Below are 113,489 nucleotides of genomic sequence, written 5' to 3'. Positions count from 1 at the left end.
CCGCCGGGAGACCCGCGGCGGCCGGCGCCGCCCGGCCAGGGCCATCCCGACCCCGACCATCGCGGCCAGGGCGACGGCGGCACCGGGCAGGCCGTCGGTGGACCGGCCGGGACCGTCCGCGTGCACCGGGTCCTGCCAGGCGGCGAGCGTGAGGGCGACGCCGAGGCCGATCACGGCGGCCCAGCGGAGCAGGCGGCTGACGGTCGGCGTCATCACGGTCACCTCACGCCCGGGGTGCGGCTCGACGGGAGAAGCGGCGCGCGGCGGGAGAGGGGTGTGGGGGGACCGAACTCCCGCCGCGCGCACTGCTCCGCCGACCGGAGGTGTTACGGGGCGTCCCCGGGCGGCGGAACTGATGGGTTCGGTCCTGATCCTGACAGCCCGGCCCGGCCTCGTGGCCGTCGTTAACCGACACCTAAGGAAGACTTGCGGCGGCCCACAACCACCGGCTCAGCGCGGGCGCGGCCAGCGCCGGCCGGCCCGCGGCTCCCGGGCGTCGCGGGCCATCCGGCCGACCAGGCCGAACCGGTTGACCTGCCGGGGCGTCGCCTCCGGGTCGGCCAGCAGCATGACCACGCTGGCCCCGCCCAGCCGGGCCCGGTCGATGCTCACCGACCCGTTGGCCTGCAGCGCCACCCGCTTCGCGATGTCCAGCCCCAGGCCCGTGGAGCCCTGGTCGCTGGCACCCCGGCGCAGCGCCCGGTCGGGGTCGGTGATCCCCGGGCCGGCGTCGTCGATCCGGATCGCCACCCAGCCGTCCCGCCGGCTCACCGCCACCTCGAACGCCGTGCCCTGCGGGGTGTAGCGGAAGACGTTGCCGATGACCGCGTCCAGCGCGGCGGCCAGCTCGGCCCGGGGCACCGGCGCCGGGATCCGCAGCTGGGCGCCCACCACCCGGTGCGGCCGGTTCTGGTCGCCGGCGAGGGCCGACCAGAAGACCATCCGGTCCCGGACCACCTCGCTGACGTCGCAGGTCGCCGGCCCGGTCTCCTGGCTGACCGCCTTGCGGGTGGTCGTGATGAGCTGGTCGACCTCGCCCTCCAGGGTCACGATGGCCTGCCGGATCCGCCGGATGCCGCGGCGGCGGTCCAGCTCCGCCTCGCTGAACGTGCCGATGCTGGTGTCGTCGGACTCCAGCGCCTCGGCGTCCAGGCGCAGCGCGGTCAGCGGCGTCCGCAGCCGGTGCGACAGGTCGGCCACGAGTTCCCGCTCGTCGGCGCGCAGCGCGACAAGCCGTTCCGCCATCCGGTTGAACGCGTGGCCGGCCTCGGCCAGCTCCCGCGGCCCGGTCGGCTCGACCCGGACGCCCAGCTCGCCGTCGCCGACCGCGACGGCCGCCTTCACCAGCTCGCCGGTCGCGTCGACGGCCCGCGCGGCCACCCGGTCCACCACGATCACCGCGGCGCCGACCAGCGCCAGCGCCACCGCGAGCAGCAGCAGCCACCGCCCGCCGCCGCCGGCGTCGAGCACCTCGTCGGGAACGAAGACCTCCACCACGGCGACCCGGTCGCCGAGCACCACCGGGTCCAGCCGGAGGACGCCGCCGGGCACGTCGCTGACCACCGAACGCCGCTCGGCGGCGGCCCGGTCCAGCGCCTCCGCGTCGGCACGGCCCGCGCCCTCGTCGACCCCGATCCCGTGTACGACGGGCCGCAGCGCCGGATCGTCGCCGCTGGCCGCCACCGCCCGCCGGACGATCTCCGGGTCGGTGCTGACCGCGAGCGCCCCGGTGACCAGCGCGCTGCGCCGGGCCGCGTCGGCCAGCTTCTCCTCCCGCGCCTGGTCGGACAGGGTGATTCCGAGCGGGATCAGGAAGGCGAGCGCCACGAGGCTGCACATGCCGGCCGTGAGCCAGGCCAGCGCGGGCCTCAGTCCGGCGCCACCAGCCGGAAGCCGACCCCCCGCACGGTGCGCAGGTAACGCGGCTTCGCCGCGGACTCGCCCATTTTGCGGCGGAGCCAGTAGAGGTGAACGTCGATGGTCTGGTCCTCGCCGACCGAGGGCTGCCGCCATACCTCCTCCAAGAGTTCCCGCCGGGACACTACCCGGCCGGGACGTGCGGCGAGATACGCCAGCAGGTCGAATTCCTTGCGGGTCAGGGCCAGGGGTTCGCCGTCCAGCACGGCGCTGCGCTCGCCCACGTCCACCCGCAGGCCGCCGACCGTGTGCACGGCCGGCTGGACGGTGCGGCTGGCCCGGCCGGCCCGGCGCAGCACGGTGGTGATCCGGGCGTCCAGGTGGGCGCCGGTGAACGGCTTGACCATGTAGTCGTCGGCGCCCGCACGCAGCAGCCGGACCACCGACTGCTCGTCGTCGCGGGCGGTAGCGATGATGATCGGCACGTCGGTGATGCCGCGCAGCATCCGCAGCGCGTCGGAACCGTCCAGGTCGGGCAGGCCGAGGTCGAGCACCACGAGGTCGGGAGTCTCGGCGGCGACCCGGCGCAGCGCGTCCAGCGCCGTGCCGACGGCGTGCACCGCGTGTCCCCGGTCGGTCAGGGACCGCAGCATCGCACCGCGTACGACGTGGTCGTCTTCGACCAGGAGGACGGTTGCCACGTCAGCACCGTACTCGGCGTGGCAAGTTGATCGCGTTGCGGCGCTCCCGCGAACCGGGCAAGCTGGGACGACGATGGCGTTCACTCTCTTCCCCGACACCCGCCTCACGCTCGCGCGCGACGCGCTGGCCGGTCTGTCGGTCGGCGACGCCCTCGGCGCGCGGTTCTTCGTGCCGGGCAGCGCGGTCGCCGCCTGGGCCGACGCGCTGCCGCACGGCCCCTGGCCGTGGAGCGACGACACCGAGATGGCCTGCTCGGTGCTCACCGTGCTGGCCGCGCACGGGCGGGTGGACCGGGACGCCCTCGCGCTCGCCTTCGCCGCGCACTACGACCCGGCCCGCCGTTACGGCGCGGGCGCCGTGGAACTGCTCGAACTGATCCGCGCCGGCACGCCGTGGCCGGTGGCCGCCGCGTCCGCGTTCGACGGTCAGGGCTCCTGCGGCAACGGGGCGGCCATGCGGGTGGCCCCGCTCGGCGCCTGGTACGCCGACTCCACCCGGCGCGCCGCCGACCAGGCCCGCGCCTCGGCCGAGGTGACCCACGCGCACCCGGAGGGGATCGCGGGTGCGGTCGCCGTGGCGGTGGCCGCCTCGCTGGCCGCCCGGGCCCGGCTGGACGGGGACCGGCCCGATCCGGCCCGGCTGCTGACCGTGGTGGCCGGCGCCCTCGACCCGGCCGGTGAGGTGCACCGGGGCGTACGCCGGGCCGCGGCGCTGCTCGGCCACCCGGCCGGCGAGGTCGCCGAGACGCTGGGCAACGGCTCCCGGGTGACCGCGCAGGACACCGTCCCCTTCACGCTCTGGGTGGCCGCCACCCACCTGCAGGACTATCCGGGGGCGATCCGCACCTGCGTCGAGGCGGGCGGGGACGTGGACACCACGGCGGCGATTGCCGGCGGCGTGGTGGCCGCGCACACCGGGGTCGGCACGCCGGGCGGCGTCCCGGACGGCTGGCTCGCCGCCCGCGAACCCCTCCCGTCCTGGCTCACCACCGCCTGACCTCCGTACACACCCCGCCGGCCGCCCCCGGAGCCCGCTCGCGTGGAGCGCCATCCGCGGCTCGCCACTCCGATGCCCCGCCGCGTTGATTCGGATCTTGGAGAGTTGTCGTTCCCCGCGAACGGTAAGTCGCCAAGATCGCGCGGAGCGCTCAGCGGGAGGCGGTGGAGCTCAGGGGCGCTGTTTCGGTGGCGGTGGGGCGCGGTTCGGCAGGGGAGTCCTCCTCGTCCTCGTCGCCGTCGGGCGCGGCGGGAGCGTCGGACGCGAGGGTGAGGGTGTTGCGGCGGCGGCTGAGCAGCCAGCCGAGCGCCGCGCCGCCGGCCAGCCCCGCGAGCAGCCCGCCGCCCAGCAGCAGGTCCGCGCTCGGCCCGTCGCCGTCGGCCCGGGCCGGCGCGGCCGCCTCGGGCGGAGCCCCGGCGGCCGGGTCCCCATGGCCGGCGTGGCCGGGCGCCTCGGCGACCGGCTCGCCGTGCCCGGCGTGCGCGACGGCGCCCGCCGGCGGGGGCAGCAGGGTGACCGTCGGGGCGGGGTGCGCGCCGCCGGGCGGGTCGGCCCAGCGGACCACGGTGCCGTCGGTGTAGGTCTGGATCACCGTGAAGGTCAGCTTGTCGGTGGCCGGCATGGGGCCCATGCCGAGCGAGAGCCGGGCCGGCCTGGTGGTGCCCGGCACGCGGATCCAGGTCACCGCGTCGGTCACCTGGTTCAGCTCCGAGGAGTGGATGCCGGCGACCGGCTGGTCCAGGGTGCGGGTGGTGATGGTGGGCGCCCAGTCGGGCACCGAGAGCGGGTAGACCTCGCCGATCGGGGCGTCCGCGGGCATCCGCAGCTCGATCCGGCTGGTGTGGCTGCCGGCCCGCTCCTCGGGCAGCACCACGGCCAGTTCGATGGCATCGCCCTGGTGCACCTGGGCGGGTGAGGTCGTGAGGGTCACCTCGGCGGCGCTCGCGGCGCCGGGCCAGCCCAGCGTGCCGCCGACCGTGGCGGCCAGCAGCGCGGCCGCCCACCACCGGCCCCGACGGATCATCGTCATGGTCGTCCCCATCCGTGTCGACGCGGCCGGCAACCGGCTCCGGCCCCACCGGGTAGTTCGGGCGGGACGGTGGAAAGGTTCAACGCGGGACGGAACTGTTCGGACGGGGGAGCGCGGCGTCGCCGACGGCGCGGGTCCGGGCGACCGATAGCATCGCAGGAGCCGGTACCCGGCACATTCGCACCCGTTCGACGACAGGAGTCACCGTGTCCGCACCCCGTACCCCCGTCGTGGCCGACCCCGTCGTCGTCGCCGCCGGGACGACGGCGGCCGACGCGGTGGCCGCGGCCGGGCTGCCGACGAGCGGCCCGAAGGCGATCGTGGTGGTCCGCGACCCGCAGGGCGTGCTGCGCGACCTGGACTGGAAGCCGGCCGAGGAGACCGCCGTCGAGCCGGTCGCCCTCGACAGCCCGGACGGGCTGAACGTGCTGCGGCACTCCACGGCGCACGTGCTGGCCCAGGCCGTGCAGGACGTGTTCCCCGAGGCCAAGCTCGGCATCGGCCCGCCGATCGAGAACGGCTTCTACTACGACTTCCAGGTGGCCAAGCCGTTCCAGCCGGACGACCTGGCGAAGCTCGAGAAGCGGATGCAGGAGATCGTCAAGTCCGGCCAGCGGTTCCGGCGGCGCCGGTTCAGCAGCCTCGACGAGGCGCGCGGCGAGCTGGCCGCCGAGCCGTTCAAGCTGGAGCTGATCGAGGTCAAGGGCGAGGGGCTGGACTCCTCCGAGGTGATGGAGGTGGGCGGCGGCGAGCTGACCATCTACGACAACCTCGCCGCCACCGAGGACAAGGTCTGCTGGTCGGACCTGTGCCGCGGCCCGCACCTGCCGAACACCCGGCTGATCGGCGCGTTCAAGCTGATGCGCTCGGCCGCCGCCTACTGGCGGGGCTCGGAGAAGAACCCGCAGCTCCAGCGGGTCTACGGCACCGCGTGGCCGACCCGGGACGAGCTGAAGGCGTACCTGCGGCTGCTGGAGGAGGCCGCCCGGCGCGACCACCGCAAGCTCGGCGCGGACCTGGACCTGTTCAGCTTCCCCGACGAGATCGGCTCCGGCCTGGCGGTCTTCCACCCCAAGGGCGGCGTGCTCAAGCGGGTGATGGAGGACTACGTCCGCACCCGCCACATCGAGGAGGGCTTCCAGTACGTCGGGACCCCGCACATCTCGAAGGAGGGCCTGTTCCACACCTCCGGGCACCTGCCGTACTACGCCGACGGGATGTACCCGCCCATGGAGCTCGAGGGCGCGGACTACTACCTCAAGGCCATGAACTGCCCCATGCACAACCTGATCTACCGGTCGCGCGGGCGGTCCTACCGTGAGCTGCCGATGCGGCTGTTCGAGTTCGGGTCGGTCTACCGGTACGAGAAGTCGGGCGTGGTCCACGGGCTGACCCGGGTGCGCGGCCTGACCCAGGACGACTCGCACTCCTACTGCACCCGCGAGCAGGCGCCGGCCGAGATCAAGCACCTGCTCAACTTCGTGCTGAGCCTGCTCAAGGACTTCGGCATCGACGACTTCTACCTGGAGCTGTCCACCCGCGACGAGGCCCGGCTCGACAAGTTCGTCGGGTCGGACGAGGACTGGGCCACGGCCACCGCCGTGCTGGAGCAGTGCGCGATGGAGACCGGGCTGGACCTGGTGCCGGACCCGGGCGGCGCGGCCTTCTACGGCCCGAAGATCTCCGTGCAGGCCAAGGACGCCATCGGCCGCACCTGGCAGCTGTCGACCATCCAGTACGACTTCAACCAGCCGAAGGGCTTCGGGCTGGAGTACCAGGCGGCCGACGGCACGCGGCAGCAGCCCGTCATGATCCACTGCGCCAAGTTCGGGTCGATCGAGCGGTTCATCGGCGTGCTCACCGAGCACTACGCGGGCGCGTTCCCGGCCTGGCTCGCCCCGGTGCAGGTGGTCGGCATCCCGATCCGCGAGGACCACACCGACTACCTCCAGGACTTCGTCACCACGCTGCGCAAGCAGGGCATCCGGGCCGATGTCGACGCGGGTGACGACCGGATGCAGAAGAAGATCCGCAACGCCCAGCAGCAGAAGATCCCGTTCATGGTGATCGCCGGGGACGACGACGTGGCCGCCGGCACGGTCTCCTTCCGCTACCGGGACGGGTCGCAGCGCAACGGCGTGCCGATCGAGGAGGCGGTGGCCCACGTGCGGGACATCGTCGAGTCCCGCACCAACTCCGGCCCGTCGGCGGAGGGCACGCCCAACACCTGATCGGCCGCTCGCGGGCCCGGCCGGCCGGGCCGGGTCCGCGCCGCGGACCGTAGGATCGGCGTGTGACTGGGGCGGAACGGCACTTCGACGGCACCGGCAGCGGCGGCGACAACGGTCTGGCGGACGGGCTGGAGCGGCTCTGGACGCCGCACCGGATGACCTACATCTCGGGCGAGGACCGGCCCGAGGGCGGGTACGAGAAGCCGACCGGCTGCCCGTTCTGCCTCGCCCCCGGCCTGCCGCCGGACGAGAGCCTGGTGGTCGCCCGGGGCGAGCACGTCTTCGCCGTGCTCAACCTCTACCCCTACAACCCGGGGCACCTGCTGGTGTGCCCCTACCGGCACGTGGCGGACTACACCGAGCTGGACGCGCCGGAGACCGCCGAGCTGGCCGCGTTCACCAAGGACGCCATGCGGGTGGTCCGGCACGTCTCCAGCGCGCACGGGTTCAACCTGGGCATGAACCAGGGCGGCGTGGCCGGCGCGGGCATCGCCGCGCACCTGCACCAGCACGTGGTGCCGCGCTGGGGCGGCGACGCGAACTTCATGCCGGTGATCGGCCGCACCAAGGTGCTGCCGCAACTCCTCGCCGACACCCGGGACCTGCTCGCCAAGGCCTGGCCGGCCTGACGCCCGGGGCCGGCCCCGGCCCGGCGCCGACAGTACGATCTTGGGCATGGCCCTGCTGCACCGCGCGGAACTGCGCCCCTCGAAGCTCGACCTCCTCGCCGCCTGGCTGCCCGGCCGGCCCTGGTTCGCCGGCACCCCCGGCGCCGACGTCACCCGCGTGGCGAGCTACCGGTTCGACGACCCGGCCGGGGAGGTCGGCATCGAGACCATGCTGGTCCGGGCCGGCGACGGGCCGGTCCTCCAGGTGCCGCTGACCTACCGGGGCGCGCCGCTGGCCGGCGCCGACCGGTGGCTGGTCGGCACCACCGACCACTCCGTGCTCGGCCCGCGCTGGGTCTACGACGCCTGCGGCGACCCGGTCTACGCGCCGGCCCTGGCCGCCGCCGTCCTGGCCGACGCCGGCCAGGCCGAGGAGTACTTCGAGGTCGACGGCCGGCGCGAGGTGCGCGCCCCGAACATGACCCTGGCCGGCACCCGGACCGGCGCCGCGCCGGCGCTCGGCGCCGTCCACGAGGTGGTCGACGGCGACCCGACGCTGATCCGGGCCGGTGACGTCGAGCTGGCCCTGGTCCGCCGGCCGGCTCCGGCCGACGCCCCGGCGCCGGCCCGGCTGACCGGCGCCTGGGCGGGGCAGGCCGACCCGGTGCTGCTGGCCTACGCCCGCTGACCCTCGGCCGCGGACGGTCCCCCGGCCCGGCCCGGTGGCCGCTGACCGTCCGCCGGCCGGCCCGGCACCCGGGGTGAGGAAGCGGCCCACGGGTGCCGGGAAGGTGGCAGGATGCGGCGATGGCAGTCAGCACGCGGCCGCTGGGCCGCAGCGGCATCGCGGTCAGCGCCATCGGCATGGGCTGCTGGGCGATCGGCGGCCCCTGGGCCGAGGGTGCCCGGCCGCTGGGCTGGGGCGCCGTGGACGACGCGGAGTCGGTCCGGGCCGTCCGCCGCGCCCTCGACCTCGGGGTGACGCTCTTCGACACCGCCGACACGTACGGCGCGGGGCACGGTGAGCGGATCCTCGGCCGGGCCCTCGCCGGCCGGCGCGACGAGGCGGTGATCGCCACCAAGTGGGGCTACACCTTCGACGAGCGGGCCCGGCAGGCCACCGGGGAGGACGCCTCACCGGAGTACCTGCGGCGGGCGGTCGTCGACTCGCTGCGCCGGCTGGACACCGACCGCATCGACCTCTACCAGCTGCACCTCGCCGACCTTCCGGTGCCCCGGGCCGAGGCGCTGATCGGCACCCTGGAGGACCTGGTCGCCGACGGCCTGGTCCGGGCGTACGGCTGGAGCACCGACCGGGCCGACCGGGCGGCCGCCTTCGCCCAGGTCGCCCGCGGCGCCGCCGCCGTGCAGCACGGCCTGTCGGTGCTCCGGGACGCCCCGGCCATGCTGGCCGTCTGCGAGAAGCACGACCTGGCCAGCCTGGCCCGGGGGCCGCTCGGGATGGGGCTGCTCACCGGCAAGTACACCCCGGAGTCCACGCTGCCCCGCGACGACGTGCGCGGCACCGCGCCGACCTGGCTGGAGTGGTTCCGCAGCGGCCGGCCCGCCCCGGAGTGGCTGCGCCGGGTCGCCGCCGTCCGCGGCGCGCTGACCGCCGACGGCCGGACCCTGGCCCAGGGCGCGCTCGGCTGGATCTGGGCGCGCAGCGGCCGGGCCGTGCCGATCCCCGGCGCCCGCACCGTCGCGCAGGTGGAGGAGAACGCCGCCGCCCTGGACCGCGGCCCGCTCGCCCCCGACCAGTTCGCCGAGGTGGAGCGCCAGCTCGCGGCCCTGCGCGCGGCCGCCCTGCGCGACGCCGACCGCCCGCACTGGCCGATGCCGCCCGTCCCCGCCGCCCGTCCCTGACCCGCCGGCCCCCACGCACCCGCCGCCCGCCCGGGCGCACCTGCGCGGCCCGGGACGGATTCCGGCGGGCGCGGGACGGGCCTGGGCGGCCGGTGCGGTGGCGCGGTCAGGACCGGCCGCCGGCCTCCTTGCGGACCTGCTCGGCGAGGTGGGTGGGCATCGGCTCGTAGCGGGCGAACTCGCGGCGGAAGGTGCCGGTGCCGGCGGTCATCGAGCGCAGCTCGACCGCGTACCGGAGCAGCTCGGTGGCGGGGACCTCGGCGCGGACCAGGGTGCGCCCCTCGGCGTCCGGGTCGGGCTCGGTGCCGAGCACCCGGCCGCGCCGGCCGGACAGGTCGCCCATCACGGCGCCCACCGACGCGTCGGGCACCCGGACGGTCACCTCGTCGACCGGCTCCAGCAGCGTCGGCTGTCCCTTCTCGGCGGCGTCCCGCAGGGCGAGCCCGCCCGCGGTCTGGAACGCCGCGTCGGAGGAGTCGACGCTGTGAGCCTTGCCGTCGAACAGGGTCACCCGCAGGTCCACCACCGGGTAGCCGCCGACCAGGCCGCGTTCCATCTGGGCCCGTACGCCCTTCTCCACCGACGGGATGTAGTTGTGCGGCACCGCGCCGCCGACCACCTTGTCCACGAACTCGAAGCCGGCGCCCCGGGGCAGCGGCGTCACCTCGATGTCGCAGACCGCGTACTGGCCGTGGCCGCCGGACTGCTTGACGTGCCGGCCGTGGCCCCTGGCGGCGACCGTGAACGTCTCGCGCAGCTCCACCCGGACCGGCTCGGTCTCCAGCTCCACACCGCCGGCGCGCAGCCGGTCGAGCACCACGTCGGCGTGCGCCTCGCCCATGCACCAGAGCACCAGCTGGTGGGTCTCGGCGTTGCGGTCCAGCCGCAGGGTCGGGTCGCCGGCGACCAGCCGGGCCAGGTTGCGGGCCAGGGCGTCCTCGTCGGCCCGGCTCTTCGCCACGATGGCCACCGGCAGCAGCGGCTCCGGCATCTCCCACGGGGCGACGAGCAGCGGTTCCTCCTTGGCGGAGATGGTGTCGCCGGTCTCCGCGCTGCCCGACTTGGTGATCGCGCAGATGTCGCCGGCCACCGCGGTCGGCACCTCCCGCAGCGCCGCGCCGAGCGGGCTGTAGATGTGGCCGACCCGCTCGTCGGCGTCGTGGTCGGGGTGACCGCGCTCGGCCATGCCGTGCCCGGACACGTGGACCACCTGGTCCGGGCGGAGCGTGCCGGAGAAGACGCGGACCAGGGAGACCCGCCCGACGTGCCGGTCCACCGTCGTCTTGACCACCTCGGCGACCAGCGGGCCGTCGGGGTCGCAGGCCAGCGGCGGCCGGGGCGAGCCGTCCACCCCGGTGACCGCGGGCAGCTCGTGCTCCAGCGGCGACGGGAACGCCGCCACGAGGCCGTCCAGCAGCGCGTCCAGCCCGACGCCGGTCGCCGCGCAGACCGGCACCACCGGGTAGAAGTGGCCGCGGGCCACCGCCGTCTCCAGGTCGGCGATGAGCACCTCGGTGTCAATCTCCTCGCCGCCGAGGTAGCGGTCCATGAGGGTCTCGTCCTCGCTCTCGGCTATGACGCCCTCGATCAGCTCGTTGCGGGACTCCAGGATGGCCGGCAGGTGCTCCGGGTCCGGCTCGCGCACCGCCGCCGGCAGGCCCTCGGAGTAGTCGAAGACGCGCCGGGTGATCAGCCCCATGAGGCCGGCGACCGACTCGCCGTCGTCGCCCAGCATCGGCAGGTAGAGGGGGAGCACGTTGTCGCCGAAGACCCGCTGGCACAGGGCCACCGCCTCGTCGAAGTCGGCGCGCGGGTGGTCCAGCCGGGTCACCGCCACGGCGCGGGGCATGTCCACCGCGGCGCACTCCTCCCAGAGGGCGGCGGTGGCGGCGTCCATGCCGTCGACGGCGGAGACCACGAACAGCGCCGCGTCGGCGGCCCGCAGCCCGGCGCGCAGCTCGCCGACGAAGTCGCCGTAGCCGGGGGTGTCCAGGAGGTTGACCTTGACGTCGCGGTGCAGCAGCGGGGCGCAGGCCAGGCTCACCGAGCGCTGCTGGCGCACGGCGGCGGGATCGTGGTCGCAGACGGTGGTGCCCTCGGTGACGCTGCCGGCCCGGCCGATCGTGCCGCTGGCCGCGAGCAGCGCCTCGACCAGGGTGGTCTTGCCCGCTCCGGAGTGCCCCACGAGCACCACGTTGCGAACCCTGCCGGGCTCGGTCACCACCGGCGCGCCGCCGGTGACACCCTTCTCCTGATTCTTCTGCGCCATCGCGGCGCACCTCCCTCAACCGGTGGTGGTGGCGACCGCCGCGCGCGACGGGGAAGCGGCCCGGGGCGGGCACCGCGGCGATATCTTCCGGTGATCCCTTGGACGACGGGTAGGCGGACGGGTGGTCCGGTGAGCTGGCTCACCTCCCACGCTCGATCTCACACCGGTAACCGGGCCGACACAAGAGCGCCAGGCGGGTCGGGACGACCGGCTGTGTCCCCGGCCGCTGCCGGCCGTTATCGTGGGACCGCCATGGCGAAGATCTTCCAAGTGACGGCCCGCGCGGGCATGACCCGCGTCGTGGAGCCGGTCGCGCGCGGCCTGCTCCGCGCCGGTGTGTCCCCCAACGCGGTCACCGTGACCGGAACCCTCGGCGTGCTCGCCGGCGCCCTCGGCTTCGGCGCCCGCGGTCATCTGGTCGCCGGCGCGCTGATCGTCACGGTCTTCGCGCTCACCGACCTCCTCGACGGCACGATGGCCAGGATGAGCGGCGGCTCCACCCGGTTCGGGGCCTTCCTCGACTCGAGCATGGACCGGATCGCCGACAGCGCGGTCTTCGGCGCGGTCGCCTACTGGCTGGCCACCGAGCACGACTACTCGGCGGTGGCCGCCGCGCTGCTCTGCCTGGCCGCCGGCGGCCTCGTCTCTTACGTCAAGGCCCGCGCCGAGGGGCTCGGGATGACCTGCAACGTGGGCATCGCCGAGCGCACCGAGCGGCTGCTGATCGTCGGGGTGGGCGGCCTGCTCACCGGCCTCGGCGTGGACCCGGCCCTGGAGATCGCCCTCTGGCTGCTCGCCGCCGTCTCGATCTTCACGGTCGGGCAGCGGATGGCCCACGTGTACCGGCAGGCGCAGCTGGTCGGCCGGGAGTGAACCTCACCGAGGCGGGTTACGTCGCCGGCTGGCGGCTGGTCCGCGCGCTGCCCCGGCCCGTGGTCGCCGCCGCCTTCCGGGCGGGCGCCGACCGCGCCCACCGCGGCAACGGCAGGGGTACGCGGCGGCTGCGCGCCAACCTGCGCCGGGTGGTCGGCCCCGACCTGCCCGAGGCGGAGCTGGAGCGGCTGGTCCGCGACGGCCTGCGGTCGTACGCGCGGTACTGGCTGGAGGCGTTCCGCCTGCCGAGCCTGAGCCGGCAGCAGATCCTCGCCGGGTTCCACCTCGACGGCCAGGAGAAGCTCGCCGCCGACGTGGCGGCCGGCCGGGGCGCCGTGGTCGCGCTGCCGCACGCCGGCAACTGGGACGCCGCCGGCGCCTGGGTGGCGGCCAACGGCTGGCCGATCACCACGGTCGCCGAGCGGCTCAGGCAGGAGGGCCTCTACAAGCGCTTCCTCGCCTTCCGGCAGGGCCTCGGCATGGAGATCCTGCCCACCTCCGGGGGCGACCGGCCGGCGTTCGACGTGCTGGTGGACCGGCTGCGGGCGGGTGCCGTGGTGCCGCTGCTCGCCGACCGGGACCTCTCCGCCCGGGGCGTGGACGTGGAGTTCTTCGGCGGGCCGACCCGGATGCCGCCCGGCCCGGCCCTGCTGGCCATCCGCACCGGCGCGCCGCTCTACGTGGCCTCGCTCTGGTACGAGCCGGACGGCGCCCGCGCCGCCATCGAGGGCCCCCTGGAGCTGCCCGGGGAGGACAGCGCCCCGTTGAACGCCCGGGTGCGGGCGGTGACCCAGCGGATTGCCGACGGTCTGGCGGCGGGCATCGCCCGGCATCCGGAAGACTGGCACATGTTGCAGCGGATGTGGCTGGACCAGCGCACCGACGGCACGATGTCGCAGCCGCCGGCCACCACCGGGACGATCTGAGGGAGCGGGCGCAATGCGGATCGGCATCGTGTGCCCGTACTCCTTCGACGTCCCCGGCGGGGTGCAGAACCACGTCATGGACCTGGCCGAGGCGCTGCTCGGGCTCGGCCACGAGGTGAGCGTGCTGGCGCCGGCCGACGAGGACGCGGCGCTGCCGCCGTACGCGGTGTCGGCCGGCCGGGCCGTGCCGCTGCCGTACAACGGCTCGGTCGCCCGGATCGCCTTCGGCCCGGTCTCCACGGCCCGGGTGCGGCGCTGGATCACCCGGGGCGACTTCGACGTGCTGCACGTGCACGAGCCGCTCACCCCCAGCCTGTCGATGCTCGCCGTGCTCTGCGCCCGGGGCCCGGTGGTGGCCACCTTCCACACCGCGATGACCCGGTCGCGGGTGCTGTCCGCCGCGCAGGGGGTGCTCCAGATCCTGCTGGAGCGGCTCACCGCCCGGATCGCGGTGAGCGCGCTGGCCCGCAAGGTCCAGGTGGAGCACATGGACGGCGGCGCCGTGGAGATCCCCAACGGGGTGGCGGTGGCGAAGTTCGCCGGCGTCGAGCCGCTGCCCGGCTGGCCGGGGGAGTGCGCGCCGGGCACCGGCGGCACGCTCGGCTTCCTGGGCCGGTTCACCGAGCCGCGCAAGGGCTTCCCGATCCTGCGGGACGCCTTCGTGGCGCTCGCCCCGCACCGGCCGGGCCTGCGCCTGCTGGTCGCCGGGCCGGGCGACGCCGACGACCTCTACGGGCAGTTCCCGGCCGAGCTGCGGGACCGGGTGACCTTCCTCGGCATGGTCTCCGAGGCCGACAAACCTCGCATGCTGCGCAGCCTGCACCTCTACGTCGCGCCGAACACCGGAGGGGAGTCCTTCGGGATGATCCTCACCGAGGCGCTCGCCGCCGGCACCACCGTGGTGGCCAGCGACCTGGACGCGTTCCGCCGGGTGCTCGACGGCGGGCGGGCCGGCCGGCTCTTCCCGACCGGGGACGCGGCGGCGCTGCGCGGCGCCCTGACCGAACTGCTCGACGACGCGGGGCAGCGGGCCGGGCTGACCGCCGCCGGCGACCAGGTGGTGGCGAATTTCGACTGGCCCGTGGTTGCCCGGCGGGTTCTGGAGGTATACGCAGCGGCGATCGAGGCCACCGACGGCCGGGTCATGGACCAGGAATGGGCGGGGCTGGGCTGAATCCGGTGGCCGGTGGGGCCGCTGTGACGAGCGCGTCGACCGGTGCCCGCGCCGGCCGGGCGGGATGAGGAGCAGCACTACGATGCCGGGCATGTGGTGGGTGGTGGGCGGGGCGCTGGCGCTCGGGCTGGTCTCGGCGTACCTGATCTGGACCGCCGGCCGGGTCGAGCGGCTGCAGGCCCGCGCCGAGTCGGCGGCCCGGGCGCTCGACGCGCACCTGCTGCGCCGCGCGGCCGCCGCCGCGGTGCTGGCCGAGCAGCGCTACGGCGTCGAGCTGTACTCCGCCGCCCGGATCGCCCTGGACGCCGTCGGCGAGGAGCGGGAGGCCGCGGAGAACGACCTCACCCGGCAGCTGCGCACGGTCGAGCTGGACCCGGCGGACCCGGCCTGCGAGGCGGTGATCGCGGCGAGCCGCCGGCTGGCACTGGCCCGGCAGGTGCACACCGACCTGGTCCGCGACGCCCGGGCCGCCCGCGGCCGCCCCCTGGTACGCCTGCTGCGGATGGGCCGCGGGCGGGAGTGGCCCCGCTACTTCGACGTCGACGACCCCACGCTCACCCCGAAGGCGGACGTCACCACGGGCTGAGCGGGCGGTGGCCCGACCCCGGTGACGCCGACCACAGAGCAGGCCACCGGGGGTCTGATTGGCTGTGGGACCGGCGTTGACACCGTCGTAGCCTGTGCGCAGCCACCCCCCGAGCACGTCCAAGGAGCGATGACCCGTGCCCGAATCCACCTCCCCGAACACCAACGCCAACCCGGTCGTCGGCACCGCCCGCGTCAAGCGGGGCATGGCCGAGATGCTCAAGGGCGGCGTGATCATGGACGTGGTCACCCCCGAGCAGGCCAAGATCGCCGAGGACGCCGGCGCCGTCGCCGTCATGGCGCTGGAGCGGGTGCCCGCCGACATCCGCGCCCAGGGCGGCGTCTCCCGGATGAGCGACCCGGACATGATCGACGGCATCATCAACGCCGTGTCGATCCCCGTCATGGCCAAGGCCCGGATCGGCCACTTCGTCGAGGCGCAGGTCCTCCAGTCCCTCGGCGTCGACTACGTCGACGAGTCCGAGGTGCTGACCCCGGCCGACTACGAGAACCACATCGACAAGTGGGCGTTCACCGTCCCCTTCGTCTGCGGCGCGACCAACCTGGGCGAGGCGCTGCGCCGGATCACCGAGGGCGCCGCCATGATCCGCTCGAAGGGTGAGGCCGGCACCGGCGACGTCTCCAACGCCACCACCCACATGCGGAAGATCCGCAAGGAGATCCGCCGGCTCCAGTCGCTGCCGGCCGACGAGCTGTTCGTGGCCGCCAAGGAGCTGCAGGCGCCGTACGAGCTGGTCAAGGAGATCGCCGAGACCGGCAAGCTGCCGGTCGTGCTGTTCACCGCGGGCGGCATCGCCACCCCGGCCGACGCGGCCATGATGATGCAGCTCGGCGCCGAGGGCGTCTTCGTCGGCTCGGGCATCTTCAAGTCGGGCAACCCGGCCCAGCGCGCCGCCGCGATCGTCAAGGCCACCACCTTCCACGACGACCCGGACGTGCTGGCCAAGGTCTCCCGGGGCCTGGGCGAGGCGATGGTCGGCATCAACGTCGACGAGATCCCGCAGCCGCACCGGCTGGCCGAGCGCGGCTGGTGACGGTGACCGGACGGGGCCCGGCCCGGGCCCCGTCCGACGAGCGGAAGGAGCGCGGAGTGACCGCACCCGTCATCGGTGTGCTCGCCCTCCAGGGCGACGTGCGCGAGCACCTCGCCGCCCTGGCCGGGGCCGGCGCGGACGCCCGTCCGGTGCGCCGCCCGGCCGAGTTGGACGCGGTCGACGGCCTGGTGGTCCCGGGTGGCGAGTCGACCACCATGAGCAAGCTCGCCGACATCTTCGAGATGCGCGAGCCGATCGACAAGCGGATCGCCGGCGGCATGCCGGTCTACGGGTCCTGCGCCGGCATGATCATGCTGGCCGCCGAGGTGCTGGACGGCCGCCCCGACCAGCGTGGCTTCGCCGGCATCGACATGACCGTCCGGCGCAACGCCTTCGGCCGGCAGGTCGACTCGTTCGAGGCGCCGGTCGAGATCACCGGGGTCGGGGGCCCGCCGTTCCACGCGGTCTTCATCCGGGCCCCGTGGGTCGAGCGGGTGGGCGCGGGCGTCGAGGTGCTCGGCCGGGTCACCGACGACGACACCAGGTCGCAGCGTGGCGTCCGACGCGCCGAGCTGGAGTCGTCGTCCGGGCCGGCCGCCGACCGGATCGTCGCCGTGCGGCAGGGCCACCTGCTGGCCACCTCCTTCCACCCCGAACTCACCGGCGACCTGCGGCTGCACCGCTACTTCGTGGATCTCGTCCGGGCCGCCGCCTGAGCTGTCGCGGCACCGCCCCCGGTGCGGGTGTGACATGCGGGGACGCGACCTCGGTAGGATTGCGGCGGTTCGGCAGGGCTCACCGCCCGCCGCCGCCCCCCAGCCGACCGCCCGGCGGTCCCGGTTCGGCGCGGGCGCGGACAGTCGACGCAGGCGTGGGTCAACAGACGGAGGTATGAGATGTCCGGCCACTCAAAGTGGGCGACCACCAAGCACAAGAAGGCCGTCATCGACGCCAAGCGCGGCAAGATGTTCGCCAAGCTGATCAAGAACGTCGAGGTCGCGGCCCGGACCGGCGGCGGGGACCCCGCCGGTAACCCGACCCTCTACGACGCCATCCAGAAGGCGAAGAAGAGCTCGGTGCCGAACGACAACATCGACCGCGCCGTCAAGCGCGGCTCGGGCCTGGAGGCCGGCGGCGCCGACTGGCAGACCATCATGTACGAGGGCTACGGCCCGAACGGCGTGGCCATGCTCATCGAGTGCCTCACCGACAACCGCAACCGCGCCGCCACCGAGGTGCGCACGGCGCTGACCCGCAACGGCGGCTCGCTCGCCGACGCCGGCTCGGTGTCGTACATGTTCTCCCGCAAGGGTGTGGTGATCGTCCCCAAGGAGGGCACCACCGAGGACGACGTGATGATGGCCGTGCTCGACGCGGGCGCCGAGGAGGTCAACGACCTCGGTGAGGCGTTCGAGGTGGTCTCCGAGCCGACCGACCTCATCCCGGTGCGCACCGCCCTGCAGGACGCCGGCATCGAGTACGAGTCGGCCGAGTCCTCCCTCATCCCCAGCGTCAACGTGCCGCTGGACGAGGAGGGCGCGCGCAAGATCTTCAAGCTGATCGACGTCCTCGAGGACTGCGACGACGTGCAGAACGTCTACGCCAACTTCGACGTCTCCGACGAGGTCATGGCCGCCGTCGGCTGACCTCCACCCCACGTACGCGCACTCCGCGCCGGGCGACCAGGTCGCCCGGCGCGAAGTCGTCTCCCGGCCCGGTCAGCAGGACGTCCCCCGCCGGAAGGCCCGCTCGACGTGGGACGCCGCGCCGGCCTCGTAGTAGCCGACCCCGGGGCGGATCGGGTGGCCGGTGAACAGTTCGACGCGGGACCCGAACCGGACCAGGTACGCCTCGGCGTCCCCGGCGTCGTTGCGGATCAGGCCGCCGCGCCGCCCGTAGATGCGCTCCAGGTCGGCGAAGGACATGCCGACCGACGCACCGGCGGGGGAGCGGGGCGGGACGGTGGCCGTACCCACCGACACCAGCCGGCCGTCCCGGAAGGCCAGCAGGACCTTCCCGGCCCAGACCCCGGTGGCGCCGGCGTGTTGTACCCCGGCGCACCCGGGCGCCGTCCAGTCGATCAGGCCGGCCGCCGCGAGCCGGTCCAGCCGGGCGCCGATCCGGTACGGCCCGGCGCCGCGGACGCTGAGCACCTCGACCTCCGCGGCGGACGCGCCCACCGGGGCCGCCGGCGCGGGGTCGGCGGTCGCCCGGGCCGCCGGCACGCCGGCCGAGGCCGGGGCGGCGGTCACCGGGGCGACGGTGGCGAGGGCCAGCAGCCCGGTGAGGATGGTGGGCCAGAGACGGTTCATGGCGGTTCTCCTTCGGTTCGGTTCTCCTGCCCTGTTGGTCTCCGGCCCGGCGGGTTCGGTTCGTCGGGTTCCCGACCGCCTTCGGGGACCGGTGGGCGAGGTCGGGAGTGCCCCCGGCCGGTCACGGCGTCTACCGTCGGGGGAACGGCGGCCGGGGTGGTGATGCGATGACGGCGCCGACCCGGATCGGGGCCTACCGGGTGGAGCGGCTGCTCGGGGCGGGGTCCTTCGCCACGGTCTGGCTCGCGTACGACCCGGTGCTCGACGGCCGGGTGGCGGTCAAGGTGCTGGCCGAGAACTGGAGCCACGACCTGCGGGTGCGGGAACGCTTCCTGGACGAGGCCCGGCTGCTGCGCCGGCTGGACCACGACCGCCTCGTCCGGGTGCACGCCGTGGGCGAACTGCCCGACGGCCGCCCGTACTCGGTGCTGGCCTGGGCGGACGGCGGCAGCCTCCGGGACCGGCTGGCCGGGGGCCCGCTGCCGGTGGCCGCGGCCGTGGCGTTGCTCGACGAGATCGCGGCGGGGGTGGCGGTGCTGCACCGGCACGGCGTGGTGCACCGGGACCTGACGCCGGGCAACATCCTGTTCCGGTCGGGGCCGGGCCGTGAGCGGGTGCTCATCGCCGACCTGGGGCTGGCCAAGGCGCTCGCCGCCGCCTCCGGGCTGACCGCCCGCGCGGGCACTCCCGGCTACATGGCGCCGGAGCAGGACGACCCGCTCGCGGTCGTCGACACCCGCGCGGACGTGTTCGGGCTGGGCCGCCTCGGCCTCCGGCTGCTCGGCGACGCCGTGCCGACCGGTGGTTCCCGGCCCGGCCGTGCACCGCCGAGACTGCGGGCCGGCGTGCCGCCCGCGGTCGCCACGGTGCTCCGGACCGCCACCGCCGCGCGGCCGGCCGACCGCTACCCGGACGCGGCGTCGTTCCGGGCGGCCCTCCGGCGAGCCGCCCCGGGCCTCGGCGGGCCGGCTCCCACGGCCCGCGCCGGGCCCGCCGCGGCGCCCGCCGCCCCGCCGCCCCGCCGGCGGCGGCTCGCCGTCTTGGGCGCGGTCGCGGTGCTGCTCGTCGCCGCGGGTGCGACGGCCGGCGACGCCGCCGGCCGCACCGGGACCGGCGTCCTGGGCCGCAGCGGCCCGCTGACCGTCGCCCTGCCGTCCGGCTGGCGGGCCGACGGCACCGGCTGGACCGGGCAGTACGGCGACGACGGCGAGCTGGAGCCGGCGCTGGTGGTGTCCCCGGACCCGGGCCGCTGGGCGGCGGACCCGAGCGCGCCGGGCGCCTTCGTCGGCCTCTCCGCCGGTACGGCCCGCCGCACCACCCCGGAGGGCTTCCTCGCCGAACGCCCGCACGCGGACTGCGCCGCGGCGCCGGTGCGGCACACCCGGCAGGGCGGCGTCGACTGGGTGGTGGCCGCGTTCGCCTGCCCCGCCGGCCGGCCGGTGATCGTCGAGGCCGCCGGGCGGGCCGCCGGTGCGGCCGGCCTGCTCTACGTGCAGCTCACCCCGCCGCCGGGCGGTGGCCCGGAGTTCGTCGACGCCCTGCTCGCCGGGGTGCGGGTCCGGTAGGCCGCCGGGTCAGACCACCACCACCGTGATCGGGTACGTCCGGCCGTCCTGCGGGATCGTCACCACGACGGTGCCGGTCCGCACGAACCGGATGTCCACCACGCCGGCCTCGTAGCTGCGGGAGACCAGGTCCTCCCGGTCCACGGTGACCTGACCCGGCCCGATGCCCCGGATGCGCAGCATCCCGCCGGTGGCGAAGCAGAGCGACTTCAGCAGCGCCAGCTCGGTCTCGGCGAGGACCAGGTCGTAGCGGACCGGGCCGAGGCACGCGCCCGGCAGCGCGGGCGACGCGGGCGGCCGGGCCGTCCGGCTGCGGGTCGGCGCGGGCGGCGTGGGGCGCCGGCTCGGCGGGGTGACCGTCGACGGCCCCGGAGCGGGTGCGGTGGGGGTGGGCGGCGCGGCGGCGCCGACGGTGCTCGTCGCCGGGGTCGGCGGCCGGACCGGCAGCGGCGAGACCGGGCGGTCGGCGGCGCAGCCCGGCACACCCGCCAGGACGGCCAGGACGGCGAGCGCGGCGGGACGCCGGCGGCCACGGCTGCGCGGCTCACCCATCGGACATCCGCCGCCGGACCTGCCGGCGGGCCTCGTGGATCCGGGACTTGACCGTCCCCTCCGGCACGTCGAGCAGGCCGGCGATCTCGCGGTAGCCGAGCCCGAGCACGTCCCGCAGCGTCACCGCCTCGGCGAGGTCGGGCGCGACCCTGTCGAGCGCGTCGAGCAGGTCCAGCCGGGTGCCGGCGACCACGCTGGTCCGCCGGGGGTCGGGCGGGTCGGGCAGCGGCACCCCGCCGGCCTCCAGTTGCCAGCGCCGGCGCAGCACCCGGTAGGTGGAGCGCGCCCGGTTGGCGGTGAGCCGGTACAGCCAGGTGTGGAACGACGAGCGCTCCTCGAACCGGGTGATCCCGCGGGCCAGCGCGAGCAGCGCGTCCTGGCAGGCCTCCTCGGCGTCCTGCCGGTGGGGCAGCAGGCGGGCGCACTGGCGGAGCACCTCGGGCCGTACGGCGACCAGCAGCGCGTCGAGCGCTCCCGGGTCGCCGCGCGCGGCCGACCGGGCCAGCTCGTCGGTACCGTCCGGGAGAGGCATCAGCTCGTCCAGTGCTCGCCGGTGGGCCGGGGGTTCCAGGCTATGCCCGCCGCCGCCCGCGGGCCCCGGAGGAGTCCGGCAGCCGACGCAAGGGCACCGGCGTGTCCGGGTTCGCCGGGAAACCGGGCTGACCTGCCGGCCCGCGCCCCCGTACCCTGCCGGCATGCTCGTTCCCGACCTGCCGCTGCGCACCGAGCGCCTGCTGCTGCGCGCCTTCACCCTCGCCGACCTGGCCGTCCTCCGCGACTACCGCGGCCGGCCGGAGGTGACCCGGTTCCTCTACCACGAGCCCTACACCGACGCCGCCGCCCGGGCCGCGGTGGACCGGATGGTGCGCCGCACCGCGCTGCGCCAGCCGGGTGACGTGCTCAACCTGGCCGTCGTCCTGGCGGAGACCGGCGAGTTCGTGGGCGACGTGCTGCTCAGCTGGACCAGCGGGGAGCACCGCCAGGGCGAGATCGGCTACGTCGCCCACCCCGACCACACCGGCCGGGGGTACGTCACCGAGGCGGCGCGGGAGATGCTGCGGCTCGGCTTCGACGGCCTCGGGCTGCACCGGATCGTCGGCCGGCTGGACGCCCGCAACACCGCGTCGGCCCGGGTGCTGGAGCGCCTCGGCATGCGCCGCGAGGCGCACCTGCGGGAGAACGAGTTCGTCAAGGGCGAGTGGACCGACGAGGCCGTGTACGCCCTGCTCGCCCGCGAGTGGCGGGCGCTGGCGACAAGCGTCTGAGGCCGGGCGCGCACGGGCCCGGCCGCGCCCCCCGTCGGGAGGGCGCGACCGGGCCGGCGGCGGGTGTTCAGCCGGCGGCCTTGCGGGCCTTCACCGCGCTGTCGATCACGGCCCAGACCACGACCGCGGCGGTGACCACGGCGGCGACGCGGGTCACGTCGTCCGCGCCGCCCTCGCGCAGCCAGGCGAACCGCTCGATCAGCGCCGGGTTGAGCAGCCGGTCGGTGATCAGCAGCCAGATCAGCGGCACCGCGAACGCCAGTTCGAGCACGGCGTTGACCGCGACCAGCCGCCAGGTCCACCGGCCGGCCCGGTACTTCGCGATCTCCAGGCCCACGCTGGCGACCAGCACCACGATCAGCGCCGGCAGCCACAGGCGCCAGAGCGCCGGGTCGAGCATCGGCAGCCGGGAGCCGTCCCCGGACAGCCAGGGCTGGAAGTGCTGCCACGGGAGGTACGCGATGGCGACGACCAGGAACACGACCGAGGCGCAGGTGTCGACCAGGGTGACCTGCCGCTCCCGGGTCTCCTCGGGCAACTGGTCGACCGTCCACTCGGGCAGGTTGAGCGAGGTGTCGGTGCGCTCCAGCACGGCGAAGCTCAGCGTGACCCAGAACGCGATCTGCACGGCGGTCTGCAGGGCGCTCGCGATGCCGGCGCCGATCGCCGCGCCCGGTTCGCCCCCGACCGTCGCCTTGACCACGCCGGCGACCACGCCGACGATCGCCGGGATGAAGGTGAGCAGCAGCCGCAGCACCCGCCACCAGACCAGGTAGTAGCGCGGGCCGATGAGCTGGAGGCGGCGGTCGGTGTAGCGGGCGGCGAGCTGTTCGGGGTTGCCCAGCTCGGTGAGCACCTCGCGCTCGGCGGTCTCGCGCTCCTGGCCGCCGCCGGTCCGGTCGTCGATCATGTCCTCGATGGAGGCGCGCAGCTCGTCGGCGAGCTCCGCCCGGCGCTGCTGCGGCACGGCCCGCAGGGTGGCCGCGAGGTAACGGTCGGTCAGGGAGCTCATCGTCCCACTCCTTCGATCAGCTGGGTGACGGACGTCTGCACCGCGGCCAGGTCGTCGAGGAGGCGGCCCAGCACCGCTTCGCCGTCGTCACTGGTGCGGTAGAACTTGCGCGGCCGGCTCTCCTCGGTGTTCCACTCGCTGGTCAGCAGCCCCTGCTCCTCCAGCCGGCGGAGGAGGGGATAGAGGGTGTTGGCGTCGACCGGGAAGCCGTGCGCGGCCAGCCGTTGCAGCAGCGCGTAGCCGTAGTCGGGTCGGCGCAGGGCCACCAGGCTGGCCACCACGACGCTGCCGCGCCGCAGCTCCTGGAGATGGGTCCGGAGGACCTCGTCGCTCACCATGCGTCACACCATAGTGTGCGTCACACACTATTTGCAAGAGGCACACCATCGTGTGCGCCACCACCATCGGAACGGAGAGACCCGGGACACCCCCGGCGCGGACGGTGGAGCCGGTCAGATCGCCTCGGTAGGGTGGGTCGGTCGACTCCGACGCAGCCTTGATCCACACCCCGGGGGGCGCCACGCATGGGCGATTCGTTCGCGCATCTGCACGTACACACCGAGTACTCGATGCTGGACGGGGCGGCCCGGCTCAAGGACCTGTTCGCCGAGGCCGCGCGGCTCGGCATGCCGGCGGTGGCGATCACCGACCACGGCAACATGCACGGCGCGAACGACTTCTACAGGCAGGCCATGGCCGCCGGGGTCAAGCCGATCCTCGGCGTCGAGGCGTACGTGGCGCCGGAGTCGCGCTTCCACAAGCAGCGGGTCAAGTGGGGCCGCCCGGAGCAGAAGAGCGACGACGTCTCCGGCAACGGCGCCATCACCCACATGACCATGTGGGCGGCGAACCGGGACGGCCTGCACAACCTCTTCAAACTCAACTCGCGCGCCTCCATGGAGGGCCACTACGTCAAGTGGCCCCGGATGGACATGGAGCTGATCGCCGAGCACGCCGAGGGCATCATGGCCACCACCGGCTGCCCGTCCGGCGCCGTGCAGACCCGGCTGCGGCTCGGCCAGTTCGACGAGGCGCTCAAGGTCGCCGCCGCCTACCAGGACATCTTCGGCAAGGACAACTACTTCCTGGAGATCATGGACCACGGCCTCGACATCGAGCGCCGGGTCCGGGACGGGCTCACCGAGATCGCCCGCAAGCTCGACATCCCGCCGGTGGTCACCAACGACTCGCACTACACCCACGAGGCGCAGGCCGAGGCGCACGACGTGCTGCTCTGCGTGCAGACCGGCAGCAACGTCGCCGACCCCAACCGGTTCCGCTTCGAGGGCGGCGGCTACTTCGTGAAGTCGGCCGAGCAGATGCGCGCCGTCGACTCGTCCGAGCTGTGGCAGCAGGGCTGCCGCAACACCCTGCTGGTGGCCGAGAAGGTCGACCCGGCCGGCATGTTCGAGTTCCACAACCTGATGCCGCGGTTCCCGATCCCCGAGGGCGAGACCGAGGAGTCCTGGTTCCGCAAGGAGACCTTCGCGGGGTTGAAGCGCCGCTTCCCGGACGGCATCCCCGAGGGCCACATCGTCCAGGCCGAGTACGAGCTGGGCGTCATCATCCAGATGGGCTTCCCGTCCTACTTCCTCGTGGTCGCCGACTTCATCCAGTGGGCGAAGAGCCAGGGCATCGCGGTCGGCCCGGGCCGTGGGTCCGCCGCCGGCTCGCTCGTCGCGTACGCCCTGGGCATCACCGACCTGGACCCGATCCCGCACGGCCTGATCTTCGAGCGGTTCCTCAACCCCGAGCGCATCTCGATGCCGGATGTCGACATCGACTTCGACGAGCGCCGGCGCGGTGAGGTGATCCGGTACGTCACCGACAAGTGGGGTGAGGACAAGGTCGCGCAGATCGCCACCTTCGGCACCATCAAGGCGAAGGCCGCGATCAAGGACTCGGCCCGCGTGCTCGGCTTCCCGTACGCCGTGGGCGACCGGATCACCAAGGCGATGCCCCCGGCCGTCATGGGCAAGGACATCCCGCTGTCCGGCATCTTCGACCCGAAGCACCCGCGCTACGCCGAGGCGGGCGAGATCCGCGGCCTCTACGAGTCCGACCCCGACGTCAAGAAGGTCATCGAGACGGCGAAGGGCATCGAGGGCCTGATCCGCCAGACCGGTGTGCACGCCGCCGGCGTCATCATGTCCGCCGAGCCGATCATCGAGCACATCCCGCTGATGCGGCGCGACGCCGACGGCGTCATCATCACGCAGTTCGACTACCCGACCTGCGAGTCGCTCGGGCTGCTGAAGATGGACTTCCTCGGCCTGCGCAACCTCACGATCATCGACGACGCGGTCAAGAACATCCAGCTCAACCACGGCAAGGAGCTGGACCTGCTGGGCCTGCCGCTGGACGACAAGCCGGCCTACGAGCTGCTCGCCCGCGGCGACACCCTGGGCGTGTTCCAGCTCGACGGCGGGCCGATGCGCTCGCTGCTGCGGCTCATGAAGCCGGACAACTTCGAGGACATCTCCGCCGTGCTGGCGCTCTACCGGCCCGGCCCCATGGGCGTGGACTCGCACACCAACTACGCGCTGCGCAAGAACGGCCTCCAGGAGATCACCCCGATCCACCCGGAGCTGGAGGAGCCGCTGCGGGAGATCCTCGCCCCCACCTACGGCCTGATCGTCTACCAGGAGCAGGTGCAGCGCGCCGCGCAGATCCTCGCCGGCTACACCCTCGGCCAGGCGGACCTGCTGCGCCGGGCCATGGGCAAGAAGAAGAAGGAGATCCTCGACAAGGAGTTCATCCCGTTCCGGGACGGCTGCCGCGAGCGTGGCTACTCCGACGAGGCCATCCAGGCGGTGTGGGACGTCCTCGTCCCGTTCGCCGGCTACGCGTTCAACAAGGCGCACTCCGCCGCCTACGGCCTGGTGTCGTACTGGACCGCGTACCTCAAGGCGCACTACCCGGCCGAGTACATGGCGGCGCTGCTCACCTCCGTGGGCGACGACAAGGACAAGATGGCGCTCTACCTCTCCGAGTGCCGCCGGATGCGCATCCAGGTCCTCCCGCCGGACGTCAACACCTCGGCCGGGCCGTTCACCCCGGTCGGCGAGGACATCCGGTTCGGCCTGGCCGCCGTGCGCAACGTCGGCGCGAACGTGGTGGCGGCGATCATGCGGTGCCGCGAGGAGAAGGGCGACTACGCCGACTTCTACGACTTCCTGTCCAAGGTGGACGCGGTCGCCTGCAACAAGAAGACCATCGAATCGCTGATCAAGGCGGGCGCCTTCGACTCGCTGGGGCACAGCCGCAAGGGCCTGCTCGCCGTGCACGCCGACGCCATCGACGCGTACGCCGACGTCAAGCGCAAGGAGGCCGTCGGCCAGTACGACCTGTTCGGCGCCGGCTTCGGCGACGCGGACACCGGCGGCAGCACCACGGTGATGCCGGTCATCGGCGACAGCGAGTGGGACAAGCGGGACAAGCTCGCCTTCGAGCGCGAGATGCTCGGCCTCTACGTCTCCGACCACCCGCTCTTCGGGCTGGAGCACGTGCTGAACGCGGCAGCCGACACCACCATCGCCGCCCTCTCCGAGGAGGGCACCGTGCCCGACGGCGCGGTGGTCACCCTGGCCGGCATCCTCTCCGGCGTGCAGCGCCGGGTCACCAAGCAGGGCCGGGCCTGGGCCTCGGCCACCCTGGAGGACCTGGCCGGCGGGGTGGAGACGCTGTTCTTCCCCAACACCTACGAGGTGATCGGGCAGTACATCGCCGAGGACGCCATCGTCGTGGTGAAGGGCCGGGTCGACCGCCGCGACGACACGCCCCGGATCATGGCGATGGACATGTCCATGCCGGACATCAGCAGCAACCCGGCGAACAAGCCGGTCACCCTCACCATCCCGGTGCACCGCTGCACGCCGCCGCTGGTGGAAAAGCTCAAGGAGACCCTGGTGCTGCACCCGGGCGACACCGAGGTGCACGTCAAGCTGCTCAACGGCGGCAAGACCACCACGCTGCGCCTGGGCCCGTTCCGCGTGGCCGCGACCACCGCGCTGATGGGCGATCTCAAGAGCGTCCTCGGCCCGGCCAACGTCAGCTGACCGGATCGGCCGGCGGATCCGGCGCGGGAGTCGGTGCTGGAGGACCGACCCGGTCGGCTGCGCCGGCTGCCGCGTCACCGCGGCCAGGGCGGGTGACTCAGAGCCGGTGCCCGCCCAGCACGTCCGCGGCGGCGTCGGCGGTCTCCAGCACGACCGTGTGGTAGCTCTCGATGCGGGACAGGATCGCGTCGCGGGGGCCGTCCCGCCAGGCGTCGCTGCCGTAGAAGGCCTCCTCCTGCTCGTCCCGCACCGCCAGGGACGGGAAACCCCGGATCAGGTACGCCTCCTCGTGGCCGTCCTCCCGGACCAGCGACGCTCCGGCGGCCACCACCCGGATGCCGAAGTGGCCGAGCAGCGGCGCGGCCTCCTCCCGCATCACCCGGACGAACTCGTCGACGGTGCCGGGCTTCAGGCGGTAGGTGCGGATCTCGAGAATCATCGACGACCTCCGGAGTGGCTGCGAGGCTGACGCTATCCGTCCCCGCACCGCCCGATCCACCCCTGTCGTCAGGTCGGCCGGTACTCCACCTCGGGGCGGCCCGGCGTCCCGTAGCGGGGCACCCGGACGGCGCGGTCGGCGGAGACCAGGTACTCCAGGTAGCGCCGGGCCGTCACCCGGGACATCCCGGTGCGCCGGCCGACCTCGGTGGCCGACAGCCCACCGTCGCCGAGGGCGGCCAGCACGTTGTGCAGCGTCTGCTCGTCCAGGCCCTTGGGCAGGGTGTGCCGGGTCGTGCCGCGCAGCGTGGCGAACATGCGGTCCACCTCGTGCTGGGCGGCCACCTCGCCGTCGGCGAGGGCCTGCCGCCGGTAGTCGGCGTACCGCTCCAGCTTGTCGCGGAACGCGGCGAAGGTGAACGGCTTGAGCAGGTAGTGGGTCACCCCGAGGGACACCGCGGTGCGGACCACCGCGAGGTCCCGCGCCGAGGTCACCGCCAGCACGTCCACGCTGCTGCCCGCCGCCCGCAGGGCCCGGCAGACGTCCAGGCCGTGCAGGTCGGGCAGCCGGAAGTCGAGCAGGACCAGGTCGACGTCCGCGCCGCCGTGCCGGCGCAGCGCCGCCATGGCGTCCCGCGCGGTGTGCGCGACGCCGACCACCACGAAGCCGGGCACCCGTTCGGTGTACGCCCGGTGCGCCTCGGCCAGCAGCGGCTCGTCCTCCACCACGAGCACCCGGATGTCGCTCATCGCGCCTCCCGCGGGACCGGCAGCCGGACGGTGAACACGGTCTCCCCGCCGTCGGTGCGGACGACCTCGGCGGCGCCGCCGTGCCGGCGGACCACCTGCCCGACCAGCGCCAGGCCCAGCCCCCGGCCGGCGCTCTTGGTGGACCAGCCGCGCCGGAACGCGTCGGCCACCCGGTCCGGGTCCAGTCCGGGGCCGCTGTCGCCGACCCGGACCAGCAGTTCGTCGTCGACCGTCCCGACGAAGACGCGGACCCGGCGCGGCGGCGGGGTGCCGGCGACCGCCTCCAGGGCGTTGTCGAGCAGGTTGCCGACGACGGTGAGCAGGTCCGTGGTGGGCAGCGGGCTGTCGTCGAGCCGGCAGTCCGGCTCGATCACCAGGTCCACGCCGCGCTCACCGGCCTGCGCCGACTTGCCGAGCAGCAGGGCGGCCAGCGCCGGCTCGGTCACCGCACCGACCACCCGGTCGGTGAGCTGCTGGGCGAGCGCCAGGTCGCGGGTGGCCAGCCGGACGGCCTCGTCGGTGCGGCCCAGCTCGACCAGGGTGAGCACGGTGTGCAGCCGGTTCGCCGACTCGTGGGTCTGCGCCTGCAACGCCTCGGTGAGGGCGCGGACGGAGTCCAGCTCGCTGGCCAGGTTGCGCAGCTCGGTCTGGTCGCGCAGGGTCAGCACGGTGCCGAGCGCCGCGCCCTCGAAGCGGGTGGTCCGCTGGTTGGCCACCAGCACCCGGTCGCCGGCCAGGATCGGCTCGTCGTGCGCGTCGCGGCCGGAGTCGAGCAGCTCGGCCACCGCCGGGGGCAGGTCGATCCCGGCGACCGGCCGGTCGGTCACGGCCGCGTCGTCGGCCAGCCCGAGCAGGCGGCGCCCCTCGTCGTTGACCAGCGCCACCCGGCGGTCCCGGGTCAGCACCAGCAGGCCCTCGCGGACGGAGTGCAGGACCGCGTCGTAGTACTCGTACATCCGGGTCATCTGGCGCGGCCCGAGGCCGTGGGTCTGCCGGCGGAGCCGGCGGCTGAGCAGCCAGGATCCGGTGGCCGCGAGGGCCAGTGCGGGCGCGGCGGCGCCGAGCAGCACCGGCACCTGGGCGAGCAGCTTCCGGTTGATGGCACGGGTGGTGATGCCCACCGAGACCAGCCCGATGATCCGGTGCCGGTCGTCGTACACCGGGACGACCGCGCGCACCGACTCGCCGAGCGTGCCGACGTTGGTGACGGTGAACGGCTCGCCGGAGAGCGCCGGGCCGATGTCGCCGATGAACGGCTGCCCGATGAGCTCCGGGCTCGGGTGCGAGTAGCGGGTCCGGTCCGGTGCCATCACCACGACGAAGTCCGTCCCGGTGGCGACCCGGGTGGCCTCCGCGTACGGCTGGAGGGTGGCCGACGGGTCCGTGCTGGTGAGGGCCGCCCGGACGTTGGGGGAGCCGGCAACGGCCTGCGCCACGGCCAGCACCTCGTCCTTCGCGGCCTGGTGGGAGTCGCTGCGGGCCAGCCAGACGGCGCCGGCCGCGCCGGCCAGGACGAGCAGCGTCACCACCACCGCCTGGAGGGCGAAGAGCTGCCCCGCGATGCTCCACTGCCGTCGGGCCACGTTCCCCTCCTCCCGCCGCCGGTCGTCGGCAAGTCTGGCGCACCCTTGCGGCGCGGTTTCGGCCCTGCGCGGCGCGGGTGAACAGAATGAACGCAAGCGTGCCCCGCGGTGAGACCGGCCTCACATTGTCGGCATGGACACCACCACCCCACCCACCCCCGTGGCCGCCCGGCCCGCCCGCCGGGACCGGACCCGGTACCTCTACCTGGCGGTCATCCTGGCCGTCGTCGCCGGCATCGTGGTCGGCCTCGTCGCGCCCGAGGTCGGCAAGGAGCTGAAGCCTTTGGGCACCGGCTTCGTGAACCTGATCAAGATGATGATCAGCCCGGTCATCTTCTGCACGATCGTCCTGGGCGTCGGGTCCGTGCGGCAGGCGGCCCGGGTCGGCAAGGTCGGCGGCCTCGCGCTCGGCTACTTCCTGCTCATGTCGACGGTGGCGCTCGCCATCGGCCTGGTGGTCGGCAACATCGTCCACCCCGGCTCGGGCCTGAACCTCGGCCCGGAGGTGGCCGACGCGGGCAAGTCCGCGGCCGGCGGGGAGAGCGGCGACACCGTCGAGTTCCTGCTCGGCATCATCCCCACCTCGCTCTTCTCCGCGCTGACCGAGGGCTCGGTGCTCCAGACGCTGCTCGTCGCCCTGCTGGTCGGCTTCGCCGTCCAGGCGATGGGCCGGCGCGGTGAGCCGGTGCTGCGGGCCGTGGAGGTCATCCAGCGCCTGGTCTTCAAGGTGCTCGCGATGATCATGTGGGTGGCACCGATCGGCGCGTTCGGCGCGATCGCCGCGGTGGTCGGCGCGACCGGCGTGGACGCGCTGACCAGCCTCGCCCAGATCATGCTCGGTTTCTACGCCACCTGCCTGATCTTCGTGATCGTGGTGCTCGGCACGCTGCTGCGCCTGGTGTCGGGTGTCTCGATCTTCGCCCTGCTGCGGTACCTGGGCCGCGAGTTCCTGCTCATCCTCTCCACCTCCTCGTCGGAGTCGGCGCTGCCCCGGCTCATCGCCAAGATGGAGCACTTCGGCGTCAGCAGGCCGGTCGTGGGCATCACCGTGCCGACCGGCTACTCCTTCAACCTCGACGGCACGGCGATCTACCTGACGATGGCCGCGCTGTTCATCGCCGACGCCCTGGGCAAGCCCATGGCGATCGGCGAGCAGATCGGCCTGCTCGCCTTCATGATCATCGCCTCGAAGGGCGCCGCCGGGGTGACCGGCGCGGGCCTGGCCACCCTGGCCGGCGGTCTCCAGTCGCACCGGCCGGACCTGGTCGACGGGGTCGGGTTGATCGTCGGCATCGACCGGTTCATGTCCGAGGCCCGGGCGCTGACCAACTTCGCCGGCAACGCGGTGGCCACCGTGCTGGTCGGCACGTGGACCGGCGAGTTCGACCGGGCGCAGGCCCGGGCCGTGCTCAGCGGGCAGCGCCCGTTCGACGAGGCGACCATGCTCGACGACGACGACGAGGACGCGGACGGCGGGGCCGCCGAGCCGGCCGGGACCCCGGCCGCCCTGGCCGACCGGACGGCCTGAGCCGACCCGCGCCCCGGGCCTGCCGGACCCCCGTCCGGCAGGCCCGCCCGGCGTACCCCTCCCGACGCCTTCGGCGGCCTGGCCGGTGGCTCCCGGCCGTCGAGGGGACCACGAGGCCGGGATTGGCCGTCCCGATGGCCGGCGGTGATCGTTAGCGTCGGTGGCATGGACGTGGAGCAGGCACAGAAGCTGTGGCAGCCGGAGCCCGGCTGGCTGAACACCGCCAGTTACGGGCTGCCGCCCGAGCCGGCCTGGCAGGCGTTGCAGGACGCGCTGGCCGACTGGCGGGTGGGCCGGATCTCCTGGGAGGGCTGGGGTGAGGCCGCCGAGCGGGCCCGCGCCGGGTTCGCCCGGCTGGTCGGGGTGGCCCCGGCGGACGTGACGATCGGCAGCACGGCCTCGCAACTGCTCGCCCCGGTGGCCGCCGCCCTGCCGGCCGGCGCGACGGTGGTCGTCCCGGAGGTGGAGTTCACCTCCAACCTGTTCCCCTGGCTGGTGCAGCAGGAGCGCGGCGTCCGGGTCCGGACCGTGCCGCTCGCCGGCCTGGTCGACGCGATCGACGGCGACACGGACCTCGTCGCGTTCAGCCTCGTGCAGTCCGCCGACGGCGCGGTCGCCCCGTACGAGACGATCGTCGCGGCGGCCCGGGCGCACGGCGCCCTCGTCGCGGTGGACGCCACCCAGGCGGCCGGCTGGCTGCCCTTCGACGCGGGGCTGGCCGACGTGGTGGCGGTGGCCGCGTACAAGTGGTTGATGGCGCCGCGCGGGGCGGCCTTCGGCTACCTGGCCCCGGCGCTGCGCGAGCGGCTGCGGCCCGACGCGGCCGGCTGGTACGCGGGCGCGGACCCGCACGCCTCCTACTACGGCCCCCCGCTGCGGCTGGCCGACGACGCGCGGCGCTTCGACATCTCGCCGGCGTGGTTCAGCTACGTGGGGGCGGCCCCCGCCCTGGAACTGCTCGCCGAGATCGGGTTGCCCGCCGTGCACGCCCACGACGTGGCGCTGGCCAACCGCTTCCTCGCCGGGCTGGGCCGGCCGCCCGGCGACAGCGCGATCGTGGCCGTCGAGGTGCCCGGGGCGCAGGAGAAGCTGGCCCGGGCCGGGGTGCGGGCGGCGGTCCGCGCCGGGCGCGTCCGGGCCGCGTTCCACCTCTACACCACCGAGGAGGACGTCGACCTGGCCCTGACGGCGCTGACCGGCTGAGGTGGAGGGGCTCCCACCCCGGCACGGGTGGGAGCCACCACCGGTGTCAGGCCAGGTGGCCGCCGATCTTCGTGTAGCCGCGCAGTAGGTCGCGGGAGATGATCAGCCGCTGCATCTCGTCGGTGCCCTCGAAGATCCGGTACAGCCGGACCTGCCGGTACCAGCGCTCGATCGGCAGCTCCCGGGTGTAGCCCATGCCGCCGTGGATCTGCAGCACCCGGTCGACCACGCGGTTGACCATGCCGGCCCCGTAGAGCTTGCCCATCGAGGAGGCGTGCCGCGGGTCCAGGCCCTGGTCGACCGTCCACGCCGACTTCAGCACCAGCCAGCGGGCCGCCTCCAGCTCGGTCTCCGAGTCGGCGATCATCCACTGGATCGCCTGGTTGGTGCCGATCTTCGCGCCGAAGGTCTCCCGGGTGTTGGCGTAGTCGATGGCCATCTGCAGGGCCCGCTCGGCGATGCCGATGGCGTGCGAGGGGATGGTGTAGCGGCCCTTGCCGATCCACTCCATGCCCAGCGTGAAGCCCTGGCCGATCTCGCCGAGGATGTTGCGGTGCGGCACGCGTACGCCGTCGAAGATCAGCGACGCGGGGCCGCCCTCGCCCATGGTCTGGATGAACTCCGACCGCCAGCCCATCGCCCGGTCCACCAGGAACGCGGTCGCGCCGCCCCGGCGGGCGCCCTTCTCCGGGTCGGTCACCGCCACCACGATGGCGAAGTCGGCGTCGTTGCCGTTGGTGATGAACGTCTTCTCGCCGTCGAGGACCCAGTCGTCGCCGTCGCGGCGGGCCCGCAGCTTGATGTTCGCCGCGTCCGAGCCGGCGCCCGGCTCGGTGATCGCGAAGCAGGAGATCCGTTCCCCCTCGATGGTGGGGAGGAGGAACTCCCGCTTCTGCTCCTCGGTGGCGTGGAACAGGATGTTGTCCGCCTCGCCGCCGAAGCGGAACGGCACGAAGGAGCGGCCCAGCTCGGTCCAGATCAGCGACTGGAGGACCGCGGGCAGGTCCATCCCGCCGTACTCCTCCGGGGTGGCCAGGCCCCAGAAGCCGAACTTCTTCGCCTTGAGCTGCAGCTCGCGCAGCTCGGAACGGTCCAGGCCGGGCTGGTGGGCGCGCTCGCGGCGCAGCACCTCCTGCTCCAGCGGCAGCACCTCGCGGGTGACGAAGGCGCGCACGGTGTCCCGGACGGCCCGTTCCTCGTCGGACAGTGCGAAGTCCACGATGCTCCCTCGGTCGGCGTGACGGTGGACCGCCGCGGGCGGCGGCGGTCGCCCTTTAAACTAGCGGTGTAAGTTTTCATCCGTCCAGACCCCTCCTCCGGCCGTCGCGGTGAGGCTCCGTGGCCCCGCCCCGGTTAGGGTGCGTGAGCAGGTGTTCCGACGGGGGAGGCGGCGTGGCGGGATTCGACCGGCGAGGGGCGTGCGGCGCGGCCCCGGCGAGGGTGGGCTGAGGTGCCCCGTCCCCGCCAGGCCCTGCTGAACCGGGACCGGATCGTCGAGACCGCGCTCGCGCTGATCGACGCCGACGGCCTCGGCGCGCTCTCCACCCGCCGGCTGGCCGCCGCGCTGAACGTGCAGGGCCCGTCGCTCTACAACCACTTCGCCACCAAGGACGAGATCCTCGACGCGGTGGCGGACAGCGTCACGGCCTCCGTCGACGTCAGCGTCTTCGACCGGTACGACTGGGTCGAGGCGCTGCGCCGCTGGGCCCGGTCCTACCGCGAGGCCCTGACCGTCCACCCGAACATCGTCCCCTACCTGGCGCAGGGGCCGGGGCGCCGGCGGGCCGCGCTGGCCATGGCCGACGCCGTCTACGGCGCCCTGGTCCGGGCGGGCTGGCCGCCGGCCCGGGCCACCCACATCGGGGCCGCGATGCGCTACTTCGTGGCCGGCTCGGCGCTCGGGTCGTTCGCCCGCGGCTTCGTCGAGGACCCGGAGCTGTACGCGGCCCACCCGCACCTCAACCAGGCCCACCGGCTCCGCGGCCACCAGCGCAGCGTCGACGAGGGCGCGTTCACCCTCGGCCTCGACGCGCTGCTGCACGGCCTCGCCGCCGAGTACGCCCGGACCGTGACCCCCCTGGAACGCGGGACCGGTCCGGGGTAGCGTCAAAACTCCCACTGCTAGTTTCCCGCCCCCCGAAGGGACGCCATGGATCTCGCCGACGCGCCCCCCGCCCTGCTGGTCCGCCGCCATCTGCACATCGCCGGGGACTGGGTCGACCCGGCGGAGGGCGGGACGATCCCGGTCGAGAACCCGGCCACCGGGGAGGTCCTCGGGCAGGTCCCCGCCGGCACCCCGGCCGACGTGGACCGCGCCGTGGCCGCCGCCCGGGCCGCCTTCCCCGGCTGGGCCGCCACCGCCCCCGCCGAGCGCGCCGCCCACCTCGACCGGCTGCACACCGCGCTCGCCGCCCGGGCCGACGACATCGCCCGCACGGTGGCCCTCGAACTGGGCACACCGCTCAAGCTCGCCACCCGGGTGCAGGCCGGCCTGCCGCTGGCCGTGCTGCGCGGCATGGTCGACCTGGCCGCCCGCCCGCCGGCGGAGGAGACCGTCGGCAACTCCCTCGTGGTCCGCGAGCCGGTCGGCGTGGTCGGCGCGATCACCCCGTGGAACTACCCGCTGCACCAGGTGGTCGCCAAGGTTGCCCCGGCCGTCGCCGCCGGCTGCACGGTGGTGCTCAAGCCCAGCGAGCTGACGCCGCTCACCGCGTACCTGCTCTTCGACGCGATCACCGAGGCCGGGCTGCCCCCCGGGGTGGTCAACCTGGTGCCCGGCACCGGCCCGGTGGTCGGCGAGGCCCTGGCCGGCCACCCCGACGTCGACCTGGTCTCGTTCACCGGCTCCACCGCCACCGGCCGGCGGATCGCCCACCTGGCCGCCGACCGGATCGCCCGGGTCGCCTTGGAACTCGGCGGCAAGTCGGCCAACGTGATCCTCGCCGACGCCGACCTGCCCACCGCCGTGAAGGTCGGGGTCGGCAACGCCCTGCTCAACTCGGGCCAGACCTGCACCGCCTGGACCCGCATGCTGGTCCACCGCGACCGGTACGCCGAGGCGCTGGACCTCGTCGCGGCGGCCGTGGCCGGCTACCGGCCCGGTGACCCGTTCGACCCGGCCACCCGCCTCGGCCCGCTGGTCTCCGCCGCCCAGGCCGAGCGGGTCCGCGGGCACGTCGACCGGGCGCTCGCCGACGGCGCCCGCCTCGTCGCCGGCGGCCCGGACGCGCCGTTGCCGCCGCGCGGGCACTTCGTCGCCCCCACCGTCTTCGCCGACGTGCATCCGGACAGCGCCCTCGCCCAGGAGGAGGTCTTCGGCCCGGTGCTCGCGGTCATCCCGTTCGCCGACACCGACGAGGCCGTCGCCATCGCCAACAACTCCCGGTACGGGCTGGCCGGCGCGGTCTGGTCCGCCGACGAGGAGACGGCGCTGGCCGTCGCCCGCCGGCTGCGCACCGGCCAGGTGGACATCAACGGCGGGGCGTTCAACCCGCTCGCCCCGTTCGGCGGCTACAAGCAGTCCGGCCTCGGCCGCGAACTGGGCGGCCACGGCATCGCGGAGTTCACCGAGCTGAAGGCGATCCAGCGGTGAGGGCGCTCGTGGTCCGCGGCCGGGGCGCCACCCCGGCCGTCGAGGAGGTACGCCTGCCCGACCCTGGACCCGGCGAGTTGCGAATCCGGATCCGGGCCGCCGGCATCTGCCACTCCGACCTGGCCATGGTGGACGGCACGGTGGCGCCCGCGTACCCGCTGGTGCTCGGGCACGAGGCGACCGGCGTGGTGGCCGAGGCCGGACCCGGCACGCGGCTGGGCGTCGGCACGCCCGTGGTGCTCAACTGGGCCCCCGCCTGCCGCGCCTGCTGGCACTGCCGGCACGGCGAGCCCTGGCTCTGCACGGCCAACACCGGCGCCTCGGTGGCCCGGGGCCAGACCGCCGACGGCGGCCCGCTCCAGGTCACGCTCGGGCTCGGTGCGCTCGCCGAGGAGGTGGTGGTGCCCGAGCGGGCCGCCATCGAGGTGCCGGCCGGCCTGCCGCCGGAGCAGGCCGCGCTGCTGGGCTGCGCGGTGCTCACCGGCACGGGCGCGGTCCGCAACACCGCCCGGGTCGCCCCCGGCGAGTCGGTGGCGGTGATCGGCCTCGGCGGGGTCGGCCTCGCCGTGCTGACCGCCGCCCGGCGGGCCGGCGCGGCGCCGATCCTCGCCGTCGACGTGGCCGAGGCGAAGCGGGAGCTCGCCCTGGCCGCCGGGGCCACCGACTTCCTCCGCTCCGACGACACCCTCGCCAAGGAGGTCCGGGCGCGCACCGAGGGGCGCGGCGTCGACCACGCCTTCGAGTGTGTCGGCCGGTCCGTCACCATCCGGGCCGCCTGGCGGGCGACGCGGCGCGGGGGAGCGGTCACCGTGGTCGGCATGGGTGCCAAGGACGACCTGCTCAGCCTGTCGGCGCTGGACATCTTCCACTCGGCCCGCACCCTGCGGTCCTCGGTCTACGGCTCCTCGGACCCCGACCGGGAGGTGCCGGAGCTGGCCGGCGCGCTCGCCGACGGCAGTCTGGACCTGGCGCCGCTGGTCAGCGGTGCCATCACCCTGGACGAGGCGCCCGCGGCGCTGGACCGGCTGGCCCGGGGTGAGGGCGCCCGCTGGGTGGTCACCTTCCCGGACTGACGTCGCCCTCGATCACCGTGGCGACACCGTCGAGCAGCCGGCGCAGGCCGAAGTCGAAGACGGTCTCCAGGTCCAGGTCGACGCCGCCGGTGGTCAGGGCGTCCATGGTGGCCAGCCCGCCACCGGTCATCATCTGCTGGAACGTGGCCCGCTGCCGGTCCACCCACTGGTCGTGGGTGAGGCCGGTGTCCTGCACGGCCTGCGCCCCCATCTCCAGGTTGGTCGCGATGCCCTTCACGTAGGCCATCAGGGTGATCGCCACGTGCCAGCGGGTCTGCCGGTCCAGGCCCAGCCCCGCGGTGGCCCGCAAAGCCATGTCGGTGTGCGCCATGCCGTGCGGCAGCGGCTGCGGCCGGGCGATCGAGATGACGTGCGCCAACCAGCGGTGCCGCCGGTAGACCGCCCACTGCGCCCGGGCGAGCACGTCGAGCCGGGCGCGCCAGCCGGCCGGCTCGGTGGCCGGCAGCGGGGCGTCGGCCAGCACCGCGTCGGCCATCGCCAGGATCAGCTCGTCGCGGCCGCGTACGTGCCGGTAGAGCGACATGGTGGCCACGCCCAGCTCGGCGGCGATCTGGCGCATGGACACCGCCGCCAGGCCGCCCTCGTCGGCGAGGGCGATCGCGGCGCGCAGCACCCGTTCGCGGCTCAGCTCCGGCTCCGCCCGCCGCGACTCGGGCCGGGGCGCGGCGACGACGGTGCCGGCCCCCGGGCGGGTCAGCACCAGCCCCTCGGCGCGGAGCAGGGCGAGCACCCGGGTCGCGGTGGCGATGGCCACGCCGTGCTCGCGGGTGAGCTGCCGGGCCGAGGGCACCCGGTCACCGGGCCGCAGCTCGCCCAGGTCGATGCGGCGGCGGATCTCCGCGGCGATCCGCCGGTACGGCGGCTCCTGGCCCGGACCGTGCGGCGACATCCCGGCAGCGTACTAGTACACCGGCCCCGCCGGGCACCCCGGATCGGCCAGCGTACTAGGTCGGCGGGGGCGCGCGGCGCCGCGCGGACCTAGCGTGACGCGCAGTGCCCGGCCCGGACCGGGTGGACGGTGTACGCGCGATCTCGGGAGACCACCATGAACGACAGGACCGTGCTCATCTCCGGCGCCGGCGTGGCCGGCCCGGCCCTCGCCTTCTGGCTGCGCCGGCACGGCTTCGCCGTGACCGTGGTCGAGAACGCCCCCGGGCTGCGTCCCGGCGGGCAGACGGTCGACGTGCGGGGGGCCGCCCGCCAGGTGGTCGACCGGATGGGGCTGGCCGACCGGATCCGGTCCGCGACCGTCCGGGAGCAGGGCATGGCGTACGTCGACGAGCGGGGCGGGACGCGCGCCCGGCTGCCGGTGCACGCCTTCGGCGGGGAGGGCATCGTCGCCGACATCGAGATCGAGCGCGGCGACCTGGCCCGGCTGCTCCATGAGGCCACCCGGGACGACGTCGAGTACGTCTTCGACGACTCGATCGAGACCCTGGACCAGACCGGGGACGGGGTGCGGCTCACCTTCACCCGCTCCGCCCCGCGCACCGTCGACCTGGTGATCGGCGCGGACGGCTCGCACTCCCGCACCCGAAAGCTCGCCTTCGGACCCGAGTCGGCGTACGTCCGGCCGCTCGGCGCGTACCTGGCCTACTTCTCCACGCCGTACCGGGACGACACCGGATGGTTCCTGTTGCACAACGCGCCGGGCGGCCGGGTGGTCGGCACCCGCCCGACCCGGGACGGCCGGACCGCCGCCCTCTTCAGCTTCCGCTCCGACGAACTCGACGTGGACCGCCGGGACCGGGCCGCCCAGCAGCGGCTGCTCGCCGAGCGTTTCGCCGACGTCGGGTGGCGCGCCGCCGACCTGCTGGCCGCCGCGCCGACCGCCGACGACTTCTACTTCGACAGGTACGGCCAGGTGCGGATGGACTCGTGGAGCGCCGGGCGGGTGGCGCTGCTCGGCGACGCCGCCTGGTGCCCGTCCCCGCTCACCGGGCAGGGCACCAGCCTCGCCCTGGTCGGCGCGTACCTGCTGGCCGGCGAGCTGGCGGCGGCGCGGGGCGACCACGCGGTGGCCTACCGCCGCTACGAGGAGCTGCTGCGCCCACACGTGACGCGCGGCCAGGAGATCCCGGGCGGTGGCATCTCCGGTTTCCTGCCGGCCAGCCGGGCCGCGATCCGGATGCGCGACCTGTCGATGCGGGCCATGACCTCCCGCCCGCTGCGCGGGCTCGCCACCCGCCTCTTCTTCAGCAAGGCCGACGGGATCGACCTGCCGGAGTACGCGGCCGCCCGCTGACGGTGGCGCCACCACATGTCGACGGCCGCCGATCCGTCCGGATGGCGGTGGACGGGCCCGCCCCCTATGGGGAGCGGGCCCGTCCCATGGGGGGTGAATGTGTGGGGGATCGACATGGCTCGACTCCGCCGGTGCGCCGTAGGTTTCCTGCACGCGACGGCCCTGTGACCCCGGTCACCGACCTGGCCGGCGCGGTGATGGACCTGCGGAGGGTGAGGCGATGGCCGGGCAAGCGATCCTGTCGGCCCGAGGGCTGACCCGGGACTTCCGGGGCTTCCGGGCGGTCGACGGGGTCGACCTCGACGTGGCGCCGGAGACCGTCCACGCCCTGGTGGGGCCGAACGGCGCCGGCAAGACCACCCTGTTCAACCTGCTCACCGGCTTCCTGCCGCCCAGCGCCGGGCGGATCGAGCTGGCCGGCCGGGACGTCACCGGCCTGCCCCCGGAACGGGTCGCCCGGCTCGGCGTGGCCCGCTCCTTCCAGATCACCAGCCTCTTTCCCCAGTTGGGCGCGCGGGAGCACGTCGAGCTGGCCCTCCAGGCGCCCAGCGGGCTGGGGTGGCGGTTCTGGCGCTCGGCGAAGCTCATGCGCCGCTACCGCGACCGGGCCGACGAGCTGCTGGCCATGGTCGGTCTCGCCGAGCTGGCCGAGGCGCCGGCCGAGGCCCTCGCGTACGGGCGCAAGCGCGCCCTGGAGCTGGCCATCGCGCTCGCCCTCGACCCGAAGGTGCTGCTGCTCGACGAGCCCACCGCCGGGATGGGGCTGGAGGACGTCGACCGCACCGTCGACCTGATCGCCCGGGTCCGCGCGGGCCGGACCGTGGTCATGGTCGAACACAACATGAGCGTGGTCGGCCGACTCGCCGACACGGTCACCGTCCTGCAGGCCGGCAAGGTCCTGGTGGAGGGGCCGTACGAGCAGGTCCGCGCCGACGAGCGGGTCATCACCGCCTACCTGGGAGCCGCGGATGCTGCGCATTGAGAACCTCTCCGCCTGGTACGGCGAGGCCCAGGTGCTGCGGGAGGTGAGCCTGGAGGTGGCCGCCGGCGAGGTGGTCACCCTGGTCGGGCGCAACGGCGCCGGCAAGTCCACGCTGCTGCGCTGCGTCATGGGGCTGCACCCCGGCCAGCGCGGCACGGTCGGCTTCGCCGACCGGGACGTCACGAAGCTGCCCGCGCACAAGCGGGCGCGGCTCGGGCTCGGCTGGGTCCCCGACGACCGGGGCGCGTACGCCACCCTGACCGTCACCGAGAACCTGACGCTGCCGCCCCGGGTCGGCCCGGACCCGTGGCCCCTCGAACGGGTCTACGAGGCGTTCCCCGCCCTCTACAGCCGGCGGGACTCGGCGGCCACCATGCTCTCCGGCGGCGAGCAGCAGATGCTCGCGCTGGCCCGGGTGCTGCGCATGGGCGCCCGGCTGCTGCTCTGCGACGAGCCCACCGAGGGCCTGTCCCCACTGCTCGTGCAGCAGGTCGGCGACCTGCTGCGCGAGGCCAAGAAGCACGGCGTGACCGTGCTGCTGGTCGAGCAGAACCTGCACTTCGCCACCGGCGTCGCCGACCGGCACTACCTGCTGGCCGAGGGACGGATCGCGGAGGCGATGGACAACTCCGAGGTGCGCTCGCGGGAGCGCGAGCTGCTCGCGTACCTCGGGATCTGACAGACGACGGCTGACCCGCGCGGACCGCGCGGCAGGGAAGGATTCGACATGCGCAGGAGCGTGGGTGTGGCCGCCGCCTCGGCGGCGGCGGTGCTGCTGGCCGGTTGCGGCGGTGGTGGGCCGCAGTCCGGCGGCGACCAGAAGCTGACCGGCGACAAGATCGTGCTGGGTGTCCTCAACGACCAGTCCGGGGCCTACTCGGAGCTGTCCGGGCGGAACTCGGTCAAGGCCGTGGAGATGGCCATCGCCGACTTCAAGGCCAAGTACGGCGACAAGGCGGTCACCAAGAACATCAGCGTGGAGACCGCCGACCACCAGAACAAGCCGGACGTGGCCAACAGCAAGGCCCAGGAGATGTACGACCGCAAGGGCGTCGACGCCATCCTCGACGTGCCGACCTCCTCGGCCGCCCTCAAGGTCGCCGACGTGGCCAAGGAGAAGAAGAAGCTCTACTTCAACATCGGCGCGGCGACCACCGACCTGACCGGCAAGAGCTGCAACAGGTACACGTTCCACTACGCGTACGACACCTACATGCTGGCCCACGGCACCGGCACGGTGACCACGCAGCAGGTCGGCAAGAACTGGTACATCCTCTACCCGAACTACGCGTTCGGGCAGGACATGGAGAAGAGCTTCTCCGCGGCCATCACCGCCGCCGGCGGGCAGGTGGTCGGCAAGGACGGGGCGCCCTTCCCGAACACCAGCGGCGACTACTCCTCGTTCCTGCTCAAGGCCCCCACGCTGAACCCGAAGCCGCAGGTGCTCGGCACCATGCAGGCCGGCGCCGAGCTGGTCAACGTGGTGAAGCAGTACAACGAGTTCAAGCTGCGGGACAAGGGCGTCGGGCTGGCCGTCGGCCTCATGTTCATCACCGACATCCACTCGCTCACCCCGGCGGCGCTCGCCGGCACCACCTACACCGACGCCTGGTACTGGAACTTCGACAAGCAGAACCGGGAGTGGGCCGACACGTTCCAGAAGCAGACGGGCACCCGGCCGTCCTTCGCCCACGCGGCCAACTACTCGGCGGCCATGCAGTATCTGGAGGCCGTGCAGGCCGCCGGCACCGACGACGCGGACACCGTGGTCAAGGGCCTGGAGGGCAAGGAGGTCAACGACCTCTTCCTGCGCAACGGCAAGATCCGCGCGGAGGACCACCGGGTCATCCACGACGCCTACCTGGCCCAGGTGAAGCCGCAGGCCGAGGTCGGCGAGCCGTGGGACTACGTGAAGATCCTCAAGACCATCCCGGCGGCCGAGGCGTTCCGCGCCCCGTCGGCCGACTGCAAGATGTGATGAGCAACTGATGTCCGGGTTCCTGCAGAACACGTTCAACGGGCTGGTGGGCGGGGCGTTCTACGCCCTGCTCGCCCTCGGGCTCGCGGTCATCTTCGGCATGCTCCGGGTGGTGAACTTCGCCCACGGCGCCTTCTACATGCTCGGCGCCTTCGGGGCGTACGTGCTGCTCGCCGAGGCGGGCGTGCCGTTCTGGGCCGCGTTGGTGATCATGCCGCTGGCGCTGGGCCTGCTCGGCATGGTGCTGGAGCGGGCGGTGATCCACCGGCTGACCCGGCTCGACCCGCTCTACAACTTCCTGCTCACCTTCGGCCTCACGCTGATCCTGCAGGACCTGGTGAAGTCCCGGTACGGCGTGCAGTCCAGCCCGTACGCCACCCCGACGGAGCTGAGCGGGACCGTCGACTTCGGACTGTTCGACTTCCCCACCTACCGGGTCTTCATCCTCGGGTTCACCGTGCTGCTCTGCGTCGCGGTCTGGTGGGTGCTCGGCCGGACCCGGGTCGGCATGGTGGTCCGGGCCGCCACCGAGCGTCCCGAGCTGACCCGGGCCTTCGGCATCGACGTGGGGAAGTGGGTCACCCCGGTGTTCGGCTTCGGCATCGCCCTGGCCGGGCTGGCCGGGGTGCTCGCCGCCCCGATGCGGGCGGTGAACCCGCTCATGGGCGCCGACCTGATCATCGTGGTCTTCGCGGTGGTGGTGATCGGCGGGCTCGGCTCGATCTTCGGCTCGGTGGCCGCCGGTTTCGGCATCGGCCTGATCCAGGCGTGGGGCGAGGCGTACCTGTCGGACTTCCCGATCGTGTCGCAGACCGTCGTGTTCGTGGTGATGGCCGCGGTGCTGCTCTGGCGGCCGGCCGGCCTGTTCGGCCGAGAGGAGGCACCGGCATGACGAGTGCCGTCGACACCCCCGCCGAGGAGTCGGCCCGGCCGGCCCCGCCGTCGGGGCTGCTCACCGTCGCCCGGGCGCCCGGCTGGGTCCGGTACGCGCTGCTCGCCGCCGGCCTGCTCGTGGCCCTCTGGCTGCCGAACGGGCTCTACCCGGCGGTGGCCGTGGACATCCTCTGCTGGGCGCTGTTCGCCGTCTCGGTGGACCTGCTGCTCGGCTTCACCGGGCTGATGTCCTTCGGGCACGCCGCGTTCTGGGGCACCTCGGCATACGTGACCGGCCTGGTGGCGATCCACGCCGGCCTGCCCTTCCCGGCGGCCGTGCTGGCCGGCGCCCTGGCCGCGGCGCTGCTCGCGCTGCCGATCGGCTACCTGGCGGTCAAGCGCACCGGCATCTACTTCGCCATGGTCACCCTCGCGTTCGCGCAGATGGTCTACTACGTGGCCAACGAGTGGCGCTCGGTCACCCAGGGCGAGAACGGCCTCCAGGGCGTGCCCCGGGAGTTCTTCGGCGCGGACCTCTCCGACGACTACTACTTCTACTACGCGATCCTGCCGATCGTGGTGCTCGGCCTGCTCGCCGCCTGGCGGATCGTGCACTCGCCGTTCGGCCGGGTGCTGGTGGGCATCCGGGACAATCCGGCCCGGGCCCGCGCGCTCGGCTACCCGGTGCACCGCTACAAGCTGACCGCGTTCGTCCTGTCCGGCTTCCTTGCCGGGCTCGGCGGCGGGCTCTTCGCGGTCGGCCACCGGTTCGTCTCGCTGGACGTGCTGCACTGGACCACCTCCGGCAAGGCGGTCATCGTCGTGGTGCTCGGCGGCATCGGCACCCTCTGGGGCGGCGTGCTCGGGGCGGCCCTGGTGGTCCGCCTGGAGGACTGGCTGTCGTTCTCCGGCTTCGAGGCCATCGGCCTGGTCACCGGCGGCATCTTCGTGCTCGTCGTGCTGCTGTTCCGGCGGGGCATCTGGGGCACCGTGGCCGCTCTGGCGCTGCGCCGGCGGCGCTCCCGGCGGCGGGGATAGCTCGGCGCGGGTCGGCGTGCGGGGTGCCCGGAGCGCCGGTACCCCCGCCGCGACGCCGTGCGGGCTACTATCCGGACACCATGATCATTCAGCATATCCGTCGGCTCGCCTCCGAGGTTCCGGCGGAGCAGCCGGCTCGTCCGCGGGTTCCCGTTCCGAACTGGCTGCTCGTTCCCGGCCTGGCGGTGCTGGCCGTCTCGCTCGCGTTCTACGGCGCGTACCTGCGCCACCACTCGCTGGCCGGGACGGATTTCCGCATGTACCTGGGGGCGACCAGGACGTTCCTGGACGGTGAGCCGGTCTACCGGGCCGGCTACACCGGGCTGAACCTGCCGTACACGTACCCGCCGGTCACGATGACGTTCCTGATCCCGCTGACCTGGCTCGACGAGGCGGTCGCCCTCTACGTGTGGAGCGTCGCGGGCCTGCTGGCGATGCTCGCCGTGATCTGGTTGACCACCAGGATGACCGGGTACGAGGGCCTCCGCGGCCGGCTGGGTCTCGCCGCCGCCGTGCTCGCGGTGCTGCTGTGGACCGAGCCTCTGCAGCGCAACTTCCACCTCGGTCAGATCAACATCTTCGTCATGCTGCTGGTCGTGGTCGACCTCGCCCTGCCCGACCGGAGCCGGTTCAAGGGGATCGGTATCGGGGCGGCGACCGCGACCAAGCTGTTGCCCGGCCTCTTCGTCGTCTACCTGCTGCTGACGCGACGGATCCGCGCGGCCGTCGTCGCGGCGGGCACCTTCGCCGGGCTCACCCTGCTGGGCGCGATCATCCAACCGCGCAACTCGTTCGACTACTGGGTGACCGGCCGGGCGTTCGACAACCAGCCGATGCTCGGCGGGTCGGGCCCGCGGTACGCCGGCAACCAGTCCCTGCAGGGTTTCGTCGCCCGTCAGCTCGACACCAACGAGCTGAACACGAACTGGTGGCTGCTGTCCGTGGTCGTCGTGGCGGTGGCCGGCCTCGCGCTCGCGACCGCGCTGCAGCGCACCGGTGAGGAGGCCATGGCCCTGGTGGTCGTCGGCTGCACCATGCTCCTCATCTCGCCGGTGAGCTGGTCGCACTACTGGCTCTGGACCGCTCCGATGGCGGTGGTGCTCATCGACGTCGTGCGGCGCTCGCGGGGCGTGGCACGTGTGGTCGCAGGCGTCGTCGCGGTCGCGGCGATCCTGCCCTTCCTCCTGTGGCCGGGCACCATCCCGACCGGCGAGCGGATCCCGCGGGGCCTGATCTGGAACTCGGCACACATGGACGGCCGGGCGAAGTGGCTCGCCGTCGACGCCTACGTGCTGACCGTGCTGGTGCTCTTCGCGCTCGCCGCGCTGTGGCTCGTGCACCGGCGACGTGCCGAACGGACGGTGACCCCGTCGACCGATGTCCCCGCCGGGCGGTGACCTGGGACACAAACGATACGAACCGGTTCCGTATCGAAACCTTCTCGCCTACTCTCGACTCCGTTACGAGTCTGTCCCGTATCGTATTTTGACGCGGGTGAGCCGGGGGGAGAACCCGAGTGGAACCGCACGAGAACACCGGACACCCGAGGAGGTGGGCGATCCTGGGAGTGCTGGTGATCAGCCTCCTCGTGGTCGTCCTCGACAACACCATCCTCAACGTCGCCCTGCGTACCCTCGCCGACCCGGTGCACGGCCTCGGGGCCAGCCAGGGCGAGCTGGAGTGGGCGATCAACTCCTACACCCTGGTCTTCGCCGGGCTGCTCTTCACCTTCGGCGTCCTCGGCGACCGCCTCGGTCGCAAGCGCTTCCTGATGGTCGGCCTGGCCCTGTTCGGGCTCGCCTCGCTGCTGTCCGCGTACGCCCAGGACCCGGGCCAGCTCATCGCCACCCGCGCCCTCATGGGCGTCGGCGGCGCGGCCATCATGCCGGTGACCCTGTCGATCATCTCCAACGTCTTCGACCCCCGCGAGCGGGCCAAGGCGATCGGCGTCTGGGCCGGCGCGGTCGGCCTGGCCGTGGCCATCGGCCCGGTGCTCGGCGGCGCCCTGCTGGAGCACTACTGGTGGGGCTCGGTCTTCCTGATCAACGTGCCGGTGGTGGTGCTCGGCGTGGTGCTCGTCGCGGCCCTCGTCCCGGAGTCCCGCGACCCCCGGCCGGGCCGGGTCGACCTGCTCGGCGTCCTGCTGTCCGTGGTCGGCCTCGTCGCCCTCACCTACGGCATCATCGACGGCGGCGAGCACGGCTTCGACCGGGCGCGGGTGTGGGTCGCGATCCTCGGCGGGCTCGCGGTGCTCGGCTGGTTCGTCGCCCACGAGCTGCGCAGCGACCACCCGTCGCTGGACGTCCGGCTGTTCCGGGTGCCCCGGTTCGCCGCGCCGGTGGCGCTGGTCGGCCTGGTCTTCTTTGCCGCCATGGGCGTGATGTTCTTCGGCGCGTTCTATCTCCAGCTGGTCCGCGGCTACAGCCCGTTGGAGAGCGGCCTGCTCTTCCTGCCCTTCGCCGCCGCGCAGCTGATCTTCGCGCCGCGCAGCGCCGCCATGGTCCGCCGCTACGGGGGCCGGGCCGTCGCCGGTGTCGGGCTGCTGCTCACCGCCGCCGCGCTCGGCGCGTTCGTGCTCATCGACGCCGACACCCCGATCTGGATCTTCTCGGCGCTGGGCTTCGTCCAGGGCGCCGGGATGGCCAACATCATGCCGCCGGCCACCGAGTCGATCATGTCGGCGCTGCCCCGGGAGAAGGCCGGCGTGGGCTCGGCCGTGAGCAACACCGTCCGCCAGGTGGCCGGCGCGCTCGGCGTGGCGGTGCTCGGCTCGGTGCTCTCCGCGGTCTACCGCAACGACGTGGCCTCGACCCTGTCCGGCCTGCCCGCCCCCGTCCGCGACGCGGCCCAGGAGTCGATCTCCGGGGCGTACGCGGTCGCCGGCCGGCTCGGGGCCGGCGCACCCCGGCTCATCGACGCGGCGAACGACTCGTTCGTCTCGGCGATGCACTGGGCGGCGGGGATCTCCGCGCTGGTGGCGCTGCTCGGGATGGGCATCGTGCTGCGCTGGATGCCGGGCCGCCCGGCGGTCGAGACCGAGTCCCGGCCGGCCGCCGAGCCGGAGTTGGCCGGGACCGCGTAGGTTCGGCGACAATGTCTGACATGACTTCCATGGCTGATGCTCCGCGGTCGCCCGGGCGACCGCGGAGCGTCCGCGCGGACGAGGCGATCGTGGAGGCCACCCTCGACCTGCTCGCCGAGGGCAGCACGCTCGAGGCGCTCTCCATCGAGGCGATCGCCGCCCGCGCCGGGGTGGGCAAGGCCACCATCTACCGCCGCTGGTCCGGCAAGGACGCGTTGCTGATGGACGCGCTGGGCCGGCTCAAGGGTGTGCCGCCGCAACCCGCCGGCCGGTCCGTCCGCGACGACCTGGTGCTGCTGGTCGGCGCGGTCGGCCACAACGTCGACCCGCGGGCCGCGAAGATCATGCCGTGCCTGGTGCCGGAGGTGAACCGCAGCCCCGACCACTTCCGGCTCTACCAGAACATCGTCGCGCCGCGCCGGAAGCTGATGCGGGAGGTGCTGCGCCGCGGGGTGGACAGCGGCGAGCTCCGCGCCGACCTCGACATCGAGCTGGCCCTGGCGCTGCTCAGCGGCCCCATGCTGCTCCAGCGGGTGCTGCGCTGGCACCCCGAGCTGGACGACCGGATCCTCCCCGAGCGGGTCGTGGACAGCGTCCTCGAGGGCCTCCGCGCCCGCTGACCCCGGCCCGGCCGCCCGGGTCAGGCGGCCGGGGTGCGCAGGCGGTGCAGCCGCAGGGCCAGCTGCACCTCCAGGGCCCGCTCCGGCTTCTGCCAGTCCGCGCCGAGCAGCTGCCCGACCCGCTCCAACCGCTGGGTCACCGTGTTGACGTGCACGTGCAGCAGCTCCGCCGCCCGGGCCAGGCTGCCACCCACCCCGAAGTACGCCTCCAGCGTCTTCACCAGCGCGGTGCCCCGCCGCGCGTCGTAGTCGACCACCGGACCCACCGTCGCGGTGAGGAAACCCGCCACGTCCCGGTCACCCGAGTCGCCGACCGCGCCCAGCAACAGCCCGACGAAGCCCAGCTCGGCCGTGCTCGCACCCTGCCCGGCCCGGCCCAGCGCGCCCAGCGCGGTCAGGCACCGCTCCGCCTCGGCGAAGGTGGCGGCCAGCGACGCCGGACCGGTCGACGGCCCGCTCGCCCCGGCGGTCACCGGGCGCCCGGTCACCCGGGACAGGTCCCGGGCCACCGCCCGCGCCGCACCGCCCGCGTCCCGGCCGGGCAGCATGAGCACCACCCGCCCGTCGCGCGCCGCGGCCAGGCCGCCCCGCGTCGAGGCGTACGTGGTGGCCCAGGAGAGCACCCGCTGCCGGGCCGAGCCGGTGGCGGCGATCGCGTCGTCGCCGACCGCCACCAGCACGTGCGGGGAGTCCAGGTCGACACCGAGCCGGCGGGCCCGGCTGCGCAGCGCGTCGGTGTCCCGCAGCGGCCGGGCGATCAGGTCGTCCAGCAGCTCGCCCCGGACCCGCCCCTCCGCCTCGGCCACCGTCCGGCGGAACAACAGCAGCAACGCCGTGACCAGCGCGGCCCGCTCCAGGATCCGCTGGTCGGCGTCGACGAGTTCGCCGTCCGGGCGCAGCACGAGGGCGCCCAGGTTCTCGGCGCCGGCCACCACGGCGGCGTACCAGAGCGGACCCCGGCGGACGCTGCGCCCCTCGGTGCGGGACGCGGCCACCGCCTCCACGATGTCCGCCCGGTCCGGCTCCTCGATCTCGCCCACCCGGGCCAGCCGCCGCCCCTCGGCGTCCAGTGCCAGCAGCGCCCCGCCGAGCACCTCGGTGACCGCCGCGGCCACGTCCTCCATCCCGCCGCCACGCACCACCAGGGCGGTCATCCGGTCGTGGGCCGCGGCCGCCCGCTCCACCGAGCTGCTGTGCGCCCGGATCGTGCTGTTCGCCGCCGACAGCTCCTCCAGCGCCGACCGGGTCTCGGCCAGCAGCCGGGCCGTGTCGATCGCCACCGCGGCGTGCGCGGCCAGGGAGACCAGCAGCGACACCTCCTCCCGGGCGAACGGCCGGGCCGAGCGGTTGGCCGCGTACAGCACGCCGATCACGCTCGACCCCAACCGCAGCGGGACGCCCAGGATGGCCACCAGGCCCTCCTCGCCCACCCCGCCGTCGATCTCCCCGGTGTGCTTGAACCGGTCGTCCTCCTGGTAGTTCGAGGTGACGTACGGGGTGCCGGTCTGCGCCACCAGGCCGCCCAGGCCGTCGCCCATCTCCAGCCGCAGCCGCTGGAACCGGGCCGAGATCGAGCCGTCGGTGACCCGCATGTACGTGTCGCCGCGCTCGTCGTCGTTGAGCGTCATGTACGCCACGTCGGTGCCGAGCAGGATCCGCGCCCGGTGCACGATGGCGCGCAGCACGTCGTCCAGGTCGCGCAGCCCGGCCAGGTCGCTGGCCGTGTCGTACAGGCCGGACAGCTCGATCTCCCGGCGGCGCCGCCGCTCCAGCAGCGCGCGGACCCGCAACGCCACCAGCTTCGCCTGCTCCAGCTCGGCGAGGCGCTCGGCGGGCAGGCCGGCGGCGCGGGCGGCGACCAGCGGGCCCTCGAACTCGACGGCGGCGGCCTCCCGCGCCAGCAGCTCCAGGAACTCGACCGGCGACGACATGACCGACATTGTGCGCGAGGCCACTAGTTGGCCGTCCAGCCCCCGTCGAGGGCGATCGACGCGCCGGTGATGAACGCGGCGGGCGGCGAGCACAGGTACGCGACCAGCTCCGCCACCTCCTCCGGTTCGATCAGCCGCTTGATCGCCGCCCGGGCCAGCATGATCTTCTCGACCACCTCGTCCTCGCCGATGCCGTGGCTGGCCGCCTGGTCGGCGATCTGGCTCTCCACCAGCGCGGTCCGCACGTACGCCGGGTTGATGCAGTTGGCGGTCACCCCGTGCGCGGCGCCCTCCAGCGCCACCACCTTCGACAGCCCCTCCAGGGCGTGCTTCGCCGAGACGTACGCCGCCTTGAACGGCGAGGCGCGCAGCCCGTGCACCGAGGAGATGTTGACGATCCGGCCCCACCCGTTCGCGTACATCCGTGGCAGCGCCCGGCGGATCAGCAGGAACGGCGCCTCCACCATCACCCGCTGGATGTACTCGAAGCGCTCGACGGGGAACTCCTGCACCGGCGCGACGTGCTGCAGGCCGGCGTTGTTGACGACGATGTCCACGTCGACGTCGAGCCGGTCCACCGCCTCGGGGTCGGCCAGGTCCACGCCCTCCGCCCGGCCGCCCGCCTCGGCGGCCACCGCCTTGGCCGCCTCCACGTTGCGGTCGACCACCAGCACCGCCGCGCCGGCCGCCGCCAGGCGCAGGGCGCAGGCCCGTCCGATGCCGCTGCCACCACCGGTCACCAGCGCGGCGCGACCGGAGAGGTCGACGTTCACGACGTGGGGGACCGCCACGGGTTCTGCCGTCATGGCGCAAGAAGTTACGAGCTGTGTGGCCGGCGGCACATGGGGCGGCGACACATACTCGACCGCTTCAGTGTGTGGCGCGGATCGTGTCCGCCGCTCCCGGCGTGTCCGCCCGGCCGCGCGTCGGGCCGCACCAGTAGGGTGTCGAACACACGTACTGCCGGTGGCTCGGGGAGGAGGCGGCGTGCGCGTGCTGGGCGTCGACCCGGGGCTGACCCGGTGCGGGGTCGGCGTGGTCGAGGGCGTGCCGGGCCGTCCCTGCACGCTGGTCGCCTACTACGTGGTCTACACCGACCCCGGCGACGACCTGCCGCTGCGCCTGCTGCACCTGGACCGCTCGCTCACCGACCTGGTCGCCGAGCACCGCCCCGACGCCGTGGCCGTCGAGCGGGTCTTCAGCCAGCACAACGTCCGCACCGTGATGGGCACGGCCCAGGCCAGCGGGATCGCCGTGCTCGCCGGGGCGCGGGCCGGCCTGCCCGTGCAGACCTACACGCCGAGCGAGGTGAAGGCGGCGGTGACCGGTTCCGGGCAGGCCGACAAGGCGCAGATGACCGCCATGGTCACCCGGCTGCTGCGGCTGCCCGAGCCGCCCCGCCCGGCCGACGCCGCCGACGCGCTGGCCCTGGCCATCTGCCACATCTGGCGCGGGGGCACCCGGTCCAAGCTGGCCGCCGCCGCCGAGCGGGCACGACGAGGAGGAGCGCGATGATCGCCAGCGTGCGCGGCACGGTGACCGCGACCGGTCCGGACCACGCCGTGGTGGAGGTGGGCGGCATCGGCCTGGCCGTGCAGTGCGCCCCCGGCACCCTCGCCGACCTGCGGGTCGGCCAGCCCGCCCGGCTGGCCACGAGCCTGGTGGTGCGGGAGGACTCGCTCACCCTCTACGGCTTCCCCGACGACGACGCCAAGCAGCTCTTCGAACTGCTCCAGACCGCCAGCGGGGTGGGGCCGCGGCTGGCCCAGGCGGTGCTCGCCGTCCACACCCCCGACGCGGTCCGCAAGGCCATCGCCAACGCCGACACCGCCGCGCTCACCCGGGTGCCCGGCATCGGCAAGAAGGGCGCCGAGCGGCTCGTCCTCGAACTGCGCGACCGGGTCGGCCCGGTGCCGATGGGCGTCGACGGCGCGGCCGGGGTGACCGCCGGCGCCTGGCCGGACCAGGTCCGCCAGGCCCTGGTCGGGCTCGGCTGGACCGCCGCCCAGGCCGAGCAGGCGGTGGCCGCGGTCGCGGAGACCGTCGACGGGGAGACCCCGCCCGTGCCGGTCCTGCTCAAGCAGGCCATCCGCCTCCTGGGCCGCACCCGATGACGAGCGCGAGGAGTGAGCCGGGTCTGCGAGCCCCGCAGTCGCGAGTGAGGGTCAGCGCATGACGGGGGAGAACCTGGTCTCGGCGTACGTGAGCGACGCGGAACGGGACGCGGAGGCCAGCGTCCGGCCGAAACGCCTCTCCGAGTTCATCGCCCAGGACCGGGTCCGCGACCAGCTCGACCTGTTGCTCCAGGGCGCCATGCGGCGTGGCTCCCCGCCCGACCACATCCTCCTGTCGGGACCGCCCGGCCTCGGCAAGACCAGCCTGGCCAACATCGTGGCCGCCGAGCTGGGCTCGGGGATCCGGGTGACCAGCGGGCCGGCGATCGAGCGCTCCGGCGACCTGGCCGCCATCCTGACCGGCCTGGCCGAGGGCGACGTGCTCTTCATCGACGAGATCCACCGGATCGCCAAGCCGGCCGAGGAGCTGCTCTACAGCGCCATGGAGGACTTCCGGGTCGACGTGGTGGTCGGCAAGGGTCCGGGGGCGACCGCCATCCCGCTCGACGTGGAGCCGTTCACCCTGGTCGGCGCGACCACCCGGTCCGGCCTGCTCACCGGCCCCATGCGGGACCGGTTCGGCTTCGTCGCGCATCTGGACTTCTACTCCCCGGCCGACCTGGAGACGCTGCTGCACCGGTCCGCGCGGATCCTCGGCGTGCCGATCACCGCCGACGGGGCGGCCGAGATCGCCGGCCGGTCCCGGGGCACGCCCCGGATCGCCAACCGGCTGCTGCGCCGGGTCCGCGACTTCGCCGAGGTCCGCGCCGAGGGGGTCGTCAACCTGGAGACCGCCCGGGCCGCCCTGACCGTCTACGACGTCGACGCGCTCGGCCTGGACCGGCTGGACCGTGCCGTGCTCACGGCCCTGGTCGACTCGTTCCGGGGTGGCCCCGTGGGGCTCTCCACCCTCGCCGTGGCGGTGGGGGAGCAGCCGGACACGGTCGAGGAGGTGTGCGAGCCCTTCCTGGTCCGGGCCGGGCTGCTGGCGCGGACCCCGCGCGGCCGCGTCGCCACCCCGGCTGCCTGGCACCATCTGGGGCGTACGCCGCCGAATGGTACATTTGGCATGGATGCCCCTCCGGCGCCCGATCTGTTCTCGGCCCAGACCGATCAGCCGTGATCCGAACGTGATCTGTGCCGCATTCGGTGTTCTCAGGTGCAGGGATTAGACTTCGCCGCGGTTTGTACAGGACGTGAGAAGTCGCCTCCGCTCCGGCACCCCACCGGGGGGAGTGGAGGCCAATGGGAAGGTCGACAACCGTGCAGAACCTTGCAGCAGGTGGCGGAGGGGCCGGCGGTCTGACGCCGATCCTCATGATCGCTCTGCTCTTCGGCGTCATGTACTTCATGATGATCCGCCCCCAGCAGAAGCGTCGCCGTGAGGCCGAGCAGATGCAGTCCGCGCTCGGCGTGGGCGACGAGGTGGTCACCATCGGCGGGCTCTACGGCACGGTGACCGGCGTCGAGGACGAGACCGTCCTGATCGAGGTGGCCCCGGGCGTGCAGACCCGGTACGCCCGCCCGGCGATCGCCCGCGTGGTCAAGCGGGTCGAGGCTCCGGAGGCCGAGACGATCAGCGAGGAAGCCGAGTCGGTCAAGGAGTGACACCGGCCCCGGACGGGGCAGCGGATTCACTCACACAAGTGGATAGTTGGGTCGGCGTCCGACGCCGGCACGCGGGAACCCCCGCGCGACGCCGCCGCGTCGTGCGCCGGGGAGGCGTGCCGTCAGGCGGCGCCGGCCCCCCGGAGCAGTCGGGCGGACACCCCCGGCCCGACAATCCCGCCGCTGTCGAAGCGGCGCGACCGTACAGGGAGACAGGACAGCCGTGGCACCACCTCAGGGACAGATGCGCCCCGGACGGCAGCTCGCCGTTCTCGGGTTCATCTTCGTCGTCCTCTATCTTTTGGTGTTCTTCTCGGGCGGCGCCAGCGGTGGCTGGAAGGATCGGCTGGAGCCCCGGCTCGGCCTGGACCTCGTCGGCGGCACCCGGCTGACGCTCGAGGCCACCAACACCGTGGACGGCAAGCCCCCGACCTCCGCCAACCTGGAGGAGGCGCGCCAGATCATCGAGAACCGGGTCAACGCCTTCGGCGTGGCCGAGGCCGAGGTGGTCACCGAGGGCAACCGGAACATCGTCATCTCCCTGCCCGGCCAGAACCGGGACCTGACGACCGTCGGTGAGGCCGCCGAGCTGCGCTTCCGCAAGGTACTCAAGGCCACCGACGGCAGCGGCGCCGCCGCCGCGCCGGCCCCGACCGCCAGCGCCACCCCGGCTCCCTCGGGCAGCGCGACCCCGGCCCCGTCGGGCAGCGCCACCCCGAACCCGTCCGGCAGCGCCTCGCCGAAGGTGACCGCGAGCGCCGGCGCCAAGGCCACCACGTCGCCGAGCGCCGGCGGGCAGGGCGGTATGGCCCCGACGCCGAGCGCCAGCGCCGCCGCGCCGACCCCGTCGGCCACGCCGAGCGCCGCCGCGCCGAGCCCGAGCGCCAGTGCCGAGCCGGTGCCGCAGAGCGTCGAGCAGCAGCGCAAGGCCATCGAGCAGAAGGTGGGCGCGGCCGCCTGGGCCGCCGCGTCGGGCCTCCAGGCGCCGGCCGACCTGACCGCCGACCCGTCGCTGGCCGACAAGCTCAAGCCGTTCGGCACGCTCTCCCCGCAGGAGGTCGCGGTGCTGCCGGTCGGGATGCAGTTCAACGTCCCGACCATCACCTGCGCCCAGCTCGACGACAGGCCCGCCGCGTCGATCAAGGACGAGAACCAGCAGGCGGTGGCCTGCGAGTCCGGCGCCAAGTACCTGCTCGACAAGGCCAAGGTGCTGGGCACCGACGTCGACGACGCCAACGCCGTGCTCGACCAGACCAGTTCCTGGGTGGTCAGCCTGAACTTCACCGGCAAGGGCCAGGAGAAGTGGACCGCGCTGACCCGCGAGGCGTTCAACAACGAGGGTCAGGCCTGCGACCAGACCGCGCTCGGCCAGGACGGCAAGTGCCGGGTCGCCGTGGTGCTGGACAACGAGATCGTCTCCTCCCCGGAGATCCAGGGCGTGCTGACCGGTGACTCGCAGATCACCGGCAGCTTCGACAACAAGAGCGCCAACGCGCTGGCCAGCCAGCTCCGCTACGGCGCGCTGCCGGTGACCTTCGAGCCGCAGGAGCAGCAGAACGTCACCGCGACCCTGGGCGACAGCCACCTCAAGGCGGGTCTGCTCGCCGCCGGCATCGGCATGCTGCTGGTCATCATCTACTCGTTCTTCTACTACCGGCTGCTCGGCTCGGTCATCTTCCTGAGCCTCGTGCTCTCGGCGCTGCTGGTCTTCGGCGCGCTGGTGGTGCTCGGCCGGTCGATCGGGTTCACCCTCACGCTCGCCGGCATCGCCGGCATGATCGTGTCACTCGGCGTGGCGGCGGACTCGTTCGTCATCTACTTCGAGCGGCTCAAGGACGAGATCCGGGAGGGGCGCAGCCCGCGCAGCGCGGTGCCGCGGGCGTGGATCCGGGCCCGCCGGACGATCATCTCGGCGAACGCCATCACCCTGATGTCGGCCGTGGTGCTCTACATCGTCTCGGTCGGCGCGGTGAAGGGCTTCGCCTTCGCGCTCGGCCTGGCGACCGTCCTCGACCTGGTCGTCGTGTTCCTCTTCCGCCACCCGATCATGACGATGTTCGCCCGCACCCGGGCGTTCCTGTCCCCGCGGGTCAGCGGCCTGGGCCGGGCGCTCCCCGCCCGGTCGGCCGAGGCGGGCACCGGCCGCAACCCGCGCGTCAAGGAGGCCTGAGATGGCTAAGAGTGGTCTGGCCGCCCGGCTCTACCGGGGCGAGGCCGATCTCAATATCGTCGGGAAGCGCAAGCTCTGGTTCGGCGTGGCCGGTGTGCTGGTGCTCATCGCCGTGCTGAGCTTCGCGATCAGCGGCTTCAAGCTCGGCATCGAGTTCGCCGGTGGCAACTCCTTCCAGGTGCCGGCCAGCGTCGGCACGCTGGAGCAGGCCGAGGCGAAGGTCGACGCGGCGCTCGCGGCCAAGGGCGGCGGCGCCGAGGTGGTCACCGCGCAGAAGGTCGGCAGCACCAGCGGCGAGTACTACGAGCTGCGCACCGGGCAGCTCACCGCGGAGCAGGCCAACCAGGTCAAGACCGAGATGGCGCAGTCGTTCGGCATCAACGCCGACCAGATCAGCGGTAGCCAGGTCTCCGAGGCGTGGGGCAGTCAGGTGACCTCCCGGGCCCTGCTCGGCCTGGTGATCTTCGTCGCGGTGGTGGCGATCTACCTGATCCTCCGCTTCGAGTGGCGGATGGCGGTCGCCGCGATCGCGTCGCTGTTCACCAACCTCGTGCTCACGGCCGGCATCTACTCGCTGGTCGGCTTCGAGGTGACCCCGTCGACGATCATCGGCTTCCTCACCATCCTGGGCTTCGCGCTCTACGACGTGGTGGTGGTCTTCGACAAGGTCCAGGAGAACACCCGCGGCATCACCGCGAACAACAACCAGACCTACGGCGAGGCGGCCAACCTGGCGTTGAACCAGAGCCTCATGCGGTCGCTGAACACCTCGGTGGTCGCCCTGCTCCCGGTCGGCGGCCTGCTCTTCATCGGCGCCGGCCTGCTCGGCGCGGGCACCCTGAAGGACCTGGGTCTGGTGCTCTTCGTCGGTATGGCCGTGGCCTTCCTGACCTCGATCCTCCTGGCCACTCCGCTGCTCGTGCTGCTCAAGAACCAGGACCCGCGGATCAGCGCGCACAACAAGCGGGTGCTGGCCCGCCGGGGTGCCATCGCGCGCGGCGAGGTCACGCCGAAGGGCGCGCCGCGGGCCGCGGCGGCCACGGCCGACGAGACCATCGACCCCGAGGCGGCCGCCCTGGCCGGCGCCGCCCCGAAGGTCGGCGCCCGGCCGGCCGGCAAGCGCCCCAGCGGCGCCCGCGGCGGGCGTCCGGCCGGCGGCGGGGGCAACCGGCCCGGTGGCGCGAAGCGCCGCTGACCGCCCACCCGGTAGGGATCGACCCGGCGGCGTCCGCCATGCTGTGAAAGCGGCATGACGGACGCCGCCGTCGTTCGAGAGGACATGGGACGCACCGTGACGGAGACCCACACCACCGGGGTACGGGGAGACAGCGGCCCGGAGGTCGCCCAACTGGTCGCCAGCCGGGTGCTGGACGTGCCGGACTTCCCGAAGCCCGGTGTCATGTTCAAGGATCTGATGCCGCTCTTCGCCGACGGCACGGCCTTCCGCGAGGTGATCGACGGGATCATCGCGTACCACGGGCGGGACTCGTTCGACGCGGTGGTCGGCATCGAGGCACGGGGGTTCGTGCTGGCCGCGGCGGTCGCGTACGCCACCGGGGTCGGCGTGGTGCCGGTGCGCAAGGCCGGCAAGCTGCCCCGGGCCACCCACTCGGCCTCCTACGCGCTGGAGTACGGCGAGGCGACGCTGGAGGTGCACCAGGACGCCTTCACGGCCGGCCACCGGGTCCTGGTCCTGGACGACGTGCTCGCCACCGGCGGCACCGCGGAGGCCACCCTGGACCTGGTGGAGCGGGCCGGCGGCACGGTGGTCGGCTTCACGGTGCTCATGGAGCTGAGCTTCCTCAAGGGGCGGGAGCGGCTCGCTCCGCGTCCGGTCCATGCCCTGCTGACCGTTTGACCCGGCCGGCCCGACGGTCGGTCCTGGCGCGGTCCGTCCGGCGGAGCGGCGGCGTACCCTGCGTACGGGTAGCATTGCCCTTTGCTTGACCGGGCGGGTGACCGTCCGGCGGGCGCGGGGCTGCCGGGGCCGCGAGGTTCCGATGCCCGGCGCGGAACAACTCCGGCCCCTCGGCCGGTTGGACAGGACGTCGGCCGGACGGCCGGCGCTTCCCGGCGAGCGGTGAGGAGGCCGGTGTCCCACGATGTCGTCCCTCCGGTGGAGGGCACGGTGCACCCGACAGGCGACGCGGACGGCTCGGTGACCGAGCGCAGCGGCAACCCGCCGGCGCGAGTGACCGGCCCCGGCGGTGGGCCCGACGGGAAGGCGGACGGCGGGGCGGTCGTGGTGCCGTTCCCGACCGACGGCGCGGCGGATCCCACGCCCGGCGCCGGCTTCGCCCTTTCCAACGCGCCGACCGGCCGCAGGGTGCGCGCCCGGCTGGCCCGCTTCAACGCGCCCTGGCAGACCTCGCAGGTCAGCGAGGTGTTGGAGCCGCTGATCGCCACCCACCGCGAGAACCACCCCAAGGCCGACGCCCGGCTGCTCCAGCGCGCCTTCGACACGGCCGCGCGCTGGCACTCGGGTCAGTACCGCAAGTCCGGTGACCCCTACATCACCCACCCCCTCGCGGTGGCGACCATCCTGGCCAACCTCGGCATGGACACCACCACCCTGGTCGCGGCGCTGCTGCACGACACGATCGAGGACACGGAATACACCCTCGACCAGATGCGCGCCGACTTCGGCGGCGAGGTGGCCCTGCTGGTTGACGGCGTCACCAAGCTCGACAAGGTCAAGCTGGGCGACGCGGCCAAGGCGGAGACGATCCGCAAGATGGTCGTGGCCATGGCGAAGGACCCGCGGGTCCTGGTGATCAAGCTGGCCGACCGGCTGCACAACATGCGCACCCTGACCTTCCTGCCCCGCCCCAAGCAGGAGCAGAAGGCCAAGGAGACGCTGGAGATCCTCGCCCCGCTGGCCCACCGCCTCGGTATGAACACGATCAAGTGGGAGCTGGAGGACCTGGCCTTCGGCACGCTGTTCCCGAAGCGGTTCGAGGAGATCAACCGGCTGATCGGCGAGCACCAGCCGCAGCGGGAGGCGCTGCTGCGCCAGGTGACGCAGAAGGTGTCCACCGACCTCAAGGCCGCCAAGATCAAGGCGGAGACCACCGGCCGGCCCAAGCACCTCTACTCGATCTACCAGAAGATGATCGTGCGGGGGCGCGACTTCAACGACATCTACGACCTGGTCGGGGTGCGGATCCTGGTCGACACGGTGCGGGACTGCTACGCGGCGCTGGGTGTCATCCACGCCAACTGGCAGCCGGTGCCGGGCCGGTTCAAGGACTACATCGCGATGCCCAAGTTCAACATGTACCAGTCGTTGCACACGACGGTCATCGGGCCCACCGGCAAGCCGGTGGAGATGCAGATCCGCACCTACGCGATGCACCGCACCGCCGAGTTCGGCATCGCCGCGCACTGGAAGTACAAGGAGCACAAGGGCACCCCGGTGGTCGGCCCGCCGGCGCACATCGACGAGATGACCTGGCTGCGCCAGCTGCTGGACTGGCAGCGGGAGGCGGCCGACCCGAGCGAGTTCCTCGACGCGCTGCGGTTCGACCTGTCCAGCCAGGAGGTGTACGTCTTCACCCCGAAGGGTGACGTCATCCCGCTGCCGACCGGGTCGACGCCGGTGGACTTCGCGTACGCGGTGCACACGGAGGTCGGGCACAAGTGCATCGGCGCGCGGGTCAACGGCAAGCTGGTGCCGCTGGAGTCGACGCTGTCCAACGGCGACGTGATCGAGATCTTCACGTCGAAGTCCGACACGGCCGGCCCGACGCAGGACTGGCTGGGCTTCGTCAAGAGCCCGCGCGCCCGCACCAAGATCCGCCAGTACTTCAACAAGGAGCGGCGCGAGGAGGCGATCGAGGCCGGCAAGGACTCGATCGTCAAGGCGATGCGCAAGCAGGGCATGCCGTTGCAGCGGATGCTCACCTCGGACGCGCTCATGGCGATCGCCCGGGACCTGCACCTGGCCGACGTGGCCTCGCTCTACGCGGCGGTCGGCGACAGCCAGGTCTCGGCCCAGTCGGTGGTGCAGAAGCTGATGGCCGCGTACGGGGGCGAGGAGGGCGCGGCGGAGGACATCGCCGAGACCGCCGTCGCCACCCGCCCGCCGCGCAGCCGGGCGTCCAGCCACGACCCGGGTGTGGTGGTCCGCGGGGTCAGCGACGTCTGGATCAAGCTGGCCCGCTGCTGCACCCCGGTGCCGCCGGACGCGGTGTTCGGCTTCGTCACCCGTTCCGGCGGGGTGAGCGTGCACCGGGACGACTGCGCCAACGCCGAGGACCTCAAGGCGCAGAGCGAGCGGGTGGTCGAGGTCAGCTGGAAGCTCACCTCCGCCTCCACGTTCCTGGTGGCCATCCAGGTGGAGGCCCTCGACCGGCACAAGCTCCTCGCGGACGTGACCCGGGTGCTCTCCGACGAGCGGGTCAACATCCTCTCCGCGACGGTCACCACCACGCGGGACCGGGTGGCGGTGAGCCGGTTCAGCTTCGAGATGGCCGACCCGAAGCACCTCGGTCACCTGCTGGCGGCGGTCCGCAAGGTCGACGGCGTCTTCGACGCCTACCGGGTCACCTCCGGCGCCTGACCGCACGACGAGAAGCGCCCGCCGGCTCCGAGCCGGCGGGCGCTTTCCGTCGCAGGGGCTGTCAGCCCTGGATGTCGCTCATGCTCAGCTTGTTGATGACGATCTCCTTCTTCGGGTGACCGCCGCCGGCCTGCTGGGCGAAGGCGCCGTCGTCACCGGCCGCGGCCACCTGCTTCACCAGGTCCATGCCGCCGGTGACGGTGCCGAGCACGGTGTAGTTCGGGTCGAGCTGGGAGTCGCCGTACACGATGAAGAACTGGCTGCCCGTGCTGCCCGGCTGGCCGGAGTTGGCCATCGCGATGACGCCCTCCGGGTAGGGGGGCCGCTTGTCGGTGGGCAGGTTCTCCTCGGCCAGGTTGTAGCTCGGGCCGCCGGTGCCGTCGGTCTCCCGCCAGCCCTTGCCGGTCGCGCTCGGGTCGCCGCACTGGAGCACCTTGATGCCCTGCGTGACGAGCCGGTGGCACTTGGTGTTGTCGAAGAAGCCCTTGCTGGCCAGGTGGGTGAAGCTGCCCGCGGTGCAGGGCACCAGGCCACGGTCGAGCTTCGCGGTGATCGGGCCCAGGTTGGTGTCGATCGTCATGGTCTGGGTGCCCTTGTTGGCCTGCTGTGCCGGGGGCAGCCCGACGTCCTTGATCTGCTTCGGGCGCCCCTCCTTGGGGACCTCGGTGTAGGCGCACTGGGAGAACCCGGCGCCGCCGGCGGTGTTCTGCTTCTTGTCGTCACCGCCGAGCGAGGTGGCGAGCCAGACGGTGCCGGCCACGACGAGCACCAGCACGGCCGCGGCGCCGACGATGGCCTGGGTCTGCCGGCGCTTGCGGGCCTTGGCGGCACGCTCGGCCATCTCCCGCTCGAGGCGGGCCCGCGCCGCCGCGCGCTGCCGCTCTCTCGTGGACGTCACGGTCACTCCTCACATGCTTCTCGGGTACGGCGGTGCTCGCCGCTGCTCAGGTGGGGCGGCCGGGTCAGCCGGCGCTGGGGCTCGCCGCGGGCGCGCTCGTGGCGGCCGGCGCGGCGTTCGGCTCGCCGACGGTGAGGCTCTGGATCACCACGTCCGTCTTCGGCTTGACCTTGGCCCCACTCCCATTGTCCACGGTCGGCAGGGCGCCGATCTTCTCCACCACGTCGAGGCCGCCGGTGACCTTGCCGACGACGGTGTACGCCGGCGTGGCCGGGTTGAAGTCCTTGAAGAAGATCAGGAACTGGCTGCCGTTGCTGCCGGGCGGGTTGCCGATCATGGCGACCGTGCCCTTCGGGTACGCCGGGGGCTGCGCCGGCGCCGGCGAGGCGGACGGGCTGGCCTCCGGCGTGGTGGGGACGTTCTCGTTGTAGAACGAGTAGGTCGGGCCGCCCATGCCGCTGCCGCTCGGGTCGCCGCAGCGCAGCGCCCCCTCGGTGGTGATCTCGTGGCACTTGGTGTTGTCGTAGAACGACTTGCCGGCCAGGAACGAGATGCTGGCGGCGCCGCAGGGGGCGGCGGCCAGGTCCAGGTCGGCGGTGATCGGGCCGCCCTGGTTGGTGGTGACCGTCATGGTCCGGGTGCCCTGGGTGGGCAGCCCGGTGGTGGGCGGCGTGCCCACGTCCTTGAGGTTGGTGTTGGCCGTGGCGTCCTGCGGCGTCCAGAGGCAGGTGTCCTCGGCGGCCTGCTTCTTCGGATCGGAGTCGAAGGCGCCCAGCGCCCAGGCCGAACCGACCACGATCAACGCGAGCACCACGGCGGCGCCGACGCCGGCCTGGATCTGCCGGCGGCGCTTGGCGGCCGCGGCCCGCCGGGCGAGCTGCCGGTCGAGCTTGGCCCGCGCCAGTTTGCGCTGCCGGTCCCTGCTGGAAGCCACCCGTGCTCCCCTTCCTCTACCCTGGTCCTCGCCGGCGCCGGGCGCTGCCCGCCCGCTGTCGCGGGGGTGCGCCACGCCACACGCCCGCCAGAGTGTACGGGTACCGGCTGGGAAAGTGGTGTACGAGGTCCGGCCTCGGTTTATCGGGCGTTGTCACTGTGCCTGGCGGGGCGACCGGGGCCGGTGGTCGGCGAAACGCGGTCGCCCGTGCGGCTAGGCTGCTGACAGGGACGACGACCGGACGGAAGGGGAGCGGACGTGCTCGTGGCCGGCTTTCCCGCGGACGCCTTCGGCACCAACTGCTATGTGGTGGCGACCGCGCCGGGGGAGCAGTGCGTGGTGGTCGACCCCGGCATCGGGGTGCTCGACCGGCTCGACGCCGTGCTCGCCGAGCACCGCCTGCACCCGGCCGCCGTGCTGCTCACCCACGGCCACCTCGACCACACCTTCTCGGTGGCCCCGGTCTGCGGCGCGCGGGGCATCCCCGCGTACGTCCACCCGGAGGACCGGGAGCTGCTGGCCGACCCGGCCAAGGCGCTCTCGATGGACCTCACGCAGCTCTTCGGCGGGCGGCTGCCGTACGCCGAGCCGGAGGACGTGGCGGAGCTGACCGACGGCGCGACGCTCTCGCTGGCCGGGTTGGAGATCACCGTCGACCACGCCCCGGGCCATACCGGCGGGTCGGTGCTGTTCCGGATGCCCGGCGCCGGCTCGCCCTGGGAGGCCGACCAGATCTGCCTCTCCGGTGACGTGCTCTTCGCGGGCTCGATCGGCCGCACCGACCTGCCGGGCGGCAGCATGCCCCGCATGCTGGACAGCCTCCGGGAGAAGGTGCTCCCGCTGGCCGACGACACCGTCGTCCTGCCCGGCCACGGCCCGCAGACCACCATCGGCCGCGAGCGCGCGACGAACCCGTACCTCGTCGAGGTGTCGGGCACCGGCGGCGCGCGCCCGGCCGCGCCCACCCGCGGCCTGTAACCCGGCCGCGACCCACGACCTCACCGCGCGGTCCCGCGCGGCGCCCAAGGAGTACGCGATGAGCAAGCCCACGCCCATCTCCGGTTTCCCGGAGTGGACGCCCGCCCAGCGGATGATCGAGCAGTTCGTGCTCGACCGGATCCGCGCCACCTTCGAGCTGTACGGCTTCGCGCCGCTGGAGACGCGCTCGGTCGAGCCCCTCGACCAGCTGCTGCGCAAGGGGGAGACCTCGAAGGAGGTCTACGTGCTGCGCCGGCTGCAGGCCGACACCGACGGCCCGGCCGGTGACGACGCGCTCGGCCTGCACTTCGACCTGACCGTGCCGTTCGCCCGGTACGTGCTGGAGAACGCCGGCAAGCTCCAGTTCCCGTTCCGCCGTTACCAGATCCAGAAGGTGTGGCGGGGCGAGCGCCCGCAGGAGGGCCGCTACCGGGAATTCCTCCAGGCCGACATCGACATCGTCGACCGGGACACCCTGCCGGCCCACTACGAGGCGGAGATGCCCCTCGTCATCGGCGACGCGCTGCGCTCGCTGCCGATCCCGCCGGTGCGGATCCAGGTCAACAACCGCAAGATCTGCGAGGGCTTCTACCGGGGCGTCGGGCTGACCGACCCGGAGGCGGCGCTGCGCGCGGTCGACAAGCTCGACAAGATCGGCCCGGCGAAGGTCGCCGAGCTGCTGGCGGAGACCGCCGGGGCGAGCGAGGCGCAGGCCAAGGCATGCCTGGCGCTGGCCGAGATCTCCGCGCCGGACGCCTCGTTCGCCGACGCGGTGCGCGCCCTCGGGGTGACCGACCCGCTGCTAGACGAGGGCATCGCCGAGCTTGTCGCGGTCGTGGAGACCGCCGCCGCGCACTCGCCCGGCCTCTGCGTCGCCGACCTGCGGATCGCCCGCGGCCTCGACTACTACACCGGCACCGTCTACGAGACGCAGATGGTCGGCTACGAGCGGTTCGGCTCGGTCTGCTCCGGTGGCCGGTACGACAACCTGGCCAGCTCCGGAAACGTCCGTTTCCCCGGCGTGGGCATCTCGATCGGGGTGACCCGGCTGCTCGGCCTGCTCTTCGGCGCCGGCGCGCTGTCGGTCTCCAGGGACGTGCCGACCTGCGTGCTGGTCGCCGTGACCGCCGAGGAGGAGCGGGCGGCCAGCAACCGGGTGGCCGAGGCGCTGCGCTCGCGGGGCATCCCGACCGAGGTGTCGCCGAGCGCGGCCAAGTTCGGCAAGCAGATCCGGTACGCCGAGCGGCGCGGCATCCCGTACGTCTGGTTCCCGGGAGCCGAGGGCGACGAGGTGAAGGACATCCGCTCGGGCGAGCAGGTGGCCGCCGCGGCGGGGGAGTGGACGCCGCCCCGGGCCGACCTGAAGCCGCTGGTCGGACCGGTCACGGCTGGCGCCTGACGACGATTGGACCTACGGTGGCGTAAGTTACGCCACCGTAAGGAGATCGCCGTGACCGTGCTCAGCCAGACCGCTCTGCTCCTCGAACTCGAACCCGTGGTCGAGAAGAACCTCGACCGGCACCTGTCGCTGGCCAAGGAGTGGTTCCCGCACGAGTACGTGCCGTGGAGCGAGGGGCGGACCTTCGACGGCCCGCTCGGCGGCGAGCCCTGGACCGAGGGCGACTCGACCATCCCCGACGTGGCCCGGACCGCGCTGATCGTCAACCTGCTCACCGAGGACAACCTGCCGTCGTACCACCACGAGATCGCGACCCTGTTCGGGCGGGACGGCGCGTGGGGGACCTGGGTGCACCGGTGGACCGCCGAGGAGGGGCGGCACGGCACGGCGATCCGCGACTACCTGACGGTGACCCGGGCGGTCGACCCGGTGGCCCTGGAGCGGGCCCGGATGACGCACATGTCGGCGGGCTACGTGAACACCCACGACGACGAGGTGCTGCACTCGCTGGCGTACGTCTCGTTCCAGGAGCTGGCCACCCGGATCTCGCACCGCAACACCGGGCGGGCGACCGGCGACCCGGCCTGCGAGGCGCTGCTGGCCCGCGTGGCCGCCGACGAGAACCTGCACATGGTCTTCTACCGCAACCTGCTCGGCGCCGCCTTCGAGCTGGCCCCGAACCAGGCCATGCGGGCCGTGGCGGACGTGCTGGCCGAGTTCCAGATGCCCGGCGTGGGCATCGACGGCTTCGCCCGCAAGTCGGTGGCGATCGCCCTGGCCGGCATCTACGACCTGCGGCAGCACCGGGACGAGGTGGTGGTCCCGGTGCTGCGCCAGTGGAACCTCTTCGAGGTGACCGGGCTGGACGCCGACGGCGAGGCCGCCCGCGAGCAGATCGCCGCACAGCTGGAGACCCTGGAGACCCAGGCGTCCCGGTTCGAGGAGAAGCGCGCGGCCCGCGCCGCCCGCCTCGCCGCGGCCCGCTGAGGCGGCGTTCCGGCGCGTTCAGGCGGGCTGGTCGAGGGGGAAGATCAGGCAGCTCGACGTGGCGTGCGCGACCAACCGATCGCGCGCGTCGGTCAGCCGCGCCTCGGCCAGGGCGGTGCGGCGGCCCCGCTGGAGCACGGTGCCCTCGCAGCGCAGGGTGCCGCTGGCGACCGTGACCGGGCGGAGGAACTTCACGTTCAGGTCCAGCGAGGTGTAGCCGACGCCGGCCGGCAGTGTGGTGTGCACCGCGCACGCCGCGGCGGTGTCCAGCAGTGTGGAGAGGACGCCGCCGTGCACGGTGCCCAGCGGGTTGTAGTGGAACTCCTGCGGCACCAGCTCGACCGCGACGCGGCCCTCGTCCGCCTCCATCCGGGACATGTCGATGAGGTGCATGACCGGCGGCGCGGCGAGCTCCCCGGCGATCATGGCGCGCAGCAGCTCCAGGCCGCCGCGCCGGCCGATGTGCGCGGCCCCGGCGACCGGGTCGGACCAGGTGAAGGTGCGGCTGCGCTCCTGCGTCTGTGTCATGGACCCAGCCTCGCAGCGCGTTGCTGAGTCTGTCAATCAGACCTAGCCTGGTCGGCATGAGACCCGCGGCACTGGACTGGTCGGTCGAGAACTGCACGATCGCCCGCGCCATGGAGATCCTCGGCGAGCGCTGGACCCTTGTCGTGCTCCGGGAGGTCTTCACCGGCGTACGCCGCTTCGACGACATGCGGGTGCGCACCGGCGTCCCCCGGCAGGTGCTCACCAACCGGCTCGCCATGCTTGTCGAGCAGGGCGTGCTGCGCCGGGAGCCGTACCGGGAGCCGGGCAGCCGGCTGCGGCACGAGTACCGGCTCACCGGCAAGGGGCTCGACCTCTGGCCGGTGCTGGTGGCGGTGCTCGGCTGGGGCGACCGCTACCTCGCCGACCCGGAGGGTTCGCCGCTGGCGGTGACCCACCGCGACTGCGGCGCCGAGGTGCGGGTGGCGCTGCGGTGCGCCGAGGGGCACGACGTGACCGACCCGCGCGACGTCCTGCCGCAACCCGGCCCGGGCGCCCGCCGCCGCGCCTGAGGGGGCCGGCCGGCTCTGACAGCCGATGTCGGTGATGTTGCTTCGCGGTTACATCGCACGGCCCCGCGAATTCGGGCAAAGCCACGTCTTGCTTACGATCTTAAATATGTGAATACTTGGTTCGCCCGGCCGTTTCCCCAGGTCGACCGGGTTGTCCCCGGGCACGTCCACATGACAGTGCCCGTCACCCCCATCCGGAGGTTGTTACATGCGACCCACGAGGTCCACGCTCCGCCGCGCCGTTGCCGTCGCGGTGGCCGGCACCCTGGTCACCGGATCGCTGCTCGGCGCACCCGCCCAGGCGGCCCCCGCCTCGCCCGCCTCGCCCGACGCCGCCGCCGCCCTCGCCGCGAAGCTCGGTGACCGCGCCGCCGGCGCGTACGCCGACAGCAGCGGCACCATGGTCGTCGCGGTGACCGACGCCGCGGCCGCCCGCCAGGTCCGCGCCGCGGGCGCCACCCCGAAGCTCGTCACCCGGGGCGCCGACAAGCTCGCGGCGGCCACCAACGAGCTGGAGCGGTCCGCCAAGATCCCGGGCACCGCATGGTGGACCGACCCGGCCACCAACCAGGTCGTCGTCTCCGTGGACAGCACCGTCACCGGCGCCAAGCTGGAGCGGGTCAAGGCCGCCGCCGCCCGCACCGGTGGCGCGGTCCGGATCGAGGCCGAGGCCGGCGTGCTCAGCACCCGGATCTCCGGCGGCCAGGCCATCTACACCGGTGGCTACCGCTGCTCGCTGGGCTTCAACGTGCGCAGCGGCTCGACCTACTACTTCCTGACCGCCGGTCACTGCACCAACCTGGGTTCGACCTGGTACTCGAACTCCGGCCAGACCGCCGTGCTGGGCACCCGTACCGGCACCAGCTTCCCGGGCAACGACTACGGCATCGTGCGGCACAGCAACTCGGCCAACGCGGCCGGCAACGTGTACCTCTACAACGGCACCTACCAGGACATCACCACGGCCGGCAACGCCTACGTCGGCCAGTCGGTCCGGCGCTCCGGCAGCACCACCGGCGTGCGCAGCGGCTCGGTGACCGCCCTGAACGCCACGGTCAACTACGCCGAGGGCAGCGTCTCCGGCCTGATCCGCACCACCGTCTGCGCCGAGGGCGGCGACAGTGGCGGCTCGCTCTTCGCCGGCAGCACCGCGCTGGGCCTCACCTCCGGTGGCAGCGGCAACTGCTCCTCCGGCGGCACCACCTACTTCCAGCCGGTCACCGAGGTGCTGAGCCGCTACGGCGTCAGCGTCTTCTGACCGACCGCACGCGAACGGGCCGCCGGCACGACCGGCGGCCCGTCCGCGTTCGTGGATCACCGGACTGAGCGCCGCCGGGCGGGGTACGTTCCGCCCGGTGAGCACCCCCGTGACCGCCCCGCCCGCGCCGGCGGCGTCCGCCTGGGCGCCGCTGCGGAACGCCGCGTTCCGCAGCCTCTGGCTGGCGGTCCTGGCCAGCAACGTCGGCACCTGGATGCAGACCGTCGGCGCCCAGTGGCTGCTGGTCGACCAGCCCAACGCGCCGACCCTGGTCTCCCTGGTGCAGACCGCCAGCATGCTGCCGGTGCTGCTGCTGGCCCTGCCGGCCGGCGCCCTCGCCGACACGTTCGACAGGCGGCGACTGCTGATCGCCGTGCAGTGCTTCCTGGCCGCGGTCGGCGTCCTGCTCACGGCGCTGACCGCGGCCCACCGGATGCCGCCGGCCCTACTGCTCACCCTCACCTTCGGCCTCGGCGTCGGGCAGGCGCTCACCCTGCCCGCCTGGCAGGCGGTGATCCCCGAACTGGTGCCCCGCGCGCAACTCGTCTCCGCCTCGGCGCTCGGCTCGATCAGCGTCAACCTGGCCCGCTCGGTCGGGCCCGCGGTGGCCGGCGTGCTGGTGGCCCGGGCCGGCGTCGCGGTGGTCTTCGCGGTCAACGCCGTCTCGTTCGCGATCTTCGCCCTGGCGCTGCTGCGCTGGCGTCCGGACCGGCCGGAGACCGAGCCGGTGCCGGAACGGTTCACCGCGGCGCTGCGGGCCGGCGGCCGGTACGTCCGGCACTCCCCGGTGGTGCGCCGGATCCTGCTCCGGGCCGCCCTGTTCGTGGTGCCGGGCAGCGCGCTGTGGGCGCTGCTGCCGCTGGTCGCCACCCGCAGGCTCGGCCTGGGCGCCGGCGGGTACGGGGTGCTGCTCGGCGCGCTTGGCGTCGGCGCGGTGGCCGGCGCCCTGGTCCTGCCCCGGGTCCGTCGGGTGCTCTCCAGCAACCGGCTGCTGCTCCTCGCCGGCCTGCTCTACGCCGGGGTGCTGCTGGTGCTCGCGCTGGTGCCGGAGCCGATCGTGGCGGTGGCCGCGCTGGTGCCCGCCGGGCTGGCCTGGATGACCGTGCTGTCCAGCGTCAACGCCGCCATGCAGCTGTTCCTCCCCGGCTGGGTACGCGCCCGCGGCCTGTCCGTCTACCAGATGTTCTTCGCCGGCGGGCAGGCGCTCGGCGCGGTCGCCTGGGGCGGGCTCGGCGAGGTCGCCGGCCTGGTCGGGGCGCTCACGGCGGCCGCCGTGGTGATGGCGCTCGGCGCGCTCAGCGTGCTGCTCTGGCCGTTGCGGGAGACCCGCGGCGTGGACCGCGACCCGGCGATCTACTGGCCCGAGCCGAACCTGGCCCTGGAGCCGCAGCCGCGCGGCGGCCCGGTGCTGGTCACCGTCTCCTACACGGTCCACCCGGAGCGGCAGGCCGAGTTCGTGGAGGCGATGCGGGTGGTCGGCCGGTCCCGGCGGCGGACCGGGGCGATGCGCTGGGGGCTGTTCCGGGCCGGGGAGCGGACGCACGGCTTCGTCGAGGTCTATCAGGTGCCGTCCTGGGAGGAGCACCTGCGGCAGCACGGCGGCCGGCTCACCGGGGCGGACCGGGCGGTCGAGGAGCGCGCCCGCGCGCTGGCCGAGGGCGACGTACGGGTCAACCACCTGCTCCCGGCCGACCCGGACTGACCGGCGGCCCGTCCGGCCGGGCCGGGTCCGCCGCCGGTGGTTCCGGTGACCGCGCGAGGAAGCGGCGGTGCGCCCGGCGGGCGGACAGGACCGCGGCCAGCGGCCAGAGCGCGACGGCCAGCGCGGCCACCCGCTCGGCCAGCCCGGTCCGCGACCCGCCGGTCACCTCGACGACGAACCAGCCGAAGAGGACCAGCAGCAGCGCGGTTGCGGCCAGCGCCACCGGCCGGCGGAACGCCCACGGCGGCGTGCCGGCGGGCGCCGCGGCCACGCCGCTCCGGACGGCCCGGGGCAGCCGCAGCGCCGACCCGGCCGGCCAGAGCGACAGGGCGAGCACCGCGATCGTGGCCACCGTCCCGTGTGCCGGCGACCCGCCGACCTGCGGCCGGGGAAAGGCGACAAGCGCGATGGTGGCCGTCCCGCCGAGCGCGAGCAGGAATCGGCTGGGCAACCCGGCCGCGTGCAGGATCAGCGCGGTGCCCAGGTAGCAGCAGCCCAGCAGCGCCAGGCAGCCCGCCATGAGCCACGAGTCGGTCGCGCCCTCGCCGGCCAGCTCGCTGATCGTGTCCCGCACCGGGTCGTAGCCGGCCGGCTGCCGGGCGCCGGCCACCGTCCAGCCCGCCACCAGCAGGACGGGCGCGGCCGCCGCCGTGGCCACGGCCCAGCTCGGTACGGCACGCACCCGGCCACGGTAACCGCCCGGCCCGGCCCCGGTCCGGGGTTCGGCGCGGGCCCGGCCTGCCGGGTGCCCGGGAGCCGGGCCGCCCGCCCTGACAGAATGCGGGGAGCAGACGTGGACCAGATGAGGAGACGCAAGCCGTGATCCGTACCCACAACGCCGGAAGCCTGCGCGCGGCGGACGCCGGCTCGACGGTGACGCTCGCCGGCTGGGTGGCCCGCCGGCGCGACCACGGCGGTGTCATCTTCGTCGACCTGCGCGACGCCTCCGGCGTCGTGCAGGTGGTCTTCCGCGAGGAGGACGCGCACGCGCTGCGCAACGAATTCTGCGTGAAGGTGACCGGCGAGGTGACCCGCCGCCCCGAGGGCAACGAGAACCCCGACCTGCCGACCGGCGAGGTCGAGGTGACCGCCACCGCGCTGGAGGTGCTCTCCGAGGCCGCGCCGCTGCCCCTTCCGGTCGACGACCAGATCGAGGCCGGCGACGACATCCGGCTCAAGTACCGCTACCTCGACCTGCGCCGCGGCGGCCCGGCGAAGGCCATGCGGCTGCGCTCGCGGGCCAACCAGCTGGCCCGCTCGGTGCTGCACGAGCGGGACTTCCTGGAGATCGAGACCCCGACGCTGACCCGCTCCACCCCGGAGGGCGCCCGCGACTTCCTGGTCCCGGTCCGCCTCCAGCCGGGCAGCTGGTACGCGCTGCCGCAGTCGCCGCAGCTGTTCAAGCAGCTGCTCATGGTCGGCGGCATGGAGCGCTACTACCAGATCGCCCGCTGCTACCGGGACGAGGACTTCCGGGCCGACCGGCAGCCGGAGTTCACCCAGCTCGACATCGAGATGTCGTTCGTCACCGAGGACGACGTGATCGACCTGGGCGAGGCGATCGTGGCGAAGCTCTGGTCCGACCTGGCCGGCTACGAGATCCCCCGCCCGATCCCGCGGATCACCTGGCACGACGCCATGTCCCGGTACGGCTCGGACAAGCCGGACCTGCGCTACGGCGTCGAGCTGACCGAGCTGACCGACTACCTGCGCGGCACCGAGTTCCGGGTCTTCGCCGGCGCGATCGACGCGGGCGGCTACGTGGGCGCCGTCGTCATGCCGGGCGGCGCGAGCCAGACCCGCAAGGAGCTGGACGGCTGGCAGGACTGGGCCAAGGCGCGCGGCGCGCGGGGCCTCGCGTACGTGGTGCTCGACGCGGAGACCGGCGAGGCGCGCGGCCCGGTGGCCAAGAACCTCTCCGAGGCGCACCTGGCCGGCCTGGCCGACGCGGTCGGCGCGAAGCCGGGCGACGCCGTCTTCTTCGCCGCCGGCACCGACGCCCGGGAGGCGCAGGAGCTGCTCGGTGCCGCCCGGATCGAGATCGCCAAGCGGGCCAAGCTGGTCGACGAGAGCGCCTGGGCGTTCTGCTGGGTGGTCGACGCGCCGATGTTCGAACGGACCTCGGACGAGAACGGCGGGGCGGGCGGCTGGACGGCCGTGCACCACCCGTTCACGTCGCCGAACGCCGAGTGGGTCGACCGGTTCGAGGAGGCGCCGGACCGGGCGCTGGCCTACGCGTACGACATCGTGTGCAACGGCAACGAGATCGGCGGCGGCTCGATCCGTATCCACCGCGGCGACGTGCAGCAGCGGGTGTTCGACCTGCTCGGCATCACCGCCGAGGAGGCGCAGGACAAGTTCGGCTTCCTGCTGGAGGCGTTCAAGTACGGCGCCCCGCCGCACGGCGGCATCGCCTTTGGCTGGGACCGGGTCTGCATGCTGCTGGCCGGCGCGGACTCGATCCGCGAGGTCATCGCCTTCCCGAAGACCCGCGGCGGCTTCGATCCGCTGACCGGTGCGCCGACGCCGATCACCGGCCAGCAGCGCGCGGAGGCCGGGATCGACGCCAAGCCGAAGGCGCCGACCGGCCCGCACGCCGGCACCGCCGGCCCGGCCGCCCCGGTGGCCGACCCGACCTGATCCCCCGCTCCTCGCCGTCGATCATGAGGATGGCCGGGGCCGCTCCGGCGCGTCCCGCGGCTGTCCTCATGATCGACGCGGGCGAGGGGTGGTTGGGACGGTGGTTGCCTTTCAGGCGTTCCTCGGTGCGGCGGACTCAGGACGGCCGGCGTGCGGCATGGGTCCGGATGAGTCCCTCGACGCCGCGGAGAAAGGTCTCGGAGATCAGCGCCGGGTCGAACAGGCACCCGGCTGCCATGGCGCCGTCGCGGAGCATGACGAAGTGCCGCGCGCCGGACTCGGCCTCGGTGTCCTCGATGCTCGCCAGCAGGGTGGTGATCGTTTCGAGGAACCACTGCCGATGCGCGAGGACGGCCTGGTGCACGGGATGGTCGGGGTCGGGATACTCCGCCACGGCGTTCAGGAAGGCGCAGCCGCGGAAGCCGGCGGACTGGATGTCGCGGGCGATCGACTCCGCGATGGCCCGGAGGGCGTCGGGTGCCGGCAGGGCGGCGGCGGAGGCTGCGTCCACCTGGTCACGGATGGCGTGATCGGCCGCCCGCAGATAGGCGAGGACGAGATCCTCCTTGCCCGGGAAGTGCCGATAGAACGTGGCCCGGGTCACCTTCGCCTCGGCGATGATCCGATCCACGCCGACCGAGTGGATTCCCTCCCCGTAGAAGATCCTGGTCGCGGTGGTGAGGAGGCGCTGCCGCGCCTCGGACGGCCGGACGCCGGAGTCGCTACGTGCCATGGGCCCCAGCCTAGCGAACAGAACGTTCGGTCTTGACGGGGTGGAGTGCTGTCGTTACCTTACGACGAGACAGAACGTTCGTTCTGCTCAGAGGGAGGTTCCAGCCGCGTGCCCCGCCCGGTCGCGGTCCCCCTCAGGAACCACCGGAAGGATGACCATGACCATCGTTGCCGCCCCCGGCATCCCGACCACGGCGTCCGCCCTGCGGCGGCTGTACTTCGTCCGCTTCGCCTTCGCCATCGTCTGGGCCGGCGTGGCGTTCGCGCTCGCCGGAGACCTCAGCCCTCTCCCCGTCACGCTCTTCGTGATCTACCCGCTGTTCGACGTGGCCGCCGCCGTCGTCGACGCCCGCGCGTCGTGCGCCACCGGATCGCCCACCCTGCTGTACGTGAACATCGCGGTCAGCCTGCTCGCCGCGATCGGCCTGGCCGTCGCCGGCACGTCCGGCATCTCGGCGATGCTGCGCGTCTGGGGTGCCTGGGCGATCGTGGCCGGGCTCGTGCAGCTGATCGTGGGCGTGACCCGCCGCAGCATGGGCGGCCAGTGGCCGATGATCATCAGTGGCGGCCTCTCCGTGCTCGCCGGCGGGTCGTTCGTCGTGGCCGCCTCGGCGGACAACCCGGCGCTGACCAACGCGATCGGCTACGCCATCCCCGGCGCGGTCTTCTTCCTCATCTCGGCCGTCCGCCTCGGCCGCGCCGCGAAAGCGAGCTGACCTGGCGACCACCAGATGTGGCTGCGTCTCCTGGAGGCGTACGGCGGCCGACCGCGATGCCGAGGTGGCGTAGGGTCACGCCTCGGAGTCGCGATCGGCGGATGCCGACTCCTCCCGCGCGACCGACTGGGCCGAAGGCTCCAACGGCCGTCCCCGGCTCAGCAGCGCGTCGAGTAACGCGACCAGGGCCAGCACTCCGGCCACCACGCCCAGCCCGGCCATCGGTGCCCAGCGGGCCACCGCGGGCGTGAACAGCAGCAGGGCCACCAAGCCGATCACCCGGGACCCGGAGACCCGGCCGAAGATCTCGTATTCCAGCAGCGTACGGGCGACGAGAAAGAGCACCGGGCCGCCGACCACGAACAGGATCAGGCCGCGCCGCGGCGGCCCGAACGGATGATCGATCACCAACTCGTAGCCGACCGCGGTGACGAGCACACCGAGCACGATCAGCAGGTGCGCCCGCCCCGACACCGTGCCCAGCCGGCCGGGCATTCCCGCCCGGCCCAACGCCTCGGGCAGCAGCAGGCCGGCGCGGTGGAAGTAGATCCGCCAGAGCAGCGCGCTGGTGGCGAACGCGACCCCGAAGGCCGCAGCCCGGACCGAGGAGTAGGCCGTGCCGCCGAAAACCATGCTGATGACCAGGATCGTCTCTCCGAGTGCGACGAGGAACATCTGCTGGTGACGGTCGGCGAGATGCGTCCCCGCGATCCGCCAGCGGTGCACCGCCGAGGCGCCGAGCCGCGGCACCGGCCAGCCCAGGGCCCAGGCGAGGTAGTCGACAGCGAGGGCGGCGGCCCACAGCGGCAGGCGGAGTGCGTCCGGGCCCAACGCGCCGGCCAGCCAGAGCGGCGCGCTCGCCGCGGCCCATGCGGCAAGCCGGAACGGCACCAGACGTCGCGGGTGGCCACGCAGCGCGGCGGCGACCACCAGCGGCCGCACCACCATCACCGCCAGGTACGCGGCCGCGAACGGCAGCGCTCGCTCCTCCATGGCGCGTGGCAGCGTCACCGCCATGATCAGGCCGGCGAACATGGTGCCGATCACGACGGCCTGGATGATCGACCGCTCTGGTTCGTAGCGACTGGTGATCCAGACGGTGTGGGACCAGATCAGCCAGAGCGCCAGGAAGAGCAGTACTGTGCGGCCGAGCCCCGCGACGAGAGCCCAGCCGGTGTCATCGCTCAGGTCGACGAACCGTTGCGTGACCCGGGTGAGGGCCACGACGAAGGCCAGGTCGAAGAAGAGCTCCAGGAACGTCGCACGACCCGAACTCGTGGGAGGGCGCAGCAGGCCGGCCCCTCGTCCCGCCGCCATCGTCGCCTCCGTCCCCTCGTCGCACCAACGAGCCAGCCGCCGGAGCCGTCGCGTCGGCCTTGACGGCGTCCGCCTCACCCGCTGCGCGCCCCGTGGCCCGACCTGATCCTGACTCGACGCAGGGCCCGCGTCATGATGGCGCGGGCCTTTCGACGTCTGGAGGACGGGATGAACCTGCTCGTGGTGGGGGCCAGCGGCCTCCTGGGCGCCGAGGTGTGCCGGCAGGCCGTCGCGGCCGGGCACCGGGTGACCGGCACGTACCACTCGGCGGCCGTCGCGGTGGCGGGCGTCGCGCCGCGCCGGCTCGACGTCACCGACCGCGCCGCGGTCCGCGCGCTGCTGACCGAGGTACGCCCCGACGCCGTCGTGGCCACCCCCTACCGGTACGACGACTGGGCGGTCACCGCCGACGGGGCGGCCCACATCGCGTGCGCCTCCGCCGAGGTGGGGGCGCGGCTCGTGCACCTGTCCAGCGACGCGCTGCACGCCGGCCGGCCGACGCCGTATCTGGACGACGACGTGCCCACGCCGGTGCACCCGTACGGGGCGGCGAAGGCGGCCGCCGAGACGGCGGTGCGGGCGGTCGATCCGGGGGCGGTGCTGGTGCGGACCTCGCTGATCGTGGGGGAGGGGAGCAAGCAGATCCAGCTCTGCCGGGACGCCCTGGCCGGCCGGGCCGTCCTGTTCACCGACGAGGCCCGCTGCCCGGTGCACGTGGCCGACCTGGCCGCGGCGGTGCTCGAACTGGTGCCCACGGACCTGGCCGGCCCGCTCAACGTGGCCGGCCCGGAGGCGGTCAGCCGTGCCGAGATGGGACTGCTCGTGGCCCGGCACGAGAGCCTCGACCCGGCCGGTCTGAAGACGTCGACCATCGCCGAGGCCGGCCTGCACCGCCCCGCCGACGTGCGCCTCGACTCGTCCCGGGCCGTCGGTTTGCTGCGCACCCGGCTGCGCGGGATCACCGAGGTGCTGGGCTTGACCCCATGATGCACAGTTCCTGTGCATAACACTTGTGCACAGAAACTGTGCACAGATATTGTGCAAGGCATGGAGAACGCGAGGTCACGTCCCGAGCCGCGCGAGGTGCGGCTGGACCACCGACAGGTGCGGGTGCTGGCCCACCCGCTGCGGATGCGCCTGCTCGGCGCGCTGCGGGTGAAGGGGCCGTCCACCGCCACGGCGCTGGCCGAGATGCTCGGCACCAACACCGGAGCCACCAGCTACCACCTGCGCCAGCTCGCCGAGGTGGGGCTCGTCGTGGAGGACCCGGACCGGGGCACCGGCCGGCAACGCTGGTGGCAGGCCGCGCACGACGTCACCAACTGGGAGCCGACCGACTTCGACGACGACCCGGACGCCCGCGCCGCCATCGACTGGATCCAGGGCGACCAGGTCCGGCACCTGGCGCAGCACGCCGAGCAGTGGTTCGCCACCCAGCACGAGTGGGCGCCGGCCTGGCGGGACGCCTTCGGCATGAGCGACGTCTTCATGACCATCCCGGCCGCCCGGCTCGAGCAGATCAAGACCGAGGTCTGGGAACTCTTCGAACGCCACCGGAACGAGGCCGACCCGGCCGAGGCCGGCGCCGAGCCGGTCCAGATCTACTTCGCCACCTACCCGCTGCCGAAGGAGTTCCGGTGACCGCGCTCTCCGTACGACAGATCCGGTCCCGCTACCTCACCCTCTACGGCCTGCGCTGGCTGCCCACCGGCCTGCTCACCCCGGTGATGATCCTGCTCATGCAGGAGCGCGGCCTGTCGCTGTCCCAGATCGGCCTGGTGGCCACCGCGCAGGGCCTGGTCGTGCTGGCGCTCGAACTGCCCACCGGCGGCCTCGCCGACGCGCTCGGCCGCAAGCCGGTGCTGCTCGTCGCCTGGGCGGTCTGCCTGGTCTCGCTCGTGCTCTTCGTCGTCGCCGACTCGTTCTGGATGTTCTTCCTGGTCTGGGCGTTGCAGGGGATCTACCGGGCGCTCGACAGCGGCCCGCTGGAGTCCTGGTACGTCGACGCCACCCTGGCCGCCGACCCGAAGGCCGAGTACGAACGCGGCCTGGGCTGGGCCGGCACCGTGATCGGCGTGGCCATCGGCGCCGGCGCGCTGCTCGGCGGCGGCCTGGTCGCGCTCGGCCCGATCGGACCCCTCAGCGCGCTGGCCCTGCCCGTGCTGGTGGCCGTCGCCCTCCAGGCGGTCGCGCTTGTCGCGCTCACCGTGCTGCTGGTCGAGCACCGCCCGGCCCGGGGTGCCGCCGCGGTCCGGGCCTCGGTGGTCGAGGCGCCCCGGATGGTCGGCCAGGCCGTCGGCCTGCTGCGCCGCAACCGGGTGCTGCTGGCCCTGGTCGCCGTCGAGCTGTTCTGGGGTTTCGGCATGATCACCTTCGAGTCGCTGCTCCCGGTGCGCCTCGCCGAGGTGGTGGGCGGAGCCGACCGGGCCGCCGCGCTGCTCGGCCCGGCCAGCTCGGCGGCCTGGCTGGCCAACGCGGCCGGAGCCGCGCTGACCCCGCTGATGCTGCGCCGGCTGGGCGCCGCGCCCGCCGCCGCGCTCATGCGCGTCCTCCAGGGCGTCACCGTGGTCGGGATGGGCCTGCTCGGCGGCCCGGTCGGGGTGCTCATCGCCTACCTGGCCTGCTACACCGTGCACGGCGCGTCGAACCCGCTGCACATGGGCCTGCTGCACCGGCAGGTCGACGGCCCCTACCGGACCAGCGTGCTCTCGCTGAACTCGATGATGGGCCAGCCGGCCGCGGCGCTCGGCGCGGTCGTGCTGACCGCCCTGGCCGACGCCACCAGCGTCACCGTCGCCATGCTGGCCGGCGCCGTGGTGCTCGCCGTGGCCGCCCCGCTCTACCTGCCGGCCTGGCGCGCCGGGCGCCGGGTGGCGGAGCAGCCGGGTGACGACCACGGGCCCGGCGACTCGGTTGCCGGCCCCGGCCACCCCGGCCCGGCACTCGACCCCGCGGGTCCCGTCGACCCGGTCCCGGCCGCCGCCGCGCCCACCCGGACGGACTGAGCCGTGTCCGGCCCGCGCGCCCGCGGGAACGCCGCGGTCCGGGAGGTGGTCGTCGTGGGCGGATCAGCCCAGGTGGACCGAGGTGCGGTGCTCGGTGCCGGTGTAGCCGAGGCGGCGGTAGAGCCGGATCGCCCCGACGTTCGCGGTGTAGACGCCGAGCGCCACGTGATCGTGCCGGGCGAACAGGGCGCGGGTCATCCCGGCGGTGAGCGCCGCGCCGAGCCCGCGGCCCCGGCGGTCGGGCGCCACGGTCAACCCGGCCAGGAAGCCGATGTCGCCCCGGCTGCGGTCGGCGCCGCAGGCCACCAGGCGGTCGCCGTCGCGGATGCCGTACCAGTCGACGACGCGCGGGTCGCCCGGGCGGGACGTCGTGCTCGGAAAGGCCTCCTCGATGAGCGCGGCCAGCGCGGGATGGTCGGCCTCGGTGAGACGGACGACGCGCTCCTCCTCCGGCTGCTCCGGCGGTGCGGTGGTGGTCCAGAGGAAGTCCCACTCGTCGAGGCGCGCCACCGTGAACCGGTCGGCCACCTCCGCCGGGTCGGTCCGGGGCAGGTGCAGCCACTGGTCGGCGCGCAGCGTCCCGTCCGCCACCAGGCCCGCGAAGACGTCCAGCGCCGGCCCGGCCGCACCGAGCGCCCCGCCGGCCGGCCCCTGCCCCGGCGGCAGCAGCCAGCCGACCGCGCCGTCGCGCCGCCAGCCCCGCGCCTCCCGGTCGCGCCAGAGCGCGTGCCGGGCGTACGGGTGGTGACCGGCGGCGGCGAGCAGGGTGTCCCGGCCCAGCAGGACCTGGTCGGCAGCGATCATGCGGCCAGCCTACGAGAGGAGAATCCGTGACCCCCATCCACTCCGTACGGGCCGTGCGCCTGACCGGTCCGGGCTGTGTGCTGCGGGAATGGGCCGACGACGACGTGCCCGCGCTGCACGCGCTGCTGACCGAACCGCGGGTGCTGGACCGGGTGCTGGACGAGCGGGCGCCGACCCGGGACGAGGTCCACGACGCCGTGTCCACGTGGCGCGAGGAGGCCGGCGGCGAGCCGCGGCCCGCCTACCGTCTGGCCGCCGTCGACGGTGACCGGTTGCTCGGGCTGGGCACCCTCACCGTGGAGAGCGTGCCGCACCGGCGCGGCGAGATCGGCTACGTGGTGCACCCCGACCACTGGGGCCGCGGGCTCGGCACCGGGATCGCCGGCCTGCTGCTCGACCTGGCGTTCGGGCCGGTGGGGCTGCACCGGGTGGAGGCGACGACCCGGCCGGACCACGTGGCCTCCCGGCGGGTGCTGGAGAAGGCCGGCCTGCGGTGCGAGGGCGTCAGCCGGGACCACCTGCTGGTCCGGGGCTCCTGGTGGGACTCCGTCCGGTACGCGATCCTCGCCACCGACCGCTGACCGGAAACACCTGCCCCCGGCAGGGGCGTTCCACGGTGGAGATTGACGAACAGACCGATTGGGTACATCCGTCGCCGACCTACTGGGACCCCCCACCGGAGGAACGACCATGCTCGCCATTCTCGCGGCCATCGTGTTCGGCTTCGCCCTGTTGATCGACTTCCTGAACACGAACCTCGGCGCGCCCGACCTGTTCAACACCCACACCCTCATGCTGATCGGCTTCCTGCTGCTCTCCCTCTACCTGGCCGGGGTCGGGTCCGGCCCGCGCGGCGGTGGCGGCGGCCGCTGGTACCGGGGGCGGCGTCCGGGTCGCGGCTGACCGGAAACGACCATCCGGGCCGGGCGGCGGCGCGATTCCAGCGTCGTCGGCCCGGCCCGGTACTGTTCTCGTGATGGAATCCGACGCCCTCTTCACCCTCGGCGAACCCGCCGGAGCGCCCAGCGCCCCCGCGGGTTCCGGCGGCGTCGACGGGTTCACCGCCGCCGCGGCGGATTCGCCGCTGCCCGTCCGGATGCGGCCGGCCAGCATCGACGAGCTGGTCGGTCAGGACCACCTGCTCGCGCCCGGCGCCCCGCTGCGCCAACTCGTCGAGTCCGCGGCGCCGATGTCGGTGATCCTCTGGGGGCCGCCCGGCAGTGGCAAGACCACGATCGCGCACCTGGTGGCCCGGGCCACCGACCGTCGCTTCGTCGCCATGTCGGCGCTGACCGCCGGGGTGAAGGACGTCCGCGCGGTCATCGAGACCGCCCGCCGGCAGCGCCGCGCCGGGGGCCCGCCGACCGTGCTCTTCATCGACGAGGTGCACCGGTTCAGCAAGACGCAGCAGGACTCGCTGCTCGCCGCCGTCGAGGACCGCACGGTCACCCTGCTCGCGGCGACCACCGAGAACCCGTACTTCTCGGTCATCTCGCCGCTGCTGTCCCGCTGCGTGCTGCTGACCCTCCAGCCGCTCGACGACGACGCCGTCCGCGGCCTGCTGCGCCGCGCGGTCGCCGACGAGCGCGGGCTGGGCGGCGCGCTCACCCTCGCGACCGACGCCGAGGACCACCTCGTCCGCCTCGCCGGCGGCGACGTCCGCAAGGCGCTCACCGCGCTGGAGGCGGCGGCGGCCACCGCCACGGCCCGCGGCGTGGAGCGGATCGACCTCGCCGTCGCCGAGCAGGCGGTCGACGTGGCGGCCGTCCGCTACGACCGCGACGGCGACGCCCACTACGACGTGACAAGCGCGTTCATCAAGAGCATGCGCGGCTCGGACGTGGACGCCGCGCTGCACTGGCTGGCCCGGATGCTGGTGGCCGGCGAGGACGCCCGGTTCATCGCCCGGCGCATGGTGATCTTCGCCAGCGAGGACGTCGGCATGGCCGACCCCACGGCCCTGACCGTCGCGACCGCCGCCGCGCACGCCGTCGAATACGTCGGCCTGCCCGAGGCCCAGCTCAACCTGGCCCAGGCGGTCATCCACCTGGCCACCGCCCCGAAGTCCAACTCGGCCACCACCGCCATCGGCGCGGCCATCGCCGACGTGCGCGCCGGTCGCGGCGGGGCCGTGCCGCGCGGGCTGCGCGACTCCCACTACGCCGGCGCCCGGGGCCTCGGCCACGGGGCCGGCTACCGCTACCCGCACGACGACCAGCGCGGAGTGGTCACCCAGCAGTACGTTCCGGACGACCTCGTCGGGACCGACTACTACCAGCCCAGCGGGCACGGCGCGGAGCGGGCGGTGGCCACCCGGCTGCCCCTGCTGCGCCGGATCGTGCGCGGGCTGCCCGCGCCGCCGGCACGGGTCGAGGCGGCGGTGAGCGGCGGCCGCCCGGCGGACGCCGCGCGGGCCGACGGCGCGAACGAGGGCGGCAGCGACGCCGTGGGGGAGGGTCAGCAGTGATGGCGCGTGGTCCGGAGCAGCCGGCGGACGGCCCCGACGAGCGGCGGGACCCGCGTGCCAAGGGCCGCCGGTGGGGGCGGGGTCGGGCCGACGCGGAGCCCGCCGAGGCGGCCGCCGGCGAGGAGTTCGGCTGGATCGACGACCTGCGGACGGCCAAGCAGCAGCGCAGTGACCTGGGCCCGGACGGGGAGGCGCCCGGCGCCGTGCCGCCCGCGCGGGGTGGGCTGCCGCCCGCCGCTCCGGGGCCCCGGCCCGGTCCGGCCGCCCCGGAACCGCCCGGTGCCGCCCGCCCGGGCGCGGTGCCGCCGCCCCCGGCCGCCCGGCCCGGGCCGGAGACCCCACCCGCCCGCCGTGGCCCCGAGGCCCGCCCGGCGGGCCCCGCCATGCCACCCGCCCGCCCCGGCGGCCCCGACCCGGCGGCGCCGCGCCGCCCCGTCGACGGTCCCTGGCCCGGCGCACCCGAGCCGGCCCGGCGCCCCGCCGAGCCCACCCGTGGCCCCGGCGAACCGTCCCGCCCGCCCCGCCGGAACCCGGACGCGCCGACCGGCCAGCAGCCGCCGGCTCCCGGCCGGATGAGCGGCCCGCCCGGCCCGCGCGTCGCGCCGCCCCCCGGCCCGGTTCCCGGCCGCGCCGGTCAGGGCGCCGGTCCCACCCCCGACCGCGGTCCCGGTGGCCCGAATCCCGGCCCCGCCTGGCCCGGCCCCGACGGCGCCCGGAACGCGGTTCCGCCCACGCCGCGCGGCCGGCACGGCGCCGAGGCGCCCGCCGGCCCGGCCGGCGGCCCCCGCCCGGGCGGCGTCGACCCGGCTGTGGGACCCGCCCCCGGCGGCGGCCGGCGGGCCCTGCCCGACGGCGCCGACCCCGGCGTCCGCCCGGTCTCCGGCGCCGGCCGCCGGCCGGCCTCCGAGGGCGGCGCACCCGGCCGTCGCGGCGCACCCGACCTCGCTCCCGGCGGCCCCCCGCCCACCGGCGGTCACCGGCGGGCCGTGCCCGACGGTGCTCCGCCCGGCACCGGCCGGCGCGCCCCGGCGGGTCCGGCCGACCCCGCCGTCCAACCCGTCTCCGGTGCCGGCCGGAGGGCCGCCGTGGATCCCGGCCGCGCCGGCGTGCCCTCGGCGCGCGCCGCCGCGCCCGGCGTCGGCCGGCCCACCGATCCGGTGACCGGCGGGCCGCAGCCGGGCGAGCCCGGGCCGCGTCGCGGTCGCGCCCCGCAACGCCCCGAGCCGTCCACCGCCGGGGTGCCCACCGCGGACGGTGGCGCCGGCCGGAGCGGTGGCCGTCGTCGCGCGGGGGAACCGGACCACCCGGTGGTGCCCCGCAGCGGAAACGCCCCGCAGGTGCCCGGCGCCGGTCCCGACGTCGAGCGTCGGCCGGACGGCGCCGCACCGGCCCCGCGCCGTACCACGGCCGGTGCCGCAGCCGGCCCCCGGCCCGGCACCGACGTCCCACCGACCGGCCGGCGAGCCGGTGCCGTCCCGGCGTCCCCGCCCGGCCGCCGAGCGGCTCCCGACGGCCCGGCGGTCCCGCCCGGCCGTCGCGGCGCTCCCGACGACAGCGCGCCGCCGACCGGCGCGCCCGACATCACCGCCGCGCCGCGCGGCCGGCGGACCGCTCCCGACGAGGCGGCGATGCCGCCCGGCCGGCGGGCCGCCGCCGACGCCGCGGCGTCGCCGGGTCGCCGCGGTGCTCCCGACGGCCCGGTGGCCGCGTCCGGCCACCGTGCCCCCGACGACGCCCCGCCCGCGTCCGGTCGCCGCGCCGCCGCTGACGCGCCGGGTGGACCCGGTGCCACCGGCGGCGCTCCGGCCCCGCGCCGCGCGGCCCGCGACGCCGCCGACGAGCCGCGCCCGCAGCGACCCGACCGTCCCGCCGACTGGCTGCGCCAGGCCGGTCGCACCTCGCACAGCGACCCCGCCATGCCGGCGGTCCGCCGCCCCGGCGGCCCCCCGGTGGACGAGCCGGCCGCCACCCGGCGCGGTGGCACCGGCCCCGACCGTGGCGCGACCGGCCGCGTCGGCGCGGCGGTGCCGCCCCTGAAGCCCGACCAGACCGGCCCCGCCCGGGGCCTGGCCCGGCCCGCCGGCCCGGCCGCTCCCGGCGACGGTGCCCGTGGCGCCGCCCGGCCGGACGGCGACGGCACCGGCGGGCTGCGACCCGGTGCTCCCCGGCCCGGCGGGCGCCCTCCCGCCGACGATCCGGCCCGCACGGGTGGTTTCCCGGCGGGCGGTGATCCGGCCCGCACGGGTGGTTTCCCGGCCGGCGGTGATCCGGCCCGTTCCGGCGGCGTGCCGGCCGGCGGACGGGGCCGGGGCGGCGATCCCGGCCGCACCGGCGGTGTCCCCGCCGGTGGTGATCCGGCGCGCACCGGCGGCCTGCCGGCCGGCGACCGTCCCGGCGGGCGCGGTCCGGCCGGCGACCCGTCCCGCACCGGTGGCTTCGCGGCCGGTGCTGACGCCCGCGGTCCCGCCCGCGGCGCGGCACGCCCGGACGGCGGAGTCCCGCCCGGTGAGCCGCGCGCCGCGGCCGGTGGCCCTCCGGTGGCCCGGGCGGCCGCCTCGGTGGCCCGGCCCGCGGGGCCGGACGAGCGGCCGGCCGGCCGGGCGAACCCGCTCGCGCCGGAGCCCACCCGGCCCGGACCGGGCGGCCCGGGCGCCGTGCCGCAGGGGCCCGGCGCGCCGGCGGTGGCGCGGGCGGCCGCGGTCGTACCCCCCGGCGAGCCGGCGGTGGCGCGGGCCGCCGCGGTCGTGCACCCGCCGGAGGCGCGGCCGGGACCGGAGGACGGCGCCGGCCCGGCGCTGCGCCGGGCCGAGGCCGCGCCGGAGGACGCCGACGACGCGACGGGCGGCCTGCGGGGCGCCCGCTCCGAGCTACGCCGGCAGGTGCGCGAGCGGCGGCGGCTGCGGATGGGCATCCTCGCCCTGGTCAGCGTGGTGCTGCTCGGCGCGTTGCCGCTCTTCTTCGGGCTCCGCACACTGAGCCACGACCCGGTCTTCGACACCCTCGACGCGTTGAGCGTGCCGTCCTGGGCGGCGACCAAGACGGTGGACAACGTCAGCGGCAGCCGGTGGTGCCTCCAGGACTGCCGGCTGCGGGAACGCACCGTCGAGTCGCAGAAGGCCTGGAAGGAGACCGCGCAGGCCTACGAGGCGGCGCTGTCCCGGGACGGTTGGCAGCGGTGGAAGGTGGACCGCTGCCCGGAGCAGAAGGTCAAGGGCAGCTACACCTGCTGGCGCCGGGACGAACTGACCCTCGACCTCTGGGTGCGCGAGCCCACCTGCGTGCCGCCGGCCGTCGCGGGCGAGCCGGCGCCGTCTCCGGTGCCCGCGCCCGCAGCGGGGGAGTGCACCGGCTCGTTGGTGTCGGTGAAGGTGCGCAACGCGATCGACGACGAGCGGACCGGGCCGCAGCCCACCACCGATCCGTCACTCACCGGCGAGGACCCGTACCCGACCCTCACCGACGATCCCCTCGGTGAGCCGGCACCCTCACCGTCGTGAGCCGGTTTCCATCACGGACGGTAGGGTCTGGGGCTGGCGGGGCCCGTCCGCCCCGTTGACCGGTCACGGGTCGGCGTGCGACGGACCGGCCAGGTACGGTCGCGCGTCCCGGGGCGTCGGGCCCCGGGACACTGCTTGAGGAGGACATGCGCGTGAGTGGTGGAGAGATCGCTGCGCTGATCGCGGCCGGCGCGTTCCTGATGCTGGTGCTCGTGCTGGCGGTGCCGATCCTGCGGCTGCGGCACACCGTCGACGCGACGACCCGCATGATCGCCGACCTGAACGACCGCACGGCGCCGCTGCTCGGTGACGTGAACACCACCGTGAAGAACGTCAACACGGCGCTGGAGCAGGTGCAGACCTCCCTCGACGGGGTCAACCTGCAGCTGGCCAAGGTGGACACCATGACCACCCACGCGCAGAACGTCACCGCGAACGTGGCGAACCTGGCCGCCGTGGTCTCCGCCGCCGCCGCGAACCCGCTGGTCAAGGTCGCCGCGTTCGGCTACGGCGTGCGCAAGGCCGCCGCCGCGCGCCGGCACGCCGAGACCGAGCGCGAGGTGCGCGACACCATCAAGCAGCAGCGCCGGTCCGCCAGGCGCGGCAACCGCTGACCCGGCCGGCGAACAGCGGGAGGATGAGAGCATGAGGCGGTTGTTCTGGCTGGGCATCGGCCTGGCCGTGGGCGTGCTGGTGGTCCGCAAGGCCACCCGGACCGCGCAGGCGTACACGCCGGCGGGGATCGCCAGCGGGCTGTCCGAGTCGGCCGGCGGCCTCGTCGAGTCGGTGCGCAGCTTCGTGGACGACGTCCGGGCCGGGATGGCCGAGCGCGAGCAGGAGATCCACGAGGCCTTCGCCCGCGGCGAGGCGTACGACGACCAGTTCGCCGAGCTGCGGGAGGACCCGCGGATCGGTGACCGAGAGATTTTCCCGGAGGAGCACCAGCGATGAAGACGGCGGAGATCAAGCGGCGGTACCTCGCCCACTTCGAGGCCAACGGCCACGCCGTGGTGCCGTCCGCTCCGCTGCCCGCCATCAGCGACCCGAACCTGCTGTTCGTCAACGCCGGCATGGTGCAGTTCGTCCCCTACTTCCTGGGCCAGCAGACCCCGCCGTACCGGCGTGCGGTCAGCGTGCAGAAGTGCATCCGGACGCCGGACATCGACGAGGTCGGCAAGACCAGCCGGCACGGCACGTTCTTCCAGATGAACGGCAACTTCTCCTTCGGTGACTACTTCAAGGACGGCGCCATCCCGCTGGCCTGGGACCTGGTCACCAAGCCGGTCGACGCGGGCGGTTTCGGGCTGGACCCGGAGCGGATCTGGCCGACGGTCTACCTGGACGACGACGAGGCGTTCCAGATCTGGCGGTCGGTCGGCGTGCCCGCCGAGCGGATCGTCCGGCGGGGCAAGGCGGACAACTTCTGGTCGATGGGCATCCCGGGCCCGTGCGGCCCGTGCTCCGAGCTGTTCTACGACCGCGGCCCGGAGTACGGCCGCGAGGGCGGGCCGGCGGTCGACGAGGACCGCTACATGGAGTTCTGGAACCTCGTCTTCATGCAGTTCGAGCGGGGGCCCGGCACCGGCAAGGAGGACTACCCGATCCTCGGTGAGCTGCCGGCGAAGAACATCGACACGGGCATGGGCCTGGAGCGGATGGCGTCCATCCTCCAGGGCGTCGACAACCTCTACGAGATCGACGAGGTCCGGCCGATCCTGGCCCGGGCCGCCGAGCTGACCGGCAAGCGCTACGGCGCGCACTCCGGCCACGTGGCCAGCGAGTCGCACCCGGACGACGTGCGGCTGCGGGTGATCGCCGACCACGTCCGCACGGCGCTGATGCTGATCGGCGACGGGGTGACCCCGTCGAACGAGGGCCGCGGCTACGTGCTGCGCCGGATCATGCGCCGGGCCATCCGCGCGGTCCGCCTCCTCGGTTACCAGGACCGGGCCCTGCCCGAGCTGCTGCCGGTGGCGCGGGACTGCATGGCCCCGTCCTACCCGGAGCTGGCCGAGGACTTCGGCCGGATCTCCCAGTACGCGTACGCCGAGGAGGACGCCTTCCTCGCCACCCTGCGGGCGGGCACCACGATCCTGGACACCGCCATCGCGGAGACCAAGTCTGCCGGGCAGGCGTCGATCTCCGGCGACAAGGCGTTCCAGCTGCACGACACGTACGGCTTCCCGATCGACCTGACCCTGGAGATCGCGGCGGAGCAGGGCCTCCAGGTCGACGCGGAGGGCTTCCGCCGGTTGATGGCCGACCAGCGCAGCCGGGCCAAGGCCGACGCGCAGGCGCGCAAGACCGGGCACACCGACGTGTCGGCTTACCGGTCGGTGCTCGACGGCGGCGGGGCGGTGGAGTTCACCGGCTACACCGAGCTGACCCGGGAGTCCCGGGTGCGGGCGCTGCTGGCCGGGGGCGCCCAGGTGGCCGCGGCGGTCGAGGGCGACACGATCGAGCTGGTGCTCGACACCACGCCGTTCTACGCCGAGGGCGGCGGGCAGCAGCCCGACCAGGGCCTGATCACGGTCGGCGGCGGCCAGCTCGAGGTCTTCGACGTGCAGCAGCCGGTGCCGGGGTTGATCGTGCACCGGGCCAAGGTGCTCCGCGGTGAGGTGCGCGCCGGCGAGACCGGCTACGCCGAGATCGACGTGTCCCGGCGGCGGGCCATCTCCCGTTCGCACACGGCCACCCACCTGGTGCACCAGACCATGCGCAACTTCCTCGGCGAGTCGGCCACCCAGGCGGGTTCGCTGAACGCGCCGGGCCGGCTGCGGTTCGACTTCAACACCCCGACGGGGGTGGCGCCGAGCGTGCTGCACGACGTGGAGCAGCAGGTCAACGAGGTGCTCCTGGCCGACCTGGAGGTGCACGCCTTCATCACCACGCAGGAGGAGGCGCGCCGGATCGGCGCCATGGCGCTGTTCGGCGAGAAGTACGGCGAGCGGGTCCGGGTCGTCGAGGTCGGCGACTACGCCCGCGAGCTGTGCGGGGGCACGCACGTGGCCCGCTCGGCCCAGCTGGGCCTCGTCAAGATCCTCTCCGAGGCGTCGGTGGGTTCCGGGGTGCGCCGGATCGAGGCGCTGGTCGGCATGGACGCCTTCGGCTTCCTGGCCCGCGAGCACCTGCTGGTCTCGCGCCTCGCCGAGCTGTTCCGGGTGCCGGGCGACCAGGTCGCCGACCGGGTGGAGCAGACCGTCACCCAGCTCCGCGACGCGGAGAAGGAGCTGGAGAAGCTCCGCGCCCAGCTCGTGCTCGGCGGGGCCGCGGCACTGGCGGCGCAGGCGAAGGACGTCCGCGGCGTCGCGTACGTCGGCACCGAGGCCCCCGAGGGTGCGGCCGGCAACGACGTGCGGACCCTGGCCCAGGAGATCCGGGGCCGGATCGACCCGGCCCGCCCGGCCGTGGTGGCGGTGGCCGCCCGGGCGAACGGCAAGGCGTCGCTGGTGGTGGCCGTGAACCAGGCCGCCCGCGGCCGGGGCCTGACCGCGAAGGACCTGGTGAAGGCAGCCTTCTCCGGTCGCGGCGGTGGCAGCGACGACCTCGCTCAGGGCGGCGGCCTGCCCGCCGCGGAGGCGCCGAACCTGCTGGCCACCGTGGAGAAGGCGATCGCCGACGCCTGATGTGCGCACCGATGGAAGCCAGGGCGGGCCGCCGGGTCCGCCCTGGCCCGTACCGGAGGGGAAGTGTCCGGTAGATGGCTGAACTGTCCCGTGGTGTCCGGCTCGGCGTCGACGTCGGCCAGGTCCGGGTCGGGGTGGCCCGATCCGATCCGCACGGCATCCTGGCCACCCCGCTGGTCACCCTGGCCCGCGACCTGACGACCGGGCCGGACGCGGTGCCCACCGACATCGCCGAGCTGGTCCGGCTGGCCGCCGAGCACGAGGCGGTCGAGATCGTCGTCGGCCTGCCGGTCAACCTTGCCGGAAAGCACGGCCCCGCGGCGGCGAACGTCTCGGCGTACGCTGCCCGGTTGGCCGATGTAATGGGGTCGATTCCGGTGACGCTGACGGACGAGAGGATGTCGACCGTGGTCGCGAGTCGTAGGCTGGCCGAACGGGGCGTCCGGGGAAAGCGCCAACGGGCGGTGGTCGACCAGGCCGCCGCGGTGGAGATTCTGCAGAGCTGGCTGGACGCGCAGCGGAGGCGGACGCAATGATCGACGATCTTGATCTCGGGTTCGACGAGGCGGAGAGGGGGGAGAAGGGCCGGCACCGGCGCAGCGCCGTGCGCAAGCGCAACGGCGGGTCGGGTGGCGGCCGGGGCAAGACCATCTTCGCCCTGCTGATGGCGATCGTGCTGCTGGGCGGCATCGGCGGCGGCGCGTACGTCGGCTTCGACCGGATCCGCAACCACTTCGTCACACCGGACTACGACGGGCCGGGCACGGGCGAGGTGCTTGTCGAGGTGAAGGCCGGCGACACCCTCACCGACATGGGGATCACCCTCTACGACGCCGGCGTGGTGAAGAGCACCAAGGCGTTCATCGAGGCCGCCGACGCGAACTCGCGTAGCAAGAACATCCAGGTCGGCCGGTACAAGGTCCGCAAGCAGATGAAGGCCGCGGACGTGATCACGCTGATGCTCGACCCGAAGAGCCGGGTGGTCAACGGGGTGACGATCCCCGAGGGCACGATCAGCCTGAACATCTACCAGATCCTCTCCAAGCAGACCAAGATCCCGGTCAAGGACTTCCAGGCCGCGGCGAAGGACCCGGTCAAGCTGGGCGTGCCCGCCTTCTGGTTCAACCGGGAGGACGGCAAGAAGGGCCCGAAGAGCATCGAGGGTTTCCTCTACCCGTCCACCTACGAGATCCCGCCGAAGGCGACCGCCGAGCAGATCCTGTCGATGATGGTGGACCAGTTCCTGACCGTGGCCCAGCAGCTCGACTTCGTCGACCGGGCGCAGAAGGAGCGGAAGATCTCGCCGTACGAGGCGCTGATCACCGCGTCGATCGCGGAGGCCGAGTCGGTGAACGCGGTCGACCTGCCGAAGGTGTCCCGGGTGATCTACAACCGGGTCTACGCCGGCAAGATCGGCTGCAAGTGCCTCGGCATCGACAGCGGCATCAACTACTACTTCCGCCTGCAGGGCAAGGACCCGAAGGACTCCGACGACCTGCTGCAGAGCGAGATCAACGACCTGAAAAACCCGTACAACACGCACAACGTGGCCGGCCTGCCGATCACCCCGATCAGCAACCCGGGTGAGGCCGCGCTCAAGGGCGCCCTGGAGCCGCCACCAGGCGACTGGATCTTCTTCATGACGGTGGACCAGAAGGGCACCATGGGCTACGGCTCGAACGACGCCGACTTCCGCAGGCTGCAGCGGCAGATGTGCGACAACAAGGTGCTCACGGGGGAGAACTGCACCTGATGAAGGCCGCCGTGGTCGGCCGGCCGATCGCCCACTCGCTCTCCCCGGTGATCCACAACGCGGGGTACGCGGCGGCCGGGTTGAGCGGGTGGTCGTACACCCGGATCGAGTGCGCGGCCGACGAGCTGGCCGGCCTGGTCGCGGGTCTCGGCCCGGAGTGGGCCGGCCTGTCGGTCACCATGCCGGGCAAGGAGGCCGCGCTCGCGGTGGCCGACGCGGCCTCGCCGGTCGCCGCCGCGGTCGGCGCCGCCAACACGCTGGTACGCCGCCCGGACGGCACCTGGTACGCCGACAACACCGACGTCGCGGGCATGGTCGACGTGCTCACCGCCGCCGGCTGCGCGGCCGGCGCCACGGTCACCGTGCTGGGTGCGGGCGGCACCGCCCGGGCGGCCGTCGCGGCGGCGGCCCGGATCGGCGCGGCCGAGGTGACGGTGGTGGCCCGGCGCCCGGAGGCGGTGCGGGAGCTGGGCTCGACGGCCGAGGCGGTCGGCGTCCCGCTGGCCGGCGCGCCCTGGGACGGCGCCCCGGCCCACGCCCGGGCCGACCTCGTGGTCTCCACGGTGCCGAAGGGCGTGGCCGACCCGCTGGCGGACAACTTCGACTGGCGGCCCGGGACGGTCTTCTTCGACGTGGTCTACGACCCGTGGCCCACCCCGCTCGCCGCGGCGGCGGTCGCCGCCGGCTGCCGGGTCGTCTCGGGGCTGGACCTGCTGCTGGCCCAGGCGATCGGCCAGTTCGAGCAGTTCACCGGCGTGTCCGCGCCCCGGGAGGCGATGCGCGCCGCGCTGGCCGGGGCCCGCGCGGAGGCCTGACCGCGCGGTCACCGCCCGCCGGGCGGACGGCCGCGTCCGCAGGGCGGGACGCGGCGGGCGGGCCGATCCGCCGGACACCGGGCGTGACAGACTGACCGCTGTGTTGCGCTGGCTGACTGCAGGTGAATCGCACGGACCCGCCCTCGTCGCGCTGCTGGAGGGGGTGCCCGCCGGCATCGAGGTGACCACCGCGGAGATCTCCGGCGAGCTGGCCCGGCGCCGGCTCGGCTACGGCCGCGGCGCCCGGATGTCGTTCGAGCAGGACGAGGTCGAGGTCATCGGCGGGCTCCGGCACGGCGTGACGCTGGGCAGCCCGGTGGCCATCCGGGTGGGCAACTCGGAGTGGCCGAAGTGGCGCACCGTGATGGCCGCCGACCCGGTCGACGCGGAGGAGCTGGCCGGGCAGGCCCGCAACGCCCCGCTCACCCGCCCCCGCCCCGGCCACGCCGACCTGGCCGGCATGCAGAAGTACGGCCACACCGACGCCCGGCCGATCCTGGAACGGGCCAGCGCCCGGGAGACCGCCGCGCGGGTCGCCGTGGGCACGGTCGCCAAGGCCCTGGTCAAGCAGGCCCTCGGCGTCGAGATCGTCTCCCACGTGGTGGAGCTCGGCCCGATCGGCGTCAAGCCCGGCCTGCGCCCCACCCCGTCCGACGCCGCCCGGATCGACGCCGACCCGCTGCGCTGCCTCGACCCGGAGGCAAGCGCCCGGATGGTCGCCGAGGTCGACGCCGCCAAGAAGGCGGCCGACACGCTCGGCGGCGTGGTCGAGGTGCTGGCGTACGGGGTGCCGCCGGGCCTGGGCAGCCATGTGCAGTGGGACCGCAAGCTCGACGCGCGGCTGGCCACCGCCCTGATGTCGATCCAGGCCATCAAGGGCGTGGAGATCGGCGACGGCTGGACGCAGGCGCGCTCGCGCGGCTCCGAGGCGCACGACGAGATCCTGCCCACCGCCACGGGGGTGCGCCGGGTGACCGACCGGGCCGGCGGGCTGGAGGGCGGCATCACCACCGGCGAGCCGCTGCGGGTGAAGGCGGCCATGAAGCCGATCTCCTCGCTGAACCGGGCGCTGTCCACGGTCGACGTGCTCACCGGTGAGCCGGCCACCGCCATCAACCAGCGCTCGGACGTGTGCGCGGTGCCGGCCGCGGCCGTGGTGGCCGAGGCCATGGTGGCCCTGGTGCTGGCGGAGGCGGCGGTGGAGAAGTTCGGCGGCGACTCGGTGGCCGAGATGCGCCGGAACCTGTCCGGTTACCTCGACGCCCTGGTCGTCAAGTGAGCACCCGGCCGGTCTGCGTGCTGGTCGGGGCGCCCGGCTCCGGCAAGACCACGGTGGGGCGCGCGCTCGCGGCGGCCCTCGGCGTCGAGTTCCGGGACACCGACGGCGACATCGAGCAGCTCGCCGGCAAACCGATCCCGGAGATCTTCGTGGACGAGGGGGAGGAGCACTTCCGTACCCTCGAACGGGCCGCCGTGGCGGCGGGACTGGCCTCGCACGCGGGCGTGCTCGCCCTCGGCGGCGGCGCGGTCCTCGCCGAGGAGAACCGCGCCGCGCTGGTCGGGCACACGGTGGTGCACCTGTCGGTGGAGCTGTCCGACGCCGTGAAGCGGGTCGGCCTGGGGCCCGGCCGGCCGCTGCTGGCGCTGAACCCGCGCGCCACCCTCCGGCACCTCATGGAGCAGCGCCGCCCGCTCTACGCCGAGGTGGCCACCGCGACGGTGCTGACCGACGGGCGCACCCCGGAGGAGATCGCGACCGAGATCGCGGCCCTGCTCAAGCCCTGACCGCCACGGGCCGGGGCGCCCGCTCCGGCCGCCAGGTGACCAGCAGGGCGAGGGCCAGCAGGATCTCGGCCAGGTCGCCGCCGTAGTACATCACCGTCGCGCCGGCCCGCAGCTCGTCCCCGGTCGCCGGCACGTCCACGAGCAGCCCGGCGTAGAGGAGCTGGGCGAGCACGGCGTGCGCCGCCACGCCCAGCCCGAGCACGACCAGCCGGACCGGGACCCGGGGCCGGTGCGGGCCGGGATCCGGCCCGGCGATCGACCAGGTGAACAGGTAGCCGCTGAGCACGAAGTGCAGCAGCACCAGCCCGTGCAGCGCCGGATGGGTCAGGGTGGCCCGGTACAGCGGGGTGAGGTACAGCAGCCAGAGCCCGCCCGCGGTAAGCAGCAGCCCGGTCACCGGATGGGCGAGCACCCGGAGGGCCGGGTGGCGCAGCAGCCGCAGCGCCGCGCGGCCGACCCGCCGGTCCACCGTTCGCAGGGCCAGCGTGCCGGGCGCGCCGAGCGCCAGGGCCAGCGGCGCCAGCATGCCGAGCACCAGGTGCTGCGCCATGTGCCCGGGCAGGTCGGCGGCGGGGAGCAGCAGCCCGGCGGCGAGCAGCGCCGCGCCGAGGCCGAAGCTCGCCGTCCGCCGATGGTCCCACCCGGGCCGGCCCGGGTCCCGCTGCCGCAGGGCCGCCGCCAGGTAGGCCCAGAACAGGACCGGGGGTACGAGCGCGACGGCCGGGAAGCCGCCGGCGGCGTGCCCGGCGTGGGCGAGGCTCACCGCCGCTCCGGGGCGCACAGGTCGACGGTCGAGGCCCGCCGCTGCACCGCCCAGCCGATCAGGACGAGGACCGCCCCGAGGGCCAGGAAGCCGAGGTCCCACCAGAGCTGGTGCGGGCCGCCGCGCACGTGGTGGATGCCGAGGATCTGGTGGTCGACGAGCCCTTCGACCAGGTTGAACAGGCCCCAGCCGACAAGCGCCCAGCCCCACAGCGCGGGGGAGCGCCACAGCCGGCCCCGGGACCGGGTGACCCGGGCGTAGAGCAGGGCCAGGCCGGTCAGCACCGCCACCCAGGTGACCGTGTGGAACAGCCCGTCCCAGAGCGTGTTCATCCTGAGCCCGGCCACCGTGTCCACCGGGTAGTACTTCACGCCGATCCGGTCGGTGTTCGTGCTGCTGAGCAGGTGGTGCCACTGGAGCAGCTGATGGAGCAGGATCCCGTCGACGAAGCCGCCGAGGCCCACGCCGAGGATCGTCGCCGGCACCCGGATGTCCGCGCCGTCGATGGTTGGTCGGGTCATGCCTGCACCTCCGCCGTCGGGGGGTTCGTCCCCACCGTTACTGCCCGCTCCTGCCGGGTCAAACGTCGGGGACGGCGGAGCGGCCACGGAGTGGACAGTCGCCGCCCCGGCGCCGCCGCCTCGACTAGGCTGCCCGCGATGGACGAGGTGACCCGGATCCCGGTCGGCGGCGACCGGCCGTACGACGTGCTGGTGGGACGCGACCTGCTGGACCCGCCGCCCCGGCTGCTGCCCGGCGCCGAGCGGGTGGCCTTCCTGCACGCGCCGCCGCTCAAGGGGCTGGCCGAGGAGCTGGCCGGGCGGGTGCGCGATGGTGGGGTGACCCCGCTGCTCATCGAGGTGCCGGACGCCGAGGCGGGCAAGCACGTCGACGTGGCCGCGGCCTGCTGGGACCGGCTCGGCGAGGCGGGCTTCACCCGCAGCGACGCGGTGGTCGGGGTGGGCGGCGGCGCGGTCACCGACCTGGCCGGGTTCGTGGCGGCCAGCTGGCTGCGCGGGGTGCGCTGGGTGCCGGTGGCGACCTCCCTGCTCGGCATGGTCGACGCGGCTGTCGGCGGCAAGACCGGGATCAACACGGCCGCCGGCAAGAACCTGGTCGGCGCCTTCCACCCGCCGGCCGGGGTGATCTGCGACCTGGCGACGCTGGACAGCCTGCCGCCGGCCGACCTGGCCGCCGGGATGGCCGAGGTGGTCAAGTGCGGGTTCATCGCCGACCCGGTGATCCTCGACCTGGTGGAGCGGGACCCGGCCGCCGCGCTGGACCCGACCGGGCCGGTGACCCGCGAGCTGATCGAGCGGGCGGTGCGGGTCAAGGCGGACGTGGTCTCCGGCGACCTGCGCGAGTCCGGGGTGCGTGAGGTGCTCAACTACGGGCACACGCTCGCCCACGCGATCGAGAAGGTGGAGGGCTACCGCTGGCGGCACGGGCACGCCGTCGCCGTGGGCCTGGTCTACGCGGCCACCCTGGCGCGGCTGGCCGGGCGGCTGGACGCGGCCACCGCGGAGCGGCACCGGTCCGTGGTGGCGGCGCTCGGCCTGCCCACCGGCTACCGGGCGGACGCCTGGCCGGAGCTGCTGGCCGCCATGCGGGTGGACAAGAAGGCCCGGGGCAGCCGGCTGCGCTTCGTGGTGCTGGACGGCCTGGCCCGCCCGACGATCCTGGAGGCGCCGCCGGACGAGCTGCTGGCGCGGGCGTACGAGGAGGTCAGCTCGTGAGGGTCTACGTGCTCAACGGGCCGAACCTGGGCCGGCTCGGCACCCGCCAGGTCGACGTCTACGGGGCCACCAGCTACGCCGACCTGGTGACCATGTGCGAGGAGACCGGCCGCGAGCTGGGGCTGGACGTGGTGGTCCGGCAGACCGACGCCGAGCACGAGCTGCTGGGCTGGCTGCACGCGGCGGCCGACGAGGGTGCGGCCGTGGTGCTCAACCCGGCCGCCTGGTCGCACTACTCGATCGCGGTCCGGGACGCCTGCGCCCTGCTGCGCGGCCCGCTGGTCGAGGTGCACATCTCGAACATCCACGCCCGCGAGGAGTTCCGGCACCACTCGGTGGTCTCCGCGGTGGCCACCGGGGTGATCTGCGGGCTGGGCGTGGACGGTTACCGGCTGGCCCTGCGCCACCTGGCCGGCCGCCTCGGGTGACGTTCGGCACGTCCGGGGCGGGTGGACCGGGCCGGTGGACCGTGGCCCGTGCGCAGCACGGCTGCCCAATTCGACACAGCTAGTAGACTTCACAGGTCTGTCCGCCAATTGATGATCAAGGCAGGAAATGGCCACCACCAACGACCTCAAGAACGGCCTGGTACTCAACCTCGACGGCGAGCTGTGGGCCGTCGTCGAGTTCCAGCACGTCAAGCCCGGTAAGGGCGGTGCGTTCGTGCGTACCACGCTGAAGAACGTGCTGTCCGGCAAGGTGGTCGACAAGACCTTCAACGCGGGCACCAAGGTCGAGACCGCCACCGTCGACAAGCGCACCATGCAGTACCTCTACGCCGACGGCGAGGACTACGTCTTCATGGACCTGGAGACGTTCGACCAGATCACCGTCCCCGGCGGCACCGTCGGCGAGGCGGCCAACTACCTCCTCCCGGAGGCCGAGGCCACCGTCGCCACCCACGAGGGCCTGCCGCTCTACATCGAGCTGCCGACCTCCGTCGTGCTCGAGATCACCTACACCGAGCCGGGTCTGCAGGGCGACCGGTCGACCGGCGGCAACAAGCCGGCCACCGTCGAGACCGGCGCCACCGTCCAGGTGCCGCTGTTCATCACCACCGGCGAGAAGATCAAGGTCGACACCCGCGACGGCCGTTACCTCGGCCGAGCCTGATGGCCGAGGGTCCCAAGCAGCAGATGCCGGCGCGCCGAAAGGCGCGCAAGCGGGCGCTGGACGTGCTCTTCGAGGCCGACCTGCGGGACCGGCCGCCCGTCGAGGTGCTCGCCGGCTACCTGGAGCGGATCGAGAAGCCCCGCCCGGAGCACGTCGGTTACGCGGTCGGCCTGGTCGAGGGCGTGGCCGCGCACCTGGACCGGATCGACGAGGTGATCGCCAGCTACGCCGAGGGCTGGACGCTGGACCGGATGCCGGCGGTCGACCGCAACCTGGCCCGGATCGCGGTCTACGAGCTGCTCTACGTCGACGAGATCGACGACGCCGTGGCGATCAGCGAGGCCGTCGAGCTGGCCCGGCAGATGTCGACCGACGACTCGCCGCGCTTCCTCAACGGCATCCTCGGCCGCATCGCCGAGTACGCCACCCGCTGAGGCTCCACGGCAACTCCAGCTCGGCGCGTCTGACGCCGCGCCGCGACCTGGAGCCGCCGACGACGAAGGGCCCGCGCCGTCCGGCGCGGGCCCTTCGTCGTGGTCGGGTCAGGAGGCGAAGAACGCCCGGGGGTCGGCGACCAGCACACCGTGCTCGGTGAGCCGCTCGATCAGGCCCGACGGCGAGGCGTCGTAGACGATCGCGAGGGCGCGCAGGTCGTCGGCGCGGATGGAGAGCACCCGGCCGTTGTAGTCACCGCGCTGCTGCTGAATGGCGCGGGCGTACCGGGCGACGTAGGCCAGGTCCTCCGAGGCCTCGTCGTAGAGCCGCTCCAGATCCAGAACGATCTTGCTGGTGGGCTCGTGGCGCACCCCACTGCCGTCGGGCAGCAGCTCCGAGACGGGAACTCGGTAGAAGTCGGCCAGCTCCGCCAGGCGGGACACGGTGACGGCGCGGTCGCCGCGCTCGTACGAGCCGACCACCACGGCCTTCCACCGCCCGTTCGACTTCTCCTCCACCCCCTGCAGGGACAGGCCCTGCTGCTGGCGGATGGAGCGCAGGCGGGCGCCCAGCGACTTGGCGTATTCAGAGGGCATTCGGACACTCCCAGTGCTGCTCGGGGTTCTCCCAGCTATCGCTACGGAGCGTGACGGTACGGGGATTGCGACACGCGGTCAAGTGTTCGTGACGACCCCGGTCGGCCCGGTGTGCGGGTTGTCCGCATTTCTCCACGCTGACCCGCTGGTCAGTCCCGGCGGCGGCCGACCCGGTGACCGCTGGTAACGTGGCACGAAGCCCCGGTCCGGGCCCGCCACGGTCCGCCGGAGCCAACCAGACGTCCTTTAACGACCCGTCCCGTGAGGCGGGGAAGGAGGTCCGCCGTGGCCTACCCACCGGCTGCCCACCCGTCGCCGCCGCGACAACCCTCGGTGAAGGTGATCCTCGCCGCCGCCGACGTGTCGCGGGTGGTCGACCGCATCGCACACCAGATCCTCGAGAAGACCCAGGGCGCCGCCGACACCGTGCTGCTCGGCATCCCCACCCGCGGGGTCCCCCTCGCGAAGCGGCTCGCCGCCCGGATCAGCACCTTCGAGGACGTGACCGTCCCGGTCGGGGTGCTCGACATCACGCTCTACCGCGACGACCTGCGCCGGCACGCCACCCGCGCGGTCGGCCCCACCGACCTGCCCCCGGGCGGGATCGACGGGCGGCGGGTGATCCTCGTCGACGACGTGCTCTTCTCCGGCCGCACCGTGCGGGCCGCCCTGGACGCGCTCAGCGACGTCGGCCGCCCGGCGTCGGTGCAGCTCGCCGTCCTGGTCGACCGGGGGCACCGCCAGTTGCCGATCCGCGCCGACTACGTCGGCAAGAACATCCCCACCGCGCTCGCCGAGAACGTCAAGGTCACCCTGGCCGAGACCGACGGGGCGGACGAGGTCCGGCTGCACGGAGGCACCTCATGATCCGTCACCTGCTCTCCGGGGCCGACCTGGACGCGGCCACCGCCACCCGGATCCTGGACACCGCGGCCGAGATGGCCACGGTGGCCGGCCGCGAGGTCAAGAAGCTGCCGGCGCTGCGCGGCCGGACCGTGGTCAACCTCTTCTACGAGGACTCCACCCGCACCCGGATCTCGTTCGAGGCGGCCGCCAAGCGGCTCAGCGCCGACGTGATCAACTTTTCCGCCAAGGGCTCCAGCGTGGCCAAGGGCGAGAGCCTGAAGGACACGGCGCTCACCCTCCAGGCCATGGGCGCCGACGCGGTCGTCGTCCGGCACCCCGCCTCCGGCGCCCCGCACCGGCTGGCCGACTGGGTGGACGGCTCGGTGGTCAACGCCGGAGACGGCACCCACGAGCACCCCACCCAGGCGCTGCTCGACGCCTACACGATGCGCTCCCGGCTGGGTCGCCTGGACGGCCTGCACGTGGCGATCGTCGGCGACGTGCTGCACTCCCGGGTGGCCCGCTCCAACGTGCTGCTGCTCTCCACCCTCGGCGCGAAGGTCACCCTGGTCGGCCCGCCGACCCTCATCCCCGTCGACATCTCTCCCGCGCTGGCCCCCGGCACCGATGTCTCCTACGACCTCGACACCGTTCTTCCCGGTGTGGACGTGGTGATGATGCTGCGGGTGCAGCGGGAGCGGATGAACGACTCCTACTTCCCCTCCGCCCGCGAGTACGCCCGCCGCTACGGGCTGGACGGGCCGCGGATGCGCCGGCTGCCCGAGCACGCGATCGTCATGCACCCCGGCCCGATGAACCGGGGGATGGAGATCACGCCCGAGGTGGCCGACTCGCCCCGCTCCACCATCGTCGAACAGGTCGCCAACGGGGTCTCCGTGCGGATGGCCGTCCTCTACCTGCTGCTCGGAGGGAACAACCGGTGACCGCGTACCTGATCCGGAACGTGAGTGTGCTCGGCGGCGCGCCGACCGACCTGCTGATCCGCGACGGCGTCGTGGCGGAGACCGGCGCCGGCCTGACCGCGCCGGACGCCACGGTGCTCGACGCCACCGGCCTGGTGGCCCTGCCCGGCCTGGTCGACCTGCACACCCACCTGCGCGAGCCGGGCCGGGAGGACGCCGAGACCGTGGAGTCCGGCTCCCGGGCGGCGGCGCTGGGCGGCTACACGGCGGTCTGCGCCATGGCGAACACCTCGCCGGTGGCCGACACGGCCGGCGTCGTCGAGCAGGTCTGGCGGCTCGGCCGGGAGGCCGGGCTGGTCGACGTGCAGCCGATCGGCGCGGTCACCGTCGGCCTCGCCGGCGAGCGCCTGGCCGAGCTGGGCGCGATGGCCGACTCGGCGGCCCGGGTGCGGATCTTCTCCGACGACGGGCACTGCGTCGCCGACCCGAAGCTGATGCGCCGGGCCCTGGAGTACGTCAAGGCGTTCGACGGGGTGATCGCCCAGCACGCCGAGGAGCCCCGCCTCACCGAGGGCGCGCAGATGCACGAGGGCGAGGTCTCCACCCGGCTCGGGCTGACCGGCTGGCCGGCGGTCGCCGAGGAGGCCATCATCGCCCGCGACGTGCTGCTGGCCGAGCACGTCGGCAGCCGCCTGCACATCTGCCACGTCTCCACCGCGGGCAGCGTCGAGGTGCTGCGGCACGCCAAGGCCCGGGGGGTGAAGGTCACCGCCGAGGTGACCCCGCACCACCTGCTCCTCACCGACGAGAAGGCCACCACCTACGACCCGGTCTACAAGGTCAACCCGCCGCTGCGCACCGCAGCCGACGTCGCCGCGCTGCGGGCGGCCCTGGCCGAGGGCGTGATCGACATCGTCGCCACCGACCACGCGCCGCACGCCGTCGAGGACAAGGAGTGCGAGTGGGCGTACGCCCGGCCGGGCATGCTCGGCCTGGAGACGGCGCTCTCCATCGCGCTGGACGTGCTCGGGCCGCAGTGGGACCTCATCGCCGAGCGGATGTCCCGCGCCCCGGCCCGGATCGCCGGGCTGGAGGGGCACGGGCTCGACCCGGCCCCCGGCGTGCCGGCCAACCTGACCCTGGTCGACCCGGCCGCCCGCCGCGTCGTCGAGCCGGCGGAACTGGCCAGTCGCAGTCGCAACACCCCGTACGCCCGCATGACGCTGCCGGGTCGCATCGTGGCGACCTTCCTGCGCGGCGAGCCGACGGTCCTGGACGGAAAGGCAGTTCGATGACCAAGCGGAGGCCCGCGATCCTCGTCCTCGAGGACGGGCGCACGTTCCACGGCGAGGCGTACGGCAGCGTCGGGGAGACCTTCGGTGAGGCGGTCTTCAACACCGGCATGACCGGCTACCAGGAGACCCTCACCGACCCCTCCTACCACCGCCAGGTGGTGGTGCAGACCGCGCCGCACATCGGCAACACCGGCGTCAACGGCGAGGACGACGAGTCCGGCCGGATCTGGGTGGCCGGCTACGTGGTGCGCGACCCGGCCCGGATCGGCTCCAACTGGCGGGCCACCGGCGGGCTGGAGGACCGGCTGGCCGCCGAGGGCGTGGTCGGCATCAGCGGCGTCGACACCCGGGCGCTCACCCGGCACCTGCGCGAGCGGGGCGCCATGCGGGTCGGCATCTCCAGCATCGACGACGACCCGGCCGCCCTGCTCGACCGGGTCCGCCACGCGCCGCAGATGGTCGGTGCGGACCTGTCCGCCGAGGTGACCACCGCCGAGCCGTACGTGGTGGCGGCACAGGGCGAGCACCGGTTCACGGTCGCGGCCCTGGACCTGGGCATCAAGCGCAACGTGCCCCGCCGGCTCGCCGCCCGCGGCGTCACCACCCACGTGCTGCCCGCCGGCTCCTCGATCGAGGACCTGCTGGCCACCGGCGCGGACGCGGTCTTCTTCTCGCCCGGGCCGGGCGACCCGGCCACCGCCGCCGGGCCGGTCGCCCTGGCGCGGGAGGTGCTCGGCCGGCGGATCCCGCTGTTCGGCATCTGCTTCGGCAGCCAGATCCTCGGCCGGGCGCTCGGCTTCGGCACCTACAAGCTCGGCTACGGCCACCGCGGCATCAACCAGCCGGTGCTCGACCGCGCGACCGGCAAGGTCGAGGTGACCAGCCACAACCACGGCTTCGCGGTCGAGGTGCCGGGCGCCGCGCACGGCGTGGTCGTCCCCGACCAGGTGATCGACACCGAGTTCGGCGGCGTCCAGGTCTCCCATGTCTGCCTCAATGACAACGTGGTCGAGGGGCTGCGGGCCCGGGACGTGCCCGCCTTCACCGTTCAGTACCACCCCGAGGCGGCGGCCGGCCCGCACGACGCGGACTACCTCTTCGACCGTTTCGCCGAGCTGATCGAGGGCCGCGGCCCCGACCGGAAGCACAGTGAGGGGCGCACGGATGCCTAAGCGGACCGACCTCAAGCACGTCCTCGTGATCGGCTCCGGGCCGATCGTCATCGGCCAGGCCTGCGAATTCGACTACTCCGGCACGCAGGCGTGCCGGGTGCTGCGCAGCGAGGGGATCCGGGTCAGCCTGGTCAACTCCAACCCGGCCACGATCATGACCGACCCGGAGTTCGCCGACGCCACCTACGTCGAGCCGATCACCCCGGAGTTCGTCGAGCTGGTCATCGCCAAGGAGCGCCCCGACGCGCTGCTGCCCACCCTGGGCGGGCAGACCGCGTTGAACACGGCGGTCGCCCTGCACGAGGCCGGCATCCTGGACAAGTACGGCGTCGAGCTGATCGGCGCCAACATCGAGGCCATCAACCGGGGCGAGGACCGGCAGCTGTTCAAGGAGATCGTGGCCAAGGCCGGCGTACGCCTCGGGCTGGACGACCCGTCGTCGCTGGTGCCCCGTTCCCGGGTCTGCCACACCATGGACGAGGTCCGTGAGACCGTCGGCGAGCTGGGCCTGCCGGTGGTGATCCGGCCGTCGTTCACGATGGGCGGCCTCGGCTCCGGCATGGCGCACACCGACGAGGACCTGACCCGCATCGCCGGGGCCGGCCTGGCCGCCAGCCCGGTGCACGAGGTGCTCATCGAGGAGAGCGTGCTCGGCTGGAAGGAGTACGAGCTCGAACTCATGCGCGACCGCCACGACAACGTGGTGGTGGTCTGCTCGATCGAGAACCTCGACCCGATGGGCGTGCACACCGGCGACAGCGTCACCGTGGCCCCGGCCATGACGCTCACCGACCGGGAGTACCAGCGCCTGCGTGACCTGGGCATCGCGGTGCTCCGCGAGGTCGGTGTCGACACCGGCGGCTGCAACATCCAGTTCGCGGTGAACCCGGCCGACGGCCGGATCGTCGTGATCGAGATGAACCCGCGGGTGTCCCGCTCGTCGGCCCTCGCGTCGAAGGCCACCGGCTTCCCGATCGCCAAGATCGCCGCGAAGCTGGCCATCGGCTACACCCTCGACGAGATCCCCAACGACATCACCCTGAAGACCCCGGCGGCGTTCGAGCCGACCCTGGACTACGTGGTGGTGAAGATCCCCCGGTTCGCGTTCGAGAAGTTCCCCGGCGCGGACCCGGAGCTGACCACCACCATGAAATCGGTCGGCGAGGCGATGAGCCTCGGGCGCAACTTCACCGAGGCGCTGAACAAGGCGATGCGCTCGATGGAAACCAAGTCATCGGGTTTCTGGACCACCCCGGACCCGGAGGGGGCCACCAGGGAGAACACCCTCGCGGCGCTGCGGATGCCGCACGACGGCCGGATCTACACGGTCGAGCGGGCGCTGCGGCTGGGCGCGTCGATCGCCGAGGTGGCCGAGGCGTCCGGCGGGATCGACCCCTGGTTCCTGGACCAGATCGCCGCGCTGGTGGAGCTGCGGGCCGAGATCGTGGACGCCCCGGTGCTCGACGCCCAGCTGCTGCGCCGGGCCAAGCGGGCCGGTCTCTCCGACCGGCAGCTCGCCGCGCTCCGCCCCGAGCTGGCGGCCGAGGACGGCGTCCGCACCCTGCGCCACCGGCTCGGGATCCGGCCGGTCTACAAGACGGTGGACACCTGCGCGGCCGAGTTCGAGGCGACCACGCCGTACCACTACTCCACGTACGACCAGGAGACCGAGGTCGGCCCCTCGGACCGGCCCAAGGTGCTCATCCTGGGCTCCGGGCCGAACCGGATCGGCCAGGGCATCGAGTTCGACTACTCCTGCGTGCACGCCGTGCAGGCGCTGCGAAGCGCGCCGGTCGGAGGGGTCGCTGCGTCCGGTTATGAGACCGTCATGGTCAACTGCAACCCGGAGACCGTCTCCACCGACTACGACACCGCCGACCGGCTCTACTTCGAGCCGCTCACCTTCGAGGACGTGCTGGAGGTCTGGCACGCCGAGGACACCTCCGGCAAGGCGGCCGGCGGCCCCGGCGTGGTCGGGGTGATCGTGCAGCTCGGCGGGCAGACGCCGCTCGGGCTGGCCCGGCGGCTCAAGAGCGCCGGCGTGCCGATCGTCGGCACCTCCCCGGAGTCGATCCACCTGGCCGAGGAGCGCGGCGCGTTCGGCGCGGTGCTGTCACGGGCCGGGCTGCGCGCCCCGGCGCACGGCATGGCCACCTCGTACGACGAGGCCAAGGCGATCGCCGACGAGATCGGGTACCCGGTGCTGGTCCGCCCGTCGTACGTGCTCGGCGGCCGGGGCATGGAGATCGTCTACGACGACGCCACCCTGCGCGACTACATCGGCCGGGCCACCGACATCTCGCCCGACCACCCGGTGCTCGTGGACCGCTTCCTCGACGACGCCATCGAGATCGACGTGGACGCCCTGGTCGACGCCGACGGCGCGGTCTACCTGGGCGGCGTGATGGAGCACATCGAGGAGGCCGGCATCCACTCCGGCGACTCCTCCTGCGCGCTGCCGCCGATCACCCTGGCCGGCTCGCACCTGGCGGAGGTGCGCCGCTACACCGAGGAGATCGCCCGCGGGGTCGGCGTGAAGGGCCTGCTCAACGTCCAGTACGCGCTCCAGGGCGACACGCTCTACGTGCTGGAGGCCAACCCGCGCGCCTCCCGGACGGTGCCGTTCGTCTCCAAGGCCACCGCCGTGCCGCTGGCCAAGGCGGCGGCCCGGATCGCGCTCGGCGCCACCATCGCCGAGCTGCGCGCCGAGGGGATGCTGCCGCCCACCGGGGACGGCGGGACGATGCCCGCCGACGCCCCGATCGCGGTCAAGGAGGCGGTGCTGCCGTTCAAGCGGTTCCGAACCCCGTCCGGCAAGGGCATCGACGTGCTGCTCGGCCCGGAGATGAAGTCCACCGGCGAGGTGATGGGCATCGACACCAACTTCGGGCACGCCTTCGCCAAGTCGCAGTCCGCCGCGTACGGGTCGCTGCCGACCGCCGGGAAGATCTTCGTCTCGGTGGCCAACCGGGACAAGCGCGGCATGATCTTCCCGATCAAGCGGCTGGCCGACCTGGGCTTCGAGATCGTGGCCACCACCGGCACGGCCGAGGTGCTGCGCCGGCACGGCATCGCCTGCGAGCAGATCCGCAAGCACTACGAGTCGGGTGAGGGCGAGGACGCCGTCTCGCTGATCCTCGGCGGCGACGTGGCGCTGGTGGTGAACACCCCGCAGGGCTCCGGCGCGAGCGCCCGCTCCGACGGCTACGAGATCCGCAGCGCCGCCGTGACGGCGGACATCCCCTGCGTCACCACGGTGCCCGGCGCGGCGGCCGCGGTGATGGGCATCGAGGCGCGGATCCGGGGCGACATGCGTGTCCGCCCCCTCCAGGAGCTCCACGCCGCCCTCCGGGCCGGCGAGTGACCAGGGTGCGAACCACCCTGCCCGCCACGCTGCCCACCGCGTCGATCATGAGGTTGGCGGCAGTCGAGGAGATCGACTTCGCCGTCAACCTCATGATCGACGCAGCGGGGGTGTCCGGGCGGTGATCTTCGAGAAGGTGGTGCGGCCCCGGTTGTTCCGGATCGGGGGCGGGGACGCCGAGGTGGCGCACGAGTGGACCCTCGGACGGCTGGCCTCGGTGGCCCGGCGGCCGGCCGTGCTCGCTGCCCTGCGGGCCCGGTACTTCCGGGCGGCGCCCCGGACCGTGTTCGGGGTGGAGTTCCCGAATCCGGTCGGGTTGGCGGCCGGGATGGACAAGAACGGGGTGGCGCTGCCGGCCTGGCCGGCGCTGGGCTTCGGCTTCGTCGAGGTCGGCACGGTCACCGCGCACGCCCAGCCGGGCAACCCCCGGCCCCGGCTGTTCCGGCTGCGCGACAGCGAGGCCGTGGTCAACCGGATGGGCTTCAACAACGCCGGCGCCGAAGCCCTCGCGGCCCGGCTGGCGGCGCTGCCGCGCCCGCTCGGCGTGCCGCTGGGCATCTCGCTCGGCAAGTCCAAGGTGACCCCGCTGGACGAGGCCGTCGAGGACTACCTGGCCTCCCAACGGGCGCTCAAGGGGCACGGGGACTACTTCGCGGTCAACGTGTCCTCGCCGAACACCCCGGGGCTGCGGTCCCTCCAGGACCGGTCCCACCTGGACGCGCTGCTCGCGGCGCTCGTGGGGGAGAAGCCCGTGCTCGTGAAGATCGCCCCCGACCTCACCGAGCCGGCCGTCGCCGAGCTGCTGGAGGTCTGCCTCGACCGCGGCGCGGCCGGGGTGATCGCCACCAACACCACACTGGCCCGCGACGGGCTCGCACCGGCCGAGCGGGCCTCGGGTGCGCAGACCGGCGGCCTGTCCGGCCGCCCGCTGACCGACCGCGCCCGCGAGGTGGTCGCCTTCGTGCACCGCGAGACCGGCGGCCGGCTGCCGGTGATCGGCGTGGGCGGCATCCTCGACCCGGACGACGCCACCCGGATGTTCGACGCCGGGGCGAGCCTCGTCCAGCTCTACACCGGTTTCATCTACCGGGGCCCGGCCCTGGTCCGGTCGGTGGCCCGGGCGGCAGCCCGGCGCTGACACCACGAAGGAGAACCGTGACGCCCGAGGAGATCCTCGCCGCCGACCGTCGGCACGTCTGGCACCCGTACGCGGCCCTGCCGCCGGCCAGCCCACCGTACGTGGTGGACAGTGCCGAGGGCGTGCGGCTGCGGCTGGCCGACGGCCGGGAGCTGGTCGACGGGATGTCGTCCTGGTGGGCGGCGATCCACGGCTACCGGCACCCGGTGCTCGACGCGGCCGTCACCGACCAGCTCGGCCGGATGAGCCACGTCATGTTCGGCGGCCTCACCCACGAGCCCGCGGTACGCCTGGCCCGGACCCTGGTGGAGCTGACCCCGGACGGCCTGGAGCACGTCTTCCTGGCCGACTCCGGCTCGGTCAGCGTCGAGGTGGCGGTGAAGATGTGCCTGCAGTACCAGCGGGCCCTGGGGCGGCCGGAGCGCCGCCGGCTGGGCACCTGGCGCGGCGGCTACCACGGCGACACCTTCCACCCCATGAGCGTCTGCGACCCGGAGGGCGGCATGCACCACCTCTGGGGCGACGTGCTGCCCCGGCAGGTGTTCGCGCCGGTGCCACCGTCCGGTTTCGACACCCCGCCCGACCCGGCGTACGAGGCGGCGCTGGTGGACGCGGTGGAGCGGAACGCCGGGGAGCTGGCCGCGGTGATCGTCGAGCCGGTGGTGCAGGGCGCCGGCGGGATGCGCTTCCACCACCCGCACTACCTGCGGGTGCTGCGCGAGGTGACCCGGGCGCACGGGATCCTGCTGGTCTTCGACGAGATCGCCACCGGCTTCGGCCGGACCGGCACCATGTTCGCGGCCGAGCACGCCGGGGTCGCGCCGGACGTGCTCTGCGTCGGCAAGGCGCTCACCGGCGGGTACCTCACCCTGGCCGCGGCGCTCTGCACCCCCGAGGTGGCCCGGGGCATCTCCGCCGACGGGGTGCTGGCGCACGGCCCCACCTTCATGGGCAACCCGCTCGCCTGCGCGGTCGCCAACGCCTCCCTGGACCTGCTGCGGGCCGGGGACTGGGCGGGCCGGGTGGCGGGCATCGCCGAGGGCCTGCGCGCCGGCCTGGCGCCGCTGCGCGGCACCCCCGGGGTGGCCGACGTGCGGGTGCTCGGCGCGATCGGCGTGGTGCAGCTCGACCACGAGGTGGACATCCCGCGGGCGACCGCCGCCGCGGTCGCGCAGGGGGTCTGGCTACGGCCGTTCCGGGACCTGGTCTACACCATGCCCCCGTACGTCACCGACGAGGCGGACGTGGCCCGGATCGTGGCCGGGGTCGAGGCGGCGGTCAAGGCGGGCTGAGCCCGCGGGAGGCCACCGGCGACCGGCGACCGGTGGTGGCAGGACGGCCCGGCTGCCGCGCGGCGGCCGGGGACAGCACCACGAGCGGCGGCGTACCCGTCGCGGACAGCGCGGCGCGAGCCCGCACGAGGAGAGGGAGAGTCGCGATGGAGACCTTCGGCGCCCGCCTGCACCGGGCCGTGGCCGAGCGGGGACCGCTCTGCGTGGGGATCGACCCGCATCCCGGGCTGCTGGCCCGCTGGGGGCTGACCGACGACGTCGACGGCCTGGACCGGTTCTGCCGGACGGTCGTGGAGGCCGTCGGCGACCGGGTGGCCGTGGTCAAGCCGCAGTCGGCGTTCTTCGAGCGTTTCGGGGCGCGCGGGGTCGGGATCCTTGAGTCAACTATCCGACAGTTGCGAAATGCGGGCTCGCTCGTTCTCCTCGACGTCAAGCGCGGCGACATCGGCTCGACGGTCAGCGCGTACGCCTCGGCGTACCTCGATCCATCCAGCCCGCTGTATGTCGACGCGGTCACCGCGAGTCCCTACCTGGGGGTGGGTTCGCTCGCGCCGATGTTCGAGCTGGCGGCCGCGCACGGCGGCGGCGTCTTCGTCCTGGCGCTCACCTCGAATCCCGAAGGAGCCGCCGTGCAGCGCGCCGTCGGGGCCGACGGGCGCACCGTGGCTCAGACCGTCATCGACGAGATTTCCCAGCTCAACCGGGGTGCCGAGCCGCTCGGCAGCTTCGGGCTGGTGGTCGGCGCGACGATCGGTGACACCGGTCACGACCTCACCGCGGTGCACGGTCCGCTGCTCGCCCCGGGGCTCGGCGCGCAGGGTGCCACGGCCGCCGACCTGCGTACCGTCTTCGGTTCCGCCCTGCCCTGGGTGCTGCCGTCGTACTCCCGGGAGGTGCTGGGCGCGGGGCCGGACCCGGCCGCGCTGCGCGCCGCCACCGACCGGGTGCTGGCCGAGTGCCGGACCGCCCTGGCCACCCCGTGACTGACTGACGGCTCGGTCACTTTCCGTTGATCTTCGCGCGCCCACGTTGCCGAAAACGCCGTTGACCGCTAGTTTTCCCCGCGCTGGGAACCACTGACCCCTTTGGTTGCCAGCGACACCACGTTTCACAGCTGCGGTGGTGCGCCCCGCCCGCCGTACTAGGGACCTGAGGAGAACTGGTGCCGCTCCCGTCACTGACCCCCGAGCAGCGCGCTGCCGCGCTGGAGAAGGCCGCGGAGATCCGCAAGGCCCGTGCTGAGCTGAAGGAGCAGCTCAAGCAGGGCAAGACCACCCTCGCCACCGTCCTCGAGCGGGCCGAGTCCGACGACGTCGTGGGCAAGCTGAAGGTTTCGGCCGTGCTCCAGGCGATGCCGGGCATCGGCAAGATCCGAGCCACCCAGATCATGGAGAAGCTCAAGATCGCTGACAGCCGCCGGCTGCGTGGCCTGGGCGAGCAGCAGCGCAAGGCGCTGCTTGGAGAGTTCGCCGCCAACTGAACGACCCACCGTGTAGAAACAAGCGGTGAGCACGGATGACGAGGCGCGCCCGGCGGCTCGGCTCACTGTCCTGGCCGGACCTTCGGGGGCCGGCCGGGAGAGTGTCGTCGAGCTGGTCCGGGCGCGCTTTCCGTCCGTGTGGGTGCCGGTGGCCGCGACCACCCGGCCGGCCCGCCCCGGTGAGGTGGACGGCGTCGACCGGCTCTTCCTCGACGCGGGCGACTTCGACCGCATGGTCGCGGCCGACGAGCTGCTGGAGTGGAGCCGGATCGGGCCGTACCGGCGTGGGGTGCCGCGCGCGGGCGTGCGGTCCCGGCTCGCCGAGGGGCGGCCCGTGCTGCTCCCGCTGGACCTGCCGGGCGCGCTCGCCGTCCGGGCCGTGGCGCCGGACGCGCGGCTGGTGCTGCTGATCCCGCCCGCGTACCGCCCGGAACCCGCCGTCGCGGCCGCCTTCGCACACGCCGTCGTGCACGACCGGACCGAGCGCGCGGCCGAGGAGCTGGTAGGCTTGCTCGGTTCTTCCTTCCTGGCTTCGGCCCGACCGCGCCGGAGCGGTTGAGAGGCCACCGCTCTTGAGAGGCCACCGCCCCCGGGCGGTGCACAACGACGCAGAGGTTAATTCGTGGGATCCATCGCCAACCCCGAAGGCATCACCAACCCGCCGATCGACGAGCTCCTCGAGAAGACCACCTCGAAGTACGCGCTTGTCATCTTCGCGGCCAAGCGCGCGCGCCAGGTCAACGCCTACTACAGCCAGCTCGGTGAGGGCCTGCTGGAGTACGTCGGCCCGCTGGTGGAGACCACCCCCCAGGAGAAGCCGCTCTCCATCGCCATGCGCGAGATCAACGCGGGTCTGCTCACCGCCGAGCCGACCGACCAGCCGTAAGCCCCGCCCGCCCCGATGGCCGCCGAGATCGTCCTCGGGGTCGGTGGCGGCATCGCCGCCTACAAGGCGTGTGAGCTGCTCCGGCTCTTCACCGAGTCGGGTCACCGGGTCCGGGTCGTGCCGACCGCGTCGGCGCTCCGTTTCGTCGGGGCGCCGACCTGGGCCGCGCTCTCCGGCCAGCCGGTCGCCGACGACGTCTGGTCCGACGTGCACGAGGTGCCGCACGTCCGCCTCGGGCAGCACGCCGACCTGGTCGTGGTGGTGCCCACCACGGCCGACCTGCTCGCCAAGGCCGCCCACGGCCTCGCCGACGACCTGCTCACCAACACCCTGCTGACCGCGCGCTGCCCGGTGGTGCTCGCGCCGGCCATGCACACCGAGATGTGGGAGCACCCGGCCACCGTCGCGAACGTGGCCACCCTGCGGTCCCGCGGCGTCCTGGTGATCGAGCCCGCGGTCGGCCGGCTCACCGGCAAGGACACCGGCAAGGGCCGGCTGCCCGACCCGGCCGAGATCTTCGCGGTCGCCCGCCGGGCCCTGGCCCGCGGCGGCGCCGTCCCCGCCGACCTGGCCGGCCGGCACGTGGTGGTCACCGCAGGCGGCACCCGCGAGCCGCTCGACCCGGTCCGCTTCCTGGGCAACCGCTCCTCGGGCAAGCAGGGCTACGCGTTCGCCCGCGCCGCCGTGGCCCGGGGCGCCCGGGTCACCCTGGTCTCGGCCAACGTCGCGCTCGCCGATCCGGCCGGTGCGGACCTGGTGCGGGTGGGCAGCACCGAGGAACTGCGCAAGGCCACGCTGGAGGCGGCCGCCGACGCGGACGCCGTGGTGATGGCCGCCGCGCCCGCCGATTTCCGCCCGGCGACGTACGCGCCCGGTAAGATCAAAAAGTCGGACGACGGCAGCGCGCCCACGATCGAGCTGGTCACCAACCCGGACATCGCGGCCGAGCTGGGCCGGCGCCGGCCGCCGGAGCAGGTGCTGGTGGTCTTCGCCGCGGAGACCGGCGACGCCGAGGCCAACGGCCGGGCCAAGCTCGCCCGCAAGCGCGCCGACCTCATCGTGATCAACGAGGTCGGGGTGGACAAGGTGTTCGGGGCCGAGACCAACGCCGCCACGGTGATCGGGGCGGACGGGTCGGTGCACCGGATGCCCGAGCAGCCCAAGGAGGACCTGGCCGACGCCGTCTGGGACCTCGTGGTCGCCCGGTTGGTGGAGCGGTCCTGACGGTTGGTCACTCTCCGGTTCGCCGGGTCACCCTGGGAGCACGGTGACTAAACTGCCGCCGAGCGACCTTTAAAAGTCTTCACATGCTTAGGAGTGCCGTGACACGTCTCTTCACGTCCGAATCGGTCACGGAAGGCCACCCGGACAAGATCGCCGACCAGATCAGTGACGGCATTCTCGACGCACTGCTCGCGCAGGACCCGCACAGCCGCGTGGCGGTCGAGACCCTGATCACCACCGGCCAGGTGCACGTCGCCGGCGAGGTGACCACGAAGGCGTACGCCGACATCCCCACCATCGTGCGGGACACGATCCTGTCGATCGGCTACGACTCGTCGAAGAAGGGCTTCGACGGCGCCTCCTGCGGCGTGAGCGTGTCCATCGGCGCCCAGTCGCCGGACATCGCGCAGGGCGTGGACAACGCGTTCGAGCTGCGTACCGGCTCGTCGGAGAGCGCGCTCGACGCGCAGGGCGCCGGCGACCAGGGCATGATGTTCGGCTTCGCCTGCTCCGAGACGCCCGAGCTGATGCCGCTGCCGATCGCGCTCGCCCACCGGCTGGCCCGCCGGCTCGCCCAGGTCCGCAAGGACGGCACGATCCCCTACCTGCGGCCCGACGGCAAGACCCAGGTGACCATCGAGTACGACGGGCTGCGCCCCGTCCGGCTCGACACCGTCGTCGTCTCCAGCCAGCACGCGGCCGACATCTCGCTGGAGTCGCTGCTCACGCCGGACGTCCGCGACCACGTCATCACCCCGGAGCTGGAGGGCCTCGGCCTCGACACCGAGGGCTACCGGCTGCTGGTCAACCCGACCGGGCGCTTCGAGATCGGCGGCCCCATGGGCGACGCGGGCCTCACCGGCCGGAAGATCATCGTCGACACCTACGGCGGCTACGCCCGCCACGGCGGCGGCGCGTTCTCCGGCAAGGACCCGTCGAAGGTGGACCGCTCGGCCGCGTACGCGATGCGCTGGGTCGCCAAGAACGTGGTCGCCGCCGGCCTGGCCGAGCGCTGCGAGGCGCAGGTCGCGTACGCCATCGGCAAGGCCCACCCGGTCAGCCTCTTCGTCGAGACCTTCGGCACCGAGACCGTGCCGGTCGCCTCGATCGAGAAGGCCGTCGCCGAGGTCTTCGACCTGCGCCCGGCCGCGATCATCCGGGACCTCAACCTGCTCCGCCCGATCTACCAGCAGACCGCCGCCTACGGCCACTTCGGCCGCGAGCTGCCGGACCTGACCTGGGAGAGCACCGACCGGGCCGCCGACCTCAAGTCGGCCGCGGGAGCCTGACCGGCACCAGGCGCGGCGACCGGCGACCCGCCGAGGGGTCGCCGGTCGCTCGTGTCTGCGTGGACGTGCCGCTGCCGCACCTCGACCGCCCCTTCGACTACCTCGTCCCCGACACCCTCGACGCCGACGCCCGGCCCGGGGTGCGGGTGAAGGTCCGCTTCGCCGGGCAGCTCGTCGACGGCTGGCTGCTGGAGCGCGTCGCGGAGTCCGCGCACCCGAAGCTGGCGTACCTGGAGAAGGTCGTCTCCCCGGTGCCGGTGCTGGCGCCCGAGGTGGCCGAGCTGGCCCGCGCGGTCGCCGACCGCTACGCCGGCAGCCTCGCCGACGTGCTCCGGCTCGCCGTCCCGCCCCGGCACGCCCGGGTCGAGAAGGACGTCACGGCGACCGACGCGGCCGGGGCCGACGCCACCGCGCCGACCGCCGCCGACCCGGCCGTCCCGGCGCCCGCCGATGCCGCCGGCCCCGCCACTCCGGCCTCCGCCGATGCCGCCCGCCCCGCCACTCCGGCCTCCGCCGGCGCCGCCCGCCCCGCCACTCCGGCCTCCGCCGACGCCGCCGGCCCCGCCACCCCGGCGTCCGCCCCCGTGGACGGCCCGCACGATGCCGCCCCGGTCGACCCGCGTGGCTGGCGCGATTACCCGGCCGGGCCGGCCCTCCTACGGGCCCTCACCGCCGGCCGGGCGCCCCGGGCCGTGTGGTCCGCGCTGCCCGGCGAGGACTGGGCCGACCGGTACGCCGACGCCGTGGCGGCCACCGTGGCCGGCGGCCGGGGCGCGGTGGTCGTGGTGGCCGACGCCCGGGATCTGGACCGGCTCGACGCCGCCCTGACCGCCGTCCTCGGGCCCGGGCGGCACGCCTGCCTCTCCGCGGCGGCCGGACCGGCCCGCCGCTACCGGGCCTTCCTCGCCGCCCGCCGGGGGGACGTGCCCGTGGTGATCGGCACCCGGGCGGCCATGTTCGCCCCGGTCGAGCGGCTGGGCCTGGTCGCCGTCTGGGACGACGGGGACGACCTGCACGCCGAGCCCCGGGCGCCGTACCCGCACGCCCGGGAGGTGCTGCTCACCCGCGCCCAGCTCGGCGGGACCGCCGCCCTGGTCGGCGGCTACGCCCGCACCGCCGAGGCCCAGCTGCTGGTGGAGACCGGCTGGGCCCGCGAGGTGGTCGCCGACCGGGCGACCGTGCGGGCCCGCATGCCGGCGATCGCGCCGACCGGGGACGACCCGCACCTGGCCCGGGACCC

General features: G+C 74.0%; 106 protein-coding genes (2 of these 106 only partly in view). 79 read left to right on the top strand and 27 right to left on the bottom strand.

Going from position 1 to position 113,489, the window contains the following annotated elements; genetic code table 11:
- The 3 genes from ACZ6PY_RS24875 to ACZ6PY_RS24865 all read right to left on the bottom strand — a co-directional run.
- A protein-coding gene (locus ACZ6PY_RS24875; protein WP_466075610.1) for a hypothetical protein crosses the window boundary here: on the bottom strand, nt 1-213 show its 5' portion. It extends 63 nt beyond the left edge of the window; the window shows 213 of its 276 coding nt (coding positions 1-213); it begins with the start codon at nt 211-213; its stop codon lies beyond the left edge, outside the window.
- 237 nt (nt 214-450) lie between these two features.
- Nucleotides 451-1,839: a HAMP domain-containing sensor histidine kinase gene (locus ACZ6PY_RS24870; protein WP_466075606.1), complete on the bottom strand. Its 1,389-nt coding sequence runs from the start codon at nt 1,837-1,839 to the stop codon at nt 451-453.
- A gap of 29 nt (nt 1,840-1,868) precedes the next feature.
- Entirely contained in the window at nt 1,869-2,558 is a 690-nt protein-coding gene (locus ACZ6PY_RS24865) for a response regulator transcription factor (RefSeq protein WP_089155714.1), read from the bottom strand.
- 73 nt (nt 2,559-2,631) lie between these two features.
- On the opposite strand from ACZ6PY_RS24865, the gene ACZ6PY_RS24860 reads away from it, so the two are divergent.
- Nucleotides 2,632-3,555, top strand: a complete 924-nt coding sequence (locus ACZ6PY_RS24860) for an ADP-ribosylglycohydrolase family protein (RefSeq protein WP_466075603.1) — start codon at nt 2,632-2,634, stop codon at nt 3,553-3,555.
- A 151-nt stretch (nt 3,556-3,706) separates the two neighbouring features.
- On the opposite strand, the gene ACZ6PY_RS24855 is transcribed toward ACZ6PY_RS24860, so the two are convergent.
- Nucleotides 3,707-4,585 carry a DUF1775 domain-containing protein gene (locus ACZ6PY_RS24855; RefSeq protein ID WP_466075600.1) on the bottom strand — a complete coding sequence of 293 codons (879 nt, stop codon included), beginning with the start codon at nt 4,583-4,585 and terminating at the stop codon, nt 3,707-3,709.
- A 206-nt stretch (nt 4,586-4,791) separates the two neighbouring features.
- Here ACZ6PY_RS24855 and thrS point away from each other — a divergent pair, with 206 nt between their 5' ends.
- The 4 genes from thrS (at nt 4,792) to ACZ6PY_RS24835 (ending at nt 9,290) form a co-directional block, all read left to right on the top strand.
- Nucleotides 4,792-6,816 (top strand): threonine--tRNA ligase, encoded by a 2,025-nt coding sequence (gene thrS / locus ACZ6PY_RS24850; RefSeq protein ID WP_466075597.1) that lies wholly within the window; start codon nt 4,792-4,794, stop codon nt 6,814-6,816.
- Nucleotides 6,817-6,878: 62 nt separating this feature from the next.
- On the top strand, nt 6,879-7,445 hold the full coding sequence (locus ACZ6PY_RS24845) for an HIT family protein (protein WP_466075594.1): 567 nt from the start codon (nt 6,879-6,881) through the stop codon (nt 7,443-7,445).
- A 46-nt stretch (nt 7,446-7,491) separates the two neighbouring features.
- A complete protein-coding gene (locus ACZ6PY_RS24840) occupies nt 7,492-8,112 on the top strand; it encodes a CG0192-related protein (RefSeq protein WP_466075591.1) in 621 nt (206 codons plus the stop codon).
- A 119-nt stretch (nt 8,113-8,231) separates the two neighbouring features.
- A complete protein-coding gene (locus ACZ6PY_RS24835) occupies nt 8,232-9,290 on the top strand; it encodes an aldo/keto reductase (RefSeq protein ID WP_466075588.1) in 1,059 nt (352 codons plus the stop codon).
- A 106-nt stretch (nt 9,291-9,396) separates the two neighbouring features.
- Here the strand turns inward: ACZ6PY_RS24835 and ACZ6PY_RS24830 are convergent, their stop codons facing one another.
- Nucleotides 9,397-11,559, bottom strand: coding sequence for an elongation factor G-like protein EF-G2 (locus ACZ6PY_RS24830; protein WP_466075585.1), 2,163 nt, complete (start codon nt 11,557-11,559; stop codon nt 9,397-9,399).
- A 252-nt stretch (nt 11,560-11,811) separates the two neighbouring features.
- Between ACZ6PY_RS24830 and pgsA the strand changes: the two genes are divergently transcribed.
- The 7 genes from pgsA to ACZ6PY_RS24795 all read left to right on the top strand — a co-directional run bounded on the left by pgsA (nt 11,812) and on the right by ACZ6PY_RS24795 (nt 17,818).
- Nucleotides 11,812-12,432 carry a phosphatidylinositol phosphate synthase gene (gene pgsA / locus ACZ6PY_RS24825; RefSeq protein WP_466075582.1) on the top strand — a complete coding sequence of 207 codons (621 nt, stop codon included), beginning with the start codon at nt 11,812-11,814 and terminating at the stop codon, nt 12,430-12,432.
- Nucleotides 12,429-13,358: a phosphatidylinositol mannoside acyltransferase gene (locus ACZ6PY_RS24820; protein WP_466075579.1), complete on the top strand. Its 930-nt coding sequence runs from the start codon at nt 12,429-12,431 to the stop codon at nt 13,356-13,358. The genes pgsA and ACZ6PY_RS24820 overlap by 4 nt, the downstream gene beginning before the upstream one ends.
- Before the next feature lie 13 nt (nt 13,359-13,371).
- Complete coding sequence (locus tag ACZ6PY_RS24815) at nt 13,372-14,532, top strand: glycosyltransferase family 4 protein (protein WP_466075576.1); 1,161 nt, start codon at nt 13,372-13,374, stop codon at nt 14,530-14,532.
- Nucleotides 14,533-14,614: 82 nt separating this feature from the next.
- Nucleotides 14,615-15,118 (top strand): hypothetical protein, encoded by a 504-nt coding sequence (locus ACZ6PY_RS24810; protein ID WP_466075573.1) that lies wholly within the window; start codon nt 14,615-14,617, stop codon nt 15,116-15,118.
- 136 nt (nt 15,119-15,254) lie between these two features.
- On the top strand, nt 15,255-16,172 hold the full coding sequence (pdxS, locus tag ACZ6PY_RS24805; protein ID WP_107075150.1) for a pyridoxal 5'-phosphate synthase lyase subunit PdxS: 918 nt from the start codon (nt 15,255-15,257) through the stop codon (nt 16,170-16,172).
- A 56-nt stretch (nt 16,173-16,228) separates the two neighbouring features.
- Nucleotides 16,229-16,888, top strand: coding sequence for a pyridoxal 5'-phosphate synthase glutaminase subunit PdxT (pdxT, locus tag ACZ6PY_RS24800; protein ID WP_466075570.1), 660 nt, complete (start codon nt 16,229-16,231; stop codon nt 16,886-16,888).
- Nucleotides 16,889-17,068: 180 nt separating this feature from the next.
- Nucleotides 17,069-17,818 (top strand): YebC/PmpR family DNA-binding transcriptional regulator, encoded by a 750-nt coding sequence (locus ACZ6PY_RS24795; RefSeq protein ID WP_151464323.1) that lies wholly within the window; start codon nt 17,069-17,071, stop codon nt 17,816-17,818.
- Nucleotides 17,819-17,890: 72 nt separating this feature from the next.
- Here ACZ6PY_RS24795 and ACZ6PY_RS24790 read toward each other — a convergent pair whose 3' ends face one another.
- Complete coding sequence (locus ACZ6PY_RS24790) at nt 17,891-18,484, bottom strand: hypothetical protein (RefSeq protein ID WP_466075567.1); 594 nt, start codon at nt 18,482-18,484, stop codon at nt 17,891-17,893.
- Between the two features lie 167 nt (nt 18,485-18,651).
- On the opposite strand from ACZ6PY_RS24790, the gene ACZ6PY_RS24785 reads away from it, so the two are divergent.
- A complete protein-coding gene (locus tag ACZ6PY_RS24785) occupies nt 18,652-20,049 on the top strand; it encodes a serine/threonine-protein kinase (RefSeq protein ID WP_466075561.1) in 1,398 nt (465 codons plus the stop codon).
- A gap of 9 nt (nt 20,050-20,058) precedes the next feature.
- Here ACZ6PY_RS24785 and ACZ6PY_RS24780 read toward each other — a convergent pair whose 3' ends face one another.
- Entirely contained in the window at nt 20,059-20,601 is a 543-nt protein-coding gene (locus ACZ6PY_RS24780; RefSeq protein WP_466075556.1) for a hypothetical protein, read from the bottom strand.
- Nucleotides 20,594-21,133 carry an RNA polymerase sigma factor gene (locus ACZ6PY_RS24775; RefSeq protein ID WP_466075553.1) on the bottom strand — a complete coding sequence of 180 codons (540 nt, stop codon included), beginning with the start codon at nt 21,131-21,133 and terminating at the stop codon, nt 20,594-20,596. The genes ACZ6PY_RS24780 and ACZ6PY_RS24775 overlap by 8 nt, the downstream gene beginning before the upstream one ends.
- A gap of 163 nt (nt 21,134-21,296) precedes the next feature.
- Between ACZ6PY_RS24775 and ACZ6PY_RS24770 the strand changes: the two genes are divergently transcribed.
- On the top strand, nt 21,297-21,866 hold the full coding sequence (locus ACZ6PY_RS24770; RefSeq protein WP_466075550.1) for a GNAT family N-acetyltransferase: 570 nt from the start codon (nt 21,297-21,299) through the stop codon (nt 21,864-21,866).
- Nucleotides 21,867-21,933: 67 nt separating this feature from the next.
- Here the strand turns inward: ACZ6PY_RS24770 and ACZ6PY_RS24765 are convergent, their stop codons facing one another.
- Together ACZ6PY_RS24765 and ACZ6PY_RS24760 are read right to left on the bottom strand one after the other, a co-directional pair.
- A complete protein-coding gene (locus ACZ6PY_RS24765; protein WP_466075545.1) occupies nt 21,934-22,878 on the bottom strand; it encodes a permease prefix domain 1-containing protein in 945 nt (314 codons plus the stop codon).
- Nucleotides 22,875-23,216 carry a PadR family transcriptional regulator gene (locus ACZ6PY_RS24760; protein ID WP_466075539.1) on the bottom strand — a complete coding sequence of 114 codons (342 nt, stop codon included), beginning with the start codon at nt 23,214-23,216 and terminating at the stop codon, nt 22,875-22,877. Before ACZ6PY_RS24760 ends, ACZ6PY_RS24765 begins: the two co-directional genes overlap by 4 nt.
- Before the next feature lie 186 nt (nt 23,217-23,402).
- Between ACZ6PY_RS24760 and dnaE the strand changes: the two genes are divergently transcribed.
- Nucleotides 23,403-26,936: a DNA polymerase III subunit alpha gene (gene dnaE, locus ACZ6PY_RS24755; protein WP_466075536.1), complete on the top strand. Its 3,534-nt coding sequence runs from the start codon at nt 23,403-23,405 to the stop codon at nt 26,934-26,936.
- Between the two features lie 97 nt (nt 26,937-27,033).
- Here dnaE and ACZ6PY_RS24750 read toward each other — a convergent pair whose 3' ends face one another.
- The 3 genes from ACZ6PY_RS24750 to ACZ6PY_RS24740 all read right to left on the bottom strand — a co-directional run bounded on the left by ACZ6PY_RS24750 (nt 27,034) and on the right by ACZ6PY_RS24740 (nt 29,707).
- A complete protein-coding gene (locus ACZ6PY_RS24750; RefSeq protein ID WP_466075533.1) occupies nt 27,034-27,375 on the bottom strand; it encodes an NIPSNAP family protein in 342 nt (113 codons plus the stop codon).
- A 68-nt stretch (nt 27,376-27,443) separates the two neighbouring features.
- Entirely contained in the window at nt 27,444-28,124 is a 681-nt protein-coding gene (locus ACZ6PY_RS24745) for a response regulator (RefSeq protein WP_466075531.1), read from the bottom strand.
- Nucleotides 28,121-29,707 carry an ATP-binding protein gene (locus ACZ6PY_RS24740; protein WP_466075528.1) on the bottom strand — a complete coding sequence of 529 codons (1,587 nt, stop codon included), beginning with the start codon at nt 29,705-29,707 and terminating at the stop codon, nt 28,121-28,123. Before ACZ6PY_RS24740 ends, ACZ6PY_RS24745 begins: the two co-directional genes overlap by 4 nt.
- Before the next feature lie 133 nt (nt 29,708-29,840).
- Between ACZ6PY_RS24740 and ACZ6PY_RS24735 the strand changes: the two genes are divergently transcribed.
- Nucleotides 29,841-31,235, top strand: a complete 1,395-nt coding sequence (locus ACZ6PY_RS24735; protein WP_466075525.1) for a cation:dicarboxylate symporter family transporter — start codon at nt 29,841-29,843, stop codon at nt 31,233-31,235.
- A 165-nt stretch (nt 31,236-31,400) separates the two neighbouring features.
- Nucleotides 31,401-32,438, top strand: a complete 1,038-nt coding sequence (locus tag ACZ6PY_RS24730; RefSeq protein ID WP_466075522.1) for an aminotransferase class V-fold PLP-dependent enzyme — start codon at nt 31,401-31,403, stop codon at nt 32,436-32,438.
- A gap of 46 nt (nt 32,439-32,484) precedes the next feature.
- Here ACZ6PY_RS24730 and ACZ6PY_RS24725 read toward each other — a convergent pair whose 3' ends face one another.
- Entirely contained in the window at nt 32,485-33,657 is a 1,173-nt protein-coding gene (locus ACZ6PY_RS24725; RefSeq protein WP_466075519.1) for an acyl-CoA dehydrogenase family protein, read from the bottom strand.
- 231 nt (nt 33,658-33,888) lie between these two features.
- Between ACZ6PY_RS24725 and ACZ6PY_RS24720 the strand changes: the two genes are divergently transcribed.
- The 3 genes from ACZ6PY_RS24720 to ACZ6PY_RS24710 are packed head-to-tail and all read left to right on the top strand — an operon-like array spanning nt 33,889 to nt 37,103.
- On the top strand, nt 33,889-34,542 hold the full coding sequence (locus tag ACZ6PY_RS24720) for a TetR/AcrR family transcriptional regulator (RefSeq protein WP_466075516.1): 654 nt from the start codon (nt 33,889-33,891) through the stop codon (nt 34,540-34,542).
- Nucleotides 34,543-34,587: 45 nt separating this feature from the next.
- Nucleotides 34,588-36,030: an aldehyde dehydrogenase family protein gene (locus ACZ6PY_RS24715; protein ID WP_466075513.1), complete on the top strand. Its 1,443-nt coding sequence runs from the start codon at nt 34,588-34,590 to the stop codon at nt 36,028-36,030.
- Nucleotides 36,027-37,103, top strand: a complete 1,077-nt coding sequence (locus tag ACZ6PY_RS24710; protein ID WP_466075510.1) for an alcohol dehydrogenase catalytic domain-containing protein — start codon at nt 36,027-36,029, stop codon at nt 37,101-37,103. The genes ACZ6PY_RS24715 and ACZ6PY_RS24710 overlap by 4 nt, the downstream gene beginning before the upstream one ends.
- On the opposite strand, the gene ACZ6PY_RS24705 is transcribed toward ACZ6PY_RS24710, so the two are convergent.
- A complete protein-coding gene (locus ACZ6PY_RS24705) occupies nt 37,087-38,013 on the bottom strand; it encodes a TetR/AcrR family transcriptional regulator C-terminal domain-containing protein (protein ID WP_466075507.1) in 927 nt (308 codons plus the stop codon). The genes ACZ6PY_RS24710 and ACZ6PY_RS24705 overlap by 17 nt on opposite strands.
- Nucleotides 38,014-38,169: 156 nt before the next feature.
- Between ACZ6PY_RS24705 and ACZ6PY_RS24700 the strand changes: the two genes are divergently transcribed.
- From ACZ6PY_RS24700 to ACZ6PY_RS24660, 9 genes are all read left to right on the top strand, one after another.
- Nucleotides 38,170-39,369: an FAD-dependent monooxygenase gene (locus ACZ6PY_RS24700; RefSeq protein ID WP_466075504.1), complete on the top strand. Its 1,200-nt coding sequence runs from the start codon at nt 38,170-38,172 to the stop codon at nt 39,367-39,369.
- Between the two features lie 220 nt (nt 39,370-39,589).
- On the top strand, nt 39,590-40,351 hold the full coding sequence (locus ACZ6PY_RS24695) for an ABC transporter ATP-binding protein (protein ID WP_262283812.1): 762 nt from the start codon (nt 39,590-39,592) through the stop codon (nt 40,349-40,351).
- Nucleotides 40,338-41,030: an ABC transporter ATP-binding protein gene (locus ACZ6PY_RS24690; protein WP_466075500.1), complete on the top strand. Its 693-nt coding sequence runs from the start codon at nt 40,338-40,340 to the stop codon at nt 41,028-41,030. Before ACZ6PY_RS24695 ends, ACZ6PY_RS24690 begins: the two co-directional genes overlap by 14 nt.
- Before the next feature lie 48 nt (nt 41,031-41,078).
- Complete coding sequence (locus tag ACZ6PY_RS24685; protein ID WP_466075497.1) at nt 41,079-42,329, top strand: ABC transporter substrate-binding protein; 1,251 nt, start codon at nt 41,079-41,081, stop codon at nt 42,327-42,329.
- A gap of 10 nt (nt 42,330-42,339) precedes the next feature.
- Nucleotides 42,340-43,221, top strand: coding sequence for a branched-chain amino acid ABC transporter permease (locus ACZ6PY_RS24680; protein ID WP_466075494.1), 882 nt, complete (start codon nt 42,340-42,342; stop codon nt 43,219-43,221).
- On the top strand, nt 43,218-44,240 hold the full coding sequence (locus ACZ6PY_RS24675) for a branched-chain amino acid ABC transporter permease (protein WP_466075491.1): 1,023 nt from the start codon (nt 43,218-43,220) through the stop codon (nt 44,238-44,240). The genes ACZ6PY_RS24680 and ACZ6PY_RS24675 overlap by 4 nt, the downstream gene beginning before the upstream one ends.
- A gap of 80 nt (nt 44,241-44,320) precedes the next feature.
- Complete coding sequence (locus tag ACZ6PY_RS24670) at nt 44,321-45,637, top strand: glycosyltransferase family 87 protein (protein ID WP_466075486.1); 1,317 nt, start codon at nt 44,321-44,323, stop codon at nt 45,635-45,637.
- Nucleotides 45,638-45,756: 119 nt separating this feature from the next.
- Nucleotides 45,757-47,322 (top strand): MFS transporter, encoded by a 1,566-nt coding sequence (locus ACZ6PY_RS24665; protein WP_466075483.1) that lies wholly within the window; start codon nt 45,757-45,759, stop codon nt 47,320-47,322.
- Nucleotides 47,323-47,333: 11 nt separating this feature from the next.
- Nucleotides 47,334-47,942, top strand: coding sequence for a TetR/AcrR family transcriptional regulator (locus ACZ6PY_RS24660; protein ID WP_466075480.1), 609 nt, complete (start codon nt 47,334-47,336; stop codon nt 47,940-47,942).
- Between the two features lie 20 nt (nt 47,943-47,962).
- Here the strand turns inward: ACZ6PY_RS24660 and ACZ6PY_RS24655 are convergent, their stop codons facing one another.
- Together ACZ6PY_RS24655 and ACZ6PY_RS24650 are read right to left on the bottom strand one after the other, a co-directional pair.
- Nucleotides 47,963-49,882 carry a helix-turn-helix domain-containing protein gene (locus tag ACZ6PY_RS24655; protein WP_466075477.1) on the bottom strand — a complete coding sequence of 640 codons (1,920 nt, stop codon included), beginning with the start codon at nt 49,880-49,882 and terminating at the stop codon, nt 47,963-47,965.
- Between the two features lie 14 nt (nt 49,883-49,896).
- Nucleotides 49,897-50,679 carry a 3-hydroxybutyrate dehydrogenase gene (locus tag ACZ6PY_RS24650; RefSeq protein WP_262283821.1) on the bottom strand — a complete coding sequence of 261 codons (783 nt, stop codon included), beginning with the start codon at nt 50,677-50,679 and terminating at the stop codon, nt 49,897-49,899.
- Nucleotides 50,680-50,860: 181 nt separating this feature from the next.
- On the opposite strand from ACZ6PY_RS24650, the gene ruvC reads away from it, so the two are divergent.
- From ruvC to ACZ6PY_RS24610, 8 genes are all read left to right on the top strand, one after another.
- Complete coding sequence (gene ruvC, locus ACZ6PY_RS24645; protein WP_151461880.1) at nt 50,861-51,388, top strand: crossover junction endodeoxyribonuclease RuvC; 528 nt, start codon at nt 50,861-50,863, stop codon at nt 51,386-51,388.
- Nucleotides 51,385-51,987 (top strand): Holliday junction branch migration protein RuvA, encoded by a 603-nt coding sequence (gene ruvA, locus ACZ6PY_RS24640; RefSeq protein ID WP_466075473.1) that lies wholly within the window; start codon nt 51,385-51,387, stop codon nt 51,985-51,987. The genes ruvC and ruvA overlap by 4 nt, the downstream gene beginning before the upstream one ends.
- A gap of 58 nt (nt 51,988-52,045) precedes the next feature.
- Complete coding sequence (ruvB, locus tag ACZ6PY_RS24635) at nt 52,046-53,110, top strand: Holliday junction branch migration DNA helicase RuvB (RefSeq protein WP_313721820.1); 1,065 nt, start codon at nt 52,046-52,048, stop codon at nt 53,108-53,110.
- A 194-nt stretch (nt 53,111-53,304) separates the two neighbouring features.
- Entirely contained in the window at nt 53,305-53,595 is a 291-nt protein-coding gene (gene yajC, locus ACZ6PY_RS24630) for a preprotein translocase subunit YajC (RefSeq protein WP_376787256.1), read from the top strand.
- A 223-nt stretch (nt 53,596-53,818) separates the two neighbouring features.
- On the top strand, nt 53,819-55,765 hold the full coding sequence (secD, locus tag ACZ6PY_RS24625) for a protein translocase subunit SecD (protein WP_466075469.1): 1,947 nt from the start codon (nt 53,819-53,821) through the stop codon (nt 55,763-55,765).
- Between the two features lies 1 nt (nt 55,766).
- Complete coding sequence (secF, locus tag ACZ6PY_RS24620; protein ID WP_262283827.1) at nt 55,767-56,960, top strand: protein translocase subunit SecF; 1,194 nt, start codon at nt 55,767-55,769, stop codon at nt 56,958-56,960.
- Nucleotides 56,961-57,056: 96 nt separating this feature from the next.
- Complete coding sequence (locus tag ACZ6PY_RS24615) at nt 57,057-57,623, top strand: adenine phosphoribosyltransferase (protein ID WP_262283828.1); 567 nt, start codon at nt 57,057-57,059, stop codon at nt 57,621-57,623.
- Nucleotides 57,624-57,881: 258 nt separating this feature from the next.
- On the top strand, nt 57,882-60,326 hold the full coding sequence (locus tag ACZ6PY_RS24610; protein WP_466075913.1) for a RelA/SpoT family protein: 2,445 nt from the start codon (nt 57,882-57,884) through the stop codon (nt 60,324-60,326).
- Between the two features lie 61 nt (nt 60,327-60,387).
- Here the strand turns inward: ACZ6PY_RS24610 and ACZ6PY_RS24605 are convergent, their stop codons facing one another.
- Complete coding sequence (locus ACZ6PY_RS24605) at nt 60,388-61,224, bottom strand: peptidylprolyl isomerase (protein ID WP_466075464.1); 837 nt, start codon at nt 61,222-61,224, stop codon at nt 60,388-60,390.
- Nucleotides 61,225-61,288: 64 nt separating this feature from the next.
- Nucleotides 61,289-62,158 (bottom strand): peptidylprolyl isomerase, encoded by an 870-nt coding sequence (locus ACZ6PY_RS24600; protein ID WP_466075461.1) that lies wholly within the window; start codon nt 62,156-62,158, stop codon nt 61,289-61,291.
- A 258-nt stretch (nt 62,159-62,416) separates the two neighbouring features.
- Between ACZ6PY_RS24600 and ACZ6PY_RS24595 the strand changes: the two genes are divergently transcribed.
- From ACZ6PY_RS24595 to ACZ6PY_RS24585, 3 genes are read left to right on the top strand one after another with little or no spacing between them, the layout of a single operon-like run.
- Nucleotides 62,417-63,136 carry an MBL fold metallo-hydrolase gene (locus ACZ6PY_RS24595; protein WP_262283831.1) on the top strand — a complete coding sequence of 240 codons (720 nt, stop codon included), beginning with the start codon at nt 62,417-62,419 and terminating at the stop codon, nt 63,134-63,136.
- 58 nt (nt 63,137-63,194) lie between these two features.
- Nucleotides 63,195-64,535, top strand: a complete 1,341-nt coding sequence (gene hisS, locus ACZ6PY_RS24590) for a histidine--tRNA ligase (protein ID WP_466075458.1) — start codon at nt 63,195-63,197, stop codon at nt 64,533-64,535.
- A gap of 51 nt (nt 64,536-64,586) precedes the next feature.
- Entirely contained in the window at nt 64,587-65,522 is a 936-nt protein-coding gene (locus ACZ6PY_RS24585) for an acyl-ACP desaturase (protein ID WP_466075455.1), read from the top strand.
- A gap of 18 nt (nt 65,523-65,540) precedes the next feature.
- On the opposite strand, the gene ACZ6PY_RS24580 is transcribed toward ACZ6PY_RS24585, so the two are convergent.
- Nucleotides 65,541-66,050, bottom strand: a complete 510-nt coding sequence (locus ACZ6PY_RS24580; protein ID WP_466075451.1) for a PaaI family thioesterase — start codon at nt 66,048-66,050, stop codon at nt 65,541-65,543.
- Between the two features lie 56 nt (nt 66,051-66,106).
- Between ACZ6PY_RS24580 and ACZ6PY_RS24575 the strand changes: the two genes are divergently transcribed.
- The 3 genes from ACZ6PY_RS24575 to ACZ6PY_RS24565 all read left to right on the top strand — a co-directional run bounded on the left by ACZ6PY_RS24575 (nt 66,107) and on the right by ACZ6PY_RS24565 (nt 69,540).
- Nucleotides 66,107-66,580: a winged helix-turn-helix transcriptional regulator gene (locus ACZ6PY_RS24575; protein WP_466075448.1), complete on the top strand. Its 474-nt coding sequence runs from the start codon at nt 66,107-66,109 to the stop codon at nt 66,578-66,580.
- Nucleotides 66,581-66,788: 208 nt separating this feature from the next.
- Nucleotides 66,789-67,838, top strand: coding sequence for a S1 family peptidase (locus tag ACZ6PY_RS24570; RefSeq protein ID WP_466075444.1), 1,050 nt, complete (start codon nt 66,789-66,791; stop codon nt 67,836-67,838).
- A gap of 97 nt (nt 67,839-67,935) precedes the next feature.
- The gene (locus ACZ6PY_RS24565; RefSeq protein WP_466075441.1) at nt 67,936-69,540 is read left to right on the top strand and encodes an MFS transporter; all 1,605 of its coding nucleotides are present in this window, start codon (nt 67,936-67,938) and stop codon (nt 69,538-69,540) included.
- On the opposite strand, the gene ACZ6PY_RS24560 is transcribed toward ACZ6PY_RS24565, so the two are convergent.
- Complete coding sequence (locus ACZ6PY_RS24560) at nt 69,509-70,222, bottom strand: DUF998 domain-containing protein (protein WP_466075438.1); 714 nt, start codon at nt 70,220-70,222, stop codon at nt 69,509-69,511. The genes ACZ6PY_RS24565 and ACZ6PY_RS24560 overlap by 32 nt on opposite strands.
- Before the next feature lie 137 nt (nt 70,223-70,359).
- Here ACZ6PY_RS24560 and aspS point away from each other — a divergent pair, with 137 nt between their 5' ends.
- Entirely contained in the window at nt 70,360-72,180 is a 1,821-nt protein-coding gene (gene aspS, locus ACZ6PY_RS24555) for an aspartate--tRNA ligase (protein WP_466075435.1), read from the top strand.
- Nucleotides 72,181-72,316: 136 nt separating this feature from the next.
- On the opposite strand, the gene ACZ6PY_RS24550 is transcribed toward aspS, so the two are convergent.
- Nucleotides 72,317-72,913: a TetR/AcrR family transcriptional regulator gene (locus ACZ6PY_RS24550; RefSeq protein WP_466075432.1), complete on the bottom strand. Its 597-nt coding sequence runs from the start codon at nt 72,911-72,913 to the stop codon at nt 72,317-72,319.
- A 157-nt stretch (nt 72,914-73,070) separates the two neighbouring features.
- Here ACZ6PY_RS24550 and ACZ6PY_RS24545 point away from each other — a divergent pair, with 157 nt between their 5' ends.
- On the top strand, nt 73,071-73,628 hold the full coding sequence (locus ACZ6PY_RS24545; protein ID WP_466075428.1) for a hypothetical protein: 558 nt from the start codon (nt 73,071-73,073) through the stop codon (nt 73,626-73,628).
- Nucleotides 73,629-73,703: 75 nt separating this feature from the next.
- On the opposite strand, the gene ACZ6PY_RS24540 is transcribed toward ACZ6PY_RS24545, so the two are convergent.
- A complete protein-coding gene (locus ACZ6PY_RS24540; RefSeq protein WP_466075425.1) occupies nt 73,704-74,945 on the bottom strand; it encodes a low temperature requirement protein A in 1,242 nt (413 codons plus the stop codon).
- 168 nt (nt 74,946-75,113) lie between these two features.
- On the opposite strand from ACZ6PY_RS24540, the gene ACZ6PY_RS24535 reads away from it, so the two are divergent.
- Genes ACZ6PY_RS24535 through ACZ6PY_RS24525 form a run of 3 tightly spaced genes read left to right on the top strand, consistent with a single transcriptional unit; the run spans nt 75,114 to nt 77,950 of the window.
- Entirely contained in the window at nt 75,114-75,932 is an 819-nt protein-coding gene (locus ACZ6PY_RS24535) for an SDR family oxidoreductase (RefSeq protein ID WP_466075422.1), read from the top strand.
- A 60-nt stretch (nt 75,933-75,992) separates the two neighbouring features.
- Nucleotides 75,993-76,586: an ArsR/SmtB family transcription factor gene (locus ACZ6PY_RS24530; protein ID WP_466075418.1), complete on the top strand. Its 594-nt coding sequence runs from the start codon at nt 75,993-75,995 to the stop codon at nt 76,584-76,586.
- On the top strand, nt 76,583-77,950 hold the full coding sequence (locus tag ACZ6PY_RS24525) for an MFS transporter (protein WP_466075415.1): 1,368 nt from the start codon (nt 76,583-76,585) through the stop codon (nt 77,948-77,950). The genes ACZ6PY_RS24530 and ACZ6PY_RS24525 overlap by 4 nt, the downstream gene beginning before the upstream one ends.
- Nucleotides 77,951-78,013: 63 nt before the next feature.
- Here ACZ6PY_RS24525 and ACZ6PY_RS24520 read toward each other — a convergent pair whose 3' ends face one another.
- The gene (locus tag ACZ6PY_RS24520) at nt 78,014-78,754 is read right to left on the bottom strand and encodes a GNAT family N-acetyltransferase (protein ID WP_466075412.1); all 741 of its coding nucleotides are present in this window, start codon (nt 78,752-78,754) and stop codon (nt 78,014-78,016) included.
- A 26-nt stretch (nt 78,755-78,780) separates the two neighbouring features.
- Between ACZ6PY_RS24520 and ACZ6PY_RS24515 the strand changes: the two genes are divergently transcribed.
- The 12 genes from ACZ6PY_RS24515 to ACZ6PY_RS24460 all read left to right on the top strand — a co-directional run bounded on the left by ACZ6PY_RS24515 (nt 78,781) and on the right by ACZ6PY_RS24460 (nt 92,697).
- Nucleotides 78,781-79,335, top strand: coding sequence for a GNAT family N-acetyltransferase (locus ACZ6PY_RS24515; protein WP_466075409.1), 555 nt, complete (start codon nt 78,781-78,783; stop codon nt 79,333-79,335).
- A gap of 109 nt (nt 79,336-79,444) precedes the next feature.
- A complete protein-coding gene (locus tag ACZ6PY_RS24510; RefSeq protein ID WP_466075406.1) occupies nt 79,445-79,657 on the top strand; it encodes a hypothetical protein in 213 nt (70 codons plus the stop codon).
- A gap of 73 nt (nt 79,658-79,730) precedes the next feature.
- A complete protein-coding gene (locus ACZ6PY_RS24505) occupies nt 79,731-81,221 on the top strand; it encodes a replication-associated recombination protein A (protein WP_466075404.1) in 1,491 nt (496 codons plus the stop codon).
- A gap of 2,903 nt (nt 81,222-84,124) precedes the next feature.
- On the top strand, nt 84,125-84,718 hold the full coding sequence (locus ACZ6PY_RS24500) for a hypothetical protein (protein WP_466075908.1): 594 nt from the start codon (nt 84,125-84,127) through the stop codon (nt 84,716-84,718).
- 152 nt (nt 84,719-84,870) lie between these two features.
- A complete protein-coding gene (locus tag ACZ6PY_RS24495; RefSeq protein ID WP_466075402.1) occupies nt 84,871-85,332 on the top strand; it encodes a DUF948 domain-containing protein in 462 nt (153 codons plus the stop codon).
- A 31-nt stretch (nt 85,333-85,363) separates the two neighbouring features.
- Entirely contained in the window at nt 85,364-85,669 is a 306-nt protein-coding gene (locus ACZ6PY_RS24490) for a DUF6167 family protein (protein WP_148426735.1), read from the top strand.
- Entirely contained in the window at nt 85,666-88,344 is a 2,679-nt protein-coding gene (gene alaS, locus ACZ6PY_RS24485) for an alanine--tRNA ligase (protein WP_466075400.1), read from the top strand. Before ACZ6PY_RS24490 ends, alaS begins: the two co-directional genes overlap by 4 nt.
- A 74-nt stretch (nt 88,345-88,418) precedes the next feature.
- A complete protein-coding gene (gene ruvX, locus ACZ6PY_RS24480; protein WP_466075398.1) occupies nt 88,419-88,880 on the top strand; it encodes a Holliday junction resolvase RuvX in 462 nt (153 codons plus the stop codon).
- Nucleotides 88,877-90,097, top strand: a complete 1,221-nt coding sequence (mltG, locus tag ACZ6PY_RS24475) for an endolytic transglycosylase MltG (protein WP_466075395.1) — start codon at nt 88,877-88,879, stop codon at nt 90,095-90,097. The genes ruvX and mltG overlap by 4 nt, the downstream gene beginning before the upstream one ends.
- Entirely contained in the window at nt 90,097-90,912 is an 816-nt protein-coding gene (locus tag ACZ6PY_RS24470) for a shikimate dehydrogenase (protein WP_466075393.1), read from the top strand. The genes mltG and ACZ6PY_RS24470 overlap by 1 nt, the downstream gene beginning before the upstream one ends.
- A 100-nt stretch (nt 90,913-91,012) precedes the next feature.
- Complete coding sequence (aroC, locus tag ACZ6PY_RS24465) at nt 91,013-92,191, top strand: chorismate synthase (protein WP_466075391.1); 1,179 nt, start codon at nt 91,013-91,015, stop codon at nt 92,189-92,191.
- A complete protein-coding gene (locus ACZ6PY_RS24460; RefSeq protein ID WP_466075389.1) occupies nt 92,188-92,697 on the top strand; it encodes a shikimate kinase in 510 nt (169 codons plus the stop codon). Before aroC ends, ACZ6PY_RS24460 begins: the two co-directional genes overlap by 4 nt.
- On the opposite strand, the gene ACZ6PY_RS24455 is transcribed toward ACZ6PY_RS24460, so the two are convergent.
- Together ACZ6PY_RS24455 and ACZ6PY_RS24450 are read right to left on the bottom strand one after the other, a co-directional pair.
- Nucleotides 92,687-93,460 (bottom strand): cytochrome c oxidase assembly protein, encoded by a 774-nt coding sequence (locus ACZ6PY_RS24455; RefSeq protein WP_466075385.1) that lies wholly within the window; start codon nt 93,458-93,460, stop codon nt 92,687-92,689. The genes ACZ6PY_RS24460 and ACZ6PY_RS24455 overlap by 11 nt on opposite strands.
- Nucleotides 93,457-93,981: a DUF2243 domain-containing protein gene (locus tag ACZ6PY_RS24450; protein WP_466075383.1), complete on the bottom strand. Its 525-nt coding sequence runs from the start codon at nt 93,979-93,981 to the stop codon at nt 93,457-93,459. The genes ACZ6PY_RS24455 and ACZ6PY_RS24450 overlap by 4 nt, the downstream gene beginning before the upstream one ends.
- A 138-nt stretch (nt 93,982-94,119) precedes the next feature.
- Here ACZ6PY_RS24450 and aroB point away from each other — a divergent pair, with 138 nt between their 5' ends.
- The 4 genes from aroB to nusB all read left to right on the top strand — a co-directional run bounded on the left by aroB (nt 94,120) and on the right by nusB (nt 96,743).
- Nucleotides 94,120-95,196: a 3-dehydroquinate synthase gene (gene aroB / locus ACZ6PY_RS24445; RefSeq protein ID WP_466075381.1), complete on the top strand. Its 1,077-nt coding sequence runs from the start codon at nt 94,120-94,122 to the stop codon at nt 95,194-95,196.
- Entirely contained in the window at nt 95,193-95,624 is a 432-nt protein-coding gene (gene aroQ, locus ACZ6PY_RS24440; RefSeq protein ID WP_466075379.1) for a type II 3-dehydroquinate dehydratase, read from the top strand. The genes aroB and aroQ overlap by 4 nt, the downstream gene beginning before the upstream one ends.
- A gap of 127 nt (nt 95,625-95,751) precedes the next feature.
- Nucleotides 95,752-96,309, top strand: coding sequence for an elongation factor P (gene efp / locus ACZ6PY_RS24435; protein WP_466075377.1), 558 nt, complete (start codon nt 95,752-95,754; stop codon nt 96,307-96,309).
- A gap of 23 nt (nt 96,310-96,332) precedes the next feature.
- A complete protein-coding gene (nusB, locus tag ACZ6PY_RS24430; protein WP_210406048.1) occupies nt 96,333-96,743 on the top strand; it encodes a transcription antitermination factor NusB in 411 nt (136 codons plus the stop codon).
- A gap of 108 nt (nt 96,744-96,851) precedes the next feature.
- Here the strand turns inward: nusB and bldD are convergent, their stop codons facing one another.
- Complete coding sequence (gene bldD, locus ACZ6PY_RS24425) at nt 96,852-97,340, bottom strand: transcriptional regulator BldD (RefSeq protein ID WP_013285505.1); 489 nt, start codon at nt 97,338-97,340, stop codon at nt 96,852-96,854.
- Nucleotides 97,341-97,625: 285 nt separating this feature from the next.
- On the opposite strand from bldD, the gene pyrR reads away from it, so the two are divergent.
- The 15 genes from pyrR to ACZ6PY_RS24350 form a co-directional block, all read left to right on the top strand.
- Nucleotides 97,626-98,207: a bifunctional pyr operon transcriptional regulator/uracil phosphoribosyltransferase PyrR gene (pyrR, locus tag ACZ6PY_RS24420; RefSeq protein ID WP_466075374.1), complete on the top strand. Its 582-nt coding sequence runs from the start codon at nt 97,626-97,628 to the stop codon at nt 98,205-98,207.
- Nucleotides 98,204-99,130, top strand: a complete 927-nt coding sequence (locus tag ACZ6PY_RS24415; protein WP_466075372.1) for an aspartate carbamoyltransferase catalytic subunit — start codon at nt 98,204-98,206, stop codon at nt 99,128-99,130. Before pyrR ends, ACZ6PY_RS24415 begins: the two co-directional genes overlap by 4 nt.
- Entirely contained in the window at nt 99,127-100,404 is a 1,278-nt protein-coding gene (locus ACZ6PY_RS24410) for a dihydroorotase (protein WP_466075370.1), read from the top strand. The genes ACZ6PY_RS24415 and ACZ6PY_RS24410 overlap by 4 nt, the downstream gene beginning before the upstream one ends.
- Nucleotides 100,401-101,576: a glutamine-hydrolyzing carbamoyl-phosphate synthase small subunit gene (gene carA / locus ACZ6PY_RS24405; RefSeq protein WP_466075368.1), complete on the top strand. Its 1,176-nt coding sequence runs from the start codon at nt 100,401-100,403 to the stop codon at nt 101,574-101,576. The genes ACZ6PY_RS24410 and carA overlap by 4 nt, the downstream gene beginning before the upstream one ends.
- Nucleotides 101,569-104,940, top strand: coding sequence for a carbamoyl-phosphate synthase large subunit (carB, locus tag ACZ6PY_RS24400; protein WP_466075366.1), 3,372 nt, complete (start codon nt 101,569-101,571; stop codon nt 104,938-104,940). Before carA ends, carB begins: the two co-directional genes overlap by 8 nt.
- Complete coding sequence (locus ACZ6PY_RS24395; RefSeq protein WP_466075364.1) at nt 104,937-105,065, top strand: hypothetical protein; 129 nt, start codon at nt 104,937-104,939, stop codon at nt 105,063-105,065. Before carB ends, ACZ6PY_RS24395 begins: the two co-directional genes overlap by 4 nt.
- The gene (locus ACZ6PY_RS24390; RefSeq protein ID WP_466075362.1) at nt 105,062-106,078 is read left to right on the top strand and encodes a quinone-dependent dihydroorotate dehydrogenase; all 1,017 of its coding nucleotides are present in this window, start codon (nt 105,062-105,064) and stop codon (nt 106,076-106,078) included. Before ACZ6PY_RS24395 ends, ACZ6PY_RS24390 begins: the two co-directional genes overlap by 4 nt.
- Nucleotides 106,079-106,095: 17 nt before the next feature.
- Nucleotides 106,096-107,370, top strand: a complete 1,275-nt coding sequence (locus tag ACZ6PY_RS24385) for an adenosylmethionine--8-amino-7-oxononanoate transaminase (protein ID WP_466075360.1) — start codon at nt 106,096-106,098, stop codon at nt 107,368-107,370.
- Between the two features lie 146 nt (nt 107,371-107,516).
- A complete protein-coding gene (gene pyrF, locus ACZ6PY_RS24380; protein ID WP_466075358.1) occupies nt 107,517-108,353 on the top strand; it encodes an orotidine-5'-phosphate decarboxylase in 837 nt (278 codons plus the stop codon).
- 179 nt (nt 108,354-108,532) lie between these two features.
- The gene (gene mihF / locus ACZ6PY_RS24375; RefSeq protein WP_013285515.1) at nt 108,533-108,850 is read left to right on the top strand and encodes an integration host factor, actinobacterial type; all 318 of its coding nucleotides are present in this window, start codon (nt 108,533-108,535) and stop codon (nt 108,848-108,850) included.
- Nucleotides 108,851-108,875: 25 nt separating this feature from the next.
- Entirely contained in the window at nt 108,876-109,409 is a 534-nt protein-coding gene (locus tag ACZ6PY_RS24370) for a nucleoside/nucleotide kinase family protein (protein WP_466075356.1), read from the top strand.
- A 63-nt stretch (nt 109,410-109,472) separates the two neighbouring features.
- Nucleotides 109,473-109,736: a DNA-directed RNA polymerase subunit omega gene (rpoZ, locus tag ACZ6PY_RS24365; protein ID WP_007075826.1), complete on the top strand. Its 264-nt coding sequence runs from the start codon at nt 109,473-109,475 to the stop codon at nt 109,734-109,736.
- Between the two features lie 15 nt (nt 109,737-109,751).
- Nucleotides 109,752-110,960, top strand: coding sequence for a bifunctional phosphopantothenoylcysteine decarboxylase/phosphopantothenate--cysteine ligase CoaBC (coaBC, locus tag ACZ6PY_RS24360; protein WP_466075354.1), 1,209 nt, complete (start codon nt 109,752-109,754; stop codon nt 110,958-110,960).
- Nucleotides 110,961-111,058: 98 nt separating this feature from the next.
- Nucleotides 111,059-112,249 carry a methionine adenosyltransferase gene (gene metK, locus ACZ6PY_RS24355; RefSeq protein ID WP_262287260.1) on the top strand — a complete coding sequence of 397 codons (1,191 nt, stop codon included), beginning with the start codon at nt 111,059-111,061 and terminating at the stop codon, nt 112,247-112,249.
- A gap of 59 nt (nt 112,250-112,308) precedes the next feature.
- Nucleotides 112,309-113,489 carry the 5' portion of a primosomal protein N' gene (locus ACZ6PY_RS24350; protein WP_466075352.1) on the top strand. It continues 925 nt past the right edge of the window, so 1,181 of the gene's 2,106 nt are visible here — the first part of the coding sequence; the start codon lies at nt 112,309-112,311; the stop codon falls past the right edge of the window.

This window comes from Micromonospora sp. NPDC048907 (assembly GCF_055586885.1).
The sequence above is the reverse complement of the archived record's forward strand: the minus strand, read 5'-3'. Positions and strand labels throughout refer to the sequence as shown.

Coding starts and splice junctions, on each gene's coding strand:
- aroB (WP_466075381.1), top strand. CDS start 94,120: ATGGACGAGGTGACCCGGATCCCGGTCGGCGGCGACCGGCCGTACGAC.
- ACZ6PY_RS24860 (WP_466075603.1), top strand. CDS start 2,632: ATGGCGTTCACTCTCTTCCCCGACACCCGCCTCACGCTCGCGCGCGAC.
- ACZ6PY_RS24690 (WP_466075500.1), top strand. CDS start 40,338: ATGCTGCGCATTGAGAACCTCTCCGCCTGGTACGGCGAGGCCCAGGTG.
- ACZ6PY_RS24695 (WP_262283812.1), top strand. CDS start 39,590: ATGGCCGGGCAAGCGATCCTGTCGGCCCGAGGGCTGACCCGGGACTTC.
- ACZ6PY_RS24470 (WP_466075393.1), top strand. CDS start 90,097: ATGAAGGCCGCCGTGGTCGGCCGGCCGATCGCCCACTCGCTCTCCCCG.
- ACZ6PY_RS24655 (WP_466075477.1), bottom strand. CDS start 49,882: ATGTCGGTCATGTCGTCGCCGGTCGAGTTCCTGGAGCTGCTGGCGCGG.
- pgsA (WP_466075582.1), top strand. CDS start 11,812: ATGGCGAAGATCTTCCAAGTGACGGCCCGCGCGGGCATGACCCGCGTC.
- ACZ6PY_RS24530 (WP_466075418.1), top strand. CDS start 75,993: ATGGAGAACGCGAGGTCACGTCCCGAGCCGCGCGAGGTGCGGCTGGAC.
- ACZ6PY_RS24830 (WP_466075585.1), bottom strand. CDS start 11,559: ATGGCGCAGAAGAATCAGGAGAAGGGTGTCACCGGCGGCGCGCCGGTG.
- ACZ6PY_RS24680 (WP_466075494.1), top strand. CDS start 42,340: ATGTCCGGGTTCCTGCAGAACACGTTCAACGGGCTGGTGGGCGGGGCG.
- ACZ6PY_RS24785 (WP_466075561.1), top strand. CDS start 18,652: ATGACGGCGCCGACCCGGATCGGGGCCTACCGGGTGGAGCGGCTGCTC.
- ACZ6PY_RS24500 (WP_466075908.1), top strand. CDS start 84,125: ATGGGCATCCTCGCCCTGGTCAGCGTGGTGCTGCTCGGCGCGTTGCCG.
- ACZ6PY_RS24745 (WP_466075531.1), bottom strand. CDS start 28,124: ATGAGCGACATCCGGGTGCTCGTGGTGGAGGACGAGCCGCTGCTGGCC.
- ACZ6PY_RS24855 (WP_466075600.1), bottom strand. CDS start 4,585: ATGACGATGATCCGTCGGGGCCGGTGGTGGGCGGCCGCGCTGCTGGCC.
- ACZ6PY_RS24450 (WP_466075383.1), bottom strand. CDS start 93,981: ATGACCCGACCAACCATCGACGGCGCGGACATCCGGGTGCCGGCGACG.
- ACZ6PY_RS24870 (WP_466075606.1), bottom strand. CDS start 1,839: ATGTGCAGCCTCGTGGCGCTCGCCTTCCTGATCCCGCTCGGAATCACC.
- ACZ6PY_RS24765 (WP_466075545.1), bottom strand. CDS start 22,878: ATGAGCTCCCTGACCGACCGTTACCTCGCGGCCACCCTGCGGGCCGTG.
- ACZ6PY_RS24545 (WP_466075428.1), top strand. CDS start 73,071: ATGACCATCGTTGCCGCCCCCGGCATCCCGACCACGGCGTCCGCCCTG.
- dnaE (WP_466075536.1), top strand. CDS start 23,403: ATGGGCGATTCGTTCGCGCATCTGCACGTACACACCGAGTACTCGATG.
- ACZ6PY_RS24840 (WP_466075591.1), top strand. CDS start 7,492: ATGGCCCTGCTGCACCGCGCGGAACTGCGCCCCTCGAAGCTCGACCTC.
- ACZ6PY_RS24490 (WP_148426735.1), top strand. CDS start 85,364: ATGAGGCGGTTGTTCTGGCTGGGCATCGGCCTGGCCGTGGGCGTGCTG.
- ruvB (WP_313721820.1), top strand. CDS start 52,046: ATGACGGGGGAGAACCTGGTCTCGGCGTACGTGAGCGACGCGGAACGG.
- ACZ6PY_RS24650 (WP_262283821.1), bottom strand. CDS start 50,679: ATGACGGCAGAACCCGTGGCGGTCCCCCACGTCGTGAACGTCGACCTC.
- ACZ6PY_RS24570 (WP_466075444.1), top strand. CDS start 66,789: ATGCGACCCACGAGGTCCACGCTCCGCCGCGCCGTTGCCGTCGCGGTG.
- alaS (WP_466075400.1), top strand. CDS start 85,666: ATGAAGACGGCGGAGATCAAGCGGCGGTACCTCGCCCACTTCGAGGCC.
- ruvA (WP_466075473.1), top strand. CDS start 51,385: ATGATCGCCAGCGTGCGCGGCACGGTGACCGCGACCGGTCCGGACCAC.
- bldD (WP_013285505.1), bottom strand. CDS start 97,340: ATGCCCTCTGAATACGCCAAGTCGCTGGGCGCCCGCCTGCGCTCCATC.
- nusB (WP_210406048.1), top strand. CDS start 96,333: ATGCCGGCGCGCCGAAAGGCGCGCAAGCGGGCGCTGGACGTGCTCTTC.
- secF (WP_262283827.1), top strand. CDS start 55,767: ATGGCTAAGAGTGGTCTGGCCGCCCGGCTCTACCGGGGCGAGGCCGAT.
- ACZ6PY_RS24415 (WP_466075372.1), top strand. CDS start 98,204: ATGATCCGTCACCTGCTCTCCGGGGCCGACCTGGACGCGGCCACCGCC.
- ACZ6PY_RS24550 (WP_466075432.1), bottom strand. CDS start 72,913: ATGGCACGTAGCGACTCCGGCGTCCGGCCGTCCGAGGCGCGGCAGCGC.
- ACZ6PY_RS24675 (WP_466075491.1), top strand. CDS start 43,218: ATGACGAGTGCCGTCGACACCCCCGCCGAGGAGTCGGCCCGGCCGGCC.
- ACZ6PY_RS24715 (WP_466075513.1), top strand. CDS start 34,588: ATGGATCTCGCCGACGCGCCCCCCGCCCTGCTGGTCCGCCGCCATCTG.
- ACZ6PY_RS24795 (WP_151464323.1), top strand. CDS start 17,069: ATGTCCGGCCACTCAAAGTGGGCGACCACCAAGCACAAGAAGGCCGTC.
- ACZ6PY_RS24815 (WP_466075576.1), top strand. CDS start 13,372: ATGCGGATCGGCATCGTGTGCCCGTACTCCTTCGACGTCCCCGGCGGG.
- ACZ6PY_RS24535 (WP_466075422.1), top strand. CDS start 75,114: ATGAACCTGCTCGTGGTGGGGGCCAGCGGCCTCCTGGGCGCCGAGGTG.
- ACZ6PY_RS24685 (WP_466075497.1), top strand. CDS start 41,079: ATGCGCAGGAGCGTGGGTGTGGCCGCCGCCTCGGCGGCGGCGGTGCTG.
- ACZ6PY_RS24575 (WP_466075448.1), top strand. CDS start 66,107: ATGAGACCCGCGGCACTGGACTGGTCGGTCGAGAACTGCACGATCGCC.
- ACZ6PY_RS24670 (WP_466075486.1), top strand. CDS start 44,321: ATGATCATTCAGCATATCCGTCGGCTCGCCTCCGAGGTTCCGGCGGAG.
- ACZ6PY_RS24700 (WP_466075504.1), top strand. CDS start 38,170: ATGAACGACAGGACCGTGCTCATCTCCGGCGCCGGCGTGGCCGGCCCG.
- ACZ6PY_RS24835 (WP_466075588.1), top strand. CDS start 8,232: ATGGCAGTCAGCACGCGGCCGCTGGGCCGCAGCGGCATCGCGGTCAGC.
- carB (WP_466075366.1), top strand. CDS start 101,569: ATGCCTAAGCGGACCGACCTCAAGCACGTCCTCGTGATCGGCTCCGGG.
- mltG (WP_466075395.1), top strand. CDS start 88,877: ATGATCGACGATCTTGATCTCGGGTTCGACGAGGCGGAGAGGGGGGAG.
- ACZ6PY_RS24780 (WP_466075556.1), bottom strand. CDS start 20,601: ATGGGTGAGCCGCGCAGCCGTGGCCGCCGGCGTCCCGCCGCGCTCGCC.
- ACZ6PY_RS24760 (WP_466075539.1), bottom strand. CDS start 23,216: ATGGTGAGCGACGAGGTCCTCCGGACCCATCTCCAGGAGCTGCGGCGC.
- ACZ6PY_RS24660 (WP_466075480.1), top strand. CDS start 47,334: ATGTCTGACATGACTTCCATGGCTGATGCTCCGCGGTCGCCCGGGCGA.
- hisS (WP_466075458.1), top strand. CDS start 63,195: ATGAGCAAGCCCACGCCCATCTCCGGTTTCCCGGAGTGGACGCCCGCC.
- ACZ6PY_RS24775 (WP_466075553.1), bottom strand. CDS start 21,133: ATGCCTCTCCCGGACGGTACCGACGAGCTGGCCCGGTCGGCCGCGCGC.
- yajC (WP_376787256.1), top strand. CDS start 53,305: ATGATCGCTCTGCTCTTCGGCGTCATGTACTTCATGATGATCCGCCCC.
- pyrF (WP_466075358.1), top strand. CDS start 107,517: ATGGAGACCTTCGGCGCCCGCCTGCACCGGGCCGTGGCCGAGCGGGGA.
- carA (WP_466075368.1), top strand. CDS start 100,401: ATGACCAAGCGGAGGCCCGCGATCCTCGTCCTCGAGGACGGGCGCACG.
- ACZ6PY_RS24810 (WP_466075573.1), top strand. CDS start 14,615: ATGCCGGGCATGTGGTGGGTGGTGGGCGGGGCGCTGGCGCTCGGGCTG.
- ACZ6PY_RS24540 (WP_466075425.1), bottom strand. CDS start 74,945: ATGGCGGCGGGACGAGGGGCCGGCCTGCTGCGCCCTCCCACGAGTTCG.
- ACZ6PY_RS24520 (WP_466075412.1), bottom strand. CDS start 78,754: ATGATCGCTGCCGACCAGGTCCTGCTGGGCCGGGACACCCTGCTCGCC.
- ACZ6PY_RS24730 (WP_466075522.1), top strand. CDS start 31,401: ATGGACGTGGAGCAGGCACAGAAGCTGTGGCAGCCGGAGCCCGGCTGG.
- ACZ6PY_RS24705 (WP_466075507.1), bottom strand. CDS start 38,013: ATGTCGCCGCACGGTCCGGGCCAGGAGCCGCCGTACCGGCGGATCGCC.
- ruvX (WP_466075398.1), top strand. CDS start 88,419: ATGGCTGAACTGTCCCGTGGTGTCCGGCTCGGCGTCGACGTCGGCCAG.
- ACZ6PY_RS24505 (WP_466075404.1), top strand. CDS start 79,731: ATGGAATCCGACGCCCTCTTCACCCTCGGCGAACCCGCCGGAGCGCCC.
- coaBC (WP_466075354.1), top strand. CDS start 109,752: ATGGCCGCCGAGATCGTCCTCGGGGTCGGTGGCGGCATCGCCGCCTAC.
- ACZ6PY_RS24770 (WP_466075550.1), top strand. CDS start 21,297: ATGCTCGTTCCCGACCTGCCGCTGCGCACCGAGCGCCTGCTGCTGCGC.
- efp (WP_466075377.1), top strand. CDS start 95,752: ATGGCCACCACCAACGACCTCAAGAACGGCCTGGTACTCAACCTCGAC.
- ACZ6PY_RS24790 (WP_466075567.1), bottom strand. CDS start 18,484: ATGAACCGTCTCTGGCCCACCATCCTCACCGGGCTGCTGGCCCTCGCC.
- ACZ6PY_RS24510 (WP_466075406.1), top strand. CDS start 79,445: ATGCTCGCCATTCTCGCGGCCATCGTGTTCGGCTTCGCCCTGTTGATC.
- ACZ6PY_RS24750 (WP_466075533.1), bottom strand. CDS start 27,375: ATGATTCTCGAGATCCGCACCTACCGCCTGAAGCCCGGCACCGTCGAC.
- ACZ6PY_RS24735 (WP_466075525.1), top strand. CDS start 29,841: ATGGACACCACCACCCCACCCACCCCCGTGGCCGCCCGGCCCGCCCGC.
- ACZ6PY_RS24580 (WP_466075451.1), bottom strand. CDS start 66,050: ATGACACAGACGCAGGAGCGCAGCCGCACCTTCACCTGGTCCGACCCG.